The following is a 114,872-nucleotide window of genomic DNA, read 5'->3' as shown; positions in this document are numbered from 1 at the left end:
TTACGCCGACTCCTGTGGCTCCGGTTATACCTGTCGCTCCTGTTTCCCCAGTCGCACCAGTAACTCCGGTACTTCCTGTTACGCCGACTCCTGTGGCTCCGGTTATACCTGTCGCTCCTGTTTCCCCAGTCGCACCAGTAACTCCGGTACTTCCTGTTACGCCGACTCCTGTGGCTCCAGTTATACCTGTCGCTCCTGTTTCCCCAGTCGCACCAGTAAATCCGGTACTTCCTGTTACGCCGACTCCCGTGGCTCCGGTTATACCTGTCGCTCCCGTTTCACCAGTCACACCAGTAACTCCGGTACTTCCTGTTACGCCGACTCCTGTGGCTCCAGTTATGCCTGTCGCTCCCGTTTCACCAGTGACACCAGTAAATCCGGTACTTCCTGTTACTCCGACTCCCGTTGCTCCAGTTATGCCTGTCGCTCCCGTTTCACCAGTGACACCAGTAAATCCGGTACTTCCTGTTACTCCGACTCCCGTTGCTCCAGTTATGCCTGTCGCTCCCGTTCCACCAGTGACACCAGTAAATCCGGTACTTCCTGTTACGCCGACTCCCGTGGCTCCGGTTATACCTGTTGCTCCTGTTTCACCAGTGGCACCCGTTGACCCGGTACTTCCCGTTATGCCGACTCCTGTGACCCCAGTTATACCTGTTACTCCTGTTTCACCAGTGACACCAGTAACTCCGGTACTTCCCGTTACGCCGACTCCCGTTGCTCCGGTTATACCTGTCGCTCCCGTTTCACCAGTCACACCCGTTACCCCGGTACTTCCTGTTACTCCGACTCCCGTTGCCCCCGTTATACCTGTTGCTCCTGTTTCACCAGTGGCTCCGGTTAACCCTGCAAGACCCGTCGCTCCCGTTTCACCCGTTGCACCTGTTAATCCGGTACTGCCGGTTACGCCAACTCCCGTTGCTCCGGTTATCCCTGTCGCTCCTGTTTCGCCAGTGACACCAGTTACTCCTGTTACACTTACTCCTGTGGCTCCTGTAATTCCCGTCGCCCCAGTCACCCCCGCAACACCAGTCGCTCCTGTTACGCCGGATACTCCTGTTTCACCAGTACTTCCTGTCACTCCAACGCCAGTTGCCCCCGTCACACCCGTTGCTCCCGCTCCAGCGATCAACGTGTAATCCGGCGATGTGCCCGGCGTTCCGGTTGGTGATGCTACATTAGCAATATACGTACTGCCGTTGAACGTTACAACCTGACCCGCTGGATACGTTGGGGCTACGACTGGATCGAATGGTACAATGCCACTTAAACCTACACCTGTTGCTCCTGTTACGCCGGATGCTCCGGTACTTCCTGTCACTCCAACGCCAGTTGCACCCGTCACACCTGTCGCTCCTGCGCCCGCAAGCAACGTGTACTCCGGCGATGTGCCCGGCGTTCCGGTTGGCGATGCCACATTCGCAATATACGTACTGCCGTTGAACGTTACAACCTGGCCCGCTGGATACGTTGGGGCTACGGCTGGATCGAATGGTACAATGCCATTTAAACCTACGCCTGTCGCTCCTGTTACGCCCGATGCTCCCGTGACTCCGGTACTTCCCGTTACTCCAAAGCCGGTTGCTCCTGTAACACCTGTTGCTCCCACGCCCGCAAGCAATGTGTAATCCGGTGAAGTCCCCGGTGTTCCGGTTGGCGATGCTACATTCGCAATATAGGTACTGCCGTTGAACGTTACAACCTGACCCGCTGGATACGTCGGGGCTACGGCTGAATTGAATGGCAAGATACCACTTAAACCTATACCTGTCGCTCCTGTTACGCCGGATGCTCCGGTACTTCCTGTTACTCCAACACCAGTTGCACCCGTCACACCTGTTGCTCCAGCGCCAGCAAGCAACGTGTAATCTGGTGAGGTACCCGGTGTTCCCGTTGGTGATGCCACATTCGCAATATACGTACTGTCGTTAAACGTTACAACCTGACCCGCTGGATACGTTGGGGCTACGGCTGGATCGAATGGTACAATGCCACTCAAACCTACACCTGTCGCTCCTGTTACGCCGGATGCTCCGGTACTTCCTGTCACTCCAACGCCAGTTGCACCCGTCACACCTGTTGCTCCAGCGCCAGCAAGCAACGTGTAATCTGGCGATGTGCCCGGCGTTCCGGTTGGTGCTGCTACATTCGCAATATACGTACTGTCGTTAAACGTTACAACCTGACCCGCTGGATACGTTGGGGCTGCGGCTGGATCGAATGGCAAGATACCACTTAAACCTACGCCTGTCGCTCCCGTCACTCCTGATGCTCCTGCGACTCCGGTACTTCCTGTTACTCCAACTCCAGTTGCACCTGTTACACCCGTTGCTCCAGCGCCAGCAAGCAATGTGTAATCTGGCGATGTATCCGGCGTTCCGGTTGGCGATGCTATATTCGCAATATACGTACTGCCGTTAAACGTTACAACCTGACCCGCTGGATACGTTGGGGCTACGGCTGGATCAAATGGCACAAGGCCTGTCAATCCCGCCCCGGTTGCTCCCGTTACACCTGTGGCTCCTGTAGGCCCTGCACCTGCAAGCAATGTATAGTCTGGAGAACTTCCTGGCGTACCCGTTGGCGAAGCGACATTTGTAATATAAGTACTGCCACCAAACGTGACGATTTGTCCAGCTGCATATGTTGGTGCTAATGCGGGATCGAATGGCACGATGCCGCTTAATCCTGCACCTGTGGCTCCAGTTGCACCAGTCGCCCCCGCAGCAGCGATTAATGTGTAATCCGATGAAGATCCTGGTGTTCCTAGAGGACCATCTACACTCGTAATGTAAGTACTACCGTTATACGTAATGACTTGACCTGCTGGATAACCCGGGGCGAGCGCTGGATTAAATGCCACGGCTCCTGTCAAACCAGCTCCGGTTGCTCCCGTTGCTCCATTCGTTCCACCCGACAGCAAAAGAGTGTAGTCTGGAGAACTTCCGGGTGTACCCAAGGGACCGTTCACATTGGCAACATAAAGACTACCCTCGTAGCTTACTACTTGACCTTGAGCATAAGTTGGTCCCAGTGCAGGATCATATGCAGTAATATTGTTCAAACCCACACCAGGTGCTCCTGCCGGACCCTGTGCTCCCTGTGGACCAACTGGGCCGACCGGTCCTACTGGTCCAATTCCTCCCGGTGTGCCAGTAGCCCCTTTCACCCCAGGGACTCCCGGGACACCTGGTACCCCCGGGACTCCTGGCACTCCCTGGGGGCCGGCTGGTCCGGTAATCCCTCCAGTTCCAAGAGTTGTCGTCGCACGGCTTAGCGATATGGAGATCGATCGAATTAATCCTACAAGTTTATCTTTTTCTGCAGGTGGTGCTTCCAGAAGCAGCGTCACACTTAACAAGTCATCCAGTAAGTTTTGAAAGTTACCTGCGAGATTAATAAGAGGAACAGGGACAACCTCTGAACCTGCAATCGTTAATTCCAATACGGCTTGTAATTCTGCCTTTACTCCGGCACGAAATCCGGATTGATTTACAAAAGTAAGTAACTGGCGTAATCCATTCTGTAATGACAGTATATTGGCTGAAATCGGCTGACTAATTGCAGCAGGAATAGCCACAGCCAAAGAACGCAGTATGGATTCAAACTGCTCCAGTTCGCTTGTGGTTATTGGAATAAACGGAGAGCCTGCTCTAAAAGATCTGCCTTCCAGGAAAGCTTTAATATTGACCCTTTTTCGATCATCGGACATGCTTAGCTCAATCCTCCTCTATCTTGCTTGCTTTTCAAGCTTATGTAACATAGGAAGGAAAATTATCTTGGACACTCTTTTTAGTCAAAAAAAGACTAATCTTGTTCCACGTTGAACAAGATTAAACGGTAGTCTTCAACAAAAAAACACCCTCCATAAGAGGGTGTTTCCGCACTTTTTGTATGAAATTCAGGCTATTTCGATGAATCCAAGGGAAATTGCAAAATAAACTCTGTTCCTTCGCCAAGCACACTATTGACGGTAATCATACCTTGATGCGCATCAACAATATTTTTCACAATCGCTAAACCAAGCCCTGTACCCACACTTTCTCCCCGAACACGAGCCTTGTCTGCTTTGTAGAATCGTTCGAAAATAAATGGCAAGTCAGATGAAGGGATACCTACACCCTGATCCTTCACAGAAACTCTGACAAATGGAGCACGAAGATAAGTGACCCGCTCTGCTGAGATCATTACATTTTTGCCAGTAGGTGTATGTCTGAACGCATTATCCAGCAAATTCGTAAATACTTGCTCAAGTCGATCCTCATCTGCTTGTTGAAGTTCAATGGTTGGCTGTTCGAACTCAAAGTGCAGTTGAATTCCCTGTTCTTTTGAACGCACCGAGAACTTCCGATATACACGTTCAAGTAATTCTCCAAGGTCAACTTCCTTCATCACCATGTCCGTGTGTCCAGCTTCCATCCGGGCAAGATCAAGCAAGTCTTTAACCAATCTGCCCATCCGGAGGGACTCATCATGAATGACCTGGATCAGTTCTTCGCTCTCTTCCGGTGAGGTTGCCATGCCGTCCAAAAGGGCTTCACTGTAGCCTTGCATCATGGATAGCGGTGTTCGTATCTCATGAGATACGTTAGCCACGAAATCACGCCGCATTTTCTCCAGACGCACTTCTTCGGTTACATCTCTCAAGACAGCCACAGCCCCTCTGATAACACTGTCAGCATACAACGGTGCCATCTGAACAGACCAGACACCTTGCTGTACGTGAACATTGGAGTTCTGGTCTCCACCTTGCTCCATCACCATTCTGAACAAAGGGAGAAGGGGCTCAGGTACATCACGCAAAGTCTTGTCAGACTGCTCGGATTCTTGTCCTTCGTCCATTCTCTCCCAATCGAGATCATACCATGCCTGCATGATCTTCTCTCCAGGCGGATTCGTCAGAATAACTTTGCCTTCACCATCAAATGTAACTACCGCATCGGTCATGCTGCGAAGCACACTTGCCAAATGTTCCTTCTCATGGTTAAGGTTTCGAATATTATCTTCCAGTTGGGCAGCCATATGATTAAATGTGTTGGCAAGTTCACCAATCTCATCACTCGTTACCAGGGAGAGACGTGTTCCGTAATTCCCTTTGCGAATCGCATTGGCTGCCTGAATCAATTGCTGCATGGGCTGCGTTATTTTGGTGAATAGAAACAATGCAAAAAACGTGGTTAAACTGAATCCGATTATACAGATATAGGTGAACAACCGCTTAATATCTCTGGATTCGGATTCTGCAAAGTTCGTATCAATGTAGGGCAGCAAAAAAAGACCCAGCGCAATAAGTACACAACCCACAAGGCAGATAATAGTGATCCATAACTTCCCGACCAGTGATCTCCAGAAACTAAAACTACTTCGGTACTTCCAGTTTATAACCCACACCCCACACCGTCGTAATCATGGCCGCCGATTCAGGCGATACCTTGTTAAGTTTCTCGCGAAGACGCTTCACATGCGTATCCACGGTACGAAGATCGCCAAAGAATTCGTAATTCCATACATCCTTGAGCAATTCTTCTCTGGAGAAAACTTTGTCGGGAGATGTTGCCAGGTAGTGCAGTAATTCATATTCTTTTGGTGTAAGACTAATCTCTTCGCCACCAGCGGTTACCCGGTGGGCATCATGCTCAATAACCAGATGCGGGAACACGATGTTGTTACTCGAATTGCTCTCCTTGGAGAGATAAGCTGTCGCGGAAGATCGACGCAAAATCGCTTTGACACGATAAATCACTTCACGCGGGCTGAATGGTTTTACAACATAGTCATCAGCGCCAACTTCGAAGCCTTGAACCCGGTTAATCTCTTCACCTTTTGCAGTGAGCATCAAAACCGGCGTTGATTTCACCTGACGAAGACGGGTACACACTTCAACTCCATCCATACCTGGTAACATCACATCAAGCAAAATCAGCCCGTAGTCCCCTGCTGTTGCTTTACGCAGCGCAGTTTCCCCATCCTCGGCTTCATCGATTTCATAACCTTCTTTTTCAAGATACATTTTTAAAAGCCTGCGGATTCTCTCTTCGTCATCCACGACCAGTATTCGATTCTCATGTTCAGCCATGCCTCTCCAGCCCCTTTGCAATAACTCCTCATCACTTCTATTATGTTCGATCTGGCGAACAATATTTGAATACCCTTCAATAAAAAGGTACATTTGTGTTTCCCGCTTCTAAACTCAACCTTTGCAATACGAGTCTGTCCTAGTCCGCACCAGCGTAAGAATGTAATCCAGCAATGATCAGATTCACCCCAACTAGCGTAAACATGACGACTAGGAAGCCAAGAACTGCAAGCCATGCAGACTTCTGACCTTGCCAACCTCTGGATAAACGCAAATGCAGATACACACTATAATATAGCCATGTGATCAATGCCCACACCTCTTTGGGGTCCCAGCCCCAAAAACGACTCCAGGCAATCTGAGCCCAGATCATGGCAAAGATTAATGCTCCCAGCGTAAATATCGGAAAACCGATGGCAATCGCACGATAACTTATCTCATCCAGATCATCGGCATCAATTCCATCCATCATTGGCTGTAACGCTTGTCCAAGTGGTCTGCGTACAAGAAGTCGTACAATTCCATATAGGATCAAACCTACAATAAGTGACCAAACCACCGTATTCAGCTTGCGCCCGGCATTTACGCCGTTCATCCAGGAAGGCGTCTCAAGTAAAGGTTTTTTCATGCCAAGAAACGGTGTCATGCTCTCCACTTCGCTATTATATGGTGCAAAAATCGGAGGCATGCGATAATTCACTTTCTCTATTGTACTATTTTCCTGTACCTCTGTGTCAATGCTGACCGTTTTCTGTACAAAAACTGCCTCGTAACCAGCTGCACGAAAGGCAAATACCGTCCCGATAAATCCGATAACGACGACGATCGTAACCAGGGTGAATTCAACCCATCCTCTTTGCCGTCTTGAAGACTTGTCTTTACCACTGAAATCAACCGTACGGAGCAAATACATGAACCCTGCGGCAAAACCCACGGCGAAGAATGCTTCACCAAGTGCAGCCAACGTCACGTGAATTTTCAGCCAGATGGACTGAAGTGCCGGGATTAACGGCTGTACCTCCTGAGGAAATACAGCAGCGTAAGCCATTATAATGATGGTAAGTGGTAAGGCAAACAAACCCAGTAGTGACTTCCGATATATGGCGTATACAACGATAAATGCAACCATGATCATCATGGACAGAAAAGACATAAACTCGTACATGTTACTAACCGGGATATGCCCTGCCCCAGCCCATCGTGTTGCAAAAAATACAAGATGTGCTGCCAAAGCGACAGTCGAGGCAATGAAAGCTCGTTTACCCCAGCGATTCATATGGTCCAGAGGATCACGATTGCTCCATTTTTTGCCCATTACCGCAACACCATATAAAAAGAATGCGGCACAATAGAGAAAGAAAGCTACGATAAATGCGTCGCTGCTGAAATCCAATAAATTCATGCTTGGTTCCCCCCGTTATCCAACGACTTCTCTTCCACTTCCAAATTCATTTGTTTCAAAACAGCCGCGACTTCACGCCTGAAGCCAAACCAGTTTTTGTTGGTATGTCCACCCAAGGTAAGCTGTTGATCATCAAAACGAATCCAGATGCGGCGATGATGCCAATAAAAACCCATGACCAGACCCAACATGACAATGCCGGCTCCTACCCACACAAAAGGCATTGCTTTATCCACGCGTATATTGAGATAACTTACGGATTGAATAATATCAACCTTGTCCATGCTGTCTACTTCCAACTGTAAAGGAATCTCTGCTCCGATCAGCTGTTGGTTAATTGCATCCTGCTGAAACCGTTGCTTATCAATCTGCTTCGCAAAATAAAGATATTGTATCCCCTCTTCCGGCAGATTCGGTCCCTTAATGAGAAAGAGAAAAGCAGGTGCATTAGGTGAAGGCGATTTTGATTTGGGCTGACCATTCTCATCCAATCCAAAGTCCATGAACTTTTCCTTTACGGTCAGTTCATAAGGACCCGCTTCAAATGTTTTTTGGGTATCGACCATATCAATCTTAATCGCCCCATATACTTCACCAGTCTTTGTATTGACCAGATCCGGCGTTACGGACCGAATGGTAGGTGTGAGATCATAATCAAACTGATATGCTTTCAGACCGTTATAATTTAATGGATGATTCACACGAACATCATGTCTGGCCACCTCAGCCAATTGAGGTTTTTTCGAAAGATCCGAACAATCTGCTGTACATTCATATAAAACAACTTTTGTTTCGAACAGTTTTGGAACGGTCTTATTCAGGTTACGGAATTGCTCAGGTACTTCTTCCTCACTGTAAAATTCAACATTAAACTGTTCATTTTTCAGATACATCGACGTATTCGGGATCTTTTTGATCTCACCTTCTGGAAAAGCAACATGCTCATCCAGATTCAGGCCAGGTAGCCCTCGTGCGAGCACCGCCAGCAGAAATATAATGAGTCCAATATGGATGACATATGGGCCCCATCGACTGAATCGCTGTTTCTCGGCGAGCAAAGCATCACCTTGGGTGTGCACTCGGTAGCCTTTCTTTTTAAGCGGCGTAACCGCTTTCTTAATCCAGTCTTCTGGTGCCTCTTCGATATATCCTTGGTACACCAGACGCTGTCTCGTCAAAAATTGCGTATGTTTACGTATTTTCTGTTTATTCAGTGCTTTGTAGAGCGGTAGGACGCGATCCAGACTGCATATCACCAATGATGCACCAATCAGCACCAACAGCAAGATAAACCACCAGGATTCGTATGTATGGGATAAACCCAACAGATAATAGATATGACCCAACTGACCGTATGTTTCTTTGTAATAAACGGAAGGATCAATATTTAAAAATGTACTTTCTTGCGGATAGATCGTACCAAGCATAGAACCTACAAGCGTGAAAACAATCATATAGACGGCAATTTTGACGGATGAAAAAAAGTTCCATATGCGGTCAATGATGTTGGGATTACTGCGCTGTGAACGGCGCGCCATGCCATCATAACGCATTTCCAGCACTTCATTCGATTTAGCTTCAGACTCCAGTATCGGTTTCCCACATGCTTCACATAGTACAGTGCCAACCGGATTCTGGTGTCCGCACTCACATTTGGTATTTTGGAACACGAATAGACCTCCTATCAGGGCTGCTTCGCCAGTTGCGAAATTTGAGCGTCAAGTGTGTCCAAATCAAGTTGCCCGATATGAATGGTAGAGATTTTGCCCGTGTCGGACACAAAGAATGTCGTTGGCATCGGAGAGATCCCAAAATCACGAACCGAGTTTTTCTCACGGTCTAACATGATTGAAAACGTAACCCCAACCTGCCGTACAAAATTATCCACGGTCATCTGGTCTTCTCCAACATTAATTCCGACAAATTGTACTCCCTGGTCCTTCCATTTGTCAGCTTGCGCCTGAAGTGCAGGCATTTCTTTAACACAAGGTTCACACCAAGTGCCCCAGAAATTGATCACCATTGCTTTTCCTTTGTACTCATCAGACGTATGAACTTGACCATCCAGGCCCAGCAGTTCAAAAGAAGGAGACTTATCCCCTTCCTTTGGCTTGCCATTCGAGCCGGATACCGATGTGGTAATCGCATATCCGCCCAACACCAGGATCAATAACAAAATGACGATTTGCACCGTTCTTCTTGATTTGCCCATGTGCTGCTCCCCTTTTAAGTGACTGTAGCATTCGCATCTTATTGGTCTAAGACAACTGTGAACATCCTATGAACAATTATAGCGAATTTCGTCACAAAACTGCGGCGGTTTTATGAAAATTATGTGTCCTCACATTACCTTTTTTTCATTTTTTTGGCTGGTTCTGATTGTGCGAGGGTAATCAGGTTGTTGACTTCCTCTTTGGTCAGATGACGTGTCAGACCACGTTTCAGGTTTTGTAGCAAAATACCACCAAACGAAATCCGTTTCAGACGGGTTACCGGATGGTTGATTGCCTCGAACATACGTCTAACCTGACGGTTACGTCCTTCATAGATCGTAATGGAAATGACCGACTCATTAGCCGCTGTATCCACATCTTTGTACTCTACCTCTGCAGGAGCCGTCATGCCGTCATCCAGCATAATGCCTGTCTTTAATTTCTCCAGAGCTGTACCATGTGGCACACCTTTGACCGTTGCGTGATACGTTTTGGGTACGTGATGCTTCGGATGCGTCAGCAAATGTGCAAACTCACCATCATTGGTAAGGATCAATAAGCCCTCTGTGTCATAATCCAGACGACCTACAGGATATACGCGTTCCTTGACACCTTTCAGGTAGTCGGATACAATTTTCCGACCTTCCGGGTCAGATGCACTTGTGATTACGCCTTTTGGCTTGTTCAACATCAAATACACTTTTTTCTCACTGCGGATCGGTTTTCCATTAACCGTAATCATATCCTCTTCGGGGTTCGCTTTTGTACCCAGTTCGGTTACGACCTCCCCGTTAACTTCTACTTTGCCGGACAGGATTAGTTCCTCGCTTTTGCGGCGGGATGCAATGCCTGCCTGTGCGATAATTTTTTGTAATCTTTCCATGTTTGTCATGTCACCTCACACTAATGATACCCATCAAACAGGGAAATCACAAGGATAATCCAAGGATTTTGTTAACTGGCGACACGAATATGTATTTTAGGCTACCTCCCCCTTTGAGATTGACGCAAAAAAAGCCTGCCTTTACACGACCTGTTGAACACAGATGGCGTAAAGATAAGCCTTTTCCTCAAATCATTTAATTGGAAACTTTTCCGGCAACTGCAACTTGTTTTTTGGGAGGTTTAGTACTCTCTTTAATGAAAGTCTCCAATGTCTTGGAAGTAATATAATAGGTACGTCCACCGTACACAAATGTCATCATCCCAATGACCCGGTTGTTCTGATCCAGAACAGGGCCACCTGAATTACCTTGGGCCATGGATTTCACAATACTGCCGATTCCCTTTTTACCTGGAACATCCGAAGCTTGAGAACTAAACACTCTGCTTTTGGCTATCGTATTGAAGGTTGAAGGAAAATCTTCATCCAGGATGACCAGATCACCAGCAGGATTTTTGGGGAATCCAATCGTATAGACAACCTGGTTATCCCTCGCGTTTGCAAATGTGACCGGTTGGGCGTCTATTTCCTTGTCCAGCTTCAGCAGCGCCATGTCTGTCACCGGATCTGTCTTCATAATCTTTGCCTTTACAGGCTTTCCTAAAGAACCTGGGCTCGCAACAGTCAGTGTGCCTTCATCACCATCAGACAGTTCAGCAAAACTCTGAACGACATGGTAATTCGTGAGCACTTCATCCTTCGAGATCAGTATCGAGGTACCAACATCATAATATACCATATCGGGTTCATCCTGCTTGACCAAACGTACATTCACGACTGGAAAAGAATCTGCCGTAACTGCCATTTGTGCACGCAGCTGTTTATCGAAGTAACCTGTAAAATGTATCGTCTGAACGGCTTGAGCTGCCGCCAGCCCCGTTGACCCTGCGAGCATTGCAATAGCAAGCACGCCTGTCATTCCGACACGGAGCATTCGTTTCCAACTCTTCTGCATGTCTCACTCTCCTCCGCTATTATTCTAGCATATCTAATATATCGGAAGGAAAGGAGATATCTTTTAACCAAAAACGAGCAAACAAATGGCGAGGGCAGCAATAAAACCAACGACATCGGAAAACAACCCTACTTTGAGTGCATATCGACCGTTCCGTATCCCTACAGCCCCAAAATAGACAGTCAGCACATATAACGTGGTGTCTGTACTCCCCTGAATCGTAGACGCCATACGTCCGATCATAGAGTCGGGACCATGGGTTTTGATCAGATCGGTTGTAAACGCCAGAGAGCCTGTCCCCGTTAAAGGACGCAATATTCCGAGTGGCAACACTTCGCCTGGAACACCCATCCAGGACACCAGCGGAGCGAACAGACTAATCACAAAATCCAGTGCACCCGAGGCACGAAATACACTGATTGCGACCATCATGCCCACGAGATGCGGAATAATACTGATTGCAGTGGAGAAACCATCCTTGGCCCCATCAACAAAGGATTCGTAAACCGGGACCTTTTTGGTAAACGCATATAATGGAACAAACGCGATAATAACCGGGATGGCCCAGACGGAGATCCAGTTGATGAAGGTTAACAAAGGTGCTCATCCTTTCATGCCGGGATTGCCACTTTTCTGTATGCGCGGCGGTTTGTGTAAAGCCCTGTTCCGATACCAGCGATCGGCGATTATAGCAGCAAGTGTAGCGATAATGGTAGCCATCAATGTTGTTCCCACAATCTCTGTAGCATTGGCAGAATGATAGTTTAAGCGGATGGCGATCAGCGTTGTCGGAATAATGGTAATACTAGCCGTATTCAGAGCCAGTAAGGTGCACATGGCAGGAGAAGCGGTTTGTTTGTCCGGATTAAGCTCCTGCAGCTGTTGCATGGCTTTGATTCCCATCGGAGTAGCCGCATTTCCTAGCCCCAGCAGATTCGCACTCATATTGGAGAGAATATAACCCATCGCCGGATGATTTTTGGGCACATCGGGGAACAGGAAACCCACAACCGGACCGAGCAGCTTGGCAATCCGGGCCAAGAGGCCAGCATCCTCAGCCATTTTCATCATACCCATCCAGAACACAAGAACACTAATCAGTCCAAAACAGACCGTGACTCCCGTTGCCGCCCCATCAAAAGCAGCTTGCGTGACTACTTCGATATTGCCGTTGACGGCTGCAAAAGCAAATCCGATTAAAATCATGAGCAGCCATATTAGATTAATCATGGATGATATCCTCCCTTACAATGGCGATTTAGCTACGGAGACAACAGGTGGCTTAACACGGCACGCCATGCAGCTGCCCAAGAAGAAGCGTCTCCGATTCCACCCAGCGTTGCATCTTCTGTCTTCGGTTCAGGAGGAATATAACTGCCTTTGCGATACACCGGAATTGAGCCAACAAGTTTGCCGTCAAGTTGCATATCAATGCGACCTGCCAATCCGAACGAAGGATCTGTCGATTGTTCCTTGCCATCCGTTTCCGACTGTCCTCGATTTTCGTGTAGTATCAATTTCTTGGTCAATGAGCCTTCTTCACTTTTAGCCAGTGGGTACCAGAATCCCCGGCCCGTAACAACATCTGTATTCTGCACAGGCTGCTCTTGCTTTGCGACCTCTACCAACGGGAAGTACTCAAACCCGAAATCTAGCATCCGTGCATGATCGTTCCAATCGTTTCCGTCGTTCAGCGTTACTGCGGCGAGCTGCTGTCCATTACGTGTAGCGGAGCTGACCAAACATCTGAAAGCTTTCTTTGTGTAGCCGGTTTTAACGCCATCTGCACCTTCATACATTCGCAGCATTTTATTTTTGTTGTGCCAGGAGTATTCCCAGCTTTCATTGGGGTTCGGTGCGGATTTGTCCTCCGTGGCTACGATGCGTTTGAACACCGGATTGTGCAACGCATATGCCGTTAATCGGGCCAAGTCATTAGCTGTAGAATAGTGACCTTCTGCATCCAGTCCATGAGGGTTCATAAAATGGGAATGGGTCAGGCCGATTTGCTCCGCTTTTTTGTTCATTAACAGGACAAAGCCTTCTTCCGATCCACCGACATGTTCTGCGATCGCAGAGGCAGCGTCATTGCCTGAACGGAGCATTAGCCCGTACAACATGTTTTCAAGCGTCATCTCTTCACCTAACTTCAGATAGAGAGACGATCCTTCTTTGGCAAAAGCCGTGGGAGTCACTTTCACTTTCTCATCCAGCTTGCTGTGTTCGATCGCTACAATCGCCGTCATGATTTTGGTCAAGCTGGCAATCCGCAGTTCCTTATCCCCATCCTTGCTGTATAAGATCCGGCCTGATGTGACATCAATGAGAGCAGCGCTTTGCGCATGTGTAGACGGACCTTGAATTGTTGCCTGGGCTTGAGTAACCCCTAATGAAGACAGCAAGAAGACAGGGATAAGCATGCATGCAAGAACTTTCGTTATTTTTCGCATCAATTCATTCCTCCGGGTCACTTGGAATCTTGTACTATCTTATGTCCGGACAACTTGGAGTATGTCCCATCGGGCAAAAACAGCAAAAAATCCCTCACGCTGGGATGCGGGAGGGACGTTATCTATGAGACGTTATATAAGATATGAAGGGCTGAGGCAAAAATCATGCCTGATCCTTTTTATCCAGCATTTTAGCTACTTTTCGCATAATTCTAGAGACCCTCATCTGGCTAATGTCTTCCATATCTGCTGTCTGAGTTTGATTAAATCCTTCTACACGATGCTTGAGTACAGTCACTTCTTTCTCACTAAGCTTGCGCTTGACTGAATCAATAACCGCATCAACGTATAACTTGTCCAGAATACCTTCTTCAATGTTCTCCCCACTATAGATAGTATCCATCAAAGTCACGGATTGAGTTTGTTGATCATCAGCACCTACAGGCTCATCCAGGTACTTCACACCTTTACCCACCTGAAGTGCTTTGTTGACCTTATCTTCCTCCTCATCCAGCAGCAACGCGATTTCATGTGCTGGTGGCAGGTAGCCCATATCGTGCTCAAGTCGATTGATTCGGTTGATTAATTCCGTAGCTGTGCGAGTTGGACGAATAATGCTTGCGCTATCTCTTAGAAAACATCGGATCTCTCTGACAATCGCAGTGACAGCAAACGAACTAAATTTCACGCCACGCCCCGTATCAAATGCCCTAATCGCTTTGATGAATCCCAGACGGCCCAGTTGAAGAATATCATCCTTCTCTACACAATGATTCTTAATAATCATTTCGGGCTTTCCAATATACTTATGAACAGAATGCCAAATCAAGTTCTCATTGACCAAAATACAATCCCCGAGGAAATGCTCATCGAGCTTACAACGTTCAATATTTTCTACTTCATCCATTGTGTAGTGCTTCTTATCTACCTGCAAATTCGTACTAATATGTTCTGGAAATTTTCCCATTTGGATCTCCCTATGTAAAATTGATAAACTATACTATAGTATTCAAATTCTATTGTTAACTGATGTTTATTGTCCTTTTTTGATTATTTCAAGCAATTTTTTATGGTGCTCCTTCACTTGATTGTAGTACCAGGAGCGAGCCTTTCCCTTAGCTACGTTTCCTTCTCCCTGATTGTACGCAATGGTTGCCGTACGAAGATTTCCGTCGTACTTATCCATAAGATATTCCAAGTATATAATGCTTGTCCTAATATTCGTTTCAGGCTGATGTAGCTCCTGTTTACTCACTCCAAACGATTCCGCTGTGCTTGGAAGAATCTGAAGTAAACCAATCGCTCCATGAGATGATACACTTTCCTCTAACATCCGGCTCTCTTGCCACATCATAGCCAGAATCCAGACGGAATCGATATCCGTATCCTTCGAATATTGAACTACCCACCTCACATACTTCAGCAGCTTTGCCCGGCTCACTGTTTTCTCATGATGGAGTTCTATATACTGCTCAAGCATATCAGTCATTTGTATTTGCGCAGGAGCAACCGATGCATCTTTAACTTGTTTTCCCTGCTTTTCTTGCTTCTCTTGTTTTTCTTGCTTCATTGGTTTTACTGGCTTTATCTGCTCTTCTTGTGTTACTTCCTTTAATCTCTTGGAGTCAAGCGCTTCTTCGCCGATCGGTTTGTAATTTCCTAATGCTGATAGACTCCCGTATTGCGAAGCCAATACCACAACAGCAATAACAATACCTATTACTCTTTCTAAAGTGAGCAACAGATTCGCCCACCTCCTTACTGAAAGCCTCTATATTATAGAAGGAATAATCTCATACAACGTTAGGATTGGTCTTGTTCACTTGGTTGATATACGATGATTGCCGCAAATTCCAACGTGCTGCTGGATGGTTCAACGGTGGAGGTAAACTCCAGTCCGGTAACGAACGTGTGTGGCTTGGATAACATCCATGCGTTGATTAATTCTTCCACACCTGCAGCGCTAGCGGACACAAACGTTTTTACAGCTAAATCCGAGGCGTAGTTTAACACCTTCATTGCTCTTCACCAGATGAGTCTTGTTCCTCTTCCTTTTTCTCTTCAATGAGTTGATTAAACTCCTCTTCGGTCAGTTCATGAATCTCCAATTCATAAGCACTTGTCAGAATGTACCCCATACCATCCGTTAAATGAACGTTATAAAATGTTTGTGGTTCTTCATGGAAGGTACCCTCTTCGTAGTTGAATCCAATAACGGCTTTTTCGTAACCCGCTACACTGCCAGCAAACCATACGTTGGCCTGGGTTGTTGCGCCGGTTGGCGTCTGGATTTCATGCATATTGGTCGGCGCGTGGATATACTTTCCAATCATACTGGCTACGATTTCTTCCGTTAATTTATCTTCTTTTGCTTTGATCACATGTGTCATTGAATTATTCCTCCATTAGTTAAAGTCTCGCGAATATTCTTGCCCTTACATTCTCTATACGTGTTATAGGAGCAGCAGTTAAATTGGAGCCGCAGATGAAGTATTGGTTCCGCTGCTTAGGACCATATAGTTCGTCCGCATATGGTGTACAGCCACGTCCAGATCAGCCACTCGTTTGGAGACAAAGTCTTCAATGACAGGCTCCAATGGCCTGAAACCCACAACCAAGATCGGCTTTTTATGTATATAAGCATGATGCATGATCACAATATCAGTAGAGGTCAAATGATCCATATCCAAATTAACCAAGACGGCATCAGCCTGTACCACTACTTTCTCAATGATCAAGGCATACTCCCTGTTGCTTAAATCAGAAGCTGTCGAAGAATCATGACTTGCCCAAGCGATATCCGAATACCCCTCTAGACGTTCCACAGAAAATCCTAAAACCACCACACTAAGCATCTTGTTCCGCCTTCCTTTCTGTACTAATCACTCTATACGACATAAAAAAGCACCCAGTTAAGGGTGCTCTCTCTGTTCTATGTAGGTTACTGATCTATCTTCATCAAACTTAGGCTATTAATTGCCACTTATGACTACAATGCTTCGTATTTCTCACGAATCGCTTTCCATAACTGGGATATACGTGCCTTGGATACACCTAGCATTCCTGCAATCTCTACAAATTCATACCCCGAAGTCCGAAGCTTAAAGATTTGTTTCTCACGTTCGTTCAGTCTCATATTTTCCATAATATCTGTTACAAACTCAAAATTCTCATAAGCAAACCCAGCATGACCAAGCGCTAATGCGATATCTGAGCCTTCCGATTCATCGCCACCACCCTGATCCGTACACATGATCTGTACAGCGTTAACCACACTGAGATTTTTCTCAGACATGCACTTGCGGTACATGTCCTTGATTTTATTTTCGATAAGATGATCAACAAACGTCGACATTTTGGCTTTTTCTGCATCATACTTGTCCAGGGATTTAACTAATTTGATCATAATCTCCTGGGTCACATCTTCTTTCTCCATCCCGGCAAACGTTTTACCTCTAAGCTTGTGACGACACTTCTCCTGAGCTTTATTCAGGAACATGTCTATATCCCCAATCTCAAATAAATCATCAAAACCCATAGCAGTTGTAGCAGGCATTATACATTTCCCCCATTAACTATTTAATTATTAGTAGTTCGTATTCTTTCTTCACAATCTAGTCGCTATCCAGCATGATCTTACTCTATATTCCCGCTATTGCTCCCGAAATCTCATATACCTTATGTAGTCTTATTTACACAGAATTGAAGCTAATAAGCCTAATTACATACAAACGATCAAGAAATCTCCCTTTGATCCGCCTCCCTATTCCCATCCTATTACATTCAGAATAACAAATACGAACTAATGTTCGCAACATTTATTTATTTCGTTCGCTTATATGTCTTTTACTGACTATATACGAAGTATACGGTGAAAGGTAAAGCAGCATTTTTTACAAACAAAAAGACCAACACAGAGCGCACCACTGGAAAATACCAAAATGGTGGAATGTGTCGGTCTTGGTCTGACATCTATTTCGTCCCAATTACCGAAGATATGGCCTTCAAGTTCTTTAACAAGGTTATAGGCTTCGTCAAGATTATTAATCTATTCGATCGCCATAAGGGTAGTATAAGGAAATATGTAGGATATTGTCAACAACAAAAATTAGTTCCTAAGAACCTGTCCAGTATTCAAACGTTAGTTCATAGGTCTTAAGGCATCTTAATCTCATCATTTTTCAGCAGTACTTCAACATCCTTGTTCATCTTGAAGACTGTAATCTGCTCTGCAAAATCATGGCCAAAAAATGTTGTTTCGATGTCTTCGATCTTCAGACCCATGTTGATATAGGAGAAAACGGGGTTGAAATCTTCTCTCATCATATGTGCTAGCTTCATCTTGTATTCGGCGAAAATTTGACTTGAGTGTGATTGCATATGTTCCAGCATAAACGCTTCAGGCTTGGTGAATTTTGCTGTAAACTTTAAGATGATAAAATGATTCATGATAGAGACTCTGGTATCTACCGGCCCGCGTTCAGTAAAATCTTTTCTTATTCTGGATGCCAACTTTGCGAGCTCTCTTTCCAAGTCTTTTATCTCAATGTCCCATCCCTCCTTGCCAATCATCCTGACCCCTTCTACTGCCCCTGAACATATGAATTCAACCTAGTTTAATCAAAACTGCTTGTACAAGACAAGTTTCAATGGATGCATTAAATCAATTCACTATCAACTTTTCATGAAAAAGGAATAGACCCCAGAACTAGGCTTGGGGTATATCACTTTATTAACTATATTTTATAATTATTCAAATAAAATAGCAGTTAGTGCTGAAAAGCTAACATTAGTTAGCTTATACGCTTAATTTATCATTTCATTGGTGAGCTCTATTTTGAGCAGGCTAAACGCAACCAGGTTCAAAATGACATTGGCACCATAGTCTCTTTCGATCAAATCGAACGCTTTTTCCGTTGCTCCAACCAGATCCTCCTTATCGGAGGTCATCTCGGTAGTGACAATTTCCTCATCATTCAGTGCAAAGGTCAGCCTGTAAAGCATCTGTATTCCCCTCCTTAGAGGTCAATTCAATATTTCGCACATCGGTAAGATCAATGATATGAACCACATCGTCTGTATCTTCCAACGTGATCGATTTTCCCTCGTTCTTGTGTTTGGTGAATAGTCGGCGATATTCTTGCTTAACCTCATCCGCAGTTAACGGGATTTCGCGTACGATCTTATCCGAATCTTTCTCTTTCTGTTGTAATCTAGGATTATCTTCTATCCAGTTCACCGTCTTTTTCTTCCCACTTCCCTTGAAATAGAAATGAGCAGTAAGTTCAATATTCATCGTATACTACCTCCCGGAATAATTACGTTTTCATACTACTTTCTCTATACGTCTTATCCAAATAAGTGTTAATGCTAATCTTCATATGTAGATGTGGGATACACAAACTATTTCGTTGTTAAAAGAAAAAAGGACAGCACATGCTATCCTTCCGTATTAGTATTTCTTAACCGCTATACGATTGCCGTATGAATCATATATATATTGGAAGTTGGTTTGAACAGGTGTTGTTCCCATCCTGGTGATGGACTTTGCCACCATTCTTCCCTCATCATCATACTGATAGATGACATCAACCAAAGTAGGAAGCTGCACGAAGTCCACACCGTCATATCGGTAAATTTCACCAATGGAAGTGACCATGAAAGATTCATCTTGTGCATAACCTTCTGGAGAAGCTGGCATGATCAGTACAGGTTCTCTGACCAGCTGCTCGGTGTAGTTGTCTGTAACGACTTGTCGAATAACTCTTCCCTGCATGTCAAAAGCAAAATATGTAACTACATCCGTATAATCTACCAAATCGCTGATCGATTCCCACGGATCAATGACATTGAGGCGTTTTCGTTCAGCCCAGGTCATACTCACATGCGTTTCTCCATCGCTGATCATATCGGCACTGTGTGTGTCAGGATGTTTGTAATGATTGGCCTCAAGCTCGATGCTGGACAACTTTTCACGTTCGTTCAGAGTCATGATAACGTTATAACTTCCATCTGTTAACATGTCTGCACTGTGTGTATCCGGATGAGTATAGATCACCGTTTTGGAACCATTAAGATTAATGATTCCATTCTCGGGATGGTTTGAAACTCGATCACCACCCACCTTTACATATTTCCCACCGCTGTATGTATAGGTCGTTGATTCATTTTGATTGCTTGAGTCTTGGCGTACCAGATACAATCTTCCTGCTTCACCTAAGGTTGGCAGTTCAGTTTTGAGTCTGACCGAGACCACGTTTCCTACTGACACTGCGTCCAGTCTGCCATCAAGTGAGGCATAAGAATCCCTGGCTTGTTTAACTTCACGTTCTACTTTGGCAGCTTTGCTGAATGAAACAATATCCATGTGGTGGTCCTCCTCCTCCTACCTCGTAGTCAATCCAACGACCTCGATATCGAAGTGGGCTACATCTGTACCCAGATTTTTTAACGACAAGTGAAGTGTTGAAGTCCCATCTACGTCCTCATATGGCAAATCGATCATATCGTAAATCCCTTCCATAAAATTCCCCGTCGAGTATTGGGCATTGTTGAAGTAGAGAACCTCTGGATGTGGACCCGCACTGTTCAATATATGAACTTCCACATTCGTTTCTCTGGACGGAATGACCCTAATCGTTTTGATCATGAATCGAGGATGTTCCATGGGAATATCAATCATTGCCTTCGCCCCACCGGCAACATACTCTACTCTTTGGGCAAACGATACCGGCAATAGCACTTTTCTCATCTCCTCCATCAGTTTCCATGTCCTGTTCAAGAGTCTTCCCTCCTTCTAGGAATATGCGTATCCGGATACCGTCGTGGACGAAGATGATTGCCAGATGTGTTACCACTTCCGCTGTAAGACCAATCCCCCCACGTTTTCCCCACTAACCCCGCTTGCTGGACAGGAATTTTGACCTTAATGCACCAATCAAGCCCCGCAAAATTTTGTTTTGTTTTTAGGCCTCTTATGGTGTCTCGAATTAAACCTGCTCCACTGGATTGGGTCAAAAATTGATGCTTCAGTATCATATTTTTTTCATTAGGAATTCCCACTCTGGTTCGTGGCCCATAAATATACTTATCCGTAACGTATCCAATCAATTGATCATTATGGTTGTCCAGCATCCTCCATGTACCCCAACGGTAGATGTCAATTAATTCAGCCGTAGTGGATAACGTTCCTAATGAATAGACTATTTCCTTACCTTCAATGGTAACCGGAACAGCATCAAGATCGTATCCAATGCCATGGAGAACTGCCGCCTTACTCTGGGTATAGAGAGAACCGCTCTCGGCGGTCCCTACAACTTTCCCTTGATGTATAGCCATGTCCATCACCACCTTAATTCATCAGGACAGCAACCGTAGCGCCTGATAAGAAGCTCTGTCCACCAATCGACAGTGAGTATACCTTATATGTTTTAGTGCCCACTTTGATCTCATCTCCATGGGAAACTCCGGCAGAAGGTACCGCATAGATATCAATAAGCTCGCCTCTAGGGCCTTCCACACCATTACACATAATAACCGGAGCAAGATGATAAAGGGACCCCCACCCTGGATTAACAGGAAGCATGGCAGAGTAAGCATCATAAATGTTATTCACCATCTGTTTATCTTTATCACGCAACGTCCGGATACCATTATCCCCGTTGTAGCTGAGGCCAACACTCAAACTCGAGGAATCTGTCTCTGTGGCATATCTGTTCAGAATTCCGAAGTAACCCAGATTGGATATACCGGTGACCGAATTCACATCCCCCTGCAAGTAAATAATAATACGGTTTGGTTGAACTGAAACTTGGTAATCGATTAATAGATTCGTATCAACCGCACTCGTATGACATAGAAAGTCCTTTTTCACTTCGGCTCTGCCCAAAGGAATACTACCATCTGTTGCCATCACATCTTCAGCCACACTCACGGTCAATTTGTTTCCCGTAGTTTCCTTCGTGTTTCCAACCTCAAGTCTGAAGAACAGTTTATCAGAACCCGTTGTGCCCACCGATTTCAGCACGATCACACTCGCTGTCTCGTAAAAAATGGACCAGGGAGATCCCGCAATCGTTTTAAAACCTTGAACAATATTCGCGAATAATTCATTCATCTTAACTTTGCCTGTGAAAGTAGCCATTCCTCTTAAACACCTCCTATATTTGGAAAAGTAACGCTCTTTGCCCGCCACCAAGCAGTCTGGCACCATGGAAAAACTTCGGCCTTGAATACACAGGAGCTAGGTTCGAATTGTAGTAATAACGTCCATAATCTGTATTCGGATAATCCTGGTCTACCACATGAAACACGTAGTACTTGCCATCATTGCCAAGATCCAGAATTGATCCATCGGGGTGCTGGGCACTGTTTTTAAAAACAATGGAACGCATACCCTTGAATTCACCCCTAGCTCCTTCAGATGGATGATAGACCATGAAAGGCGTAACATAGTATCTGGAACCCACACCTGGAGAAGGAATCGACTCAGTTCCAAAATTGTACAGTGCATACTCCGTTCCATTCCGGGAAGTCATAACGACACCTCTGGGCGTATCATATTGGTCTGATGTGTTGTTATCCGAAGCGAATAAAGGCATATGTGGGAAAACGCCATAAAATTTATTGGCAATCGCCGGGTCTTCTTGCTCTAGTGGCTGGCATTTACCTAGGAATATTCGTACGGGATAAGCTCGTTCCGGGTAGTTCAGACTCTCTCCGTGAATAAAAAGGATATCCTCATTCGAAATTACTGACCACTTATAGTTCACATTGTACTGCACGTTATGACACAAAAATGGCGTTTCCGTCATGAATTTATCTGTGTCCACTGGTGGATTGACGAATAGATCTGGTGATGCCACATTGCTTCCCAGGTTCTTCAGTCCCCAGCGAATATTGACGCCCCTGGCGTGTGCAATCACACACATGGTAAATCGCATGGATGTATTTTTTTTATTGGTAAGCAGCGCATTTCCCCAGTTGGCATAGGTTGTTTCGGCAGTATGTACCGTATCCCAGTAAGGATCGAGCGCATCTTTCAATGTGTTAACAAGTGTTGAAGTAAATAAGCTTAGCGTACTGGTAAACTCGTGTCTGCGAATCATGGTCATGCGCTACACCTCCTTCTCAATTTCGAAAAGCAGCACCCGCTGCCCGCCACCGAGGAGTAACGCTGAATCGAAGAAGTAGGGTTGACCTGCATACGCGGTACCGTTTGTTGCATAAAACTGCTGATTCGTAGCAGGATGAGCTTGGTCGAATGCATGGAAGACATAATATCTTTCATCGCCCAAATCCAAGATTGATCCATCGGGATACTTACTGGCATCCTTGAGTACCGCAGTTCTTATACCTTGAAATTCACCTCTGGCACCTTCTGTTTCATGCCAGACGTAAAATGGTGAGATGAAAAATCTCCCTCCTAAACCGGGTGAAGGTACTTGTGAACTCGTTGCAAAGTGATATAATGCATTTGGCGTTCCATTACGTGAAGAACGCATGTAACCGCGCCCTGTTCGATATTTAAGTTCATCATCGTTATCGATTAAACCGTGCGGAAAATGAGAGAAAATACCGACGTTATCGTTAGCAATCAAAGGATCTTCTTCTTCGAATGGTTTTACTCTTCCAAGATACATACGGAATGGATATGCTAGATTTAAGTTTGTCTGAGGTTCACCAAAGAGAAATATATAGTTCTCTGTGATAAATAGACTCCACTTCCAGTAGACATTAACTGCGGTGTTTACACGTTGGTATTCATTAGCATAAACAGAGTTGTAGTCCATTGTATGAAAAGGGATTTCGGTGACTGCTCCAAGATTAGTATATAAATCGGGTAATATTGTAGATCCATTATTTCTTAAACCAGTTCTTAGAACATAATTCTTAGAGTACGCTCCACGACTATTATCACTAGCATATGTATAACTGGAAGAATTCATTGAAATTGTAAAAAAAATATTAGGATCATTATTATTTTTTGCCGTTATTGTTCCTTGATTGGCGATACTATTTAGACTTGTATTCCAGGATTTGGGCTGTGCGTAGTTATTATTGTTACTATAAGACCACTCCCAGTGGACATCGCCATACAAATCCTGTGTTACTGTGTCGTACAGGGTCTTAATAAACGTTGAACAGTACGAGTAAAACTCATACCGACGCAGGGCACCTAATAAAATATTTTCAGCCAACTACCTCACCTCCTTAGGCACCAAATCGGATTTTCATTTCGTGAAAGATGTTCTCTTTAAGTACGGTTAACAGAATTGATTTCACCATGTCGCTTCTCTCTGTTATGAGATTCTCTTGATAAGACTGCTCTTTATCCTCAGCTCCATCCTCTGATTCCACACCACTACTAGCAGCCTCATAAATTTCAGGTAACCCTTTTAGTGAAGGCAGAAACTTATGAGCCACATTATCAAACAGGATATTGCTTTCAAAAGCAAAGATCAGGATTTCAATTTCCTCTGTACTGAATGGCTCTAAGTGATTGCCCACTAATTTATCCATAATCGTATGTAGTGCAAACTTCACATCCTGCACGGTCCTCGTCACGTCAAATCACAACCTTTCTGATTTTTACTTGTTTGATGTTACCACTAGCATCGTATTCAAATGCCTTCTGCACTCCCTGGCCGTCATAGATCATGGTCTCAGTCTTAACGGAACCATCGGCATTGTAGGTAAACGATGTTTTCTTTAATAGCTGCGGAGTCAAGTCCACAGAGAACACTTCTTCTGACTCGATGTCACCATTGGAGAAGTAGTTATACACGACATCGAGCTCAAGTGTACTTCCTTCAAGAAAGACAAGCCTCCTCCGGATGTCCGTGTCATCGAAGGTAGCACCACCTTGAAGCACATAATACTCTGCACCGTTGTTGATTTCGCGCAGTACTTTACCCGTAATGTCACGCTGATACTCAATAGACTTGATCTGCCCGTTACTCTCGGTAACTTCCTGTCGTTCTAGATTTCCATCCGGGCTATAGAAGTGCTCAATGATACGGTTAATTCCTCCATCAATCTTCTCGGTATGTACTTTCCCATCTGGATAGTAGGTATATTCGGTTACCGAAGTGGTGTTAATAATAGACCCTCGACCAATGACTGTTACTCTGGCTTCCTTAGGCACATCAAAAGTAAACCGTATAAGCGTATCGTTATATTCAATGTAATCGTCTCCTGCATCCATGCGTATTCCATCCAGAAATACCTCTGCGGAATTCGAACCAATCACATATCTGGGCACTTGAAAATCCCTAGTCGTCGACAACCTGCTGTTAGGAGCAGAAGTGAAATGAAATACGGATTGATGCTCCATGGTGCCTCGACTCTCAGCGAGTTCAAGACGACTCTGCATGTTGTCGAGTCTGTCCTTGAGAGCATCATAGACGACTCCGTTTTTATCTTCTCTTGAAACCACAACTTCTTCAGCAGTTGCTTCTAATTGGGCTTCCATCGCTTCGATCGCCGTATGATGTGAAGCAATTGTTGCGGTCTGCTCACCAACGGTTTTTTCCAGATCATCTACACGAACTCCCAATACAGACATGTCATTTTCAATAGAACCCTTTGTTAAGAAATACCTGAAATCCAAAGCCGTAAGTGAAGTTGTTGGAGAAACTCCGACATCGAGTCCACCAATGATCATGGCATCCTTGGGCTCTTTTTGATCTGAACTATAAGAGTACTCCCCATTTTCATGAAGGAAAATATAATATGTTGTGTTTGCCACAATGTCCGGGATGCTGAATGTCTGAGTAAACTGATCTACAATAATCTTGTTGATACTGGCTCGTCCTGCATTAATCGTAACTTGAACACTGTTATTTGTATCTAGATACGTGGGGTTAATAACACTGAGATCCTGAATGGGTTGCTTCGCTACAACTTCAATCGCTTTCTCCAACGTGTCAAATCGATGATCTATGGATGCCTCTGCTCCACGTGCTTCTTTTATTTCCGTCTCAGCGAGGCTCAACCTCTTCTCATGGTCATCCTGGCCCTTGGAAAGGGTATTGACATCTGCTCTTGCCGTCAGAATATCCTGCTGAACATCATCCAGTCGTGAGCTGTTTGAGATAACCTTAGTCTCAACATCGCCTAGTCTCTGATCATGATCTTTAACAGCATCTCGGCTATCGCTTGCAGACTCTTCTACGCGCGTGATTCGGTCACCTAGACTGAGTGCAGACCCTCTAGCTTCATCCAACTCTGCAAGATAGGCATCAATCTCATCATGCGTATGCGCCCCAATATCCCTCAATTCCTTATGGCTCTTGGCGGATGATCGATGAGACTGGTTAATTCTTACTGACATTTGACCACCTCCATTCATGCCTTACATGATCTATACGTAATTACTCCAATTCGATTAAGTCATATGTATGTCGAATACATCTGTAGCGAAAATTTGACCTGGGAAGCATACCTGTCTTGAGATTCTTCTCTTTCCATTCGGAGCCAGAACGGATAGGACGCTCCTGGCAAAATAGTAAACGCGGTGATCGAGTAACTGAAGGACCCAGGAATGCCTTCAACATCAGGCGCAATCTGCACTTTATCCGTCCCGCTTGTGAGCGCAAAGGTTACATTTTTAAAGTCTCCTGATATCATGGGGTTCTTGGCAAACATTCGAACTTCTTGTGTAGCAGAACCACCTGCGGTTAAATAGCCTAGAAACCGATCCGTGTTAGGATAAAGAAGCACATCGAAATCTTCTCCTGTTTCAGGATTCGACTCTTTGTAATATAAATCTGGGGTAACCTCAAAATACATTAGGTCTCCCCTGTATAACTTTATAGAGTCCATGGCCTGAAACCGATTTCCATCCGGAAGCCTAATCCCGAAATTGCCCTCAAACGGATATGGATATGGATCCATGTTAAAATGTACAACCGTTTCTTCAGATCGGCATACCCTGGACTCAAGCACAACACCCTTCTGATCGATTAGATCAACCACAGTTCCTTTGGTTAGATTGTCTACGGCAATAGATGTTCCTTTGTTAATTCGAATATACTGAACATGCATGGGGTGATCTCCTTCACCCTTCAGATAGAGACCAATCTTAGGAGCTCCCACCAGTTCTACAGAACCAATGATGTTCCAAATCAAGCCATCATCTGACCAATACGCCGTATAATAGTTATAATCTCGAATCAATCGTATCCACGGATAAGTCTTCAGCAAAGGCTTTGGCAAGGACATATCCAAAAACTCTTCAATCTCCATGTAATTATGTTCGTCTACAAACACGATAACTCCACCGTAGCATCCCTCTGTATCGGGATTGTAACTATTCTTCACATCCATGACGAATTGCTTCATATCCGTCAGAGGTTTATAGAACATATACAGTGGATCTTGACCATGTTTGAGCACCAGGCTGCCACTACCCGCTTCATAGCGAGTAGCATCGTTAGGGAGTACTTCCCATTTGGAATCCAGGTTGGAGCTTAGGAACGCATCCTCATAAATCCTGCCTGACTCTTTCAGTCTCGCAACACCCATACAGATCCTCCTTTCTTTACGTAAATAACCAGATGCGTTTACCGATTACACACATCTTAGGCCTTGCTTTCCAAACTTCCAGCAAACATTTAATCAGTGCTTCAACACACTTGTCTCCCCCACCACCTTCGCAGTAAGGAATGACATAGACGTCATCACAGATCCAGTTGGTCAGTTCCATCCAATCTAGATTAGCGTATTCGTAACTACGCGTACCCACTTCCTGAAGCGAGGTGAACACCCATTTGAATTCATGTTTGCCCTTGGGCACTGGATGTGAAAATGTATAGTATCCACCCTCATGGGTGAATGTTTTGATCAGCTCATTGTCAATGAAGAAATCCAGCTGACAATCAAACGGTTCAGGTACCCACACCCATCTTTCGTAGGTTTTGAAGTCATGCACCCGGAAGGTGGTCAGATATCGTTTTCCTGTCCAATCGCTAATTTGCCCCTTCTGATCTGTTGTAATCTCCACCTTATACTTGCTATATGGCTTGGGAGCCAGATCATTCAGTTCGAAGCCACGATACCCATCCCCGTAATACTTTTCATCCCATAACACTTTTCCGTCCTCACGTGTAATTTTTACGCGCATATTACTGATATCGCAGCCGCCCATCCAGATCGGTTTGTTATTCCAAACTTCAAAGTGAGTCACCTCAGCCCAGGATGGTTCAACTTTGATAATATCATCAATATTCAGTTTCCCTCCCCAGATCATGGCGCCATCTCCCGGGCATCCTCGCTCGAATCGAACACGAACCTCGTAATTTTTTTTCTGATTTGAGGTATTTTCCACTTCAATAGAGATGATCTGGTCCTCTTCAGTTGTTACTTCTCGTGGTGGAATTAATAGTTGACCGTCCTCATAAGTTTCAATGACAATTTTGGTTCCTCGACAAGCCCTATCTCTATTCTCGTACAATCGAATAACGTCGAGCCAGACATGACTGCCACCATCTGGCGCAGCCGTATCTGGGCCAGGTGGATTCCATGAATCTTCTCCTGGATGGGGAGATTTATCCTTTAGATATATCCCCCCCTTCGCATCAGTGCAATAAGCGCCCCAGGTCTCTGTAAAGCTCCCATTACTAAGGGTGAAACCACCAGCATCAAGACCCGTGGCGTTAGATGAGTCCTTATTTTTATGGAGTGTGTATGTAATGGTATATTTAGTTCCTGGTTCTAGGTTAGTTGGAATTTGGATGCTTTCACCTGTTTGGTTACCTGCTTCTACTTTCAATTTTCTAAGAAGGCTTTTTGCCCCAGTCTTAGTATTTGTCAACTCAACATCCACATAGGTTTTATTATCATAAATAGAGTAATTAACTAGTTTATCTCCGTTTTTACCGTTAGGATCTTCAGTTCGAATTTGAAGGTTCTTAATGGATGCATGATAAGGAATCCCTTTTGAATCTTCATCTTCGTCTTTCAAGGTATCCGTAAGTCCAATACACAAGGTATAAGTACCCGGCTCCTTAACAGTCACTTTTTTGTTAAAAGGTATTGCATCCTTCCACTGCTTATCAGTAATAGATTTGTAGTTAATTATTCCTTGGTTGTACCCTAAATTTTTCTTCTTATCTAAGATGACTACACCTTGTTTCGCCTCTACTTGTGTACCTTTGTAATACTGGACACGAAATCTGGCTTTCTCATCTCCATCAAATAGATAACACATATAATCGAAACTGATTTCAAAGCTTCCATTACAATAAAATTCAACGTAAACTTTTCTGGTGTGTTCACTTCCAAAATCTGAATCTTTATTACCTGGTCTGGTATTACGGACATCTATTGAGTAATAATTTAAATTTTTACCCGGCTCTTTTATTCCTGCTTCTGCTTTGAAAGTAGAATCTTTAAGCGTTCTTAATCCATATACCTTTAACTTTTGAACCGGGTATACAGTGAGATATTCCGAGAATTGAATCGTCCCAACGTCAGAAACAACAAAATCTCGTTTAATGGCTTTATTGTTCGTAACACCTATCGCATATGCTCCACCAGATCCTGAGAAGACCTGTCCCTGATTATAAGCCTTCCACAAAGCATTACGATCAGACTTACCTGAATAAAGCTTTTGCCCGTATTGAATGTCATGATTCTTGAACGAAGCTGGATAACACTCTTCTCCAAAAGGACTTTTAACTGCTATACCTGATTGATCATTACTGGTACCATTCCCTCCGGAATTTGCTGATCCATTTTCTGCTCCGCCCGTACTACCATTACCTGGTGCATACGCCTTACCATCCCGGTAAATCCAGCGGAAACTGTGACTCCCCGATGGTAATGGATACATACAATTTGTTCCATAGTCTCCATTGGATTGACTCCCGGTCCAGACTGAAACACCATCAATTTGAAGTTCCAGTTTCTCGCCGGTGTCAAATTCCCCTCCATACTGCCAGCAGATATATCCTGAGTTGTCTAACTGTGCTTCAAACTCGCATATGAAATCCTGATCATGACCTTGGGCCCACATCACGCCATCTCCGACTACAACTTCTTTCCAATCCCAACTCCCTATGAACCTCAATGCCTCATCATAGTTGCCTTCGTCATTAAATATCTCTTTAAACACGTTCTCATCTCTTGAAGCTCCTGTGACAGGATTATATCCGGCGTCCATTGCCGGATATATACGCATATGCTCTTTTACACTAAACTTGGCACCAGGGTTCAACTCCGCCTTATACGTAATCGTATCTCCATGTTGTTCTGTCCTTGCACCAGCATCCGTAACATCCCAGTTCCTTGTCACATCAACATATGAGCCTAGCGGAGATAAGGTACGATATGTATTGCCGGTGTTGTTTCCATAGGTGAACGGTTTATCTATCTCATGTATGAGTGGTTCTTCGGTCAAGCGATCTCGAATATAAAACTGTATTAGATTAATACCAGCCTCCAAAGGGATTCGTATCTGATCTCCGTGACTTTGCATGGTTGTATAATGTTCTAACATGCCGTTGACTGTTACCTCGAACGCTTCAGTAGTCCTCAATTGATGAGAGTAACTGAATAAAAACCAACCATCATCATCTAGAGTCACCTCTGTTTGGGCAATCATATCACCTTGCTTTGGTTCATCCAGACGCAATGTATCATTGTGACGAATCCAACTGGGAATTCCCGACATTGTCCATTGATAATTCCCAATCCCTTGTCCATAAAGACTGGGCTCCCAGTGATCAATTTCTTGAGGGGGACAAATGACCTCAACTACCCCTTTCAGGTCAATGGTCGTATCATGCCCTGCAACAATTTCATACTCAATCTTGGCTAGGTCGGTTTCCGTTTCTGAATATTCTCCATTCAGTATCCACTCCACACCATGCAAGGATCGAGCATAACTACCATGATCTCCATCTCCGCGTTGACTCCGCTGAACGAATTCATCATCAAAAAACAACTGATAATCATGATCGGGATACGGCTCTTCATCCACACCCATTTTGTAGGCAAATGAGATACTTCCGTTACATTCGTTGTCCAAATCCATTATCATAGTTTTCTTTCGTAAATCATCTGCAATAAATTGACCTTGAAAATGCGCTTGTGCCACACTTTGTGGGGATCTTACTACCCAATTACCGTACTCATGTACATGCTCACCATCCAGATCGTAATCTTTTGGTGCAGGCGGCTTACGTGTATCCACAATCTCAACGACTTCAATATCCTTGATATAAATGCCATTGTTCTGCCATACTTCAGGTCTCATTTTGCGAATTAACCAGTCGAACTTATACATCTGTCCTGGCTGCAACGTAAATGCAGCTTCTTGCCATCCGCTATTCTCGCTCCATTCGCCCCCAACTTGCTGCCCATTAATATAGAACAGCATGCCATTACCGCGCTTGGCACTAGCCAGGTACTTGAACCTGATCTGTCCATAACGCTTCACACGCCAGTTAAATGTGATTTTGGATGAGTTGCCAATCTCCAGAAGCCCTAAGTCCAGTTTTAAGATCATCTCTGAACCAGATTGTTCATTTCGGCCTACGGAGTGGACAGCTACCCATTCCTGATCCTCCGTCGATGATACATATCTGAAGAAATCAGGGAATTTATTCGAGAACGGGACGTCCTTTTTCATTGAAAAGAGCGGAATCTCATATACGGTTGCATCAAAATGATTAAAGTAATTCCCACTAAAATGATGGTAGTAGGGTGCCGGACAAACGGGCAACGATACACCATGATGACTACCGCCAGGCTTCTGAGCATTTTCAAGAATCTTGTGAATACAATCTTTAATCATCTGCAGTACTCGCTGATATTGTGTTTTATCTGGAGGCTGCTGTTGTTCTACCCACCATTCAATCCTGCGATACATATTCCACAGTGCTTCACGGCATCGTACACTCGCATACCACGACTTATCTTTCAGATATTGCTCAATGATTTGATCAATACTGTTTTCCAGTGCATCCAATTGAACCGTCTGCCATCGTCCTATCTGACCGTAACCTGGATCACCCAGAATAGGATTATTTTCTTCGCCATGCCGGTCCGTTTCACTCCTCGGTGCATTGGGACTCTGCGGTAGATACGCAGGGTTATTGGGGTTGCCGTAACTTTCGTCCGCAATCTTCGCTCTCATATTCGCGAACAATACACCTTTCTGTGACTTGGAGAACAAACCAAATGTATGACCCATACCAATCACCTCCCAATCTCTCTATACGACAAAAAGAGCACCGAGTTAATCGGTGCCCGTCAGATCATATTGCAATTTCGAATCTGTGTAGATCTGGAGTTTATTTTTCATGACCGACACGGACAATGTATACCATTTTTCCTTCTCCCACTTAAAGGGTTGCATCGGAGAACCCACTGCAGTTGGATTGCCAGCAACGATTTTATATAGCTGCATCGGCGTTCTCATATCCAGACTGTTATCGCTATCTCCTCCGTGAACCATAAACATCCAATAATTATTTTCATCGAAGTATTTGAAAATAATTCCTGCGCCATTCCCATCCGTACTTGTATCCACCTTGAAATCAATGGAGAACTTATACGTCTCAGCCAGGAAATTATTGCGGTACCATCCACTGATGTCCTTCGTATCTGCCTTGGAATAAAACTTTCCAAGCAATTGATCCCAATCCCAATCGCCTTGACCGAATTTAGTCCAATCGTCTGACTGGGATAATTCCAGCGCATCCATATCCTTGGAATACGGATAGTACACATTAAACGGATCATTCGGATCATAGTCCTCTGGAACACCCAATCCCCCTTCCCAATCTTCAGGATCCATCCCTCGATCGAGCAGATCTTCCGAGTAATCGAATATGAGACCCTGTGCCATGGTGTCCATCATCGGAATGTAAGCATCAGCGGATTCACGTTCAGCCACCGGATGATCATTCAGTGTGAAACTCTCACGCGGTTCCATCTTAGCTTCGTGATACATTTCCATAAGATGAGCTGTTCTCTCGGGAAGGAACGCATGCAACTGTTCCAGATACTCTGCTCTTTTCTCAGGTCTTTCAGCGAAAATAAAACCTGTGATGACTTGAGAACAGCGTTCTTCAAATGAAGCCATGAGAGAATCAGGATCCTCAATTTCAGACAATCTGGCGTTCGCTATACCTGTCGGCAACTCTCTTTCTATACTGGATTCACGTTCCTCAATTATCCCTTTAAAATCATCTTCAATAAGATAACCCGGGTCTATCAACTTACTGCCAAAGCTCTCGCCGTCATTAACAATGTAACTTGTGTATGGAAGACTATTTCCGTAACTTAACTCCTCACTGGAGAAAGCAAACCTCTGGAGTGTGGTACCATATATCCCATCAAAATGCTCACCGGCTCGCTCACCCCCAACGCCACTTTCCATTTCATGTGAATGACCATATCGATCCATTTTCCCCGCTGCGAATTGCTCCCAATCCAGAGTCGTGCTTCTTAACAAGTTCATTCCAGAATCCAATTGGTGGTTATACGCGTCATAAGAACTTCTGGAGCTCATGAACGAGTTATCTTCAATATGAACGTCTCTCGTTTTAAGGTAAGCATATTCGCTTTGGATCAGGTCTATCTGTTTATATTGGAAGCCAACAAGTTCCATGTCCAAAATGGATTCATTAAATTCCTTGTTTCCGTAGAACATGTCCTGATCCAAAGATCCATTTCGCAGCTTCACTACATCATTGATCGTCTCATGGGTATGAGCCCATCTTTCAGCTTTTACCCCAAATAGATTGTCATGCAAGAATGCTGATCTATCCTCTTTATTTAACTCAAGCGTTTGGGTCACATCAGTTTCTTTACCGTTTTTAAACGCATGAATTTGCACATCAATAGTGGAATCTTTGGCATTTTTCAGACCATACATGTTCTCTTCCAAATATCCATATTGCGGTTTGTCAGCGAGCAGATTCTCCTCCAAATTGCCGTACTGAGGTTTATCCGCTGAGAGCACGATTTCTATTGTTCCATACTTCAAGTTTGTTCCACCAACAATCTCAACCGGAACATCACTGTATTTCAGATTCGTTCCGCCAACAATCTCTACAGGTATATCTCCATAACTGAGCCCCGTCCCACCCACGGATTCCACTGGAACATCTGCATATTTCAGATTTGTACCGCCTAGTGGTAGCGTGAGGTCCATGTAACCATATTGCGGTTTATCCGCTATAAGTTGTTCTTCATGATTAGCAATCTTTTCAATAATGCTATCAGTTGTCTCATGAAGGTAAACATCATGAGTATGCTTATAGGCAAGAATCACATCATAATCCAGTGCCGAATCCTTTGTACTCTTTATCGAATCATAGATCAGTTCAACCAAGTTGGTATCTCTGAACCCTTTACCACCGTACCAACCCTCACCATGCAATTCACTCAAGCGTAACTTGACAACTTCACTCTCAATCTCGTGGACTGATGCCTCTTTCACGATTCTTGTAAAATGGTTATCTTCAAGCATGAGGGATAATCTGTTCATGTTATCCGAAATGATTTCAACGTTCAATTGTCCTTTGCGCATGATGGAATGAGCCGTCAGCATATCGTCAAGATTCACAGATTTCATTACAGTAGTGGCTAGAGATATCTCATCTTGCACCGATCCATATCGTTCTACCCTAATCGCTTCAGGAGTAATATTTACCAACGTGGATTCCCATGCTTGACGCATACCTGCATTAAACTCAATATCCATCGCACTTTCTCTTGCCCACGATGAACCAAGCGTATATCCAATCCCAGCTACTCCATCTCGATATTTCGCGCTGCTTATGGAATAATCGTCGCTGAGCAATGCTGATCTCCATTCCATAGTCGCCAGTGAGTAATCGATATCAATAGCTGCCTGACGTGGTTCAATCATGCCAATTGAATAGCTCTCATTCAAATACAACTGTCTAATCTTGGCTGTGCCTATAGAGTACTCACCACTGATTAAACCTTCTCTTGTTGGATTAGTAGCCATAGGTTGTTGATCATACGAGTATCCCTCACGAGTCTTTGACGTTCCAATAGCATATTCGCTGTTCAGAAGCATCTGGCGCAAGTTTGTACCACCCATGGTGTATTCATCATCAATCATTCCATAACGTTCGCGGGAAACCCCGCCCATATTTAATTCGGTATGAATTATGCTTTCACGGTTCATGTTGGAACTCACGACATCATGGTCAAGAACCATTCCGTCCCGTTTGTATTTTGCGCCTATCCCGTACTCATCAAAGGTTTGTCCTCTGCGTTCAACCTGACTTCCTTCATACGCTGGGTCATCAGGGAATAATCCCCCTCCAGGATTCAGATAACCTAATGAATCTTCAAACTCAATAATAGCCGGTCTTGCATTAAAATCGGCGCCGTAAATGACTTCCGTAATTTCGCCATGCTGATCTTCCTTTACTTTCACTCCCTCGAAAACGTCTGTCTCTAGTGTGGAGTTACGTCTGTCGAGTTCGGCCAATCGAGATTCATCTTCAAGTACTGTTATGCTCAAATCTTTGGATGCTTCTGAGAGTCCCGTCCCTATATCACCAAGCTGAGATTCCTTCGCACCTTCGAAATTAAAGGAAATGATGCCTGATCTGCTTCCTTCTTTATCAGCTGTTAAGATCCCACAATCGATTAACGCATCTACCCGCTCTCTAACCCCTGCCAAAAACGGTTCATCAAAATAAACCGAAGCGTCTGCATTATTCACAGCTTCCATCATCATTTCCAAGATGACTGCCGGGCTGTTCTCCAAGATCTCCCCAACGATAAATTCCTCGTCCAAATATCCAGGGTATGCTTTATTCCCCAACCATCCTCCACCAACCAATTTGTCCAAAAGCTCATCCCGAATCATGGTTGGTCGACTACTTTCTCGGATAGATTGCAGGATCGTTTCCAGATGTAACTTTTTACGATCTCTATGTGATACAAGTGGTTTCTCTGTCAGATGTACATGCTTCTGTTCGTCATTCTTTCCATACGAATTTAGCTTTTCGAGCATGGTAGAACGTAATAATTCTTTGTCAGCCAAATGGTCCTCAGACTCAGGTAACCACAAATCATGAGCCAACGCTCTTTCTGCCGTTGTTGAACCAGCCGTATAACTTTCAAAGAATGCTTTTCTTTCTGCACCTTCTTCGCTGTTCGGGATGTACAAATTCTTTTTCTCTGTTTTTGCAGTAAGGAAGTTATCCTCAATATAGCTGTCTAATTTGTTTTCCCTTTCACCAAGTGATTGCTTGTTAAGTACTTCAAGAGCCTCTACAGTCACTCGTTTGCCCAGCCTACTTTCTCTCTCCACATACCCAGGGACCTTACTGATCCTTCTGCTCTCCTGCAAATCTCTGAAAACAAAACCGTGCTCCATACTTTCACGATAAGCCTGTTCTGCATGACGGTCTACCTCACTATGAACCACATAAATCCGTTGTGCCTTAGGACGCTCGTGCTCAATATACATTTTCTCCAAATAAACTCTTTGCCCCGTAGTCAGATTACCCATGACGTTCATATCTTCCGCTTGATCCCGAACAGCCCAAGGAAATTGCCTTTCCACATCCGTAATAGTCCCTATATCTCTGGATGCCAAAATGATACCGGATGCTGTAGTTGCTGGATGTTTGTCTATAATTCTGTGAGCTTGGAGCGGATGCCAAAGGGTATCACTCGGACGAAAGACTAACGCATTTCGATGTTGGTCACGGCTGCTTTGACTGAGATCATCATGAAAGTAAAGTTGCTTGTTGACTTCTCGCGTACTTCTCATTTCGGTATGCAGAACAGTGGGGTACTGACGTTCCTTCAGTTTGGCAAGTACATTCTCATGAGTTGTCATTTCATTCTCGATTACCCGCGTAGCCTGATTCAGTTGTGAAAGAAACATGTTCTCTTCGATGTCTCTGATTGCTTGAACAATTTTGCCTGTAGTCGTTCCAGCAAACGTTGTTTCTCGCATAGCTGTCCCTAGTGTTTGCATGAGTGTCAATTGGGATGTGTTAGAGATTCTTTGAGCTAAAGGCAATGTCCGATCAAAATGCATATACTTTATTTCCTGAAAGCGACGAATATAAGCAGTCGACATATCCGATAGAATGGATAACTGCTGATGATCATCTACCCTTTTCCCCATCATGGCAGCTTGTTCGGCAAATGTTTCTTTATGACCATCACGTAAACCTAGCAGATCCCGATATAGAAATTCCACATCTAGTTTGCTTACCTTCCTGGACTGAAGACTCCTCTCCAGTTCTGTACTTCTGAAGTGGTCTTGAATGGCTTCTAGCAAAAAGTCATTTTGTGCCCGGCGTCCAATGATTTTCTCCACTTTCTCGAAAACCTCTGCCACATCCATATCCGGTTTGTCGTTTCGAACAGCGTGTATCCATTGCTTAATTTCCAGTTCAGAGCTGCTATCTTGCTCCGCACTATCTGCATAATCCGCAATCATCCCAAATTCACTAACCCTGAAACTGATTTTTCCTGGCTCCAACTTATCCAGATTCTTCACAAAGTTACGAGTTAGACCCAAATTACGGACAATCTTTAACTCTTTATCGTTATCTACGCGCCAGCCCTCTGACATATTTTCATGAATGAATGAATCCTTTAATCCTCCGGGCCTGTGGCCTTCGTCTTGATGATCCATTTCCAAAGCTTCAATTAACGCAGATCGCTCCATTTCGAACGAAAATTCCATGACATCGCCTTGCTTGGTAGCTGAGCTCGATCCTTCCATCGAACTTTGCAAAAGTCCTTCTTTATCCTGTTTAGCATCACTTAGGACAATAAATCGTTCTTCTCCTTCCAGATCCTTGCGAATCGCTTCCACAAGTTGATGATTAAACCCATGTGAGATCGATCTTGCCAAGTAGAAATCAAGCATCAGGACACTTGGATACCGGCTGTAAGGCATATATATAAATCGATAATCCTCAGGCCTGCTTCCTGTAGTTCCGACTGTAAACAGGTAACCGTACTGAGTTGTCGTGTAATCTATAACGGTGAAATCAAACTTGTTGACTACTTGACTCACATCACTGCCCCCTTCCAACTAAAAAAAGGGAACCCCTGAGTGGAGTCTCAGAAAGTTCCCTCTCACTGAATCTATACGACTCAGCTTTGATTCAGTTTAACTTACGCCGTATAACGGACTTCCTTCAGAATAGCCACACCCATGCGTTGGTTAGCAGACAGATTCATAAAATTCTGTGCCGTATCGGTATCAAAGTAACGATACACCTCTTGGTCCCAAGACTTGCCTTCCACATCAATAATTAACTCATCCAGGTGAAGGATATTATGCTTCGTCACCGCGATGCAGTTATCGAATTGACCGCGGTAGCCCTCGTAAGGGTGAACCACGTAGATCGGAGACAAGTGATATTTGGATGTCCATTTGGACGCTTGGAAGCCTTGAGGCTCCAGTTCCAACCCCGTATCCCCCAATTCCGGATCTTGATAAGCTTTCCCCTTCGGTGGAGCTTGAGTAATAAAGGAAGGATAGTGCTGCTGGAATTCAATACCTGATTTGGTTTTCAACATCTGAAGTGTGTTGTTACCTGCAGAAGTATATTGACCGTAGTAATACGTTCCTGTTGTTGCAATCTGAGAGATATCTGGTTCTTCGATTACTGCTCCAGCTGTCAGCATTACGTTTCCGTCTACGTCATTCAGGTTGTATTTGAACGGTTTCAATGCACCTGCATACAGGAAGGATTTTTTGTAATCAAGGAAGTTTACTGCTGGGTCCGCAACGAGAACCATCGCCAAACGATTGTTCATGACATTTACATACATGTATACAGGTTTTTCTTTATTCCGATCCGTTGGTGTATAGTTTTCCAGTGCCCATTGGTAGAGTACCGGATGTCCTGTTAGCTTGAATGTAGGGCGAGTGGTAACTGGTAGTGTAGTTGGTTCGCTGCCTTCCAATCCTTCAAGCAGCTGAACAGTCAACGTACTATGCTCCTCATAGGCTGGAACTGGTGCAACGACGCGTGGTACCAGAGCATGATTAATGAAACTTACATAGAAATGTTTAGTAATTGGTGTTGCTTGTGTTCCAATGGTCATGATCCCGCGAAGAATAAGTTCCTGAATACGGTCACTACTGTCCTTTTCTTCGTAAAATACTTCCCACAGATTTTGTTCCTGAGACTCGCCTGCAGTGGATTCAAATGGGAAACTCTTAAACCCTGTAACTTCCTCTTTCAGTTTTGTCAACACGTCCTGTGAAGTGGTGATTGTTTCTACATATTTAAAATTTGCCATTATGTAATCCTCCTTATTTTATCTCTTTCAAAAATGCAATCGTAATTACATCTGGTGATGGGGAATGCTTGAATAGATTCAACGGACTCTTGATACTGAAAAACTTGTAAACCTCTGTCCATGTACCCAACGCAGGTTTGGAAGGATCTTTCAGAATTTCTGTGTCTACGATTAATTCATCGCGATTGACCAGGTTATGGTCGTATATCGCAACTACACCGTCCATATAACCCCGATATCCTTCTGCCTGATGAACAAGGTAGATTGGACTTGCATGATACTTCCCTGTCCAGAGGGATTTCTGGAACCCATCTGTATCTACAATCAATTTCGAAAGACCTGGGGGAAGTTTACCCACAGAAGGATAGTTCGGAAGATGCGAAATAAATGCCGGGTAATAGCGCTGGAACAAGACATTACTGCGTGTCTTCAACATGGACATGGAGTCCATGCCATTTGAAGTGTACTCACCATATTTGGCATAGTTATCCGGATTAAGATCCGTGAGAATATCATTTTTCGTATAACCTGTCATATCTGTTCGCAGATCACCCATACCTACAGTGACACCGAAGTTTCCTCCATGATCGTAATCATTGAACGGAACGATCTTGCCTATGTATCCAAAACTGCGGTAATAGCTATGAATGTTCGGTGAAGGATCACCTTCTAGAACAAGTACTACTCGATCATTATTTACTGATAAAGTGTAAGCTACCAGGTAATCCGGTCTGCGTTTTTTGTTAGGCAACCATGATGTTGTAGAATGTCTGCCGTGGAAAAAGCGAGCTGCCGGGCTTACGATCTCGGTCTTGCCATCATAGTCCAACTTCCACTTCGTGGACGGTGGGATGAATGTTTTGACAATCGTATCTGTGTTCCACATCTCGTAAATGGCTTGTGCCTTGGCTTGATCTATAACTGTAGGTGTTAACCCCGGTTTAACCGTAGCTGGATCACAAGCTCCTCTGTATGTGGTTGTTGAATCTCCACTTGTATTTGTGCCTTCAAACTCTTCGCCATAATAAATGTTAATATAATTCCAATCATTAGTTGGTTGCTCCAACATTACAGAGTACTCCCGCACAGGAATTCCTGTTGGTACAGTTGGCGTACCTTTAACCACTACTCTAGAAGGCACATCATGAACGGGATCAGCTGTATAATAACGCTCAGTAAACGTGTATTTTGATTTACCAGGTTCCACAATACTAGATTTCAAAGAAGTCCAGTCTCCGTAATAGTCAAAATATCTTACGTATTCCCACTGATAGGCCGTTTTAAGACTATAGTTCCAGTCACCAGGAAGCTCCGTAACTAACTCAAATTCATTCCAGTCATTCACGTAAACCTCTTCACCCGTGCTCAGTGTTTGCTTCTGTTTTACGATATAGGCAGTAACCCCGTCAGGTTTCGTCAAGTCTGTTACCAATGTAGCCAGCTGATTAGGAACGTCTACAAAAATATTAGCTCCAGTCTTATCTGTATAAGAAAACTGAACAACTTGAATCTTTCTACCGGTTCTGTAATTACCGTAATCCTTTTCTCTGACTGCGGGACGACTACTACCCTCAACAATTTGATCCCAATATACGGAACTTACTTCATGAAGAAAACCATCATCTTCAACAGCTGGTGTTCCATCTTTAAACTTAAGTTTACTGTAGTCAGGAATTTTAATCACATCATACAAGTTACCATCCGTATGAAGGTACTTCCCTTGGATATTAGGCCGAGTTTTAGGGGTATAAGTTACCCAATAATCTTGCTCTGCCTCGTATACCTTCTCCCAGCGATTGGCGTCAATTCCGCCCTCTACTCTGGGAATATCAGCACCTACGATTTCATCGGCCAGCGTGTTGATCAATTTTTGTGCTTCCGACTCTCCGTCAATATAAGCGGCAAAGTTCGTCTGCGGTTTTTGCAGTGCCATCGTCACCCTCCTTATCTCAAAAATTTGATGTTGTACCAGACCGACTTGGCTTCAGCCACCGCGTTAAAAAAGTCAAACGTGATGGTCGTTCCCGCCGGAATCGGGTAGACAATTCCGAAACTGTTCCCCATGGAAACCGACTCGGGAAGTTCCTTCGCATAAATGGTGTGGCACACCTTTTCAGTCCCGATCGTCAGCTCCCAGTAATCGCCGACACAGTAGTGGCTCGCAGCAAATGCAATGCTCAGAAACTCCGTGTCATACGCCAAGGTGAACGTATCAGACTTGGTGGTCTTCGCCGCCGGAATGTCCAACATCTGTCCCCGAATGAACGGGATCGTTTTTTTACTGAAGTGTGGGTACGGCAGCTCGCGCACTTTGTCGATGACGCCACCCGCGATGTAAGATACATTAAATGCCATGGAACCACCTCCTACATGTTATATACGACTTACGCTCGTTCCAGTTAAGCGTCCCTCGTCATCATAATTTAGACCAATATTGTAAGTGAACATGGACTCTCCAGCTGGATCATATGTACGGGCCGTCACCTGCGTTAACCTGAAATACTTGTAATAATCATAATCCGGATGGGAATAGCCCACTCCGAAAGGAAAGTCTTCCTCATCCTCTGAGCCAAACTTCATCCAGATCGAAACCTTCCATGCCGATTCATAGACGAGGTCTGCTCCAGTCACCCTGTCGGGGTCCTGCATATGCTCCCGATACAATGTAACGGAAGGCTCACCTTCAAGAGGAGAAACATTCGAATTGGAGATACTGCTATATTTGCGAAGCTCCCGGTGGATGAGATCCAGTACGGGAAATACAATATTTTCATTCACAATGCCGGCCATTACACCATCACTCCCTTTCTTGCCCACATCATATCAATGACCTGTAACATGCCACGGTCGACCGAATAACTGGTTTTAATACTTTTAATCGTATAAACAGCTCGTGTGGTGGTCGTTTTATCCGTCACAATAACGTTGTCGAGCAGATCAAGCGCAGGATTCGCAGGAATGGATACCTGAAGCGTACGGCACATCCGTTTCATATCAAAAAAAGCTCGCTCTGCCACCTGTCTTTTGGCTTCAACCGTCTTCGCCCAAGGAACGGCCAGCACCATGGTTCGGATTTCTCCTTTGAGTTCGAGCAAAATCTCCTTGTCCACGAAACTGCTCTGACTAGCATTCGAGTCGATAACAACGATGTGACTTCTTCCTCTGGACCAATCCGTGGATTTCGTAATGGAGATCAAATTGTCATTCTCGGAAAACTCTGCCACGACAGGTTTGTCATAATTCAAGCGTTCCAGTCGGTATGTACCATAACGGTCACAGTAGCTTCGATACGGTATCTCCGAGATTACCTCCTGAACGGCTTCCGTAACTTTGCCTGACCATTGCTCAAACGTCCTGCCATACTCCTCAATAAATGGATTAAGCCATCCGTTCGGTGTCAGCACTGTACTTGCGTCCTTAACTTCAAACTCACCTTCCTGACCCGGTACGGGGACAATGACCCTACCCGTCTTCTGATTCACCTCAATCAGATAGGTCTCGTCAATCACGTAATCAGGATAAGAGCGATCCTCACTGGTTGCCCTCCAACCCACCATACCTGCATGTTTAACCAGATCTAGTACAACGGTTGATTTGACCCAAGCCGGCTTTTCAAATTCTACAGGCTGAGCGGGTGTTGGATTAACTGCCGGAGTGGAGGTTGCTGTAATGGTCCAGCTTGCCGGGTCTGCGAGCATCTCCTGATAATAGGTCCATACCTTGTCCACCCAATTCTCCCGATCTTGACTCCAGGTCATGGGAGCAATGTCTCCACCATTATGGAAATAAAGTACATCCGCCTTGGAACTCACTTTTTTCCCTCTGGACGCCAGCGCCTTGGACATCCGTTCTGCTCCGCGCTTCATTTGCTCCTGAATACCTGCGTATTTCTCAGTACACGGCCCCTCACTAGGACAGCCATATCCAAGAATAAAGCTGCCGTTCTCATCTTTACCCTTACCTTGTGTTCCGAGAACGGTCTCGTGCCTGCATATCGCAAGCAAAAACTTATGATCAGGTACACCATACGCTGCAGCTTGGGCCTGTGCGGCCTGAATTATGGATGATGTCCGGTCCGTGCCAACTGCTGCAGGCGGCACCGGATCTGGCACATTATCAATCTCATCTACTTCTGGATAAGCTTTTTTCTCGGAAATGACTTTCTCGATAATGCGCTTGTACATATCTCGGGCCGTAATCTCCAGCGTGGAGCCTTCGCCATTGATGTCCACCTTGTCAATCAGTCCAGTAAATACCCGCATCATGTGCTGACCATATCCCATATATATGCGTATCGGTGTATTTTCACTCAGCACCCCGATATGGAATCCGTTTGCGAAATAAGACCATGGAGACGGCACACCCCCAAGCTCAGGAAAATGAGCAGGATTATAATCCGGGGAGAAGAATCCTCTCGGATTGGAGATGGTCAGCCGTGCTTCCCTGGCTTCAGAATCAAACTGGTCATCGATTTCGGCACTAATAATATTGGGAAGAACCTGTGTGTCCATATAGACAAAAGATCCGACCTGAATAACATCCGTCTCGATCCTTCTATTATTGATAAAATCTGTGTAGCTGTTCGTTTGATAATATCCTTTAGACGGATCGAGCCCTTCTTCACTCTTTTGATTCTTCAACGGAGCAGGCAACAACTCTTGTATGCGAATATAATCAATGGCAAATTTTTTATACTTCTTACTTGAAGCAGGAACAGACCCGGTTGGGACAGTGGAGTTTTGTTTGCCCCCATACGTCACCTTAATCTTGATACTCTTGGCTTTTGCAGGGATCACAATATTATTCAATTCCGTGAGTTTGGTCAGATCATATGCCCCGTTAAACTTATTCACATAGGCATACGTTTTACCATCAATCACCACAGCAAAAGAATCCCCTTCTGCTTCACTAAAATTAGTCCCCATTCCAATACTAAGCAGCCCTTGCGTAGGCATACTCAGTTTCGTAACGTTAATCTCAAATTCAGCTACGGCAGCTTTGCCTTCAAAGGTGTATAGCAACTTGCCTCCTGAATCAAACATAGTCCAGCCCGATTCAATCTTGGCATAATCCGAAAATTTCAATCCGATTGTATAAACGTTTTTCTCATGCCAGTTTCGCTTGTCGAACTTCTCATTCAGTTTGATCTCTCCAGGATATCCTTCGACCTGAACCGGCTTTATATCAGTAAATGTTGTTTTCGCATTTCCGTGCAACTTGCGCTGTCCCTTGAAATACAATTGAGGATTAACTGCCTTACCACCTTCTCCAGTTCTCGTTGTTGGATTGACTCCTTCCCAAATTTCAAAATGTAGATGTCGTCCCTTGCCCACCGCACGTTCAGCCGCAGACACCTTATGACCACCGGTATATACGCCACCCGTATTGCCTAGTGTTCCAATGACAGCCCCTTGAGCTACTTCATCATCCACCGAACAGAGTATCTCTTTTAAATGGAAATACTTAGTGATTACACCGTTTGCATGTCTTATATTTACGGCATTACCAGCACCCTTTGTTTTACTATAGGATATTCGAACAACCTTTCCAGCCCATGCAGCCAAAATCGGCGTTCCAATCTCATCAAACAAATCAATACCTTTATGAATTCTTGTACCTTTATCACGAGGAGAGCCAAAATTATCTGTAACTGTAATACTATCAATCGTTTTACCCTTAACCGGAAAAAAAATCTCCTGAGCATTCGCTTGAGTCGAACCGTTATATATACCATTACTCGACTCATCCACCCAAACGGATTCTGTACTGATGATGGGTACCTGCTCGGTTACGATATGCCTGAACTCTTCTGTCCGTCCCGGGATAAATGCCAGCCGATCTACTTCGACCCGGATATTGGGAAGCGCTCCTTCCCCCAGCTTCAGACGCTGGGATAGCACATTCATAACCTCATCCGAAATTGGAATCATATTGTAATCTCCCCCTTACTTGAATCGCTCGATGGTCCACTTCATGAATCGGTCCAGGAAAGCTACGGCTTCAGCCCGGGTCATAGCGGAATTCCCAAGGAACCATACCTCTGCCTGTTCTGTGCCATTTGTAGGTCTCCCCATATCTGTTACTATCGCTGCACCATCCAGCTTGTTATTGATCGGAATGCCAGCAATTAGTGGATCATTGTTCGCAAATGTTTCGTCTTCCATTTCCGAGACAGCTATTTTCCAGAAGGCATCCTTGTTCTGTACAACTCGCTCCTTTTTGTCCCGATAATAAATGGCCGAATCTTTGCCGACGTCTGCGAACCTCTCGCTCACATCTTTGAGATAATAGAACGTCACTTCGTCGCCTTCTGAAAAAGGTTGGTTAAAAACAACCGTGTGGTTGTCAATTTCCGAATAAGCCGGTGTTTCTTGGTCTTTATCTTTTTTTTCGTCTTTAAATTTCACTGTAACTTTAAGTTTCTTTTTACCTGCCGGATAATTGCCGTTAAGCCTAAACACCCGTTGACCTTGAAATGCCGTAATAGGCTGATTAATCTCCGTCGTTGGTGCTTCCATGTCCGTAAATCTGGCATAGAACACCTTGCGTAACTTATTAATCAGATGAAAGGCTTCTCCCCGCTGTATAATGGCATTAGGAAAGAAACAATTGTTGTATGCTGGTTTGAGGGTTGTCGCTTTGATATTTTCACTCATGAACTTGTTATTCTTCGTCCAATAATTGAACTTGCAGGTGACACCGTTTAGATTAAAAGGAAGAAACACCGAGCCCCCAGGGCTGACACAATACACATCCGTTCGGTAACCAATCGCCTTTGTTGCAATTTTGGTTACTGCCTCTGCGTCTCCCATGGTGTCTGCCCATACCTCGGAAGGAATACTGAGCCTGCGAAGCGGTTGGCCTGCTGCATACAAATATTCCTGATGATTACGACTGAATGGATCGTAGAAATAGGTCGTCGCTGCACTAAGTACAGCTCTGGGCAGATCTCCAGTCCAGGACACGGGTGGCCTTTTCCAAGCACTGTCCAGCAACGGTTCACCATAACTACAGAAGGACACCACCTGTCCTGCTTTTACACCGGTATACAACTCCACATCGGTTAATCCCTTACTATTGGTTTCAGCCGTTTGGTAGATCGTTTGAACACCGTCAATAAACACATAAAGTGGGTTGTCATCTGTTGGTTTAATCAGCACAGGCAGACTGAATGAGGTTTGCCCCGCTTGCCCCTTGATTTCTTCATATACAAAAGGTTTGCCTTCCTCAAACTTGTTATAGTTGATCCCGGCAACAAAGACTTCACCATCTTCCAAAACCATATTCGTGGCTTCCATAACATCGTTATAGAACCAGTCCCCTTCGTTTACATCAACCCATTTTCGTATGATAAACACCTCCTATCTTTAGAATAGACAGAAAAGAGAGTAGGTCACCCTACTCTCGAATTGTTCGTTCCAGCAGACGCTTGGTTCGCATCAGGAAAGTAACAAACTCTGCTCTGGTTATGAAGTTTTCCGGTCTGAAATATAAAATGGGTGTGCCATCCAATTGTGTTACAACCGTCAGTCCCAAATCAGCCAAGCGTTCAATGGAATCTCTTGCCCAGTGGTCCTTGCCTTCTGTCGTCTGTAAATCCTGAAACTGTATTGCACTCTTACGGTCATAACCATCTTTTTTGATCAGGGTCATGGTCAATTCGACCTTGTACCCCTTCTGATCCTTATCCATCGTATCCTGATGGTAGAAAATAGGGTCGACTTTGATGGACTCTACAACACCAACATAGATATTACCCTTCTCATCATAAAATTTGTGTGTCCATCCTACGTACATCGCGTAGTCGTGATAGGATTGCTTATCTTTAAACAGGATGTTAATGATCGCCTTGTAAGAAGACACGCCCATCTGATGAAAATGCGAGGGAGCATTAATCATTTTAATTTCCCTCACTTGCGGATTGGGCGAAAGTGAAGAGTACGGATCAATTATTCTTCCGTTTACTAGCTCGAACTTCATGCCCGTATCTACATACAGCTTTCTTTTATACCGGTCATTAACTAAGCCAAACGGATTTTGCTGAGTCATATCAGACGCCCTCCTTACCTATTTTATCTGGGGATATGATTACTTCCCATTCTCGCACCAACATTGCTGGCCATTCGGTTTGCAATACCAGGACTGTTCTGCCGCAGTGTTTTATCCAACGTAGATGTCAGCCTCTCCACATCTTTTGTGCTGCCTGTCATATTATCAATGTTCACATGAACCGTAACATCACCCGAACCAACCATCACACTTTTATGTGTATTGTTCGTGGTCATGTAATCAAAGTAATCCATGACCTTAAGACCTGCTGGAATGTTGAATGAAGATATCGGTTTATCCATTTTTTTGCTAATTTCATACAAATTTTTGGACTGTTCTACACCCAATGATTGGATTTGTTTAAAAATCTGCATATATTCATCCGAGCCCGGTTTAAACACACCACTATTCAGCAGATTTTTCCAATCTTGCTTGATCGAACTTATTTGTGAGTTCATTTCTGATGCACGGGATTTGTTCAATGCAATTAATTCTGGTGCATCTTCCTTACCCCCATTAGCCGCCAGGAGATCATACATTCGTTTATCATAGTCCAACTGCGTCAACTCAAACTGATCATTCATCTTGCGTCTAAGCTCATCAATTTGGCTGTTTTTGACACCATTCAGTTCAAGCTCTGATTGTGCCTTCTGCTGTTTCTTCTCATTGATCTCCAGGCCCAGTTCATCTTTCTCCTTACCTTCAGCCATCTTGTCGTACGTCTTCTGTAAACTTGCAATGGCCTTATCGAAGAACTTGATATTTTCTTGCAAATATTTCTCCATTAGCGCGCGCATCTGACCAGAATCTTCGCGAACACCACTAATCAACAGACGGGATCGAGTGACTTGGTAATTGGTTTCGTTATCACTTGTCGATTTGTTAAGCTGCCGATTAATCTTGGCAATCATTTCATCAATGCCATTGCTCTGTGGCTGAGGCGTATAGCCGTTAGCAATGGTACCTATTCCGCCCGCAGCAGGAATATACTGCATTTGAGGTTGAATATATTGTATCTGCGGTTGTTGTTGTTTGCTGTCCCCAGGCGGCTTTCCAGACTCTTTATCCATTTGAATCTGGGCTTCTTTTTTCTCCTGCTTGTAGTTGTATTCCTTGCCCAGTTTCTTCTCAACTGCATCTCCGCCGTCTTCGCTCCATACCGCCTTAAATCCCTTCCAGTAATCCCCGAACTTATTATTGGTAGCATTGTTACCAAATAGGCTGCTGATTCCTCCCTTAACAACTGCATCCATTCCAAGGTTAAGGCCTTTCCACACTTTACCTACAACTGAAGACTGCTCCATATCTTTAAAATCCTTGGCCAGTTCCTCTTTATTTGTTGCACGAATACTTTGCTTCTCAGCTTCTGACTTACCCATATTACTCAGCGGATCAACAAGACCGGACACTACATCCACAGCAGTCATGGCAGCACCAAGATAAGGAACAGCTTTTAGGGGTTTCAGTATAGACTTACCGAACTTGCCGAGCTTTGCTAATTTCCCTGGAATGTCTCCTTTTTTCTTACGCTCGCTTGTAATATCACGTTGGGTAAGGATATCTCCAGGGGTTCCATCAGGTTTATCCGGACCTCTTAGTACATTCCCGTCCTTGTCACGAATAGGTGCATGACCGTTAAAAAATGCTTTTTTACTGCCGACTTCTTTCATATCTTCGAATCTCTGTTTTATCCCTCGTCGCTTGGGCTTGTCCTTCTTCTTCTTTTCTGAACCAAAATCCATAACTTCCTCAATCTTTGATTTAGCCATATCCTTAATTACGTCATTGATAAAATCTTGATGTCTCTCTAAAAAAGGTTTATTTGCTGAATCTTCCTTGTCATCCTTAACAGGGGATCCACCACTTCCTGCACCTGGAACAACTAACAATCCTCCTGGACCACTCATCATACTCGCTAGCTGAACCTGTTCGAGTTCCTTCAGTTTGGATATGTATGCTGTAGCATCGATCATGCCTTGTCTAAAGGAAGCATTTAACTCATTGACTTCGGTTCTCAATGTGGAGAGAACATCGTTTAATAGAGTTGACTGTTTACGCAGCTTCTGGATCTCGGATTCGTAGCGCTGAACATCGGTTGAACCGTATGTAAACTCAGCATTAAGGAAATACAACTTGTTTCGTAGTTCAACTGCATCCAGGTCCATGTCATCCATCGCCATCATCAAAACTCTAGCTTGGTGTTCAAGTTGCATCATTGCTCTACTCGTGTCATCCAGTTCTCGGCCTAGAAACTCAAGACTTCGCTTCGTCTTTGCAATCTGAATATCGAGTGAATGCATTTCTTCTCGCAACAGAAGAAGTTCTCGACTATACGTTTTGACTCGCTTCTCAGCTTCGTCACGTTCTTCTGCATGAATGGAAGAAGCCGCTGTATCCCCATCTTGTACAGCCTGATTGTACATATTATGTTTATGATCTCGGTTAGTCCGTGCCTGAAGTACATCATCTTTCTTGGCGGCAGCCCTACTTTGAATTTCTGTTCTGCGATGTTCCAGAGTCTGCAGACGACTCTGCTGTCTGCCCATTTCCTGCGCTACACCAGCACGTTGCACATCCACGACTCGAAGTGGCTCGGGAACATCGCTCCCCGTATTTTCGACTTTCCCTGGATCCGCATTCGTAGCATTGTATCGCTTCTGATCGCCTTCATTCATCACTTCACCGAACTTATCCCACGCAACCTGAACTCCGACTTCATCCATAATTCGGTTAAGCAATTCCATATGATCAACAATGCCACCCGTACGATCTCCAATTAACCGCATGACTGCGATAAGATAATCGCCCATCTCGGCAAATTCCTCTTTCAACCCTTGCATCGCCTCATGTGTTGCAATCTGAAAAGTGATTTCGATCTCTCGTTGTCGGAATTGAAGGTTGTCTCTACTGCCAGTGCGCTGATGGATCGACGCGTCTGCATCCGTAGCCTTCAATTGTTCAGCAAGAAGATCGAATCTAACTCGATTCGATGCAAAGCCCTGCTGAGGATGATCTCCTTTTGACTGAACCAACAATCCAGCCTTACTAATCCAGTTGGCTAATGCATCCTCTTGTGCAAACGTTTCATCAGGGTTCCCAACCTTTGGAAGGGTCTGACGCATCATATCCATCAAGTCCTGAATGCCAACATCCAACATCGTTGAAGCTCTGATCATCATGTCTGTGACTCGGGACAGATCAAAGCTACTGCTTCCCCATGCCGGAGTAACAGCTTCCAGACCTATTGCCGTCTGTTCTACATCCATATTGCCCGCTGAATGCAGCTTGGCTACTTCTTCAGCAAACGCGACAGCTTCAGATGAATGATCATAATTACGAGAACCAATACGATAGGCAAGACCCACATCTTCCTGATCCATACCATGTTGCAGTGCAATTCGTTGCAGATTTTTGACCGTTCCGGTTTGTGTGAATTGCCCTCTGTCATGCGTTGTCCCAGACGATCTAAGCTCCAAATTTTGGTCGGCTCGGCTTATCTGTTGATCCATCTGCTGCGACGAGTCAAGGGATTTCTTAAGTAATGTTGATGAGTACCCCTTGGTTTCACCTGCTGAAATATATTTCATCGTATTCATCACGGAGTCTATCAACCCCTGTGAGCCAGCTGCAGACACATCCTTCATTTCACTGAACGCTCCACGATAAAAGTGCTCCAAATCGGTCGTCAGCGTTTCAATCATTTGCGACTGCATATCACTTCTGATTGTCTCCACTCGTCTAATCAGTGTGCTAACCCCTGAAGGGGAACTCTCTTTCAGTACTGCGTTTTGTCCAGTTAATTGATCCTTATCCGTTAATATTTCTTGTGTTAATGAATGTTTATCTCCTTGTCCTTCTGTTTCAGTCAAAAGAATCACCGCCTTTATGCATAAATCCCGTTCTACCTTCATTTAGGCAAAACGGGATGTCTCTCTCTTATCCTCCGAGCGCTTGTGCAAGCATACCGATATCATCTTCAGATATCTCCGTGTAATCCTCGTCATTGAAGGTTCTTTTACGTCTGACGGTCCCATCTTCTTCAACTTCCTCGCCCTCACCGCCACCGAACATGCGAAGAGGTGCTGTCATAAGTTCAACCTCAAATTGAATATATTTCTCGGCTGACTTGCACAGCTCCGCAACCTGAGGGAGTGTGTACTCCCAAATCTCCCACTTGTTCAGCCCACAGTGTTTATGGAGGGTGAAGAAGATTTCTCCCCAGTGAACGGGTTCCTGTGTTTCCGTATCACGGATTTCGGTTCCCTCCAAAGACTCCCCCTCGGTGCGTTCTACTTTTTTAAACCATTGAGTCCAATGAGCATATCAATGACTTTACGAGCTGTGTTCAGATCAAGGTACTCATCCAGATACTCTCGATTAATGATATACTCACCATGCTCATCTTTGGTCACGATATGTGGATAGTTTTTGAATGCCATTGCCAATACATCAAATAGATCCTGCTGCCGCTTTTCGTCCAGTTCGTCATTCTCAGTCGGAATGAAATTAAGAATAATGGCATCAATATTCACCGTTTTCAGCAACTTCATCAGACGGCGTGCATCCTTCAGGTTACATGGCGGAATACGATATTTCCGTCGATCCCGCAGCGTAATAATCTCATCATCTTCAAAGAATGCACGCTCAGCAGCCTCCACTTCCTCCGGAGTCACCCGTTTGTTTTCCGGATCATCTTTGATTCGTTTCGCCGCTTCCTCATTTAGCTTTTCCGCAAGCTCACGCTCGGCTTTTTCTTGTTCGGTTTCCATAAATTTAAAGACCTCCCCAGGACATTCTCCCCCATATAATAAAAAACCTGGCAAGGCAAGGCTCTGTGAAGGGGAGGACACAGATGCCGTTTGATACCTTGCCAGGAGCAATCAACCTTATTTAGATATTAGATCTTGCTTGGTGCGCTGAAGCGTTTGATACTGCCGATTTTTCCGTCAGCACGTTCAGGATCAAGAATCTGCAAGGAGATGGCAGATGTAGAAGCGGCAGCGCGCTGGGCATTGATGCTGAATGTACCTTTTGCACGGCACATGTACAGCTCGGTTTCAACCCCTGCATACGAACCATCTTTTTGCTGGAACGTACCGTGATGAACGACAGAGATTGGGAATGGTACTTCGTCAACCAACAGGTCAACCATGTCTACAGTTTCTTCACGTTTGTAGTTCAGCACAATCTCCTTTTCGATATGAGCAGCATTCAAGATGACTACACCATTCGCTTCGTCGTAGAAGAACGCATTTGGTTCCACGGCCGTTCCTTTGGATGTGAGTTGTTTCAGCAATGTGTTAGAATCTTTGAGACGAACTGTGATGCCACCGTTACTTCCATAGATTTTACTTGCATATTTTGGCTTGGCTTCAGCAAAGCCAGAATTGGATACGCCTGCAGCCACTGTAGACTGCTCATTCAGCACCCATACATAAGACTTCACTTGCTCTTGTACCGTTGAACCCATCATCAACTGGATCGCATCCAGATCGAATTTGGCATCTGTTGCCGACACTTCAATCGATTTGGACTTCACCAGTACATCAATGGCGAACAGACCGTCACCACCAAAGATGTCCTCAAGCTCCACGTTAAGGTCAATTTTCAGATCTTGCAGGGTACCCAGGGTAACTACCTCAATTTCGCCCATCGGATCTTTTGGAAGGCGTTTAGCCATGAACGTACCTACACCTTTGATAATCATTTTTTTAGCCATTGAACAGTCCACTCCTTAGGATAGTATGTAATTTTAGCTACGGAGACTTGCTTAAGCCAGGATCAGGTAAATGACTTGATGATCGGGAGATCCATTTTGTTTAACCCGTCTGGCTGTTCACCGTCTCTGCTTTTTATAGTGTAGAACGCTATCTTTAATCCCTAACGATAATGTAAACGAAATATATTGAAGCACGATTAGCCCTGTCATCTTTGCAAAAGGAATAGTCCAATAAAGGTCAAAGAAAAGACCCCTACATTAGAGGGGCCATTCTGTTTGGCAAAGCATCTATAATTTGCGCTACCTGTTCTGCACGTTCTTTGATCTCAAATTCATCGGCAGTAACCAGATGAACATGTGAGCAGTATTTGCCATGCTCATAGATTCTCTCAGGTGTAATGAAGACAACGTCAGCAACAGCTTCCATCTTGTGTTTGTGCTTCTCGTACTGATCCCGATCGGTCAGCGAATCAAATACGACCAGATCAGGATAGGCTGTCTCGACAGAACTTGCCAGCCGGCTATCGTTCACCCAATAGATTACACGATCACCTTGAAACAACGTACGGACATTATGGCCCACACGGGCTACGACAAAGTTTTGAAGCTCCGGATGGGGATACTCCAAGGCATCTACCTGATAGAACTCATCACTGGAGTTGATATATATTACATTGTAGCCTACTTCCGCGAGTGCTTTTAACAGCCGTTGTGGTCGACGCCCGAATCGTTCACTATGAAAATCGATCGCAGGCAGATATACAATCGTTGTATCCGTGTTTGGGGTGTATGTCGTAACATTGAACTCCGTCGCGTCAATCTCTATTTCTTCAAGCTCAATTGTCGATGTAGTCGATTGGCTACCAAACATTCGTTTAAATATCTTTTTCATTTCTCATACCTCCTATGACCTGATTAATCATCTTCACAGCATCCATTGCCCTGCCATCCCAGCTATTAGACTTAGCCACCCTTACTCGTGCTGCAATTTTGGAAGCACTATTTTCACGAATCGCTTTCTCCAACATCACCCCGCAATTATGCTGATCCATAAAGTAAGTTACATCGCTGTACTTATGAACAATCTCCTCCATACGCGTTGTCAACACAGGTTTGCCCGCAGACAAATATTCATAATATTTGATCGGATCGCAGCCCCGGATCATCTCTGTCAACTTGAATGGCACGATACAGACATCGAATTGAGCAATGTAGGCGGGAAGCACTTTATAATCTTTGTGCGGAAGACAAGTCACATTGGGATGCACAATATTTTTTTGATAGAGGGCATTGTTTCCAATCAAAACAACACGATATCCCTTATCTGCAATAGCGGTAATCAGCGAATAATCCACCCACGATGCCATTGCACCGTGGAAACCCACAATCTTTTGCCCATCATGAACATCGGGGAAGTCGGCCGGTTTGGGCAGAATGACTCGCGCTTTCTCAAAATGTTGGTAATCTGCCCCGTTAGGGCACATAAAGATTGGTTTGCCGTCATGTTTATGTGCCTCGTACATCACCTTGGCAGTCGTGGCAATAAGATCTGCACGGTCAAAACATTTCGGGATGTAGGATTTCCATACAGCAAACTCATCAGCGGAATTATCAAGGTAATCAAATACGGTAAAGTCAAACTTTCGTCCATCCGAATAATTGTACTGACCTGGATTCGAGAACCAGAGTACCTTCTTTCCTTTGACCAGGTGATCGTAGTTCACACCTTTCTGCACAAGGAATAGATCCTCATTTAACTTTTCAATCGGACGGCTCTGCTTTCTGTACGTTTCTTCATTGATAAAGATAGCCCGTATACCTGGAATATTGGAGAAGGCAGTCATCAATTGCTGAGGACGTTGAAACAAGAGGTTCCAGTCAAGTGCGGGCGGGTAGACAATGGTCATTTCTATACTTTCAAAAACCGGATTTTCTCGTTGTTTTCTACGAAGCAACCAATTGAGCAATCAACTCCACCCCTTCCGCATAGGCATGAACGGGACGCAAACGAGTATCTACAAACAGTTCAAATCCCACTCTTCTAGCTTGCTCACAGAATGGTGCATCTTCACCTGTTGGATGAGAACCATATCGAACCCCTGCTTCGATCACTTCACGCTTAATCAAATATACGGCACCTGTCAGTTCTACCGGGAACAAACCCGCTTTGAATTCAGGTATATGTTTTCCGCCGATCATGGCATTATGAGCCTTTAACTTTGGGTGATTCCGTATAAGCATGGAGCATATATCTTTGTCATTATCCATTAACTGCCCTAGGCTACCCTCGGGAATAATGATATCCGTATCAATTGAGAACAGATACTCACAGTCCGATTTCAGAAACTCATCCAGAAGCATATTTCTCAACAACGCCAGATTGTGATAGGAATATTGTCCACGTATATGACCATATGTTCTCCCCAGATGATGAGTTAGATAAGGAATCTGATGACAATCAAGGATATGCTCCGTCTGATCTTCACTATCATTCAGGATATACATATAATGCTTCTGCACTGCTTGTTGCTCAAGCGATTGCAAGTGTCGTTCCATAATCCAAGCCCGGTTTCGTACAGGACTACCTATAAATACGTTTTTCACAGTCCATCCCCTCTCCCTTTTTACATAGTCTAGACTGTTGCTCTATAACCTTCGCACATTAAACAAAAAAGGAGTGATTCCTCAAAAGAAGAGAGAGAACGAAGCATTTTTCCTATTCTAGTACAGAAGGAGTTGATGAATATGTATACCAAACAAACCATTATTCACACATGGAAAGAAGGTGACAGGCATGCTGGGGAGTGTAGAATTAATCCACAACTGGTTCCAAATGGCCTCTGATGGAGAAGCCCATGCTTCTGTTCGATTTGGGGATGCTTCCAACACCATTCTGGCCCACGATGCCGTTCTAACTATGGATTTCATTAAGTCTCATTACGGCTGGTTGAATGATCCTACCTATTGCGGGATAACCTTGCCCAACGCGAGTGCGAGAGAAATTATTGTACACTGCCTGCGAAAAGCGGATTACGTTGGACACCTGATCCAAACAGATCACTGGTATTTCAAGCCATTATTTGATATGTGCCTTGCATATTACAAAGTTGAACCCAGAGAGACCTTCTATGCTTTTGAGAATAATTACATCGCCCGATTTAAGTTATTCTATGAAACTTTCAAGACCATGCCTATTCTGATCTGCGGAGCCAAGGCCGAGCAATATCGAGAAATTCTGGAGCGGAGATACGGGTGGACAAGCATCGTGGGAACGGTGGACTGCCCCTCGTGGTCTCATGTGAGCACAGCATCCAAACAAATGGAACATATCTACCAACAGACACCGTGGAAGCTTGCTCTGGTGTGTGCAGGTGCACCCGGTAAGGTACTGGTTATTAAGGCCAAAGAACTGCAAACCGTAGGTGTTGACTTTGGTTCCGGAGCAGATGTTGCCATTCAAGCCGACAGCGAAAATCTGAACGCATGGGATTACAACGGATTTCCTGATTATTGGGAAGGCAGACCCAAAAAATGACCCTCTCCGGGTCTTTTTTATTGGATAAAACGGTGATTCCAATCCGATTTTATTGATTTAGTGGCTGTTGATAAATTAAACTATCTGCCTTATTATTGTTAAGATAACTCCTAATCTAACCTGGTTTAAACTTGCATGAAGAGGAGCTCTGCTAAGATATTCAAACCGTTGGAGGGAAATGTAATGGCGTACTCGCAGTCAAAGACCGAAATAGTAGCAACACATTTACGAACAAGATTTATGGAAGGTAACGTGGAGGGACATGAGATCGTTGTTGCCTTGATCAGTATGGTCAAAGCTGAGAAGATTAATTTAGATGAGGTTGCCCCTATTCTCTCTACAGTCTTTTTTGAACAACCGCAAGGTATTCTGTTGGCACTCGAAAAAGCTAGCACTCTGATTGATGATGAATTAATTGATTCCATTCTCCACGAAGTAAACGAAAAAGCTTAATCTTACATACAAAGGGAGAGCTTATCATCAGATATTAATTTACAACAACCAGTTATTCTCTCCACACTTTTAGATTAAATAGATTCATCACTGAGAAATTGGACCTTCTCGTTATTTTCTGTCCTCCTCCGCTTATTCTAGTAGTATTACGAAGGAGGGGACACCCATCGAGACAGTCAATAAAGCCATTTTATTTTTAACTGTTATTGAAACCATGCTTGAAGCGCTCCACCATACAGAAGTAGATCAGACAGAACTTGTGGATTCGCTTGTCATGTTAGGTTTTGATCCCATTGAGATGTTGTACGAGACAAATACCATTAGATCTTTCCAAAAGATATGCAGGGCTTTCGCAGAACTCCATCTTACAGATGAGGCCCTGGACACGTTCTCAAAAGAGTAGTTACATAAGCAGAACCCCACATCACATTCGACGTGGGGTTCTGCTTTTTTTGAATTTCGAACCCTTTTTGAACCGGATCAGCTTAACCTTCCCCATCCTGCCTCGTATAGGTCATCTAGGGACCATGGACATCTCCATCGCCCCTGTTGACTCTGACTTAATAAACGAAAGGATGGTTGTATGAGCTCACCCACACCAACACATGTGATGGAGACCAATCAACTCGCTGTTATTGGAGTCGTCGATGAATCCTCGATTCAGACCCAATATGAACTTGAGTATCCTGACCATATCGTGATTATACAACATTTTTATTTTTTGAAAAATCCGGCACACTTTAACTCCTGGTTAACCAGGAGGCATCCTTAGCTCCTAATCAATATGTACTGCTCTCGCGGTTAGGACTTTTTACGTCTGCGCTCATCAATTAAAACTTTCAGTAACAACAATTCTCCATAGGTTAACTTCTTCTTGCGTACCTTCTCTACCCATGCCCAATCTTCAATCACCTTGTCGTTGTAGGCATCTTCAATGAACTGATCAAGTTCATTCCAGGCCCATTGTGCATAATCCAGAACCGTATTCATATCATCATCCTCCGTTACTGATATTTCTTGTAGTGGGTTTAGTTTTATATGTACTGCTTGCTTAAATCTTTCATATTCACCTGGTTGCTTAATCCATGGCAATGGGCATTCCTTCCATCCAACCACTTCTTTATGTGTGAAGAAGACGGGTGGAAAGCCTCGTTGCCTGATTAGGTATACCGCGAGGTCTACAACGTTATTGAATGTATCTTCATGGATACTGCCATCCTTTTCAATGCACATCTCAATGCCCACTGTACTATTGTTCGGATATGTCCCAAGTTTGGCCAGAGCTTCCTTCGTGTATGTTGCACTCCCGCAGTGATAGGCCAGTTCATCATCCGGGAGACTGTTATATATCGAAGTTCGATCTACCGAGAAATGTGCACTTGCATAACGACCTTTCACTGCTTTATTGGAATCTTGCTGTGCCAGACTTGCAAAGTATTTGCTAATGTTCTTCGCGGGCGCCCCGGGAGAAGCCGTATAATGCATCACAATCCCACGTTTTGCTTTTAATTTCAGTCCGGCTCGGCTGTATTTATTCACAGGTATGTAATCCTTAGTGATCTGTATCATGACATCTTCTCCTTATCTTCAACTTGATCTTCATTCCCTCGAAGCTTAAAGAGTGCTGAAGTGATAAACTTCGGTACAGGCAGGCCCAGTTTTCCCATGTTCTCCAAAATACTGATTCCTTCGGTACCAATGATGAACATTAACATTGCATCTCGCATAAAATCATTTGAATTGCCTGCAACCATATCCAGTTGATGTGCAATAATGACAAAAACAAATGTCAATGACTTACGAGCAAGCCCCCACCATCCAACCCTGCTGGATAACTCCTTCCTATACCATGCAGACAGCACCCCTGTGATGTAATCCAGCCCTACAAAGATGGTCACTGCAATAAACAGGTGATCAATTCCTCCTACCAAATACACGACTGCCGATAGCAGCCAGCCAAACAAAACCATGAACACGGTATCTCTGTGCATTAACGTTCCCCCTTCAATAACCTATTTCATGTCTAGGTTAGGCGGATCATAGACATAAGTCTCATGTAATACGGAAACCACCGAAAAAACACCTCACCATTCGCTGAACAAACAGCAAAAATCCCTCACGCTTGGATGCGGGAGGGATCATGACCAACTGATTCAGCTATAGGTTGATGGATCTGGTGTTACTGGTACATCTGTTGTATTCGTTGGTGTTGTATTACGTTGGAACATGCCTTGAATTCGATCAAGAACATAAGGCGTAGAGTCAATGAGTTTCTCAAACAGATGTGTGGAGTTATCGAGTGGCACAATGTGTACCCCCTGTTTACCTACCACCAGGAACGCAATAGGACGTATGGATACACCGCCGCCACTACCTCCACCAAATGGAGAAGCCACTTTTGCTGAACTGGCATGTTCAGCAGAGGTACCCGTAGCACCACTTTTGCCATTACTTTCTCCATTGACGTGAAAATCACTACCACCGGCAGCAAATCCGAATCCCACCTTACTGATTGGCAGTATCACGGTACCATCTGGTGTTGATGAAAGAACCAGTTAGCAGGGCCTATTTAAAAGCCTTTATACACATTAAACCCCTAAAGAAAATTTACGGTTACCGTTGGCTTTTCATCGAAATCATTCTTGACCCATATTACATTGTGAATGATACTTTTGTAAGCCCGATTAAGCTCTTTAGGGTCTTTCGTTTCTGAAATCTGATTTAGTACATCATTAACGCTGATGAGCATATCTTCATTTTTAGCATTCAAGGTATTATCAAGTTGTGTCTTTATTACTCTATATTCTTCTTCGAGTTTATTGAGAATTTCATTTGCACGATTTAGCCTCTCCAAATACTTCTCTTTTGTGTATGTTCCATCTTCTAAAAAATCGTGTATCCGTTCAATTGCGTTTTCTTGCTTTTTAATTTCTTGAACTTTTGTTTGCGCAATGTCGGCTAGGTTACTCATATCAGATGAACTCAAACCTTCAGCAATTGCGTCCTCAATTTGTTTCTTTTTAATGATCAAAGCATTTAAAATGAAGTTTGTTACCACATCTGATTTGTCACCTAAGTTGCTACATCTCTCACCAAATGGATTCCGATGAGTACAAGATTTTAATGTGTCATAACTTCTTCCTGTTCTTTTTTGTATAGACATGGTGTGTTTGCATTTACCACAAATAACTAATCCAGATAGTGCATTTTTCCCAGATCGGCTTGCTTTGGGCGTTTTAATCTGAGAACTGATGATGAACATAATCTTGTCATGTTCGAGTTGAGTCTTAACTGCTGTATGACAATTATTATAAATGATCCATTCATCTTTGGGCTTGTATACCAAGTCGCCTGTGTTGGACATTTTTCGCTTCTTCCCCACGACCACCTTACCTAGATGAACTTCATCGCACAGTATCCTTCTAACGACTGCTGGATTCCACATTCCATCTCTAGGAGATCTGATTCCCATTTTATTAAGTTCCCAAGCAATGTCTGTACTCGACCATCCACTCATACATTTTTCCACCATAAATCTGTATGTAGGGAGGTTTTCCTCGACAGGTTCAGCCCTTCCTGTTTGTGGATTTCTAATATACGGAAATGGTGGGACTCCGTTACTCCATAGCCCTTGCTTGGCATTTCTCGCTTTACCTTGTCTGAAACGTCTTGCTATTTGCTTATACTCCATCCGAGCCATCATACCCTCAAATTCAGCCATGAGCATATCGGTATCATTGTTGTAGTCATATACCCTTTGAGGAGTAACCAAAAGAGTTTCAGATCTGGCAAATAATTTGCTCAGTGTTGCCCTATCAACTTCATCACCACGACTCAGACGGTCAATGTGGATTACAAGTACAGCATCAAACATACCCTGCTCAATATCGCTCATCAGTTCAGTCATCTTGGGTCTCATCGAGATAGAGTCTGCCGTTCCAACTTCAGCGTATTCTACAAACGCCCAATTGTTTTGTCCACACATTGCCAACAGCTCTGCTCTGTGCTTTTCTAAATCTTTCTCCTCATCACCACGTGATTTACGCAGATAAACCGCCACGTGTTTTATTACATATTGATTCAATGTACGACCTCCCAACTGGGTTATTTACGAACATCACACGTTTGGTTGCATAATCAATTATAGTACAAAAAAAGCCAAGCTGCCAAGTAGCAACATGACTTTTCTATGTATTATTTTCTTCTTTTATTGTCCATTAAAATCTTAATAAATGTTTTACAGTTTTCCACAGATGGTTCCCCATTGATAATCAAAGTGCCAAGGTTCGGGATATCATATGTTTCCGAGTTATTTTGTTTTTTCAGATCAATCACCTCTAATTATATCTATTTCCAAGTAAAATTTAAATATTCAATCTCTATGTATTATTTAATTGTCTATACTGAACCAATATCTAATTTTTGATCTTCTTCTTAGTAGTATCACACTTCTTTTTACTTAATGGCTTAATCCATTCAATCTTCTCAGTTTTAATTAAATATGTTAGAGCTACGGCAAAAGAATCTGATTCGTCTTCATTCTTAAATTCTATATTCGAGTATTGCTTATGTATGGTGTCTTGAACATATTTCTTTGTTGCATCTCCTCTGCATATGGCTTCTTTTACGGTCTTAGGGGGATAGTAAATCTGATCAACCTGATGGAATAGTTTATTGACTACCCCATGCACCCTATATATGACTTGTGTACTCAAATTAAATTTACTGAAACCTCGCTCAATTGTTATGATATACGGAGGGTACTCCTCTAGGATATTGATTATTTCATCTTCTATGTATTTAAGTTTTTGTCCATGAGTTGCAGACTTTTTAAAATGTGATGTTGAAATACTTGTAACCAGTACTGGGTTTAAACTATCCAAATCAAAGATAGTTACTCCTGTACACTCCATACTTAAATCAAAACCGTAAAGATATATTTTACTCATATCCACTGTCTCATTTCTTCTAATTTTATCTTAGTCAATTCTTGTTCTCTAGCTGTTGCTTTCTCGTAATTCTCAATGTTCATATAGTCCAAATCTAAATATTCCTTCAGCTTGTCCAACGTGTACTTCTCAATTTGCTTATGTAAGTTCATATCGTGCTCAATAAGATTCAATCAATCATTCCTCTCCTGCAATTAATCGTTTAGCTTCTACTGCTTTAAATAAACAATCATATGTATCATGCACACATACTCCATACACATCTAATATCTCTTCACCTACATTTATTACTTCTTTGCATCCATAGCAATTTGAGTATTGAATGATGCTCTCTTGTGGGTCTGGAAAGTGGATATAGTAATACTCGCTTTCGAATCTATCCATTTGATTTTCCATTCTGCTCATGCAAAAGTTGAATAAGAACAGTTCCAACTACTTCCTCATATTCAGTCTTAGTGAGCTCCCTACCGATAATCTGTTCCATCTTTTCCTTGCTGAGTTTGTGCTCCATATATAATCCTCCTATACTTTTACTCTCTCTTGGGATACTTTAATGTTTCCTTTGCTATCAATCTTATCGATAAGCATTGTAGTATGCCTCACATTTGAGTCCTTATATCTATACGGTCTAAACTGTGATCCTCTTCGATATCCATGTAAAACAAGTTTATTTCCACGAGTAAACCAACTTTTCTCAAGAATCTCTTTCGAGCCGTCAGACTTGGGTCTTGATACTTGCTTATTGTAGTTCGCAAATGCCCCATCATAATACTTAACTGTGACTACTCCATCTACTGTTAATAATGTAACTGTATTTTTATTCTTGTCCTTATCTAATACGGTTCCTGCTATTGTACTAAGCTTAAACTTTGGTCTGCTTCCGTAGCGTGATTCTATTGTTCCAATTACAACTGGGTCTTCAGATAATTCTCCGTAATTAGTGATGCCATATCTCTCGTTATCAATATCTTTAAGTTCATGCTCTGTGTAGTAAAATGATAGTGAATCCATTTCCCACTTACTAATTGGCCCATCTGCATATGTATTCCATTCATTTTGGTACATTTTTTTATTGAACATTTCTAAGACTTCTACAGTTGACAGCCACTCTTTTATTCCTTCCATTTTCTTGTCATATTCCTTTTTGAAGGTTGACTCTTTGATCACTGGGAAGTTGCCACTGTAATCAACAATCCCTTCACCTGAAAAGTGTTCATAGTAGTATGGAGTAGAGACTTTATCAAGAACATAGAATTTTTCTTTGTCTTCCTTTTTAAATACCCTTTTCATTACATATTTTCTAAAGTTGAAAGTCTTACTGTAAGTTTCCATACCATCGGGGATCAATTTATTTTCAATAACAGCATTAAGATTTTGAAGATTAAGTTTGGTTTTTGGTGTATATAGTAGCCCAACAAATGCTTTCATAATTTCCAATCTAGTGCCATATTCCTCAAAGCAACCTGCCTTAATAAGTTGAATAACCTGTGATTTCTTTATTTCAGAAGTTTTGTACATTCGATCAATGAAATCGTTAAAGTTTGAATATGGTCTATTCCTAATAATATTCTGAACGACTTCATCACCAATTCCATTAATACCTTTGAGACCAAAGATGATTTGATTATTCTCTATATCAGGCTCAAAACCAAATCCTGCTTTGTTGATACTAGGCAAACCAATATTCACACCTCTTGCTTGCATGTTACCGATGGCTGCTGCAATTTTACCGTAATTCGTTGATTGTGACTTGTGGTCTTCTTCATCTTCATCATTGCTACTGTCATCCACTGATGCTGAGTTAACAGTTAAACAGGCCGTTCTCCAATAGATTGGATCGTAGTTTATATTCAAGTTAGCTTCTTGAAGGGCTATAATAGAGTATGCAAGTGTGTGAAGAATTGAGAAGGAATATCCAAGCTGTCGAACAATCTGAACGTTCCATACATAGTCTATAATTTCTCTTCGATTTCCAAGTTCCAATCCCTTACCATAGAAAGTGTTCTTGATGTCTTCAATTTCTTCCGCTTTTTTCTTTGCAATTACTTTACGTAGTTTATTTGCATCCTTGATACCAAAACCAGCAATCTTCTCATCCATTGACAGCAGCATAATTGATTCCTGCGTGTCTGCTACACCATTAAGTTTAAGCAGATGCTTCTCCATAGTTGCAATTTCATCACTATTCAATTGATGCTTATGTAGTTCTGAGTACCACTCCGAAATATCATTTTTAAATCGGATAAAACTATCAATCGGTGATTCTTTCCCATGACCAGTACCCATCAGACGCATTAATGAGTTTGCTGAAGCCAATTCAATCAGGTTTGTGGGTTTAGTTCTTTTTACAGTTTGTACACCAATTTCGGTTGAAAACTGAAAAAGGTCTGTAATACTATCTTCACCAATAAGCTCATAGACCTTTGGACTTGCAATATCAATCTGTGTTGGATGTAGATATTTATTGTATGTAGCTCTTAAACTTCCTTGCCATTCCATTAAGTTTCTTTCGATCAGCTTGTCTAATGAAACCCTGATTTTATCTAAACCTTCTATTGTAAGTAGATCAAATTTCATATTAGAAACTGCTTCACAATCTTCAAGCGATAACTGAGTAACATGCGTACCGTTTGGGGCAGTCATCATTGCATTAGTTTTATAATACTCTTCATTAAATACAATAACTCCACTAGCATGAATACTACGTTTATTGATCAATCCCTCAATCTTCATTGCAACCTGTAACCAGTTCTCATGTTTACTAATTTCGTTAATAAATTCTGTTACTGGTTTTCTTTCCTTTTCCTCATCTCCATTGACACACTCGTTTAATGTCCAACTACTTCCACGTTCAAATGGAACTAATCCCGAAACATACATTGCCGTGTCACTGTCAATTCCCAAACCTCTAGCTGCTGTTTGAATTGCTGATTTGGAGGCTTCAGTACCAAAAGTACAAACTTGTAATACTCGATCCTCTCCAAAGTATTTCTTTAGTTGTCTGAAGATTTGATTCCGTTTAGCCGCTTCTGTATCTATATCCACATCGGGAAATTCGGGACGCTCTGACGTTAAATGTCTCCAATGGGGCATTTCAATACCATATTCGAGAGGATTTATTTGTGTAATACCTAACAAAAAACAAATCAGATAGCCAGCAGCAGAGCCACGAGAAGGACCAACTAAACTGTTTCCACAATCATCATCCCAAATTACATTAACAATCTCTCGTGTTGTGATGTAATAACTCGCAATAGATTGATTTAGATTCTCTGAGATTTTCCACAGTTCACCTAATTCTGTATCAATTCGACCTGCTACTTCATGTAATTTCTCTTTACTATATGTATTGTAGGGCATTAGTTCATAAAATCCATCTTCAATCAACTTAACAATATATCTATCCTGATCATTGGGTGCATGAGCCATCTTGTTTATGTATTCGTATTTGCTGTAAATTGATCTGAATAATCCTCTAAGTTGAAAATCAGGGAGTTCAATTTTTGGGATAACAGTTGGTTTAAGAATCGTATAGTCTTTAATTTTTTGTCCAATTGCCATAGTGTTATCAAGTGCTCTTTTAATTACATCATGACTCAGGTAATTTAATCGTTCATTTATTTCCTCGTGATTCTGCACAAATGTGGCTTCATAAAAGGCATCAACTTCACGTTCACCTTCTTTAGCATTCAGGAACGCTTTATGAACAATTCGGTCTTCTGGTCTTAGATAGTGACTGTCTGTTGTAACTATGTATTCAAGTCCAAAATTATCAGCCAACTTGAGTAATTCCTTATTACAATAAATTTGCTCTTCACTGTATGCAGGTTGCAACTCAAGATAAAAATCCTCTTTACCGAATACTTCTATACACCAATCTGTGAAATCACATACTTTTTGATATGCTATTTTTGCCTTTTCTGAATCACCCACCTCTAAATAGCGTTTCATTTCTAAGAGTCCTATACAGTGAGGAGATCCAAGACATGCACTTGAAGCAATTAAATGACCGGGATCTTTAGCAATTACAGATTTAAGAAAATCTTTAACTGTTGGAGTTCTTAGCATTGGCCCTGTAAAATAAGATTGACCCCAAGCTACTGAGCTCATGTGTCTAATCTGCTCGTGTCCAATTTCATCCTTAGCCAATAAAATAAAATGCGGAAACTTGGTGACTCCACCTGATTTATAGTTGTCTCTTACTTCTTCAAGACTATCCACTAGGTAAATTTCATTGCCTAGAATTAGTTTGAAGTCCTTATCGATCTTACCCTCTTTTTTTAATTTTTCTGTTGCTTGTATTGCTTTCACATGCGAAGAGATTGATTCATGTTCTGTGAATGCTACACCCTTATGTCCCATATCATTGGCGGTTTGTATCAGATCATCTATTCTGTTTGTCGTATCACGTAGTTTGAGGTTTGATCCTCTATCTGAGTGATTGTGGAGTAGAATAGACTCGCATTGATTACACAATTGGTTAAGTCACCCTCCTCATTCTTAATCAAATATTTATTTTACATTATTATTTTATTATTAAAGGATATATTCTTATCACCTTCTTAAAGTAGTATACTGGTGATTCAACAGCAAAATACTTATTCGACACTCCTCACAATCTATGTATAAGTAGGCCGAAGCCTACATTAAAATGAATCGAACAGTTCTTCCAACTTTTCCTCATATAATTCTGTATCCTCTGATTGTTCCTGTTCACTCTGAATAATGAATTCAACAGTTTCTTTAATAGTTGGATGGTTCGAATGAGAGTTGTGTAAGTAAGGTGTACTACCAAAGAATAGCAACCTAAGTGCTTTCCTTACAACATCACTCTTATCTTCGTGCGGAGGCAGGTTTTTCCATACTTCGCGTAGATCCTCGTCTTTAATCGGTCTTAATCTTGCTCTTGCCGCTATTTCCATGATTTTTTACCTATCTTCCCGTATCCTCTCACTTGAGCTAACTGATCCATCAAGACTTTATTAGGTAGATCTAAGTAATCAAAGATATATCGAGCAGCTCCACCAGCAATTAAATATATGTCGAATTCCGTATTCAGACTTTCAATTTCATTCTTAATCTGTAAAGCTAATGATTTAAATGCTCTTCTAATCAAAGGGACGATGTTGTGTCCTTGGTATCTGCCTGAAATCACGAATGGGTCTAATTCGTAAATTGCAGGAGTATGCCCAGTTAATTTTTGTATGTAAGTTTGCAGCAATGTGTAAGCTTTCTCGACGCCAACCAATACACTTTTTGACTCTTTCATTATTGTTGACTTATCAAATCCCAATAAGTTTAGAGTGTAAAACCCTAAGTCTGCCGTAAGTATTTTTTTCTTTGCTTCTTTTAATCTGACGATCTTTCCATCGTCGTCTAGTAAATAATCCATTGTAATGCCCAAACCCTGTGGAACCGTCTTGCACCTTTCGACGATGGGTTGCACTGGGTAACTCTTCCCTTTACCCTTGCGAATTTTATATTCTCCTTGATCGGCTAAGCCAAGTAGTTTTTCTTCGAATGGAGCTTTTTGTGTGAAGTAAAAGTTAATGGGAAGTCCACTGACCAAACTCACCTTATCTTTTTTTGCTAAGTATCCCAAAGTGGTCTTCATAACAACATCGCTAGTTTCAGCTTCAGCCTTTTTGTTGTTTAGTGAGAAGTACTTTATGTCACTGAATTCTAGTGCAACATTCCCCACAAATAGTTCATCATTATAGACGAAATGATCTGATTTAATATTTTGATCAAACATGTCTTTTGCTTCTCCTACTATTGTAGGCTGACGATAAAATTTTCCGTCTCTTTCTGCTTTGGTCCATTTAAAACCCAGATCTAAGTTCAGTATATTGCTCAAAGTGATACAACCTCCTCTAAAGTCATGTACACATTGGTTCCCATCTTAGATAGTTTGGTATATTTGTGTACATTTGTAGCCTCTATAAGAATGATTGTATCATTTAATATTTATTTTGTATAGTGTTATTTTATTATTATATAAATGAGCAATACCATATTTAACACTGATAATAGCAGTGCCAAATACATAACGAAATACATCTCTATGACACTTTTCAGATACTCCTTCTTGTGAATCTTACTTACAATACGCTTAAGCATGTCTCACTGGCCCCTTCCTGTAAAATTGATGTTTCATCGGGAACTGTGCTTCAAAAAACGTTGATAGCTCAAGGATAATTCCCTCAACCATTCGTGATTATTACACTTTTCGCTGCGAGTATCCAAAGCAAGGTCAATCATCGAACTAATTTGGTCTCCAGACAGTTCAACATCATCGATTTCTACGTCACAATAAAATTGAACAACCTCATGATATTTACTTGGGTTAGCTATGCCATTTAACTTGTTTTCTATGTATAATTCTAAATTCACTTTAGCTTCAGGATACTCTTTCTTGATCATGCTGACTGCCTCATGGTATGTGAACTTTCTTAGATCGTCTCCGTCAAACTGAAAACGGATAATGAAACTATTGAAGTGAAGTCTTCTTAGTATATAATCATATGTTACTGTTTTTTGGTCGAAGATGTACTCCATGTTCAATTTCTTATCCTTAAAAGCCGGATAGAATACTCTCAAATGTTTATCGAACAGCTCGAACAATTCTTTGTCATTTAGTTTTATCATATGTATTTACCTTCCTAATTAAAATGGATCATCCTCAGACTGGTAGTATTCTAAGTCATAATTCAATTGCCATTCAATTAACTTTGCTATGTATTTATCATAATCTTCTTTCTCAATCAATCCATTTTTAAATCTCATATTTATTATTTTATTATAATTGTATACTAGGATAGCTTAGCACCTCTACTCTGTATTTGAACGTAGTTCTAACAATTGTTCTTTTCTAACCTTCAGGTCTTCTAAAATTAACTCTTCGGGAATCAAGTTACCAAACCCAACAGTATCTCTTGTAAATGAACTGTCAATTCCTACATTGATCTGATTCACATAATTCGATGATCTACTATGAATATGTCCATGAATCGAATAAGCATTTGGTGTTAATCCAATCTCAATTGGATAGTGGAATAGGAATAGATGCTGCTTATCAATTTTTTTAACAATCATATTTTCAACCTCTTCGAAGTGATGAGCCATTTTCTTTACTGCGTTGGCATTGTCGTGGTTACCAATTGTAAGATGAATCTTTCCCTTTAGTCTTGGCACGATACTTTCCCATTTAGTGATTCCACCAAATACAAAGTCACCAAGATGATATACTGTATCGTTATTATTCACTGTCTGATTCCATTGCTCAATTAGGTATTCGTCCATCTCTTCAATTGTATTAAATGGTCTGTTCTCATGCTGAACAATGTTCTTGTGTGAGAAGTGGCTGTCCGATGTGTACCAAACTGACAATTTACTTATCCTCCTTTACCTCTAAAGGTGTGTAGCAATCTGAACAAATAATCCATGTACATGTATCTAAGCAATTTGAAAACTGATACCACTTAGATGGCACAAAATACTCTTTAGTTGATGTGAATTTTGGTGTATATTCACAGTTCCGACAGTATAAAAAGTCGGTGTTACTGTTTAGTCTTGCTGACGGTTTATAGCCGTATATGCTTAAGTGCTTATTTACTTTTTTCATCTTTTCTCCGTTAGTACATATATAAATGTTTGATAAGGAATAATCACTATGATTGCCCCAATCATGAGCCACAACAAGTGACCCCAAGTAAATACCAGCTTGCCTTTTACCACACGTATAAATACAACCAGACTGAAGATTAAACATAGAGCCAACCAAGCATTGAAAATTATATTTACTATATGAACCTCTCCTTTTCAATTCAAATGCATCTTTTACTGACTTACGATTTTTGCTACACAATATAAATCTTCTTCATCTATAGATTTTGAATAGTCTAAAGCTTTTTCTTCTGAATAGAATTCTTCTATTGAGTAACCCGACTCAGTTCTATGATCCCAAAATGATATTACTATCCACTTTTCATTCATACATTGATACCTTTTAATTGCTCAATAACATCGCACATATACCAATAAAGATCGCTTAATTCTTCTGATTTATGTCCACCAAGAAAGATCCAATAAGATTCACCTTCAAAAGATATATCAATTTCATTTGTCCTATATACTTGTTTCCATCCACCAGTATGTCTTTCTTTTAATCCTCCATGCTGCTCTATGTATTTTTTAAACTCTACATTAAACTTTTCGTAGCTGTTAATTGCATGACTTAATTTTGCAAATCCCATGTATCCTTCTACTGCAATATGGAACTGATCTTTATCTGAATACCAAACTCTGTCCTTCCAAACACTGTAATCATCGCCATCCCAACTGAATACTTCTTTAGTGTGGCCTTTGCTTGCTGCTTCATCAAACTTGCCTTGTTTATAAGCTTCATTGTAGTAGGCTTGCCTGATTGACTCCATCTCTTCTGAATAGAAAAGATATTTAAGTTGTCGATTATCCATTCCCATTTTCCTCCCCAAAGTAATCATTAATCGCTTCTTCGATATAACTTTTTCCAATATTCAATGAGTAATTAACGTTGAATACAGTCTGATACACCAAAGGGCATAGCTTCTTCTTGATTTTCACATTGTGACTATGAATTACTCCTACTCTCTCAACCCACTCAGAATTATTTTTATATGTGATTTTATATGTAATATTGTCATAAACATAATACTTAATAATTTTATTTCTGCTCAAGATTCTCCTCTTTTCTATGTGAAATATAAGTTTCATTTAAACTATGTATTCTATGTATTATGCAAACGCTGGAGCTAATTTCTTTAAGACGTTTTTGTATTGAAAATGAGTTGTTTGTCTCGTTTGATTGATCTCTTTTCCAATATCTGATATACCCATACCATCAAAAAAGTATTTTTGAGCAACTACACGTTCTTTTTCGTTAAGTTTTGTTTCTATAAGTCCAACAAGTTGGTTATTGAATTCATCCTCTTCGATCTGACTGAACTTTGAAAACTCTTCGTTTGATAAAATATCAGCAATTGTTTTATCGCTTCCATCACCTGATTTTCCTATTGGTGTTTCAATACTTACCGTTTGAAATGATCCACGACACTTCATGTGTTTATAGCGTTCTGCTTTCACAAACTCCATCCATACAATTCGACTAGCATAAGTAACAAACTTGATGTCCTTTGAAGTATCATAGGTATCAAATGCAACAATCAAACCATAGAGACCTAAACTGACCAAATCATCTAAATCATCTCTATAGCCAGATTTCTTCCACTGGTTCGCCAGCTTTACAACGACACGAATATTGTTGTTGATTACTCTGTCTTTCAACTCTTTGTTATCTGTTTCTTTTGCTACCTTAATCATTGCTTCATTGTCAAAATTCGGATCATATTGTTGTAGCATCATGTTAAAATTCATTTTCTCTACCTATTACACATGCAACTCTGGCGCATGCCCTTATTTATGTATTTGTGTTGACGATATTTTATGTAAAACGTATAATATACCTACAATAGACGAAGGTTTAAACGAGAGCAGTCATTACCTTAATTGGTGTGGTTGCTCTTTTTTTTGTTTTAAAACAAGTGTTTCATTAAGACTATGTATTAACTAAATGTCGGCTCTGGTTTTGCTTCAACCTCAACACAATCTGAATCTGACTCGACATCGATATTTAAGGTTGTGTAGTTCTGATTCAACTTCATCAACAAGAGTTCAAAATCATTTAAGTGTCTAAGAGATTTTATATCTTTTACTTCATGACGCTCAATGTTCCACCCTTTGTCTTTACTTTCCTTCCAGCGATGCAATCTAATTGACTGATTCATCTCTTCATCTTTCTCACATTCAAAAATCAAGTTAGCGTACTCATACGAACCCCAAAGTCTTTCTTCGCTATAATCTACCTCTAATGTAACTTCGGCATATTCATAACTAACGCCATCATCGTAATCAACCTCTAATTTGTTCGTATCAATGTTCTTAGATACATAGCTCATCCATTGCTTATAGAGATCCGATACATTCAATTGCTTTACTTTGTCATCTGAAATCATAAGATTTTTGAAATTACTAAGAAGTTGCTTATTCTCAAGTGCTGAGTTTTGAAGTACATCTACCAGCACCGTATCCAGTTTAGTTATGTATTGTGAATAGTCATAAGACTCAAGATAGGGAACCATTACCGATTTAACTTTATCCTCAATAATCTTTGTGACATCGCCATATGAGCGGAATAGATTTTCAAGTGCATTTACTACACCTTTCTCAAGTTGTTGCTCAATCAACTTCTCTACAGTTCCATCCTCAAGCTTTTTAGTGATTGTATCTTTAATGCTGTTTTCAAGTGTCATAATCATTTCTCCCTTTTCTATTTTTTAATTTCAGAGTGACTATTGGTTTTTAAATACCATTTTTATCTATTTACTTTCCAGAACAAATTTACACAGTGTTGTATTGTTCAACTATTGTACAAAATTACGATCAAATCTGCCTCGGTATTCCATTTCATTTCGTTAATCCGAGCGATTTCTAAAAAAACTTTGAATGCAGTTCTACTACTAATCATCTTACTAAAAGGTGGTTAGTTCTATGAAAAAAGTATTCAATTGTTTTAATTATGTATGTACACGGGTGTATATTACTATTCAAAGCAATAAAGTTTCTAAGTTTGTATTTAATAACTTTGAGGACATTTACAACTTGTTCGACTGCATTTCTACTAATTTCTTTTAAATACTATCTAGCCTAAACCATCCTAACTGGGTGGTTTTTCTCTTTAAAACAGGTATTTTACAAACATCATTGTTATCCATGTTTCTCAATGAATTTTCTGGCTTCTTTTAATTTCTTCTCTAATTCAATTTGTTTTTCTTTGGATTTTAGTTCTATCCTTTTCTGTTCTGCTTCTTCTGCAAGTTCTTGTAATTTCTTGTATTCATCATTATTTGTAAATAGTGATAAAGGTATATAAATATCTTTATATATATCTCCCCATCCATATGTAAATACACTTGTTTCGATTTTGAAGCCTACATCCACAGAACAAATATTCTCAATTTCTTAGTGCTCATTATTGATTCGACCATGAAAAGAAATGATTTGATCAATAAAATTCTCAATTTCACTATAGTGTTGATGGTATATTTGAATTACATCTGCATTGAACAATTAATAACCCCCTGTTTGCTATGTAGCTATTCGCTAATATCCTCTTTCATCGCTTCCCATAAGGCATCGACTAATTCTTTTCCTTCATAGTGTCTATCAGTAAGAAAAGTACACACATTCCATTTCCTATCTACAATACTTCTACCAACTGTTACTTCGTCCAAGTAGTCAATCATCTTACCAATATCCATCTTTCTACAATGATAGCTAGCCCAATTACTACGAGGTACGATTTCATTAAAGAAAGAGTAAAATTGTTCTTCTGTTACTTCTCTAGCTTGCTTTGGAGTGATATGATATTTCATCGCCGTCTCCATTTAGTTATCCCAAGGAATCTTAATTGCATATTTGTTCTCACCGTAATAAGTAGTTGTCCATTTTTGTTTTGAGCACCACTCATCCAGAAACTTTTGTAGCTCATCTTTTCCTTCAATGTTATCTAATGCGTCCTCATGTAAATCTTCAGACTCTCGATCTAAGATATCAGCAGCATCAAGCGACAAACTGATTGAGCGAGTACCCCATACATAAATAGGTTTCAGATCTTCTGGTTCATGATTATCTTCCCATGACTCAATAAATTCATCAAAACTTGCGAAATATCCATCGCTATATGGATAGTCATCTGATTGATACATCCCCATTTTTTTGGCAATATCATCGGACGGATCTAGTTTAATTGCTTTATCCCACATTTCTTGTTCTCTTGTTGCTCTTTCAATACCTTTTTCATTCAGTGCTTCAGGACAATCGCAATCATTAAATCGTGATAATTTCTCATTACAAAATTTACACAGATTGACTACTCCTGAGTAGCAGTGTCTGCAACTGATTATGTATTGATTATCGTACGGAAAGAGTTTTCTTTTATCTGGATCATTGGATAGTCCATATATTTGATTTGTAATTTCTAGTCCAGTTCCTGAACAGTCGTCACATAATTTCTGATTTTTTTGCAAATCCTTTTTCAGTCCATTTTTCAATACTTTCGATAAATAAGATAATGCATCAACAGTTACTGTGATTGGCTTCTCAAATGTTGATTCTGTCAAATTGAACCCTCCTTCATTTTCCCCCATGGATTTTTATCTCTGTAATCTTGAATAGTTACTTCTCCACCCGCATAATTGTAATCTTTAAGGATCTGCTTAATACTGTTTAGAGCGTCATTGCACCCTTTCTCACTCGGATGCTGTGAAACATTATGCAAAATATTCGAAAGTTGATTCATTGTCATCTGTAAGTAGCTCATCTATTTTCTTCTCCCCAATCCTCTTCAGTTACTGCTCTTAAAGCATCGATCAATATGTATTCTTGTTCTTTGCAAAGCTTCATTTTAACTGAAGTGGGATAATCTTCTTCAAATTCATCAAATGGCTTCTTATAAAACTCAACACTCTCAATATTCCATAATTTATCATCTGGAGTTGAATTCGATTTACGACAACTTCGATACACACTTAAATACAAATGATCGCTTAATTTAATCTCTAACCGTCCACAGGCACATCCACCTTCAGCATCAAAATTCAATGTTCTATCTTTAATGCTTTTTATAATATTTCTGAAGTAATCTTCTTTAATTCTTAGCATTGGCCTTCCCCCAATTTATATCTATTTAAAACTAGACTTTCACAGACAAATTATCGACTTGTTCTTTGAACTCTTGGAGCTCTTTAAGACTCATTAGTTTTAATCTTGAGCTTAAACTTTTTAACAATTCTTCTTTTTGCTTTGCTCTTTCTACTGTTAACCAGTATTGACTCCCACTAAGATATGCTTTATAAAAGAATGGCATTTCTGAAGCAGTCAATGTTTTCCTATCGAGACGTAATAAGTAACTACCGCCCTTCCTCATCACATAGACACTCGTCTTGTTGATTTTCTCAATAATGTATTCATCTACTCCGGGCTCTGTTTTATAGAAACTTGAACTGTTAATCCATAGAGATTGTCCAATTTCCAATTCTGTTCTTGTTTGATTCATTGTTTAACCTCCAATAGTTCAGGATTATCTTTGATATTTCCAATCACTTCATACTTTATTACAGATGGATCACTCTCACTTTTAAGCCAGCTAATTGCATTCATTTCGCAATCTATCCAAGGTTCCAAATCAAAAGCTGGATATCCTCGATCTGCTCCATATTCAATTACTCCAATGTAATATTCTTTTTCTGAATAGTTAGTATCAAAAGTGATTTTTATAATGCTGCCCTCACACATCTTCTTGCCATTACTGTCATCGACTCCAATATAACGATCAGATAAATCAAAAGTTCTGCTTTCAATTTCCTTCAAAATCATACTATATGCTGATTGACCTCCTGAATCCAATTCCATCCTCTCAGTATTGATCCATTGAGTCAGCTTATCCACATCTATAATCTTCATATTTATATCTCCAACCCCTTTTTGAATTTTAATTCGATTAAGTCTCCACACAATAGTCTTGATCAATATGTATAACATCGCTTAATACATGACATTGAAGAGTTTCATAATCAATAGATTCGCCATAATTCAATTTCAGATAGTCGTTGATGACCTCATCATCGGATGGGTTATTAGGTCTATTGATTGAAACATCTATTTTAAACATGAGACCAACTTCCCATTCAGACTTTGTCTTAAAGCATATAAGATATTGATTCATTTATATCCCCCTATATGTCCAATACAGCCAATAACGCAGCTTTGCAACGTTGTTCAGGTGTTGCGTGGATATAATCAAACATTCCAACGTACTCACCTGTGCCAATCACGACCTGCTTTAATGCTATGCAATATTTAGCCTGTAACCTCAGTTCCTTGATCTTCTCTTCAACTTCCCACGCAGATGAAATCTCTAAAGAGTAGGCTAGACATTCTCTCCATGTCACACCTGTATCAGTCTCTTTAACAAAAACACGTCTGTCGGGTATTGTATAAGTTACATGTTTATACTTAAATTCTGTTAAATCTTCACCATCAAACAAATTCGTATGAATATAGCGGTCAATTTCCACTGGTTCCATCACCAGTACCTGCTCTCGGCTCAATGTTTGTGTCATTTATGTATCCTCTCCTATTCGTATTCTCCGTGAGTGTCATAGCTACAACGTGTGCAATATCCTGCTTGTTCAATGTCGTAGCTGTAGTAACCCGTGCTAACGGTATACGTTTCCCACTTGTGTCCTCTGTAATTGCATATCAATCTCTTAAACCATCTGATCATCTGTATATCCCTCCTTGGTATGATCTATTATTAATTCACAGTTTTACTCGTTCATAACCCTCAATTCCACCTTCAATATCATATTTCAATTTGATAGGATACTCATCATCAATCAGTTCTCGAATTGCGCTATGTTCGTCATACATAATTGCACACCCGATATCGTCTGTGTAACAATCTGATCCTGATTCCTCTCGTAGAAATTCTGTTTTACCCTCTTCAAAATCCCTAGCAATTGCAAAATTATTCATATGTATTATCTCCTTTTTGAATGACCGGATTAAAATCATCTCGTCCCACAGCCTCACGCAGTACGTTGTAAATCTGTGAAGCGACAACCATATTTGATGTGTTATGCATCAATTCGTTGAGGTAGTTTGACATTACATCTTTGCTCCGTTGTGCCTCTTCAAGCTCCTTGAGTAGATAAGCGATATATTCAGGAGCCTTGGCGATCAGTTCAGCATCTTCCTCGCGGATGTATGTGTACTCAATTCCGACTGAAAATGCATGACCAACGATGCTGATTGGTGACTTTAGTTGAGGATGATCATACTCAGTGCCAATCAAAGTTTCTGTTTGATTCGCTCCCACTCTTGACTGATATACGGACCAAGGCCCCGGTGTAGCTGCCGCCAACGCTTGTTTGATTTCTTCCTGCTTACTCATGGCATTTTTCCTCCTTTAATTTCCGATAAAATTAGATTTTCTTTTAGTTTTCTTATGTATTAAAAGTTGTTTGTTGCAATAGCAATGGCTATATGGCGCTTTTCTGACTGAGTATCTTTGATATCCCTGTTGATGGCTGCCAATTCGTTCTCCAAACTTGCAATTAGATTGTCACATTCAATGCGGACATTTTCGGAACGAGTCATATACTTTTTATATTTCAGTACCGCAATTTCTGCCTCATATTTAATCGTCAGTTCTTCCGCTTTCTTCCGTTTAGCCATTTCTGATCTATGTATTTTGCGTAATTCCTTCTTATAGAAATCCACCACTTTATCTCTAAATGAAATATGATTTCGATTGTCTCTGTCGATATCATATAAAGTTGTGACTAAGTTACCTTCCATGTTTAGGTAGATGGCAATCTTCTTAGCATAGGAGAACATGTGACCGTCAATACCTTCGTTATCTGGTACGATTCCAATGTATTCAGCAGTCTTAAGTAGTGATCTAATATACTCTGTTGCAGATCTCTTATTCTTACCAAAGTTCGGATATCTTTCTTGTACACGTATGAAAGCATGTTGGGAGATTTCCATGTTAGTGACTTTAAAATTCATGTTAACAACTCCTTGTTATATGTATTTTATATTTTGATAAAAGACGGCTTTTACTTAAACAATGACTTTTCCTTCTAGCCGATCATATGCAGCCTTAACTCTTTCTGAAACTTCTATGTATGAATTCTTATTTTGATATAGATCAATAACCTCACCATTTTCAACGATAAAACGATTATAGTAGTATTGAATATGTTTCTTATTGTCTTCAATCTTTACTACTTGTCCAAGTGTTACACACTTCTTAATCTTATATCGTACTTCTTCAAACGAATCACAACTCAGATAACTCTTCATACACAGTTGACTGTACTTATCAATCACACTTGGCTTAATTTTCATTTGTTTTATGTTCCTCCTACTGTTCATAACGTTCATCAATATATGTATAGCAGAGCTCTCGTTCTTTGGCATCCTTACCTGCTTCGTAACACATCTTTCTGTGTGCCTCACGAACACCTTCAAAGGATTTACACCAGAATAGATATTGGATTAGTTTGTTGAGCATATGTATTATCACCCTTTCAGCGACATGATTAGTATTGATATAAAATTGAATGCTGCATGACTTATTATTGGAACTAAGAGACTGTTGCTTTTCTTGCAATACCAACACCACACGAATCCAATAAATACATAGCCTAAGAATGCGGTTGGATTGAAATGTGGAATTGCGAATACTATGGAACTGATTAGTGCAGATAATGTAAATCCTAATTTGTGATTGAGCCGTTTAAATATAAATCCTCTGCATATGTACTCCTCTATGATAGGGCTGAATGTGACACTATAGATGTAAACCACTGGGACAGAAATTGGTGCATCTAGTATTGTAGCCGTTTCAAAGTATTTACTTGTCAAAGAATTGACAATGTTAAATCCAATAAAAGCAAACATTGTTGAGTAAAATAAATTTTCAAGGTTATTTCTTAAATTAAATCTGTTTAATTCTTCAATTATCTTGTTCCGTTGCTTGACCATAAGCCACCCCAACATTATCGGTGGTAATATTACCAATGCCAATTTAAAGATTATCAATCACCTTCTCTAACATATAATCCCTCCTAAAAGAAAAAGTACAGGTTCTCTTTGACCTGTACTTAGTTTAACATCTATTTTATTTATAATCAAGTGTTATTTTATCATTTATAATTTTTTCATTATTCTGCTTTTTATAGTGTACGTAACGCCGTTTTTTCCGATTGCTTCAATTATCTCTTCTTTATCCACACTCCATGATTCCCGATCAAGTTGAGGAAAGTAACTATCACCATCGAACTTTGCCTGAATCTCATTTAGATACAGTAGATCAACAAGATGAAGAGACTGCTCATATATAGAGCTACCACCGATTACAAATGTCTCTATACCAGTATCTGTTGCATATCGCAATGCCTCTTCAATATGGTTAACAACTATCCCATTGCTGACAACGTAATTCTGGTCTGAAGTGATAATGATATTAGTTCGATTTGGCAAAACTTTACCGATAGACTCATAAGTACGCCTTCCCATGATAACATTTGCATTCATTGTAATCCTCTTAAAGTATTGAAGATCCCAAGGAATATACCAAGGCAGCTTTCCACTATTACCGATTAAACGATTCTGATCCATAGCAACTATTAATGAAAGTTTACTCATACTGCAATTGGAGCTTTAATGCCCGGATGATGCTGATAGTTCTCAAATTCGAAATCTTCAAATTTATAATCAAAAATAGAATCCGGCTTACGCTTGATTACCAGCTTAGGTAACGCATAAGGTTCGCGCTCCATCTGAGTTTTAACCTGATCAACATGATTGGAATAGATGTGAACATCCCCGCCAGACCAGATGAAATCGCCCACCTCTAGATCACATTGCTGCGCGATCATATGAGTCAAGAGTGCATAGCTCGCGATGTTAAACGGTAACCCGAGGAACGTATCCACGGAACGCATTGTAAGCATACATGATAATTTACCCTCTGCAACGTAAAACTGAAACGCGAAATGACAAGGTGGAAGCTTCATATTGTTGATCTCAGCCACATTCCATGCGCTGACAAGGTGTCTTCGAGAATCGGGATTGTTTTTAATTGAATCAATTACTGCTGCTATCTGATCAATTTTTTCTCCGTTTGGTGCTTCCCATGTGCGCCACTGAGAACCATACACTGGGCCCAAGTCACCGTCTTCATTTGCCCAATCATCCCAAATTTTCACACCATTTTCTTTCAAGTAGGTAATATTGGTTTCACCACTCAAAAACCATAACAGTTCATGAATTACGGATTTAAGATGAATTCGTTTTGTTGTTGCCAGTGGAAACCCTTCAGATAGGTCGTATCTAAGCTGTCTACTAAATACCGACTGTGTTCCAGTTCCAGTGCGATCTCCTTTATGCACACCGTTGTTCAAAATATCCTGTAATAAATCGAGATAGTTTTTCATTTAAGATGCACACCCTTCACAGGCAATGTAATTGTCTCCTACCTTTTTACTGATATTGATTACTTTGCCCAACCTGATATCTGACTCGTCCGTAAATTCCAGATCTGCAATACGTGCAACAATAAGTTCAGCAGCTTCTTCTTGACTTTCGGCCTCTTGACTAAACTCTGAACTTGAATTGTCTGACAAAACCTCATATATAAAAGTGTATCTCATCATTGTACATTCTCCTTAAATTTTCTTATGTTATTTTTTGTTTTTCTCTTAATGTTCAAATTAAAAGGCAGTGGATTAACCACCGCCCATATGTATTAATTAAATCTTGATGCACCCAGTTTCGTCTGTCGTTCAATCTGACTTTTAATTTTAGGCTCTGGAGCGAATTCACTTTCCCACCAAGGTGGTTTAATCCATTTTCCTGTGTCATCAAATCTTGGTTTTCCATCTTCCCACAGTTTGCCTAGATTAGCATCATTGATATCGACCATGATTGGATCAAGGTCTACACCATTCATAACGGATGTCCCTCCAATAAAGTACCTAGCATCACCCAAAGCATCAACTTGATCTTCGATTGTTTCAGCTCCTAAGAATTCTGCGATTTCTTCGATGACATATGCTGATCGAGCGAGAACTTCACCGCCAAGACCTTGTGCTGAAAGGTTTTTCATCTTAGTAGACAATTTAGACAAAATGACTGAGTACTCGGTTGAAACTTCATCTCCAGTCAGTAATACAGGTATATCTGATACTTTACTGCCAAACTTCTCATGTACTTCTCTGATCATATAGAAATCATTCTTTTTATTTGTCATCATAAGCTCCCCATTAAGATATTTCAATTATAGATCATCAAATCCGTTATCATCGCCAACTTTACCATAGTTACGAGATTTTGCTTCAAAGAAATCAGTTTTTGTTGAGTTTAAAGCTTCATCTGAAAATGGCTTAATCCATGGCATACAATTCACATCTACACCTTCATATAGTTTGTCCATACCCATCAACTTTAGGCGTTTATTTGCTGTGTATTTGATATAATCGCTTAACTCATCTAAATCAATACTCTGAATTTCTTTGAGGGTATAATGTCCCCAATTTGTTTCAAGTTTAACGGCTTGATCAATTGTGTCGTATACATATTGCATGTTCTCAGGTGTGTTCAGTTCAGGGAAGTCCACCAGCAACTGTTTATACACTTCAGCAAAAAAGTAACAGTGTTGGTTTTCATCTCTTTGAATATAGCTAACCATTTGACTAGTCGCCATCATTTTCTGATCACGAGCCAGATTATAGAAAAAAGCAAACGTACTATAAAAGAAAATACCTTCTAGAATCAAATCGGCAACCATTGACTTAAAGAACGTTTGTGGATTAGGGTTGTCACGGAACTCTTGATAAATATTTGAAATGAATTGATTCCGCTCAAGTAATACAGGATCATGCTTCCAATACTCAAAAATTTCTTTCTGTTCTTGATCAGATACAATTGAGGAAAGCACATAGGAATAAGACTGATTATGTACAACTTCCTGCTGCCCAATGATTGCAGAGATTGCTTCCAACGATGAGTCTGTAAAATACCTTTTAACATCGCCAACAAACATTGTTTGCATTGAGTCCAATACTGCAAGCAGCGAAATGTTAATTTTAAATGTATCCTGTTCCACTTTATTAAGTTGAGTGAACTGTGAAGCGTCTTTAGACATGGGAATTTCATCTGCAATCCAATGATTAAGCAGCAAAACTTTGTAAAGTTTATACATGTGGGGCATTCGGATATCATTCCAGTTAAGGATACCCGAATTTTCTCCCTCAATAATGCGCGTAGATTTGTTAGGTGCATCTGTGTTGAAGATTTTCTGAATTTTCAATTACGTATTCTCCTTATATTTAACTAGCACATGACTCGTGACCTTAAACTGTTAAAGCTCTACTTCTAACATAATAGGTAGTTTTCATACCAGCTCTCCATGCATGAAGATGAAGCGCTAAAAAGTCAGTAGCTTTGATTTCTGGTCGAACGTAGAAGTTGAAGCTTTGTCCCTGATCGACGTGGCGCTGACGGGCAGCCGCCATATTAATGGAAGCATGTTGATCCACCATGAACGCCGTTTGGTAATAAGGGCTTGTTTTTTCGGACAGATCCGGAGCCGGATTGGCAATTTTGTACGTTGTTTTCTCTTCATATGAAATTAATTCATATAGTGGATCAATCGATGCAGTTGAACCAGCAATAATTGATGTAGATCCATTTGGGGCGATGGCGAACAACCAAGCATTTCGGATGCCGTTTTGCTGCACTTCAGCTTGAAGCTCTTTCCACTGTTCGGTGGTTATGTATTTTCCTTCTCGTTCACCTGATACATAATCTCTCTTAACAAAATACTCCCCTGTGTCCCAGTCAGAACCCTTAAATTTAGGATAGTGTCCTTTTTCTTTGGACAGCTCCATACTGGCTTTTACAAGTAGATAATTAATCTTTTCATACAGATTATCATTATATGTTACTGCTTCGTCAGACTCCCAATGAATGCCTTCGAGAGCAATCAGGTGGTGCAGTCCGAACGTTCCTAATCCAACAGCTCTATACTGTTCATTGGTGTATTGAGCTTGTAGTACATCAATATTGTTAATGTCGATTACATTGTCTAACATACGAGTTTGAATTGGAACAAGTCGCTCAAGAGCATTATTTGGCACTGCTCTAGACAAATTTATGGAGTTCAGATTACATACAACAAAATCACCGGGAATTTTAGAAATGATAATTCGTGTTTGTCCATCTTTGGTGACTAGTTCTTCTTTTTCAACAACAGTTGGAGACTGATTATTGAGTATTTCGGTACATAAATTGGAAGAATATACCATTCCGTGAACACTGTTAGTATTTGCGCGATTCACTGTATCACGATAGAACATATATGGTGTCCCAGTCTCTAATTGAGACTTCATCACACGCTTCATAATGTCAATTGCCTGAACAGTGATTCTTTGTAGCAAGGGATGACTTACTGCTTCTTCATATTTTTCTCTGAAGGTTCCTTTGCCCGATTCCTCGTCATAGAAGTCTTCCAATCCGAGTGATCTTCCATTGCTACCTTGCCATCCCATAATAGATTTTACTTCATGAGGACAGAATAGACTCCATTCTCCACGACTTTCCACTCTCTCCATAAACAAGTCAGGCAAGCAGACACCGTGAAAGATATCGTGCGCTCTCATTCGTTCATCGCCGTTGTTAAGTTTCAGGTCAAGAAACGCTAAAATATCTCGATGGAATACATCTAAATATACCGCAATGGCACCTTTACGTGTACCGAGTTGGTCTACACTGACGGCTGTATTGTTGAGTTGACGAATCCAAGGGATTACACCAGAACTAGTGTTTTTGTGTCCACGGATATCCGATCCACGAGCTCTGACTTTGCCAAGGTAGACTCCAATTCCTCCACCTGTCTTACTAAGTCGAGCTACATCAGAATTGGAATCAAAAATACCCTCAAGTGAATCATCTACTGTATCAATAAAACAACTGGATAATTGACCAGCAACCCTTTTACCAGCATTAGACATTGTAGGTGTAGCGGCTGTCATATACATGTTGCTCATTGCCCAATAAGATTCTTTGACTAGATCCATACGTTTGTCTTCAGGTTCTTTATGCATCAAGTACATCGCGATAACCATATATCTCTGCTGTGGGAGCTCCATTAGTTTCCCATCAAAGTCATGAGTCAAATATCTCTCAGTGAGAGTCAGCAACCCAATATAGTCGAATAGTAAATCATGTTCAGGATTTATGTATTCACCTAACTCTTCAATTTGCTCCTTTGAGTAGCATGAGAGTAGCTCTTCCCTAAAGATCCCCTTCTCAACTAAAGTTTGAATCATAGGATAAAACGAACCGTATGGTTCATCAACATAGGATTTATATTTCCGATTGTTTGCGGCCTTTTTGTATAGCTTTGTCAGTAGTCCTCTTGCAGCAACAAATTTCCAGTCTGGTTCTTCTTTTGTAATCAAGTCTAGCGCTGTCATTGAGAATGCTTCACTGATTTCCTCTGCTGTTACCTCGTCACGTCTTAGTTTACTATTTACACCTTTGATCAACTTGGACTTGTCTAATTCAAATCCACTCATTACTCTATCTGTATATGTATTAATTCTGTTTTCATCAAAAGCCAGTTGTCTGTTATTCGGTTTGTTTACTAATCGGGGCATTAAAATCCTCACTTTCAAATATCTCTGTCTTTGTAAAAGAATTATTTTTAACTTAATTAAATTGATCTAATATTTCTCAATTTTGCATTTAGAGCTTTTTCAAATTTTTCTATAAACTCTTTTCCATTTGCTTGGATATCTTTACATGTTACCTCAACTTTGTGAACTGTAATTGGCATCGAAGCACTGTTGTCTTTTTCTTCAATATGAATTTTAAACAGATCATTCTCTTCATTAAAAGGCTCAATAATAAACATAATGTCTGTATCATTCGGATTACCTGTTGAACTGGTATAGAAATCAATTGAATTTGAAATCCGAGCGTTTGGTATTTCAAAATATGTATAATGATCTTCTCCATAGGTACTTCTATAGTATGTTTCAGCGATCAGTTTACATTTCTTTGACATCTTTTTGAACGAAAATGTTCGGTGTGTCTTCTTGTTAAAGAAAGACTCATAGTCATTTAAATACTGATCTTCCTCGTTAGTGATAAACTTCAGTAATTCGATGTCTAAAAGAGCATCTTTTACAAATAGTATTGTTTGTTCTTCATCAGAAGTTACAAGTTTACTTTCTTTAAGTGAATCTAAGTATGCAACTTTACTTCCCCACTCATCGAACACATGCAGACCAACAACATCTCTATTACCTAATTTCAAATTCTTCTCTCCCTTGATTTTTTTTCATTTAACTGAGTTCTCTGGTATGGAAAACTACTCGATCAAACTCTCCCCAAGCATTCCTCCACACCTCTAGTCCATACTTATCAAACTCATCGAATTGCTTTTTACCTAATCTTTTCTTCAACGTCTTACTAATGTAGCCATCTTCATGCAATAAACTCTCATGCTCTGTGCCAATGTCATCTTTAAAACAATCAATAAGCACTCTAGATAAACTAAGTGTTGCTTCGTTTAGTTGAATTGCTTTTCCACTCCCTTCCCTTCAAACCCTTCATTTCCAAGTGATTTTTTACTTGAAAATACTCTTTGGTTGATTGTTCCATATTATTGGTTGCGAGATGTTGTCGATCAATAGCCATATTCAATGCTTCCAAACTTTTTTTTAAAGTATCCAGTGATTTTTGAAGCCGATTATTTCTATCCATTTTCAACACCTCTTCTTAGTTGTTGTTTACTTTCCAAGCATACTTCATAATTATTATATTGTCAATGTTATTTTATCATTTATAAACTTTAATTTCTTGGTGTTAGGTTGAATTTAATAGTACCAAACAATGTATCGTTTGCGCTCCCGGTAAAGTTATCCAATACGTGCTCATTCTCTTTATCAGTGTGTTCCACGATGAGCACATTATATTTCTGGTCGTAATGCATACCTCCCAGTTTAAATACAACAGGCATAGCCAACGAAGACGCTGCTGTTGTAATAGCTTGAACTAACTCTGATTCATGTTTTTCTCTAATAGTGGTGTATATCCCATCTGGAAGAGTTAGTGTATAAGGGGTACTATCAACATTAAAAGTGAATGTGTTGTTGCTTGAAGTGATGGTAACCTGTTTGTTTATCTCTACTGATCCCCACACTTGTTGTCCGTATGTAGCTATAATGCTCATCTCCTCTTATTTATATATTTTTCAATTCTTTATGAAAGGTACAATTTACTTACTTATTGGTGTCTACTTCAATTTTCCATCCACACTTACATGAACGAAAGAATATATTGTCATCAATATTTAATACGCCTTCTCCGTTCCCAACTTTATCGTTTCCACATTCTTTACAGTCTGAATACTTATCCATTAGTTCCGCTGCTTTTAATAGGTTCATATTTTCTCCTATACTTGATATCGTTTAACTGTTTCTTTAACATGAGTAACTTCAAAAGTATCAAATCCTGAACGTTTCACTTCTTTGGCAATGATATCTGGAGAAGGTAAGCTCTCATGATGTGTCTTGACAATCTTTGCCCGATCACCATTTAGAGCAGCATCGTCAGCATTCATCATTTCAAGGACATAGTATTCTTCTGTTTCGCCATCGTATTGTTTCATGCAGTCCCTCCTATTCATTACGAGCGATTCCAGCATTCGCCCAAAATACAGCCTGTTCAAGATTTGTCATTGCCAATGATTTCTCCCGACTATTTGGAACTGTATCTTCTAGTAGATATGCTAACTCCTTTGCTGCATTGCGAATCTGCTCATACTTCCGAGGTTGTCCTTCTTTTGGGGAATGGTAAGAAAAGTTGTTTTCAATAGTAATGTTGTATCTATTTTTTGTAAAGAACGCCACTTCACCCACAATCATGTGTCTAAACTTATAGGTATAGTCGTTATGAATGTGTTCAAAGTTCCCATTTGGAATACTCTCAACTTCACCAATTAAGTTTCCTGTACCTAGTTCAACGCATTTAATCATTTATATTTCTCCTTTAATTGTTTTGATAAAATTTGACTTTCATCAACATTCCAACTTCTAAAAACCCTTATGTATCAACGTTTTTCTGACTCAAGCAATTCTAAAATTTCTTTATATGCGAACAACCGTCCAAACTTCCTTCCATGGCTACGTCCCATCTCATAGCAATCATCAAAATTACCTCCTGACCAGTCTTTAGGATTATAGTCCTCTTCATCCTCTTGATTGATCTGATCTACATGTTCTTGTAATGCATCAATCTTATCTCTCAGTGATTTAGCAATGTCCAAGCTAATGCCTCCTTAGTTATTCAACATGTTCGCAATCTCATCAAGTTCAAGCTCAACCTTCTTATCATCAGACAGTAATTTATCAAGCTTTGCTTCCATGATTTTAAGTTTCTGTTCTTCGTCTTTGCTACTAATGAATTCAAGTTTAGACTTCAAATCTCCAATCCAATCTGCAATGTTATATCCACTAATGGAGTACTGTTCTAGAAGTCCCAAATCAATTGCAGATGCAGCATAAGAATTAAGTTTTACTAGTAACGAGATGAGTTGTTCTTTTGTTAATGTTTGAATGTTAATTCTCACTCCATCTAACTCAATAGAACAATTAGTCACAGGAGTAAACTTTTTAGATTTACTTACTGATTTCTTCTTTTCTTCAATCTGCTTTTTCAATTCAAGAATCTTGGAATCATTTAAATTTGCCATTAATGTTCATCTCCGATTTCGTGTAGTTTCCCATTTGTGAGATATTTGTTCCTGTATCTTGGTTGAAACTTATTCCAAATCTCTTCTAATGTTCCTCTGTAAAGTATATTTTCTTTTGTTTCATATCCGCTTCCCCATCTGGATGGTACTCTTGTCTTAGTTGCAATAACATAGTTCTCGCTTTCGCGATTCTCTCTTTTCACCTCTGCCATACCGTCTTTATGGTTCTCGATGTAAACAGATGTGCCGTAAAACCAAGCACCTTCTTTCTCTTTTACCTTATCGATGAATCTGTTTTTATCATAAATAATATATTCATCTTTACTTTCATCGTAAGGAGAGTAATGACTACTTTTTTCTAACAAATCGAACATTTCTGCGTAGTCATCAGTGCACTCTTCTGTGATAATTTCAATGATTCGATCTCCTAGAGATTTTATATTCAATAGATATAAATCTTCTTTTTTGCGATAGTTGATTGTCTTTTTCGCAAAGATGTATTGTTTACCCTTGTTGACGTTCACGGTATAGCTACTCTGGCGAACATCTTCGGGGCTGACCCATTTTGTGTCCCAATATTCAAACCTACCCATATATATAAACTCTCGATTATCCTTGGTTCGATAAGTTGCTCCAATAATTAATTCTTTAGATTTTATATAACTTTTCTCATGTAGGATATTATTAAACTTAGATATTTCTTTATAGTCTGGAGATTCTACGGGTAAAAGTACAAGGTCTTTACCATCCCATCCGTAAATGAATTCACCCTCAAGTCCCTTACCTTTAATTGAGTTTGCATTTTCTAGTATGTATAATAGGTTCTCAATTGTAATCTCAAATTCAAATCCTCTTGGGTCATACACCCTTACATATGCCTGACGATGATTCCAGTCAGATACATAGTCTCCGACTTTTTTATTCAATACAAAACCTGATGTTGGAATATTCTCGTGGTCAATAGGGTCAATTTTCTTATCACGCCAATTCTCCCATGAAGTCTCTTTGCGAACCTTTCCTTTTACATCATAGTAAGTAACATAAGCTAATGTTTTCGTATATGTATTATCTCTATTTTGAAACCCTACTTTAATCTTCTGTGGTACGAATATGTTCGTTTTTATTTCTCATCATTCCTTTCTAATAGATGTAAGTTTCATCTTTGTCTTTTAATCCATTCTCCATGTATCTCACTCCAGCATTGATCATGACCTTTGATAGATATATAGTCAGGGATCAGATAAGTATCTTGCACACCATACTGTCCTAATTCAATAACATATTTTCCATTTGTAATTAGATCTTCAACCCACACTGCATATTCATTGTTTTTCTCTTTATCTGATAACTTATTCCACTCATCTGTTAACAACTGAGCAGTCTCGATTCTATTAAGGCTTAACTTCGAATCCATTTTTTAACCTCCAATTTCCTTTGAAATACGCCTTTCATTTAAATCTGCTCATCAACTAAGATTTTACAAACCTTGTTGTGGTATTGGTTGTTGTAATCCTCTTCAGTTGTGAATTTATAACTTTTAACTACAAATATCTTCAACTCGCCTAGTCCCTCTTTGTAGTTTTTACCTTGATTAAAGGTCATGTATTCAATAGTTGATCCAATAGGAGGCAAGAAGTCCAATGGATTAACCCAACCATAATACTGACCACCATCACTGTGTTTATTAACAATCTCGCCTTCGCAAATCAATTCAAATTTAGTATTGTTACTCATCGAATACCCCCTGTTCCAATAAAATCTCACTTTTACTTCAATGTTAATCCCTTTACTCTGTAATAGTCGTCATTTTCGTAAGTATACCCCTCCACTTTTTTGGTGCTATTCAATATAATTTGCAAATCATTTGTCTCTGGATCTACCAAAATCGTTTTAATTAGTACATCATCAGGCAATTGATATAGAGTCCTAATGTTTTCTTCAGTCATAAATACTTTTCCGATGAATCTTTCCACTAACTATCCCCTCCTAAAATCTGTAATCGTTCAACATCCGATAAGAAGTCACCAAAACGATTAGTCCGTTCAAAATCCATATAAATATCCATGCGCCATTGCTTGTGTCTATTTGAAGATAATTGAAGTCAGCAAATTGTTTGCGTACAAACTTATCTTCAACAAGTTTCCCTACATCCTTTATGACTGAAGGAAAGTCATTTAGATTGTCCAAATTCATTATGTAATCTCTTGCTTCTAGCTTTAAAACCTCTACTTCACTCCACGAAAATGAATATACCCAAACTGCTTTATTATCTTCGTCTACAGAGAAAGCAACTACGAAATCATTCTTATTGCCGCCTTCCCATTTGTCCTGCAATGCAAAACCATAGCTTGGATCTTTATTGACTCCAACATTAACAAAAATAATGTTTACCTGTTTCCACGACATTGATTTGCCGGGTTTCTCAGGATTAGGCACTGGTTTGTTGAGCTGTGAATTTACTTCTGAAAGAACGGTTAGCGATTTATCTTTATTTATCACGTCACCAACAATTCTATCCACGTATATGTAATCACGCATTGCTTCAGGATAATCAGGTAGATTGGGAAACTTATCTAAATCTATATCGTCATGCTTGAAAATCGAATAAGATGCTTGAACTTTATTCTCATATGTATGTGTTGAAGCTGTTGGAGTATTATAAGGCCACAACACTTTTAGTTCTTCGGTTGTATTAGGCCATTTGTCGTTTAATTTTCTACCATCGGGAGAGACATGTACCTGAACTCTCCCGTTATCAGTAGTTTTAATATAATTTGTAGCATCGTGATGTTCCCAATAGCCGGGAGTTGTAGAGCACACATTGTCATTTGAGCAGCTAGTTACGGGTTGATGCCATTCATCCCACTCTTCATTGTGTTCCCATCCGATTACACGACCAGACCAAACTTCAGTTGCTGTAGTCTGACTTGAGCAATCAATAAATACAATTAGTGGAGTGAAAATAAATGATACTAAGACAGCTCCTAAAGCCAGTCCCCATCTCGCTTTTGTTGCAAATCTAACTAGAAGAACTAGTGCTAACACTCCTACACATATAAACATTGCCATTTAGATGCTCCTATTTCAGATCAATTACATCTGCTTTTTTAGTCTTAAAGGCATCCTGTGTTTGCTCCGATGTAATAACATATTTGTTCATGTCATAAGTCGTTCTTTGTGTGATTGAAGCCATAATAAAGTGAACTTTGATATATGTATTATATTCTCTGATAATGTCTGTAATTTGCTTCTGGTTATTATCGAATTGCTGTCTTCCTGCTGAGATTTCCCTTTGAAGTTGACTGTAAACTGATGTATCTAATTGAGGGTTTTGTTCTTGTACCATCTTAAAGAGGAGCCCTTGATCATCATATCTTCCAGCAATAAGTCCAGTGTATACATCCTTAATTTGTTCTGCTTGTAGATCTGTTACCTGAGTCATCTCTTTAAATTTCTTCCACATGTTATCGTAATTAGATTGATTGCTAACATACTGTGCTTCAATTCTTTCTTCAAGTTTTACTGCTGTATTACGATGACTCCAAATTGTTCCTACACTAATTGCTATGACTAGAATTAAGACCCCAATAATGATTCCAATGCTGATAAGTGCTTTTTTCATATATTCACTCCGTTTTCTTTATCAAATATATCTTTCACTTAAAATACTAAAATGTAAGTCATGTATCCAAAATATGTAGTCCACATAATGGCCTTCAACACGCTGCTATATGTCACACTTTTACGGCTTTGAAGTTTCGCTTTCTCAATAACAATTTCTGAATCGGTCATGTCTTTAACTTTTTTCTTAAGTGATGCTTGAATCCATGTAAAGATGAAGAACAGAATCGCAAGCAGTGTTGGAATCTTAATTGGATCAAATCCAATAGCAACAACCAAATAAATCACTTCAACTATAGTCAACAATAAAGCCATAATCAGCGGCAAGCAGCCATCCTTCATAAAACCATCAACCACTTTACTCTTATATTCACTGTCTGCTCTTTTCCCTTCTACCTCTGAAATTTCAAGTAGTTTTAGCTTCTTGCCCGTCTCTGAGAACAGTGGCCCTTTAAAGATCATATACAAATTCAAAGCAAAGAATAAAATGGACAGAAAAATCATCATATTATTAAATCACTCCTAATATTTTTATGGATGAATCCAAGCACAAATTTCATCTGCACGAAGCAGTTCACAAAGCTGATTTAGATTGCACTTTCGTTTAACCGCATCCCACAAAGAACCCTTATAACCAAACTCTTTCTCGCAAAATTCTACAGCCTCATCTACTTCTGTAAAAGTCTTCTCTTCATTCTCTAGATCGATAATCAACATTTTTTCAATTCTCCTCTATGTATATTTTCCAATTTCCTGTTGATCGTGAATAATATCTAATGCTTCTTGTAGGCCAAGACTTTCACCTTCGTAAGCCAGAGCATCAGTCTCTTCGTAGTATGTAATTGTATCTCCGATTTCTTCTTTAATTTTCTCAATCAATTCGTCCATATCTATGTCTCCTTTCCGATTGAAAACTTATGTTGACTATACTGGCTGTACCTCAATAATGTCCCTAGCCTTCAGTTGGTCATAATCACACAAGCTATCTTTAATCCAATCTACAAATGTATTGTCTACTTGCTTAAACTCTACAATCCTCAATTCAATATAATCATCTTCGTCAATAAATCTATGAGTTTCTCCGTTACTACACATTTCCTCATATACTTCTTGAGGATTATAGTTTCTTGAAAATTCGATTGCAGCGTAATCACTACCGCAAACATACAAGTAAATACTCTTCTCATTCTTGCTATTCAAATAGTTTGGCATCAATATTTTCCTCCCTCAAACGCACTTCCTTATGTATTTCAAGACTTGAATAAGCAACAGGTTGAATTCCGAAACCATATTTTTTCTTTCTGACCATTTCCTTCTCTGCGCGTTCTACGTTTACACGAAGCGCCTTGTCAAAAGATTTCTTAGATGTCACAGTTTTCTCATCATATAGAATTCCTTCAGGATCGCTCCGATAGTCCCACACACCACCTAACACTTCATTACCTTCATCATCAATTCGAATTTCCAATGCTAATCCCAAAGGATGAAAAAACTGACGATTTGCTTCAAACAGATATCCCTTTTCTCTGAATTCTTTAATGTCTATGTATTGGGTATCGCTCATTTATTGCCGCCCCTTTCTCTGTGAAACCACTATTTTATAGACTTGCTATCTTTTTAGCTGCCTTGAAAAGCGATACCATTTCGGGATCATCTGTGATAAGTAGTGCTAATGAGTTAGAGCTCTTCTTCCAGACCGATTCTTCGTAGATATCGATATGACTAAGAGCAAGTTGGCTGTGCTCGAATCCTAATTTACTTGTTATAAATTTGACCATCTCATCCGCAAGTTCATGACCACTTAACTTGATATTTAATTTAGAAAAATCTATCGATGCCATTTCATAGCTCCTTCTCATTTAACATTTTTTACAAACTTAGAATGCAACCTTGCCATTTTCATCGTAAATATCAAAATATTCGCCACAGTATTGATACATACTTTCTCTTAGTTCAATGATTCTTTTAAGTGTCTTATACTGATACACCTTCATGCCTTGATGTTTTTCGGTTAACCCTTTGAATGAACCACGATAAAAACGTGAAAAATCATGGTGTTTGTAGATGGCTCTATCATCGCTCATAAACTTTCTTTCGGGGATCGATGTATCGTCAGTTTTGACAATCTCAGGAATAGCCCTTTCTTCTGGCTCTTTGCGCAAATAATACATTTACATTCTCCTTTCATTTTTAATAAATCTTGTATTTCAACAAGATAATTTGTTAAATTTCTTCTCGGTACAATTTTCTAATTAATCTTTGAGACTTTAATAGACCCACTTCGACACCAACCAAAAATGACTCTCTATCCTTTAGGGCAAGGTTGTTGGGATCTCTATCTAATTCACTTAAGACAAAGTCCTTTTCTTGTGAAATTTCTAGTTTTTCTCGCTTAAGTTCGTTTCTAAGTTTGTGAATCTTTTTTTCTTTGAAAAACATATGTACCTCCCACTATGTATCAAGGATTTTTAATTGTTCTGATCCGTCTTTTCATTAATCTATCCCTCAAATCATAAAACTTGTTCATCCTGTCATACTCTTTATGTCTCTCAATAAATCTGACTATGTATTCTGGTCTCTCATTTACTGCTGGCCTACTAAATACAACTTTACCAAAAATAAATTCTTGTGCTTCATTGTCCAATTGATCACCTATCTATGTATTAAAATGTCATACACCCTTTACGGTATCTCTTACCCTTATACTTGAATCGAGCAATAAATGTACGAATTAGAATCAACCCTTCGTTTACTCGTTCGATCACGATAACGCCTTTTTCTGTCATCCATCTCAACTTACCTTGAACATTTGGAATGGAGGATATCATCTTAATAAGATATCCCACTCCAACATTACTTTGCTCACAGCGTAGCTTTGCATGTTCCGAGACCTTAATTCTTACTTTTTGATTGCTCATATGTATTACCGTTTATTAGATTTGCGTTGAGCACGTTGCTTCTTAAACTTCGTCAACACAGATCCTTCCTTCCGACCATTTTCTGCTGGCTTAACACATTGGAACGTGAAGCCTTTTTTAGCTGCTAGTTGTTTTGCTGCATTAACTGCTCCCAGATAATCTGTTGGCAAGTTATCGATTACCACGTTTTGATTATTGTTAGTAGTAGCGATTCCGTAAAATTTCATATGTATATTTCTCCATTCGTATATGTATTATTTTATTATTTAATTAATTCTCTATAATCTTCAATCAACAATTGACATGTCTTAGTAACTTTAAATTTAGGCTTATATTCAGTCCAAATGTTCATATTGAGTGAACCTATTGCCTCTATATCTGTGAATACCGGAACCTTGTTGTAATACTCAATATCGACTTTGAACTTCATTAGCTGTATCTTTCCGCAATCTATCTTTACGGTGTTATTTGATTTACCTAAAGGTTTTCTATCTGAGATGAATAGATCTTTGATTAAAAATGTTCCCGGCTTAAAACCATTACCTGAATACCGATAAAACTCTGTAATATGATTGATGAATCTCTCATCGATTTCATCGACACTAAATTCTAAGTCATAGTACAGTGTGTCATCTGGAGCGAAACTACTTAACCGATTATTGAGCTCATCCTTCAGTTCTTGTAAATTCTCTTTTTTTACACTCAGTCCTCCAGCACCGGGATGTCCACCTGTATGTTCAATAGTTTTACAGTTTTCTAGTAGATCAAGCATAGAGAAATCTTCTAATCCGCGAAAGCTTCCTGCATATGTATCTTCATCGTCTCCATTGCCTAATACGATTGCTGGTCTATTAAAATTCTTAGACAATTCTTGTCCTACAAGGCCATTCATTCCTTTCCCTATAGACGGGTCACAAATGATCACCACCTTATCATCATCTCTAATACTTCCCTTATGTCGCTCAAGGGCATCAGCTTGTACGGTTTTTCTATATTCATTTAACTTAATTAACTCTTTAACATACTTCTTCAAACTGGTTGTTTCTTTGTCGCACATTAAAAAATCAATTGCTAATTTAATGTTGTCAACCCTTGTTGCCGCAGTAATAGCAGGACTCGCCCCGTACAAAAAGTCAGTTGCTGTTAGATTTTTTATGTCTTTGTTCATGCCTTTGAAGAGTTGCTTTAATCCTTCATGTTTCAATCCTTTTAGTGACAACTTGGCATAATATCTATTTTCCATTTCCATCATTGACATCATATCTGCCATCAATGAGAATCCCGGCAAATCACTTAATTCATAAGAATATGATGTTTTCATGAGATCATCTAGTACCTGACACAACTTAAAGGTTAAAAGCCCTCCACATGCGTTTTTGTTTGGATATTCACAATCAAACTGTTGCGGATTGACGATGACAGCATAAGGATTTTCGTTGGTAATTGTATGATGGTCAACAACTAGACAGTCGATTCCTTTTAAATTCAAATGTCTCATTGACTCCACATCATTGGATGAACTATCCAATGCAATGAACAGTTTTGTTTCTTCTGGGATACTTTGTATCAACTTACCGATCATGTGACCTTCTGATCTTTCGTTACACACATAGCACAACTTGTCTGTAAATTTGCTTAAAAATTTGTAGAGAATAACAAGAGAAGATACTCCATCCATGTCTGGATCACCTGAAATTGTGATTGGTTCATTCATATCCAATGCTTTTTTGATTCTCTGTCCAACCAATTCAATGTTTTTTAGTAGATATGGACTGTGTACCACATTTGATAGTGGATTAAGAAACTCATCGATATTCTCAATCCCGTTAATCTTAGCTAATTTTGAATATGTATTGTCATATGACTCAAATGGAATCTTTGGTTGCTTTTGTTTCCATGCTATGGCAAAATCACTCCTTTATCAGAATTATTGAATAACTATTTTGAATTTTTCAGGCAATGCAATATTCTCACTATTATTAATCCAATTCTTTGTTAACCACTTGTCTACCAATCCTGTCTGTTTGTTGATGATTTTGATATTTACTCTTTTCAAATCAATCCACTCCTCAGAAATTAGTTAGGTAGTATTTCAAAACCCTTGTGTTTACTGGCTTTTCCAAGTCACAATTCTAGGTAAAAGAGCAGTTTCATTTAAACTTTTTATTGATGTATTTGAAAGCAATCATCCACAATAGGAATGTGGTTGCGCCATACATTGCCGTCAATTCAAAAGCGTGTGAGGGATATGATTCAAGCACGGGTTTAGCAAGGCGATTCATTGCAATCAATCCAGCAAAAAGAGCATAACTAGCGATAATATTTTTCATATGTATGTTCTCCTTTAATAAAGTTTATAGTTTTCTGTTTCATGTCTGTATCCATATTTCTTAAATACATCCGATATAACATCTGCCGCTTGTAACCTTAACTCCAACAATTCGATTCCTGTCCCACACTCTATGTGATTATCTTTTCTTTTCTTGAGCTCTTCTATTTGTCGTTCGTATTTCTTAATTTTCTTATCCATTCCTTCATTAACCTGTTTCATTCTGAAGGTGTAGATGAGTGTATCTTTCGCACATAGATACAACTTTCTTGAAATACCTTTATCCTTCTGCATGTAATACTGAACAATCCATTTGTATGTAGCCTCTTTTGCTTTTTTCATATCTGTAAGTTTAGTGTTTACTTCGCTTGTTTCATTATTAAGTCGAGTTAACGTGTTGTCGAAGTCATCTTGTAGTTGCTTGGTTGTACGATAATTTCGTTGACCATAAAACTTTTCATACGGATCAAAATGTGCAAGTTGGACATCGTCCATCATTACGCAATACAGTGAGGATGATGAGGTAGTTTTGACACTTACATTCTGATCATCCATCTCTTCTTTGAAAAACTTATCTAACAGTGTTCCTATGTATTCCGTAAGCTCTTGTGAGTCCATCTTCCTTTGTCCTTCTTCGTAAACACTCATGATTTTGAATAGTGGATCTTTTCTGCTGATAGCTTCAGAAGCTTTATCAAAAAACAATTGCGGGTAATCGGCAGCCTGTTCAAGCAATACTCTTTGTTTACGAAGCTTGTCTTGTTCAACGTCTATTCGTACTAGAAAGTCTTTAAGGATCTTAGCCATACATCACCAACTTCCTCTGAAAGTATATTTTCTTTTAGATTTCAATTACACCAGCATTTGAAATGTGAAGTACTCTGATATATGTACCCTCACTATTTTGGCGGGTATTCCTATAGAGCTATTTTAGTTAAAAAACTCTTTCAATTCTCTGATGCCATCTTGAAGGTTGCGTAGATTGTCATAAACGTCATCTTCAATTAGTTCCTTGTCGGGAAGATTTTCAAACACTTCATTCCAACTGATAATTTGCAACTCATGCAATGCCTTACCCATCTCTGTAATAGTTTCTTTTGCTTCTCGAATGTTCATATGTATTTCTCCTTTTAATTTGTTATAGTACTTCAGGAACCAAAGTGTAAAATGTATCGAAATTATCTATCTTGGCATAGTCAACAAATCCATCTGGGAAAAGAAGTTTATATCTTGGAACAGTGTGAGATCTGGTTGACACATCAATATTAACTACACCTGAAATTGTTGGACTTCCTCCATGTGTACGATGCAACTCCTTCAATGACCAAAGCGCATTGTTAACCTCGTAACCATATTTCTCAGCAATATCTGACCCCATTAATGGCTCTCTGGGAACTGCTCTAACAATACCTTCATTCATCCTTGTTACTCCCCTTTTTAAGTTGTCTTATTTCTACTTTCTCAATATAAAATTCTTCCCTGCAACTATCATTCTGAATTTCTTCAATTTTAACCACGTTCTCTTTAAGTGCTTGTGCATATGATAACGCTTTGTTGATGTTGTCTGTACCCAGCATAATACTTTGTGTTGATCCCTTATGAAGGTAACTAGCTTTAAACTGTTTCACTTGCACTCTTCTTTCTCTAAGAAACTCTTCTTTTACAGGAACGGGGTAACAAGCAAAGTCACTTTATTCACTTGTCACTCCCATCTCCCCGAATGATTATTTATCTAATTGACCAAGCATTGCTTGTAGCTCTTCAACGGACTTGTTCTCCAATTCTTGATTTTGTTTGGTGAACAAGATTTCTTGGATCTTCTGTTTTTGTTCTTTTTGAGCTTTTGCCTTAAATTGCGCTTCTTTCTCTGCAAGTTTAGTTGAAACAATATGCTTTACTAGTTCAATTTTTACATCAAGCTCTTTATCCTCTTTTGTTTTAGAATTCAATAGGCTTTCTTCTTTTACTTGTTTCAGTTGAGAATTAAGTGTTTTGAAAATTGAATCTAAGTTTTCAACACTCAAATCCCACAGATCCTCTGTGCTCATCAAGCCTTTAAACTGGAATCGAATCTTAGTTTTTGTTGCAATTTCAAAAATGTTTTCTGTTGTCATAGTTAATCTCTCCTTAATATTGGTTATTAAAATTTCACTTTAAGAATTCTCTCAGTTTGTCCCTTTACTTTAACCAGTAGATCATTTCGTCTAGTCGAACTGAATCCAATCCCCGACAACTGATCATCCACAGATTTAATAGATAGTTTACTTCCTAGTGCCTCAAGAACTCTTCTGTGCTGCATCAATTCCTCTACCAAGAATTCATTATAAAATCCAGATGGTGATTCTGTATTGGTACAGTCCTTTAGGAAAAACATATAATGCTTATGCCCAATTCCTTGTTGTTGATTCCAGTAGTTAGGCGAATATGAGACAACACTTACTGGAACAAATTGATTAGTCTTTACTCCCCATACATCCTTAGATGATGCACTTGAAGGCAATTTTTCCTTAAGAGTAAACCCTTTGTCTCGACTAAAATTCACTTCTGCTACTTCAACTTTCTCACCATTTCTCAATTCTTGGCTGTAGTCGAAGGAATAAATTTGTCCATCAAATTCAATCTCTGCTTTGAAACCTGTCTTCCCTCCGCGATGTGAAAAGTTATGAACTAAGAATTTATATGTTCCTTCTTGCATTCTGTCTTTGTTTGTCCAAGTAATATTCTCAACTGCTGGAATTCCCCTATGCGGATTAATAATATCCACATCTAGTTGGCCCGTAGTGTATCTGTTAGTCTTTGAGCCGTAGTAAAGTAGATTCCCATCAGGCTCATAACAGTGAGCGTCTAGATCGTTTTCATCATAGTGTCCATCATTCCATTGAATAGAAAATCTGAGTACGCCTTCTACATTGCCACCTGCTGATTTTACTCGTTCCTTCATTGCGCTATCAGCAATATTGCCAGAATAGGCCCAACTAAAAGCATTGTCCCATTTAAACATTGACTCTGCGCTGCTGTCTTCGGGAGCAATAAGTGACACCATATTTCCAGAATGCTTATTTTCCAGAAACACTTCCATCTCCCTAGCTGTGGGAAGGATATGCTCGATAAAACTATCAATGGAAATTTCCTCGACTCGTGAAAAGCTCTTGGGATTAGTACCAATATCTTTTGACATCTTATCGAAAACATTGGCAGCACCCTGAATGCGATTCGCTGAGTCTTTGTTAGAGAAAAGGATGTTGTTCACTGTAATATCATCTAAAGTTGCGTGTCTGCGACCCAATGAATTTAAGTACCCAAGCTGTTCAATGGTTTTGCGAGCATCATCAAGCATTCTTTGAGTGAAAATTGGCTTGCTCCGCTTGTAGTTTTGAGGTGCTACAATCACTTCATATTTCTTTACAGCCGTGTCCAAATCCAAGCCTTCACTAACATTGATAAGTAGAGTGCCAATACTGTGGTTCCTGATGCGCCCGATTGCACCACCAACTTTAACGGATTGTTCCCATACATAGTTATTTTTTTCCTGAATGGAGCTTAGTAAGTCATATGCATTTTTGTGCTTTAGGAATTCAGTTAGTACTCCTTTCCACTCTTCGCCCTTATACAAGGAATTCTGAGAAATGAGGTCTAAAACTGTAAGTAAACTGTCTGCACTGATTTCTTCAAGTGATCGTTTAAATACATTGCGTGTATCTCTGTATACTCCTTTTGTTTCTGCTTCTGATTTACTGCTTTGGTCAAAGAATCCTTCTGGCAACTCCATGTATAGGTGATCCCATTCAATGATCTTTGTATTTGTTTTTTCAAAATTCTTATCTGTGCCGATTTTCTTAAACTTGGTTACATATACATCAGAAACATCATGAGACCTAATGAAGGTTGAAAGTGCGTTAAGTACTGGTTGGAACTTTGTTTCGTTGGTCTCAAAATCCCAAATAGTAGTGACCTGATTGTCTTTAATAAACACTGCGTTTCCAATATTTTTGATAAACTGTCTACAGCAACTACAATCGTATTCTCTTCGTTCACGGAAAATCTCATTTGTTCCTTTTGGGAAACTGTCAAGATATAGATTCCAGAGTTCGTCTTTGTCCACATCCACCTCAAACAATTTGGTGGCATCTTGAGACAGTTTGTTGAAATTTTGCTGAAGCAGCACCTTTAGCTCTTTGGTTTGCATATATGTAAAACTCCTTTTGTAAGTTTTTAATTTCTATGTAACTATTTGTTTTGTTTATGAAATTCAAATTTCAAATAGAATCTATGTAAGTTAGATCACTGTAATTTCTACGATGTTTGCAATGTCTAAATAGTGAGGTAAGTCTCTCAATTCCAACGTCCATCTAATAGCATCCCTTTTATCATCTGTATTCTTCCAATCCCTACTGAAAGTTCTATCCTTAGAGTCTTTGATTGTTACAGTGATTTCGTCCTTCATATTTTCCCCCTCCTTACTGCTCCTCTTTAAGCTTTATTCTTCTACCTCGTATCCATTGACTAGAATCTTCGCAAATTCCAAAGGTGGGATATGATTAAGTGTTGAAAACTCATCATTAAAGGTATTTCGGATTTTCTTGCCATTGCCAGAGAAACTTTGGCAGTGACCGATAAGATTGAATTGTTTAGACCATTCATCCCATTGTAGTTTATTGAGTGCAACAGCTACCTCAGAACTAACTTTTACCTTCATATACTCGCTCCTTGTATCAATCATATAAGACAAATGCTTCGGAAAGGTCGTGGTTTAACTCACGCCAGTCTGTGTATGTTTTATGATTTCCATCTTCAAATGTAATCTTAATTCTCTTGTCTGGAACATATTCTAAAGTAAGTCCGTACTCCTCAATAATCTCTCTACACTCTTTTTCATCCTTGGTAGTTTCATTCTGATCAATGATCTCATACTTCTTTCTTTTTCTTTTTTCGAGTGTCCCCAAAATAGCCATTGCCATGGACAGTCCATCTTCATACCCCTTGGCCCCATAGAACCTTGGTGTTCCAAAGGGTTCATTCTTGAGAATTGCCTTTGCTTCATCCATCTCTTTAAAAACTAAGTCTGCCCAGTCATCCAATAATCTATCGTAATCTAGGTTTTTCACATACTCACCTCTTAGGGCCATATTCCACAATGTTAAACTCTCTCTTCACTTTCTCTGTCATGGACTCTCGCTTACTATTACTCAGTTCAAACCAATCACGGTTATATGACAACTTTGCCTCATCGTGTGCTTCCTTGGTGACTACTCCATTAGCAGCTCCTTTGGATGTGTAAACGAGTTTCCTGCCTTGTGTTTCATATGGCTGACCATTTCGATAAATCACATATACCGTTTCATCCTTAATTTGTAACGACATCTTTTGGTCTCCATTCTGGGTGAGTTTGATAAAATCGCTCAACGATGTCCACTAAAGCCTCTTTCAGTCCTAAACGTCTCATACTCTCAATCTTTTGAACATCGTCATATGCACTACAGAAGTACTCCCAGTTGTAATACAAATCAATTTCAAAATATGTTCCTCTATCTGGTTTTTCTGTTTGTTTACAATCATAAAACTGCTCAAGAATTTTAATCACATCTTCTTGATCCATTCCGTATGATTGTTCAATATCAGACACTTCAAATTGTATGTATGCTACTAGTGTATTGAATACATTTACTGAATATGGAGCTTCTACCCAGTATTCTCTGGGTTCATTATTGTGAGTGTGAGTGTGAGTCAGGCAATAAATATTAATCTTCTTCTGCGTCAGATTCTTTTTCTTAGTGACCAGTTGCACAATTTCTTCTCTCGTCTTGCTCATGCAATCATCATCTCCCATTGTTTATGAAATCCAACTTTCATATATGGTTATTTTATTATTTAACGATTTTGAAAAATTCCTTTTTGCAGCAAATCCAGAATGAAAAGTTTTCCCTTCCGTTGTCATCTACTATGTATGTTTCACTATCGACGCTTGCGTTATTTGCATATTTCTTAACTTTCATCTCGTAAAGCTTTTCAATGGTTACAGGCATTTCCCTAAGCTTGGCTAAAATTTTGACATGTGTTGCCTCCTCGCTGGAGTCTAGTTTCATAAAATCAGATTCGCTTATCTCAACATACATTTAACCATCCCTTTCGATCTGATAATTTCATTATAATCTTTTGTGTAATTATGTCAAGTGTTATTTTATTATTTAATGTTTAATGAAAACTATATTTTATCTGATTATTGCTCCATAAGAATGTCCATCATCTTATCAATAACATCATCACTTAAGCCATTTACATCTTTCCAATCATCAAAAAGCACTTTTAAAGGTGGACACTCCAGATCCCACCAAGATAGAAAACTCAATTCTTCAAGCTGCTTTACGGTAAACATTGAACACCCCTTATAATTAATTTCATTTGGAATATGTGCAAATACAATCATTTAAGAACGTATTGAATTGTTCTTTACCCTCATCAACAGGTGACATCTTGTCTGCAAATATATCTTTATTGTCATACACATAGTAGACTCGTCTACCCTTAATCTGCCTCAATTGATTTAAAACAAACTCTTCATCCTTACCTTTATCCCACATAAACACTAAATCAATATCAATTCCTAAATCTTTGAGAAGTTTAACCTGAACAGGAGACAGTCTATCTCCCTCAATGGATACAGAGTTTTTAATTCCCCATCCCCATAAGGTCATTGCTGTTTTCGCACCCTCAACAATGTACACTTTCTTCTTATCTTGAATATGAGCTCTAGATCTGTGTAAATTAAATAGTTCAATAGCTTTACTACAAGGGTAAATATACGAATATTTTTTATGGGCAAGTAATTCTTTATCTAGACCGACATATCTACCTTTAACGCCTATTAATTTCCCCATTGAGTTATGAATAGGTATACTCACTCTGTTCGTGGGTAAATGGTATCCAATACCAAACTCTCTTTGGGTATGAACATCTATTCCTTCACCAATCCAATCGTACCATCCATCTAAAATGAATTCATTTAAAACTCTGTCGTCTAGAACTGGATTGCTTGTCACTTCATAGATTTTAGGACGTTGCTTTTGTATATCCCTAAGCCACCAATTCCAATCGGTCTTCGGTTTTTCGTTAGGAAAGTTTGTTTCAGTGTGTTCATAACCTAGAGCGTTACATATGTAAGTTTTAATTTGATACAGTTTAGACCTGACTTCATCAAAGTTTTTACATTCATATAAGACAAATCCAACTAGAGCGTATATGTCTCCACTTATACCTTCTCCGACCAGTTCTGTATGAAGTGTCTCATTCAGGTAGATCTGTGCTCCCCGTGGATTTTTCGAACCCGGCAGTCTAGCTGTGACTAGATCGTCTCCGCTGCGCCCTGATTTAATCTTTATATCTAAACAGCCCAACTCGTCTAATAGCTGCCCAATTGTGCCTTCATCATATATTCGTTCTTTTAATAGTTTGAGTGAGTCAGACACACAACCTCCCCCTGTTAGTAGTTATGATCATCGTAAACCGTTGTGAATCCAACTTCATACCATGTATTGATTCCAAAGTAAGGTTTTAACACCAATACCTTTTGCCCAGTTTTGTTATCTGCTCCACGTCTATTCTTTCCATAGAATAGCAAGTAATATTGATGTCCCTTATCTCGTTTAAGAGGTTTATCTATGTAAGTTTGAGTAAAATCATCCCACTGATCTACTAATAACTCATGTTTACCACCTTCGTATTCATCATCCCACATAAACCTGCCCAAAATTAACACAGATGCTTCGTTCTTAATCTTCTTGGCATCTCCAAGTGCATATTCGTTCAGAAATCTCATTTTTAGTGCTGTATCTGCAAGTTGGACGTTGATCCACACGGCTAGGTTCAAACCGCCACCATTAGGACGTGCAAGTTTATATATCTCCTTCATGTCTTCCACAAAGCGTTCCCACCGAGCCATGCTTGCATCGCCTTCAGATGGCTTACCTGTATCTATGATGATCCGCTTAAGTCCTCTAGCTGCATAGTGTTTAACAAGTTTTTTCACATCGTCCATGATGTAATTTTCCATGAAGACAAAAGTAATTAACTTTTCATCCCCATCACACAGATCTTTTACCCATTTTACGGCCTTACGAAGTCTTTCTTTTTCATCATCACTAAATCCACCTTCATTTAGTTTTTGCCTATCCACATACTCCTTTGTTCCAACACCCATTGCTGTAACAATTAACGCCTTTTTAAACTCAGAGATCGACTGCTCATTTGCTATAACTAAAAGTTTTTCTTTGTGCTGAATACATGACATGATAACTTTGTTTACAGTAAGACTCGTCTTACCGCTACCACCGAAACCGCCGTACATGTAAACGTGACCATAATCCCATCCAGTAGTAATTTTAGTCATTCTCTTGCTCTCATAGAATGGCAATCCAACTGTAGGATTCTCATCCCAGTCTGCAATTTCTTCGTCTAAACCTTCTAGTAAGAAATGCTCATCATATTTGTTGTCACCGTCAATCCCTAGTTGAAGTATCTTGTCGTTCCAATATGTATGCAATTGCTCTTTAGTCATCTTTTTGTAGTTGTACTTACCTTCATCAGTAATGACTCTTTCTCCAAAGTATTCAATCAGTTTATTGATAAGATTGTACTTTTTCACTTCACCATAGTAAGCATCTAAATTATCTTCTTTGTCTCTTACCTCCGAAGATAGTTCATTTATGGTTTCAAATCCACCATATTTTTCATATGTCGTAGAAGTGTTTGTTTCAGCAACTACTTGTGAGACCGATATGTCGTCAAAGACCTTGATTCCTTTTTCAGAAAGCTTTCTTCCCAATGTGAAAAAGAATCCGTAGGCTGTGTTCATAAATGATTTATAGTTCAACTTTTCTTCTGAATAAAAATTATAATTATCAGGATTTCTCCAGAACAACCCAGTTAAGTACCCTTCGGCTGCAACGATTTCTCTACTTAATTTTTCTTTGATGCTTGACACTTAATCCCCCCTATAAGAAATCTGAAATATCATTACTGTTTGTCTTTTTAGGAGTGTAAGATATCTCTTCAATAATCGTAACTTCTTTGTTTAGCTTTTGCTCTTGAACTTGTCTTTCTCTATTTCTACGTCTAACAAATGCTTCGTTTAATTTACCAATCATTATGCTTATACAGTAATTTATTGATTTAACATCATTTGAACCGTCTAGTTTGTTCTTTAAGCTATTTTTAATCGTAAGTTCTGATAGGGCATAGGCATCTAACATAAGTGAGAAATCTGGGCCAGTTCTCCACTTTCTAATTCTTTCTCCATTTTTAGTTTCGAATCCAGCCCTCAAATCTTTAAGCCTAGTAATATTTGATTTCGGGATTACAGTTAAATCATGAAGTTTTTCTATGTATTTGCATAATACATCCCAATTTTCATTTTCAATTTTGGTTTCTTCTACTTTCTTTTGAAACAAAGTAGCACATTTCTTATGAACTTTATTTTTCTTACTGTATGTTTCACCCTTCTTGCGTATTTTTTTACCATCAGAATCAAATTTATCTTTTGCATATTTATGTTGTGTTTCCACTATAGTCATACTATCATCTAACATTGAGAATTCATTGCAATATCTGCACTTAACTGGTCTAGCCAGTTTAATCACCTCCTTAGAATACAAAACTTTCGAACTCAGGTAATCTTAGTAAGTTGTTTTTGGTGTGTCCTCTATGCTTGACTACACACTTAATGACAGGATCGATATAGACAGTATCCTCGGTTTCTCTTTTCTTGAGTTGCTGAAACACTCTATATCCCGCTTTTCTCTCGTTTGTACCGACAGCTAAACTCATTATTCCTACTATTCGCTTACCATCAGACAAAAGCCACCCGAATTCATTTTTCTTGTATCCAGCAATGTAGTATTCGCCTATCTCATACGCAATCACCTTCAACCATGTATTTGATCGCTTATCGATCTCATATTTAGAAGTAGCTTCCTTCAGAACAACACCTTCAAGTTTTTGCTGCTTGGCGAGATTGAAGTACTCAATTCCGTTTCCTCTTATATATATCGATTTAGCATAGTAATCATTGTCTACGAATGCATTGGACAGTATTTCTTTACGTTCTATAAGAGGTTTTGAAATCACACTTTTACCTTCAAAGTTGATTATATCGAAAGCACAGAATGTAACCCTATGCTTACTCTTCTTTGACATGAACCGTTCCATGACAAATTCAAAGTTCGGCTTACCATCTGAATCAGTAACGATCAGTTCTCCATCAAGCGTTGTTCCTTTTTGAATTGGTATGTTTTCAACCAAATCAGGAAACTTGGCAGTAACATCATTGTTATGTCTTGTGTAGACTTTTACCTTATCCCTGTAATCGATGATAAGGCGTATGCCATCGAGCTTAAGCTCTGTTAAGTGCAAATCACTATCGAATGGCAAGTTATTTGGTGCTTTGTATAGTAACATTGGAGAAGTAAACATATTAATCACCCATTTAAGTATATCAAACGGGATTATGCAGTTTCATCGGTAATATATGTATTGTTTTATATACTACACTTACTCAATTTTCTCCATAACTTCTGAATCCTTATTTTCTTTATCTTTATTATTATAGTGTTTTAATATATCGTCTACTGTTTTAAACTCTACTTCCACTTACAATCAATCCTATCCGCATTTATTCATTTTCTTCCCATTCATTTATTTCTACAAATCGCTTTGTTCCTTCATCAGTGTGTCCAAAGAACATATCTACGGGTCTTGCCCATACTTGATTGCTCTCATCTTTGTAAACAACTAGGCCCTCTAGCTTCTCAGTGTGGGTTGCAAAACACACAAACTGATAAGTTCCACCTTTATAATGCTTAAATCTTTGACCTTTAGCTACATCATAAATCACTTACTCCTCACCTCCCTTATACTCATTCATTCTCCGTATATCTCTCATTTCCTAATCCAATATTCTGATGAAACTGTACTTTTACCTAGATTTTCTTTTAGATCTCTTACCAAATACTTTCTCAGCACACTTCATGCTGCACAGTGGTGGTTCAAGTGGTAGCCCCATACATCCACAAGGGTATTCAATTCCATAATAGTTCCCCATGCAGCAGTATTCAGGCTTGAACCCGTATACGTTCTTTTTCTGACATACATAGCACCGTTCAACTTGCTTATTCCTTAGTAAACCTTTACGTTTCAATCTAATTGCATTATTGCTTGGTTTGATGAACTCTTTCATCATGACCATCTTACGATTTTTATCATGTTGCCAACCATATTTTCCAGTGCCACTACAGTCTGGACAGTCATATCCTGTATCCCAAGTGCTTGCTCGTTCAATCCCACCACCGTTACACCATTTGCAGTCTGGAAGGATTGAGAGGAGATAATCTTCTGACTCCTTGAAAAGTTCCCACTGTGTATGCCAGTACTTCTTTAATTCTTTTTTTGTTTTGCGCGATATCAATTGGATATCCGCATTATTACGTTCATAGTAGTTCTGGTGTCTATCTATGTATAAGGTATTGTTGATAAATATCCCTCCTTTAAATTTATAATATCATATGTATATTTATTGTTCAAGTATTATTTTATTATTATTAAATGATCTCTAATTCCATATCCATTGCCAACGCTAACTTAATCAAAACTTCGATGCTAGGAACACTATCGTCCTCAGTTAAATCAACAATACTTCTCTCACTAACTTGAGCTTTCAGAGCAAGATCTGCATTACTGATTCCCGCCTCTTCCTGCTTTCCTAGTATAGCTACGGTTAGTTTGGCAGACAGTGAGATCATCTTTTTTCTAACTTCCGAAGTATAGTTTAGCGATTTTTTAATCTCGGCCCATCCTTTGTGATTGTTAATTTTCATTCTTCATCCTCATTTCTATATGATATCAACCTTTTATGTACTTCTCTCTGCTTAAGTTGACTCTCGTCTAGCTTTATTAAATTTTTCTCTAAATCGATCTAATACCCAGTCTTTTTCGTAATGGTTTGTATCTGCCACATCATCACAAATTTGAAAAACCTCTTCAATCAGTTCATCAATTCGTCTCATCGCTTGTTTGTACAATTCTCTTTCATCTGACAAAAACTTTCCCTCCTTTCTACTGGTCTACCACCTATAAGCCACCGTCATTTCATGACCTAAGCTCATCAGTTCATTACTTATGTGTAATGCAAATTCTTCTGCTATTTTACCAGACATACCATAAGATCCACTTAACCATAGGACATTATCATCTTTAAGTGTTATATCGACCATTGTTGCCCATCCCCATGGTTGCTTAGTGTTACCTAATGGAAACGAAAGATTTGCAGGTAAATTGCTAACCAAAGTATCAACCTGCTCTTCCGATATCTTTTTATTTGATATTAAATCGATGCTCCAACCCATCTAAAATTCCTCCTTCTCTGTGAAAGTAAACTTTCATTCAGAATTTCTTAACTTTACAAATAGTGATTCAATTTTGTCAACAAGTGAATAGTGACCCTCAATATCCTCTTCGCCACTCTCATTGAAAGTTAACACTCCACCAGATTCCATTTTATCTTTATAAATAAAATACACTATTTCTGCCGCCTCTTTATCTTGTTTACTTAAATAAATTTGTGGCATTATACTTCGCCTCATTTCCTAATTGCAATTTTTAAAATCTTCTAGAATCCCTCTCATCAACAATCAACTCTGAAACACTAATCAAATCAATACTTTTACACATTTGTTCCCTTGTTAAAGGCTTAACCTGATTATCTTTCTCGCTGTTTTCCTTGAACCTATCTCGTACTTTATTTTTATAGACTTTGAAGTGATCCAAGTTGCCCATCTATGCTCCCCCCTTCTAAATTGTTTTCAGATGATTTTTAACCAACGTACGCAATAACTCTTTTAACTGATGATCTGTTTCTTTATCAAAAGGAACATCATAGTACTTCTGTTCTAAATCAAGAGCAACTTCTTCATTAAACTTAGCCATCTCTCTGAATTCGTCAAGAGAATACTTACCATGTTTAATATCCATCATGCTTTCTCTACCTATGCCACAGTATGTAATCGCACTCTTGAAATCTTTAAAGTCAGAAACATAAAATTTGGCTAGGAATGACAGAAAGTGTAGCGACATCATGGCTTTCTTCGTATTATATCCGTACCTATCAATCAAAACTTTCTGTGACTCAGAATTAGGAGTAGTAAGGTCTTTCATTTGCCCTCTATACATACCGAAGCTACTATTGAAAAGGCTTCTTAAATTGATCGTACTTATTTTATCCCTCATTGCAAGAAGTTGCTCAATTTCAGGATATCTATATGTATCAACCTCAACTGAATAAAGCAATTCTAGAAAAGTTAAATTCGAATTGGTTAGCAGCTTTTCTAATTTTCTCACATCATGAATTTCAATATCCTCTACTTCTGAAGTCTGAAAATTCTTATATAGCGATCCTGTGTACAGATCATTGAAATTCGGTAACACAAAGAATTTAACATCTCTATCAGAAGTGTCATCATTCAAGTTTCTATTGATACTTCCCGATACGGCTTTAAATACGGCCTCACGATTGTGTATTTTCATCTATTTGCTCACCCCTTTCTACTAAGAAAGAATTTATTTGAATATTCGCTTCTGCCCTTTTCCACTTTACCCTCATAGTTGGCCGATATATTAAATTGCTTATTAAACGCTTTACGCCTCTTTTAGCTCCATCTAGTGATCTGTACCAAAGATGTAAATGTCCATATTTACTACTATAGTGCGGATCGATCTGAGACAGTGTTATTGCTCTGTATTTTAAAGTCTTCTTTGGATTATTGAAATAGTCACCTATATATTCTCCCGGAATAAGATCAACGTTGATTACGTACTCAGTTGATTGTTTTTCAATCCCATCTTCTAGCCATGAATACAAATTCTTTGTTATCGCACACACAAAAATACACTCAACCCAAGTCGGTTCTTTATTGATCCATTGTAATCTCTCACCCATTATATCTGCTTTCCATTTACTGTAGCTATGATCAGCGTCAAGTACAGGCTTGGATTGCTCTTCATCTCTCAGGTATATTGCTGCTTGTTCATTAATATATTGGATTTCTTCGTCGGTAAGTATGATATCTATATCTATATGTTTGTTCATACTTCACCTCCAGATTCATGTAAAAGAAAGATTTTATTTCGATTCATCATAAATTAAAATACCTTCTGTGAGTTGCTCTACACTTGTTCCTAGGACATGAGCGATTTGTATTAATCGATCAATACTGGCTTTTATCTCTGCTTTCTCGTACCTGTGGACTGTTTTCTTCGTAACTCCCAGTTCTTCGGCTAAAGACTGTAAAGTGTGATTCTTTGCCTTTCGAGCCTCTTCAATGTTCCTACCAACCAGCATATAGAATCGCTGCGAATCAAAGCTGTTTGCCATACATGACCCACCCTCTGTATCTCAATGAAAGGAAAATTTGATTAAGAATTCATTAACCACTCGAATTGTGGCCTTAAATATTCTCTATAATTAAACCTATCGAAAAACATCAATTGCTCATGAGGAAGAAGTTCATTGCTAACCATATGCTTTATAAGATATGTCTTGTATCGCGCTTTGAAATCATCAAATTCTAATCCTGACCAAATCGCGGCAATTCTTAAGAACCTGCTAATACTCTTTTTATCATCGAATGGCAAGCCAATATACACCACGCGAGTTCTGTCTCTACGAATATAATAACAATTAAGATATGGATCAAACTGCTTAAACAGTTTACTGCTTTGAGTCTGTTTTCTCATAAAATTATATGTACCTAGGTTGTACAGGTTGGGCAATTCGAAATCGAATACCTCTGATCCGATTCTCTGTATTGCCCTTGAGATTGGTGTTAGATTTGTTCCATAGTCATTCGCTTTAAGCGCCAATTCTTCTCCAAATGCACAGTTAGATAATAAAAACAGTGCATAGGAACATTCTTGTATATTTTTCATTGGTTGTCCTCTTTATAATTCTTGGGTTTAACATTCGCAAAATATATTATCAGGATCAAATAAAATCCTGAGTATGAGTATGCAAGTCCAGCCCCTTCTTTCCATGGGCTCATTTCATAAATAACAAACAGTGGACACAAAAATAGTGGAAACATCAGCCCAACTACAATAGCTCTAATGATATTACTGTCCCTGTCTAAACGCAGTAGTCTATCTAATGTTACTACTGATACTATAAATAGCAATATTAGGAACCATGTCATACTTATTCACCCCACTTTCCGTAAAATGTACGTTTCATGAGCCTTGTTCAATCCTTTTCTTTGGGCGGTGTAGAGTTGGGAAGGTATCCTAAAAATGAACTGCTTATATCTAAATCAATTTCATCCTCTCCAAATCCAAGTTCAAGTCTTACCATGTTTCTTAGTTCCCTAATAATGTCAAAGGTGGCATCCCCTTTAAAACCCCATGCTAGTTTGAACTTATCTAGAACCTCTTTATTTTCCACCACCACAGCCAAGTTGTTATAACACTCTCTTACCTCTTTCATTGAAAACGGGGTCTTTTCTGTTTGATTATTTTCAGATTTGTGTGATAGTATTGCATCCGTAAGATTCAATGCATCGAGTAAAGCCTTGCGCTTCATCTCTAATCTCATCTTATTTCCTTCCAATTTCTTATTCCATATGAAGGTTAGTATCCCACCAACAACTAGAGCTAGCGCTGCTATGAAGGCTGCTATAACTCGTTTATCTAAAAGTTTTGTTACTAAAGTATCCATATTCTAAACTCCTCATAAAATATTTGTTTGATTAAAACATTTACTTATCATCCCATTGAATTAAATCTTTTGGAATCAAATAAATATCTCCATTTGTTGTTTCACATAATGAATATCCATTTTCATAATCATAGATAACTGTTAGCTTAATGTAACTTGGAAGGGTTTCATATTTACTTTTTAAAAATCCGTGCCTGTTTACGCATTTATCTAGTTCAAGATATTTTCCAGTCTTCAAAAGGCTATCACGATAATCCATGAAAGGATCAAACAATTCAGTTGCCTCTTCCAATCCTAGTTTCGGCTCCAACTTAAAATAAAGTGTGTTTTCAAGTTCATAAAACTTCATGATCATATCGAATGTTTCTTTGTTCAATCCCATCATTCCCCTTCTCTAAGAAAGTCATATTTTATTTAGACCCTGCTTTAATATAGATTGTTCCCATGTAATCAGAATATCTGCTATCCATGCAGTTTAAATCACAGAAGTATTCTGTTAAGTAATGACTATAAGGAACCTCTTTATTTGCATTGATTTTCTGTTCACAAAACCCACATTTCATTAAGATTTAAATCTTAATTCTTTCAATCGCTTCCAAACTAGCCTTCAATTCCTTTAGCCACTCTTCTTTTATTCCTCTTCCCATCTCCACTAACGCTTTTCTATTTTTACAAAAATAATAGTACTGATTGTAACGATAAGGCTCGTCTGTGATATTGAGATTTGCATTCTGAAAAACCTTCTTCAAACCTTTAACTTCAATAATTGATTTTTCTTTGTCATGATAGAGTTGGTACAAATTTATTTCTCCTTTCTAAGTAAAAGATTCGTTTTACTGTCTCATTTCATATACATAGACCCAGATTGGATAGTCGCGTCCAAGTCCATGAATACTAATTCTACTTCTATTTAAGATATTGTCATTGTAAAGCGTTGACAACATCTTACCAAGTTCCTTACATCCATTTGCTCCGAATGGTTGAATTACATGATTAGGATTAAATTCATTTATGTATGCATCTACAAATTCAACATCCAAGATGTTAACTGGGCCATTTTTATTAATGTAATCCTTAATCCATTCTTCTTTAACAATCGTTTCTTTCTTTTTCAAATTATCACCTCTTTATGAAACTACTCTTTTACTTAAACTTATCTGTACCTTGAATCACAGAAGGCTTGGTGGATAGCAATTGGTTCCTCTTTGTTGTAGTCCTTGATTTCTTCAGATTCTTTACCTAGGATTATGGGTCTTGTAATAACAGCGTCTCCCACTACTTTTTTTAATACTTTGATGTCATTCATTTTTAATTTTCCCCTTTCTCCGTGAAAGACTAATTTTACAATCTCTTACCATTATAATCCTTTGACTATCCTGTTGAAAACCATATCCTATGTACAAAAGAATGAATCTATATTTTATTTATAATGTTATTTTATTATTTTTACTCTTAAAAGTCAAGGAACAATTCACTTCACATTTCAGTTAAATCTATCCTCATGTAGTCGGCTAACATCACCAATACATCTGTTCTAACCCTACTCATTAGTGGGCTCATCTTATGTTGATAGCCCCGAATTGAATAGGAGATAGTCAAATTTTCTTTGGTTCTTTTCTGTTCGATTATTTTAATGTCTCTATTTCTCAATTGTTTCTTCAATTCATATATGTCAGCGGTTACCCTGTCTTGAAGGGCACTTAAATAGAACTTCAGCTCTTTTTTTAATATAACGCTGCTCTCATCGATTCTCTTCTTGTCCTCCTCTATTACATCTAACAATAGAGGCATCTCAGCATATTTTTTCACTAGTTCCAACTCTTCAGCACTTTGCTTCATTATTCTAACCCTCCTCCTGATAATCGCACCGCAACTAAACTTTTTATGTCAATCCATTCGTGTCCATCTTCCCATTCTACTCTAATCTTCTTTCCTAACTCATTAACCTTCGAGACAATCCCACTCACAACCCGTTTGGAATTTAGCTCAAACACCTCAAAATTCGCTTCTTCAGTATATCTGTATGATATGCCTATGTTCTGGTATATTGCTTCCCATTCGTCCTCGTGTAGCAAAGGTTTAATCTCATCATTATCTCTGGAACGATGTTCAATGATTCTTTCTTTATGTTGTGGCAGCATCATACGACTTGATTCCCAAAGCCCATTTGCCTCAAGTTTTTTACTCATTTATAATGCCCTCCAATTTTATTTGATCTGTCTATGGCCTGACCAGCAGATGTAATTGAACTTGCCCGTAATATTGCAATATCACCAAAGCGATCCTTGATGTCATCCATTACTTTGTCCACTGCTCTCTTCTGTTCCTGATCTTCGAACAATGACAGTTGATAAGTCTCAGCATTAGAAAGATTGGATAATGATATCCCAACTCGTCTCACGGGTTGACCGTCCCAATGTTGTCGAAATATCTGTTTAGCTGTTTTACACACATCTACAGTAATATTAGTGGGATCTTGCAATTTAACCTGTCTACTGAATCCAGTTGGACGATCAAAGTCAGCACCGGATAGGCTCATAGTGACTACACTACCCATCAATCCCTTTTTCCGAGCACGTCTGCAAACTTCAGTACAAATATCTTGGATGACTACGTCAATTTCCCACTGTTCTGTATAGTCTCTAGGTAGCGTCATCCCGTTTCCAATATCCTTTTGCACACTATGGGTATTAATTGTTACTGGAGAGTCATCCAGTCCATTTGCTACCCTCCAAATAACCTCTCCGTTTACGCCCCATTTGCTTCTTAGTTTTGATAGGGGTGTATTTGCAAGCT

145 protein-coding genes and 1 pseudogene (1 of these 146 running past the window's edge) are annotated in these 114,872 nt (G+C 40.1%); 3 read left to right on the top strand and 143 right to left on the bottom strand.

Annotation, left to right across the window (positions count from 1 at the left end; translation table 11 throughout):
* The 45 genes from IFU39_RS00720 to IFU39_RS00500 form a co-directional block, all read right to left on the bottom strand.
* Positions 1-3,712 carry the 5' portion of a BclA C-terminal domain-containing protein gene (locus tag IFU39_RS00720; protein WP_149846721.1) on the bottom strand. 1,001 nt of this gene lie to the left of the window's left edge, so the window shows 3,712 of its 4,713 coding nt (coding positions 1-3,712); it begins with the start codon at positions 3,710-3,712; its stop codon lies beyond the left edge, outside the window.
* Between the two features lie 194 nt (positions 3,713-3,906).
* Entirely contained in the window at positions 3,907-5,304 is a 1,398-nt protein-coding gene (locus IFU39_RS00715) for an ATP-binding protein (RefSeq protein ID WP_223199729.1), read from the bottom strand.
* Between the two features lie 55 nt (positions 5,305-5,359).
* Complete coding sequence (locus IFU39_RS00710; protein WP_017687664.1) at positions 5,360-6,076, bottom strand: response regulator transcription factor; 717 nt, start codon at positions 6,074-6,076, stop codon at positions 5,360-5,362.
* Between the two features lie 139 nt (positions 6,077-6,215).
* Positions 6,216-7,478, bottom strand: a complete 1,263-nt coding sequence (gene ccsA / locus IFU39_RS00705) for a cytochrome c biogenesis protein CcsA (protein WP_091018068.1) — start codon at positions 7,476-7,478, stop codon at positions 6,216-6,218.
* Positions 7,475-9,148, bottom strand: a complete 1,674-nt coding sequence (gene resB / locus IFU39_RS00700; protein ID WP_105599432.1) for a cytochrome c biogenesis protein ResB — start codon at positions 9,146-9,148, stop codon at positions 7,475-7,477. The genes ccsA and resB overlap by 4 nt, the downstream gene beginning before the upstream one ends.
* 14 nt (positions 9,149-9,162) lie before the next feature.
* On the bottom strand, positions 9,163-9,690 hold the full coding sequence (locus IFU39_RS00695; protein ID WP_192131007.1) for a redoxin family protein: 528 nt from the start codon (positions 9,688-9,690) through the stop codon (positions 9,163-9,165).
* Positions 9,691-9,824: 134 nt separating this feature from the next.
* Positions 9,825-10,574 (bottom strand): pseudouridine synthase, encoded by a 750-nt coding sequence (locus tag IFU39_RS00690; RefSeq protein WP_036607741.1) that lies wholly within the window; start codon positions 10,572-10,574, stop codon positions 9,825-9,827.
* 196 nt (positions 10,575-10,770) lie between these two features.
* Positions 10,771-11,589: a S1 family peptidase gene (locus IFU39_RS00685; protein ID WP_105599434.1), complete on the bottom strand. Its 819-nt coding sequence runs from the start codon at positions 11,587-11,589 to the stop codon at positions 10,771-10,773.
* Positions 11,590-11,652: 63 nt separating this feature from the next.
* On the bottom strand, positions 11,653-12,186 hold the full coding sequence (locus IFU39_RS00680) for a spore maturation protein (protein ID WP_017687658.1): 534 nt from the start codon (positions 12,184-12,186) through the stop codon (positions 11,653-11,655).
* Between the two features lie 6 nt (positions 12,187-12,192).
* Positions 12,193-12,819 carry a nucleoside recognition domain-containing protein gene (locus IFU39_RS00675; RefSeq protein WP_036672256.1) on the bottom strand — a complete coding sequence of 209 codons (627 nt, stop codon included), beginning with the start codon at positions 12,817-12,819 and terminating at the stop codon, positions 12,193-12,195.
* A 32-nt stretch (positions 12,820-12,851) separates the two neighbouring features.
* The gene (locus IFU39_RS00670; RefSeq protein WP_192131005.1) at positions 12,852-14,039 is read right to left on the bottom strand and encodes a D-alanyl-D-alanine carboxypeptidase family protein; all 1,188 of its coding nucleotides are present in this window, start codon (positions 14,037-14,039) and stop codon (positions 12,852-12,854) included.
* Positions 14,040-14,202: 163 nt separating this feature from the next.
* Positions 14,203-15,006 (bottom strand): sigma-70 family RNA polymerase sigma factor, encoded by an 804-nt coding sequence (locus tag IFU39_RS00665; protein ID WP_105599437.1) that lies wholly within the window; start codon positions 15,004-15,006, stop codon positions 14,203-14,205.
* Positions 15,007-15,072: 66 nt separating this feature from the next.
* On the bottom strand, positions 15,073-15,780 hold the full coding sequence (locus IFU39_RS00660) for a lytic transglycosylase domain-containing protein (protein ID WP_192131003.1): 708 nt from the start codon (positions 15,778-15,780) through the stop codon (positions 15,073-15,075).
* A gap of 62 nt (positions 15,781-15,842) precedes the next feature.
* The gene (locus IFU39_RS00655) at positions 15,843-16,058 is read right to left on the bottom strand and encodes a hypothetical protein (RefSeq protein ID WP_105599440.1); all 216 of its coding nucleotides are present in this window, start codon (positions 16,056-16,058) and stop codon (positions 15,843-15,845) included.
* The gene (locus tag IFU39_RS00650; RefSeq protein ID WP_105599442.1) at positions 16,055-16,429 is read right to left on the bottom strand and encodes a hypothetical protein; all 375 of its coding nucleotides are present in this window, start codon (positions 16,427-16,429) and stop codon (positions 16,055-16,057) included. Before IFU39_RS00650 ends, IFU39_RS00655 begins: the two co-directional genes overlap by 4 nt.
* Before the next feature lie 78 nt (positions 16,430-16,507).
* Positions 16,508-16,882 (bottom strand): hypothetical protein, encoded by a 375-nt coding sequence (locus IFU39_RS00645; RefSeq protein ID WP_192131001.1) that lies wholly within the window; start codon positions 16,880-16,882, stop codon positions 16,508-16,510.
* Positions 16,883-17,028: 146 nt separating this feature from the next.
* The gene (locus IFU39_RS00640; protein WP_105599445.1) at positions 17,029-17,595 is read right to left on the bottom strand and encodes a sigma-70 family RNA polymerase sigma factor; all 567 of its coding nucleotides are present in this window, start codon (positions 17,593-17,595) and stop codon (positions 17,029-17,031) included.
* A gap of 599 nt (positions 17,596-18,194) precedes the next feature.
* The gene (locus tag IFU39_RS00635; RefSeq protein ID WP_105599449.1) at positions 18,195-18,611 is read right to left on the bottom strand and encodes a Na-translocating system protein MpsC family protein; all 417 of its coding nucleotides are present in this window, start codon (positions 18,609-18,611) and stop codon (positions 18,195-18,197) included.
* Positions 18,612-18,845: 234 nt separating this feature from the next.
* The gene (locus IFU39_RS00630) at positions 18,846-19,043 is read right to left on the bottom strand and encodes a hypothetical protein (protein WP_192130999.1); all 198 of its coding nucleotides are present in this window, start codon (positions 19,041-19,043) and stop codon (positions 18,846-18,848) included.
* The gene (locus tag IFU39_RS00625; RefSeq protein WP_105599452.1) at positions 19,012-19,335 is read right to left on the bottom strand and encodes a hypothetical protein; all 324 of its coding nucleotides are present in this window, start codon (positions 19,333-19,335) and stop codon (positions 19,012-19,014) included. The genes IFU39_RS00630 and IFU39_RS00625 overlap by 32 nt, the downstream gene beginning before the upstream one ends.
* Positions 19,336-19,491: 156 nt before the next feature.
* A complete protein-coding gene (locus IFU39_RS00620) occupies positions 19,492-20,406 on the bottom strand; it encodes a hypothetical protein (RefSeq protein WP_192130997.1) in 915 nt (304 codons plus the stop codon).
* A gap of 18 nt (positions 20,407-20,424) precedes the next feature.
* On the bottom strand, positions 20,425-20,820 hold the full coding sequence (locus tag IFU39_RS00615) for a hypothetical protein (protein ID WP_192130995.1): 396 nt from the start codon (positions 20,818-20,820) through the stop codon (positions 20,425-20,427).
* Positions 20,817-21,377 (bottom strand): hypothetical protein, encoded by a 561-nt coding sequence (locus IFU39_RS00610; RefSeq protein WP_105599458.1) that lies wholly within the window; start codon positions 21,375-21,377, stop codon positions 20,817-20,819. The genes IFU39_RS00615 and IFU39_RS00610 overlap by 4 nt, the downstream gene beginning before the upstream one ends.
* A gap of 13 nt (positions 21,378-21,390) precedes the next feature.
* Positions 21,391-22,182, bottom strand: a complete 792-nt coding sequence (locus tag IFU39_RS00605) for a hypothetical protein (protein WP_192130992.1) — start codon at positions 22,180-22,182, stop codon at positions 21,391-21,393.
* Positions 22,183-22,198: 16 nt separating this feature from the next.
* A complete protein-coding gene (locus IFU39_RS00600; protein WP_192130991.1) occupies positions 22,199-23,152 on the bottom strand; it encodes a hypothetical protein in 954 nt (317 codons plus the stop codon).
* Positions 23,153-23,155: 3 nt separating this feature from the next.
* Positions 23,156-24,238 (bottom strand): hypothetical protein, encoded by a 1,083-nt coding sequence (locus tag IFU39_RS00595; RefSeq protein ID WP_192130989.1) that lies wholly within the window; start codon positions 24,236-24,238, stop codon positions 23,156-23,158.
* A 13-nt stretch (positions 24,239-24,251) separates the two neighbouring features.
* Positions 24,252-24,560 (bottom strand): hypothetical protein, encoded by a 309-nt coding sequence (locus IFU39_RS00590; RefSeq protein WP_146117054.1) that lies wholly within the window; start codon positions 24,558-24,560, stop codon positions 24,252-24,254.
* Positions 24,561-24,606: 46 nt separating this feature from the next.
* Positions 24,607-26,373: a hypothetical protein gene (locus IFU39_RS00585; protein WP_192130986.1), complete on the bottom strand. Its 1,767-nt coding sequence runs from the start codon at positions 26,371-26,373 to the stop codon at positions 24,607-24,609.
* Between the two features lie 59 nt (positions 26,374-26,432).
* On the bottom strand, positions 26,433-27,566 hold the full coding sequence (locus IFU39_RS00580; RefSeq protein WP_192130985.1) for a hypothetical protein: 1,134 nt from the start codon (positions 27,564-27,566) through the stop codon (positions 26,433-26,435).
* A gap of 16 nt (positions 27,567-27,582) precedes the next feature.
* A complete protein-coding gene (locus IFU39_RS00575) occupies positions 27,583-32,238 on the bottom strand; it encodes a hypothetical protein (RefSeq protein WP_192130983.1) in 4,656 nt (1,551 codons plus the stop codon).
* A 45-nt stretch (positions 32,239-32,283) separates the two neighbouring features.
* Entirely contained in the window at positions 32,284-38,082 is a 5,799-nt protein-coding gene (locus IFU39_RS00570) for a hypothetical protein (protein ID WP_192130981.1), read from the bottom strand.
* Between the two features lie 101 nt (positions 38,083-38,183).
* Complete coding sequence (locus IFU39_RS00565) at positions 38,184-39,320, bottom strand: hypothetical protein (RefSeq protein ID WP_036607790.1); 1,137 nt, start codon at positions 39,318-39,320, stop codon at positions 38,184-38,186.
* Positions 39,321-39,333: 13 nt separating this feature from the next.
* Positions 39,334-41,253, bottom strand: coding sequence for a hypothetical protein (locus IFU39_RS00560; RefSeq protein ID WP_192130979.1), 1,920 nt, complete (start codon positions 41,251-41,253; stop codon positions 39,334-39,336).
* A gap of 11 nt (positions 41,254-41,264) precedes the next feature.
* Positions 41,265-41,675 carry a hypothetical protein gene (locus tag IFU39_RS00555; RefSeq protein WP_192130977.1) on the bottom strand — a complete coding sequence of 137 codons (411 nt, stop codon included), beginning with the start codon at positions 41,673-41,675 and terminating at the stop codon, positions 41,265-41,267.
* Between the two features lie 18 nt (positions 41,676-41,693).
* Positions 41,694-42,110: a hypothetical protein gene (locus IFU39_RS00550; RefSeq protein WP_192130975.1), complete on the bottom strand. Its 417-nt coding sequence runs from the start codon at positions 42,108-42,110 to the stop codon at positions 41,694-41,696.
* Positions 42,110-45,250: a M23 family metallopeptidase gene (locus tag IFU39_RS00545; protein WP_192130973.1), complete on the bottom strand. Its 3,141-nt coding sequence runs from the start codon at positions 45,248-45,250 to the stop codon at positions 42,110-42,112. Before IFU39_RS00545 ends, IFU39_RS00550 begins: the two co-directional genes overlap by 1 nt.
* Before the next feature lie 15 nt (positions 45,251-45,265).
* Positions 45,266-46,618, bottom strand: a complete 1,353-nt coding sequence (locus IFU39_RS00540; RefSeq protein WP_192130971.1) for a hypothetical protein — start codon at positions 46,616-46,618, stop codon at positions 45,266-45,268.
* Positions 46,619-46,718: 100 nt separating this feature from the next.
* Positions 46,719-47,369, bottom strand: a complete 651-nt coding sequence (locus IFU39_RS00535) for an S-layer homology domain-containing protein (protein WP_192130969.1) — start codon at positions 47,367-47,369, stop codon at positions 46,719-46,721.
* Between the two features lie 23 nt (positions 47,370-47,392).
* Positions 47,393-51,238, bottom strand: a complete 3,846-nt coding sequence (locus IFU39_RS00530) for a hypothetical protein (protein ID WP_192130966.1) — start codon at positions 51,236-51,238, stop codon at positions 47,393-47,395.
* 67 nt (positions 51,239-51,305) lie between these two features.
* Positions 51,306-51,638: a hypothetical protein gene (locus IFU39_RS00525; RefSeq protein WP_197997652.1), complete on the bottom strand. Its 333-nt coding sequence runs from the start codon at positions 51,636-51,638 to the stop codon at positions 51,306-51,308.
* Positions 51,639-51,658: 20 nt separating this feature from the next.
* Positions 51,659-52,138, bottom strand: a complete 480-nt coding sequence (locus tag IFU39_RS00520; RefSeq protein WP_076331342.1) for a hypothetical protein — start codon at positions 52,136-52,138, stop codon at positions 51,659-51,661.
* Positions 52,139-52,266: 128 nt separating this feature from the next.
* On the bottom strand, positions 52,267-53,088 hold the full coding sequence (locus IFU39_RS00515) for a hypothetical protein (protein ID WP_192130964.1): 822 nt from the start codon (positions 53,086-53,088) through the stop codon (positions 52,267-52,269).
* Positions 53,089-53,341: 253 nt separating this feature from the next.
* Positions 53,342-53,980, bottom strand: a complete 639-nt coding sequence (locus IFU39_RS00510) for a hypothetical protein (RefSeq protein ID WP_192130962.1) — start codon at positions 53,978-53,980, stop codon at positions 53,342-53,344.
* Positions 53,964-55,043, bottom strand: coding sequence for a glycosyltransferase (locus IFU39_RS00505; protein ID WP_192130960.1), 1,080 nt, complete (start codon positions 55,041-55,043; stop codon positions 53,964-53,966). The genes IFU39_RS00510 and IFU39_RS00505 overlap by 17 nt, the downstream gene beginning before the upstream one ends.
* Positions 55,033-55,692 (bottom strand): glycosyltransferase family 2 protein, encoded by a 660-nt coding sequence (locus IFU39_RS00500; protein ID WP_192130958.1) that lies wholly within the window; start codon positions 55,690-55,692, stop codon positions 55,033-55,035. Before IFU39_RS00500 ends, IFU39_RS00505 begins: the two co-directional genes overlap by 11 nt.
* A gap of 190 nt (positions 55,693-55,882) precedes the next feature.
* On the opposite strand from IFU39_RS00500, the gene IFU39_RS00495 reads away from it, so the two are divergent.
* From IFU39_RS00495 to IFU39_RS00485, 3 genes are all read left to right on the top strand, one after another.
* Positions 55,883-56,623 carry a GT-D fold domain-containing protein gene (locus tag IFU39_RS00495; RefSeq protein ID WP_192130956.1) on the top strand — a complete coding sequence of 247 codons (741 nt, stop codon included), beginning with the start codon at positions 55,883-55,885 and terminating at the stop codon, positions 56,621-56,623.
* Positions 56,624-56,806: 183 nt separating this feature from the next.
* The gene (locus tag IFU39_RS00490; RefSeq protein ID WP_036607821.1) at positions 56,807-57,076 is read left to right on the top strand and encodes a hypothetical protein; all 270 of its coding nucleotides are present in this window, start codon (positions 56,807-56,809) and stop codon (positions 57,074-57,076) included.
* A 583-nt stretch (positions 57,077-57,659) separates the two neighbouring features.
* Positions 57,660-57,848 (top strand): hypothetical protein, encoded by a 189-nt coding sequence (locus IFU39_RS00485; protein WP_146117051.1) that lies wholly within the window; start codon positions 57,660-57,662, stop codon positions 57,846-57,848.
* A gap of 29 nt (positions 57,849-57,877) precedes the next feature.
* Here IFU39_RS00485 and IFU39_RS00480 read toward each other — a convergent pair whose 3' ends face one another.
* The 98 genes and pseudogenes from IFU39_RS00480 to IFU39_RS00005 form a co-directional block, all read right to left on the bottom strand.
* Positions 57,878-58,645 (bottom strand): peptidoglycan recognition protein family protein, encoded by a 768-nt coding sequence (locus tag IFU39_RS00480; protein ID WP_105599495.1) that lies wholly within the window; start codon positions 58,643-58,645, stop codon positions 57,878-57,880.
* On the bottom strand, positions 58,642-59,067 hold the full coding sequence (locus tag IFU39_RS00475; protein ID WP_036607828.1) for a phage holin family protein: 426 nt from the start codon (positions 59,065-59,067) through the stop codon (positions 58,642-58,644). The genes IFU39_RS00480 and IFU39_RS00475 overlap by 4 nt, the downstream gene beginning before the upstream one ends.
* Before the next feature lie 162 nt (positions 59,068-59,229).
* Positions 59,230-59,616 (bottom strand): annotated as a pseudogene (locus IFU39_RS00470) (spore germination protein GerW family protein); the annotation flags it as partial.
* Positions 59,617-59,672: 56 nt separating this feature from the next.
* Positions 59,673-61,160 (bottom strand): recombinase family protein, encoded by a 1,488-nt coding sequence (locus IFU39_RS00465; RefSeq protein WP_192130955.1) that lies wholly within the window; start codon positions 61,158-61,160, stop codon positions 59,673-59,675.
* 331 nt (positions 61,161-61,491) lie between these two features.
* Positions 61,492-62,025: a crossover junction endodeoxyribonuclease RuvC gene (locus tag IFU39_RS00460; RefSeq protein WP_192130953.1), complete on the bottom strand. Its 534-nt coding sequence runs from the start codon at positions 62,023-62,025 to the stop codon at positions 61,492-61,494.
* 177 nt (positions 62,026-62,202) lie between these two features.
* Entirely contained in the window at positions 62,203-62,421 is a 219-nt protein-coding gene (locus IFU39_RS00450; protein WP_206759540.1) for a hypothetical protein, read from the bottom strand.
* Entirely contained in the window at positions 62,402-62,536 is a 135-nt protein-coding gene (locus tag IFU39_RS33160; protein WP_274599245.1) for a hypothetical protein, read from the bottom strand. The genes IFU39_RS00450 and IFU39_RS33160 overlap by 20 nt, the downstream gene beginning before the upstream one ends.
* 11 nt (positions 62,537-62,547) lie before the next feature.
* Entirely contained in the window at positions 62,548-66,501 is a 3,954-nt protein-coding gene (locus IFU39_RS00445) for a PHP domain-containing protein (protein ID WP_192130948.1), read from the bottom strand.
* A gap of 170 nt (positions 66,502-66,671) precedes the next feature.
* The gene (locus tag IFU39_RS00440) at positions 66,672-66,947 is read right to left on the bottom strand and encodes a hypothetical protein (RefSeq protein ID WP_192130946.1); all 276 of its coding nucleotides are present in this window, start codon (positions 66,945-66,947) and stop codon (positions 66,672-66,674) included.
* Positions 66,938-67,882 (bottom strand): ParM/StbA family protein, encoded by a 945-nt coding sequence (locus IFU39_RS00435; RefSeq protein WP_192130944.1) that lies wholly within the window; start codon positions 67,880-67,882, stop codon positions 66,938-66,940. Before IFU39_RS00435 ends, IFU39_RS00440 begins: the two co-directional genes overlap by 10 nt.
* A gap of 296 nt (positions 67,883-68,178) precedes the next feature.
* On the bottom strand, positions 68,179-68,448 hold the full coding sequence (locus IFU39_RS00430; protein ID WP_192130942.1) for a hypothetical protein: 270 nt from the start codon (positions 68,446-68,448) through the stop codon (positions 68,179-68,181).
* Positions 68,449-68,856: 408 nt separating this feature from the next.
* Positions 68,857-69,414 (bottom strand): metallophosphoesterase, encoded by a 558-nt coding sequence (locus tag IFU39_RS00425; protein ID WP_192130940.1) that lies wholly within the window; start codon positions 69,412-69,414, stop codon positions 68,857-68,859.
* Positions 69,415-69,864: 450 nt separating this feature from the next.
* Positions 69,865-70,020: a hypothetical protein gene (locus IFU39_RS00420; RefSeq protein WP_192130938.1), complete on the bottom strand. Its 156-nt coding sequence runs from the start codon at positions 70,018-70,020 to the stop codon at positions 69,865-69,867.
* Positions 70,017-70,502 carry a hypothetical protein gene (locus tag IFU39_RS00415; RefSeq protein ID WP_192130935.1) on the bottom strand — a complete coding sequence of 162 codons (486 nt, stop codon included), beginning with the start codon at positions 70,500-70,502 and terminating at the stop codon, positions 70,017-70,019. The genes IFU39_RS00420 and IFU39_RS00415 overlap by 4 nt, the downstream gene beginning before the upstream one ends.
* Positions 70,495-70,743 carry a hypothetical protein gene (locus IFU39_RS32630; protein WP_206759539.1) on the bottom strand — a complete coding sequence of 83 codons (249 nt, stop codon included), beginning with the start codon at positions 70,741-70,743 and terminating at the stop codon, positions 70,495-70,497. Before IFU39_RS32630 ends, IFU39_RS00415 begins: the two co-directional genes overlap by 8 nt.
* Positions 70,744-70,800: 57 nt before the next feature.
* The gene (locus IFU39_RS00410; RefSeq protein WP_206759538.1) at positions 70,801-71,427 is read right to left on the bottom strand and encodes a sigma-70 family RNA polymerase sigma factor; all 627 of its coding nucleotides are present in this window, start codon (positions 71,425-71,427) and stop codon (positions 70,801-70,803) included.
* A 200-nt stretch (positions 71,428-71,627) separates the two neighbouring features.
* A complete protein-coding gene (locus IFU39_RS00405; protein WP_192130932.1) occupies positions 71,628-72,374 on the bottom strand; it encodes a hypothetical protein in 747 nt (248 codons plus the stop codon).
* Positions 72,375-72,828: 454 nt separating this feature from the next.
* On the bottom strand, positions 72,829-73,062 hold the full coding sequence (locus tag IFU39_RS00400; protein ID WP_192130930.1) for a hypothetical protein: 234 nt from the start codon (positions 73,060-73,062) through the stop codon (positions 72,829-72,831).
* Positions 73,063-73,217: 155 nt separating this feature from the next.
* Positions 73,218-73,496, bottom strand: a complete 279-nt coding sequence (locus tag IFU39_RS00395; protein WP_192130927.1) for a hypothetical protein — start codon at positions 73,494-73,496, stop codon at positions 73,218-73,220.
* A gap of 12 nt (positions 73,497-73,508) precedes the next feature.
* Positions 73,509-74,243 (bottom strand): hypothetical protein, encoded by a 735-nt coding sequence (locus tag IFU39_RS00390; protein ID WP_192130925.1) that lies wholly within the window; start codon positions 74,241-74,243, stop codon positions 73,509-73,511.
* On the bottom strand, positions 74,240-74,443 hold the full coding sequence (locus tag IFU39_RS00385; protein WP_192130923.1) for a hypothetical protein: 204 nt from the start codon (positions 74,441-74,443) through the stop codon (positions 74,240-74,242). The genes IFU39_RS00390 and IFU39_RS00385 overlap by 4 nt, the downstream gene beginning before the upstream one ends.
* Complete coding sequence (locus tag IFU39_RS00380; RefSeq protein ID WP_192130921.1) at positions 74,440-74,784, bottom strand: hypothetical protein; 345 nt, start codon at positions 74,782-74,784, stop codon at positions 74,440-74,442. The genes IFU39_RS00385 and IFU39_RS00380 overlap by 4 nt, the downstream gene beginning before the upstream one ends.
* 31 nt (positions 74,785-74,815) lie before the next feature.
* A complete protein-coding gene (locus IFU39_RS00375; RefSeq protein WP_192130919.1) occupies positions 74,816-75,178 on the bottom strand; it encodes a beta barrel domain-containing protein in 363 nt (120 codons plus the stop codon).
* A complete protein-coding gene (locus IFU39_RS00370; protein ID WP_192130916.1) occupies positions 75,175-75,585 on the bottom strand; it encodes a YopX family protein in 411 nt (136 codons plus the stop codon). Before IFU39_RS00370 ends, IFU39_RS00375 begins: the two co-directional genes overlap by 4 nt.
* A 272-nt stretch (positions 75,586-75,857) precedes the next feature.
* Positions 75,858-76,244: a BC1872 family protein gene (locus tag IFU39_RS00365; RefSeq protein ID WP_192130914.1), complete on the bottom strand. Its 387-nt coding sequence runs from the start codon at positions 76,242-76,244 to the stop codon at positions 75,858-75,860.
* A gap of 14 nt (positions 76,245-76,258) precedes the next feature.
* A complete protein-coding gene (locus IFU39_RS00360) occupies positions 76,259-76,408 on the bottom strand; it encodes a hypothetical protein (protein WP_192130913.1) in 150 nt (49 codons plus the stop codon).
* A 35-nt stretch (positions 76,409-76,443) separates the two neighbouring features.
* Positions 76,444-76,659: a hypothetical protein gene (locus IFU39_RS00355; RefSeq protein ID WP_192130911.1), complete on the bottom strand. Its 216-nt coding sequence runs from the start codon at positions 76,657-76,659 to the stop codon at positions 76,444-76,446.
* Complete coding sequence (locus IFU39_RS00350) at positions 76,652-77,077, bottom strand: hypothetical protein (protein WP_192130908.1); 426 nt, start codon at positions 77,075-77,077, stop codon at positions 76,652-76,654. The genes IFU39_RS00355 and IFU39_RS00350 overlap by 8 nt, the downstream gene beginning before the upstream one ends.
* Before the next feature lie 59 nt (positions 77,078-77,136).
* On the bottom strand, positions 77,137-77,697 hold the full coding sequence (locus IFU39_RS00345) for a hypothetical protein (protein WP_192130906.1): 561 nt from the start codon (positions 77,695-77,697) through the stop codon (positions 77,137-77,139).
* Positions 77,698-77,751: 54 nt separating this feature from the next.
* Entirely contained in the window at positions 77,752-78,039 is a 288-nt protein-coding gene (locus IFU39_RS00340; protein WP_192130904.1) for a hypothetical protein, read from the bottom strand.
* 174 nt (positions 78,040-78,213) lie between these two features.
* Positions 78,214-78,594: a CPBP family intramembrane glutamic endopeptidase gene (locus tag IFU39_RS33500; protein WP_446740333.1), complete on the bottom strand. Its 381-nt coding sequence runs from the start codon at positions 78,592-78,594 to the stop codon at positions 78,214-78,216.
* A gap of 249 nt (positions 78,595-78,843) precedes the next feature.
* Positions 78,844-79,341, bottom strand: coding sequence for a dihydrofolate reductase (locus IFU39_RS00330; protein WP_192130900.1), 498 nt, complete (start codon positions 79,339-79,341; stop codon positions 78,844-78,846).
* On the bottom strand, positions 79,338-80,132 hold the full coding sequence (thyA, locus tag IFU39_RS00325; RefSeq protein ID WP_192130898.1) for a thymidylate synthase: 795 nt from the start codon (positions 80,130-80,132) through the stop codon (positions 79,338-79,340). Before thyA ends, IFU39_RS00330 begins: the two co-directional genes overlap by 4 nt.
* A complete protein-coding gene (locus IFU39_RS00320) occupies positions 80,133-80,351 on the bottom strand; it encodes a hypothetical protein (RefSeq protein ID WP_192130896.1) in 219 nt (72 codons plus the stop codon).
* A 92-nt stretch (positions 80,352-80,443) separates the two neighbouring features.
* On the bottom strand, positions 80,444-80,947 hold the full coding sequence (locus tag IFU39_RS00315; protein ID WP_192130894.1) for a hypothetical protein: 504 nt from the start codon (positions 80,945-80,947) through the stop codon (positions 80,444-80,446).
* A gap of 27 nt (positions 80,948-80,974) precedes the next feature.
* Positions 80,975-82,006 carry a ribonucleotide-diphosphate reductase subunit beta gene (locus IFU39_RS00310; RefSeq protein WP_192130893.1) on the bottom strand — a complete coding sequence of 344 codons (1,032 nt, stop codon included), beginning with the start codon at positions 82,004-82,006 and terminating at the stop codon, positions 80,975-80,977.
* Positions 82,007-82,049: 43 nt separating this feature from the next.
* Entirely contained in the window at positions 82,050-84,356 is a 2,307-nt protein-coding gene (locus tag IFU39_RS00305) for a ribonucleoside-diphosphate reductase subunit alpha (RefSeq protein WP_192130891.1), read from the bottom strand.
* A 56-nt stretch (positions 84,357-84,412) separates the two neighbouring features.
* Complete coding sequence (locus tag IFU39_RS00300; protein WP_192130889.1) at positions 84,413-85,018, bottom strand: hypothetical protein; 606 nt, start codon at positions 85,016-85,018, stop codon at positions 84,413-84,415.
* A 239-nt stretch (positions 85,019-85,257) separates the two neighbouring features.
* Complete coding sequence (locus IFU39_RS00295) at positions 85,258-85,467, bottom strand: hypothetical protein (RefSeq protein WP_192130887.1); 210 nt, start codon at positions 85,465-85,467, stop codon at positions 85,258-85,260.
* An 88-nt stretch (positions 85,468-85,555) separates the two neighbouring features.
* On the bottom strand, positions 85,556-85,936 hold the full coding sequence (locus IFU39_RS00290) for a hypothetical protein (protein WP_192130885.1): 381 nt from the start codon (positions 85,934-85,936) through the stop codon (positions 85,556-85,558).
* 49 nt (positions 85,937-85,985) lie between these two features.
* Positions 85,986-86,150 carry a DUF3797 domain-containing protein gene (locus tag IFU39_RS00285; RefSeq protein ID WP_192130883.1) on the bottom strand — a complete coding sequence of 55 codons (165 nt, stop codon included), beginning with the start codon at positions 86,148-86,150 and terminating at the stop codon, positions 85,986-85,988.
* A gap of 8 nt (positions 86,151-86,158) precedes the next feature.
* Positions 86,159-86,374, bottom strand: a complete 216-nt coding sequence (locus IFU39_RS00280; RefSeq protein WP_192130881.1) for a hypothetical protein — start codon at positions 86,372-86,374, stop codon at positions 86,159-86,161.
* A gap of 10 nt (positions 86,375-86,384) precedes the next feature.
* The gene (locus tag IFU39_RS00275; RefSeq protein ID WP_244660841.1) at positions 86,385-86,741 is read right to left on the bottom strand and encodes an Acb2/Tad1 domain-containing protein; all 357 of its coding nucleotides are present in this window, start codon (positions 86,739-86,741) and stop codon (positions 86,385-86,387) included.
* A 74-nt stretch (positions 86,742-86,815) separates the two neighbouring features.
* Positions 86,816-87,031, bottom strand: a complete 216-nt coding sequence (locus tag IFU39_RS00270; RefSeq protein WP_192130879.1) for a hypothetical protein — start codon at positions 87,029-87,031, stop codon at positions 86,816-86,818.
* A 12-nt stretch (positions 87,032-87,043) separates the two neighbouring features.
* Positions 87,044-87,457, bottom strand: coding sequence for a hypothetical protein (locus IFU39_RS00265; protein WP_192130877.1), 414 nt, complete (start codon positions 87,455-87,457; stop codon positions 87,044-87,046).
* Positions 87,457-88,383, bottom strand: coding sequence for a hypothetical protein (locus IFU39_RS00260; protein WP_197997651.1), 927 nt, complete (start codon positions 88,381-88,383; stop codon positions 87,457-87,459). The genes IFU39_RS00265 and IFU39_RS00260 overlap by 1 nt, the downstream gene beginning before the upstream one ends.
* A gap of 230 nt (positions 88,384-88,613) precedes the next feature.
* The gene (locus IFU39_RS00255) at positions 88,614-88,871 is read right to left on the bottom strand and encodes a hypothetical protein (RefSeq protein ID WP_192130875.1); all 258 of its coding nucleotides are present in this window, start codon (positions 88,869-88,871) and stop codon (positions 88,614-88,616) included.
* 38 nt (positions 88,872-88,909) lie between these two features.
* Complete coding sequence (locus IFU39_RS00250; protein WP_192130873.1) at positions 88,910-89,191, bottom strand: hypothetical protein; 282 nt, start codon at positions 89,189-89,191, stop codon at positions 88,910-88,912.
* Positions 89,192-89,223: 32 nt separating this feature from the next.
* Positions 89,224-89,430 carry a hypothetical protein gene (locus IFU39_RS00245; protein WP_192130871.1) on the bottom strand — a complete coding sequence of 69 codons (207 nt, stop codon included), beginning with the start codon at positions 89,428-89,430 and terminating at the stop codon, positions 89,224-89,226.
* A gap of 13 nt (positions 89,431-89,443) precedes the next feature.
* Positions 89,444-90,526: a hypothetical protein gene (locus IFU39_RS00240; protein WP_192130869.1), complete on the bottom strand. Its 1,083-nt coding sequence runs from the start codon at positions 90,524-90,526 to the stop codon at positions 89,444-89,446.
* Between the two features lie 10 nt (positions 90,527-90,536).
* Entirely contained in the window at positions 90,537-91,079 is a 543-nt protein-coding gene (locus tag IFU39_RS00235) for a hypothetical protein (RefSeq protein ID WP_192130868.1), read from the bottom strand.
* A 38-nt stretch (positions 91,080-91,117) separates the two neighbouring features.
* On the bottom strand, positions 91,118-91,585 hold the full coding sequence (locus IFU39_RS00230; RefSeq protein WP_192130866.1) for a hypothetical protein: 468 nt from the start codon (positions 91,583-91,585) through the stop codon (positions 91,118-91,120).
* A gap of 24 nt (positions 91,586-91,609) precedes the next feature.
* Positions 91,610-91,795: a hypothetical protein gene (locus IFU39_RS00225; protein ID WP_192130863.1), complete on the bottom strand. Its 186-nt coding sequence runs from the start codon at positions 91,793-91,795 to the stop codon at positions 91,610-91,612.
* A gap of 15 nt (positions 91,796-91,810) precedes the next feature.
* Positions 91,811-91,966, bottom strand: a complete 156-nt coding sequence (locus IFU39_RS00220; protein WP_192130862.1) for a hypothetical protein — start codon at positions 91,964-91,966, stop codon at positions 91,811-91,813.
* Between the two features lie 36 nt (positions 91,967-92,002).
* On the bottom strand, positions 92,003-92,290 hold the full coding sequence (locus IFU39_RS00215) for a hypothetical protein (protein WP_192130860.1): 288 nt from the start codon (positions 92,288-92,290) through the stop codon (positions 92,003-92,005).
* Positions 92,271-92,642, bottom strand: coding sequence for a hypothetical protein (locus tag IFU39_RS00210; RefSeq protein ID WP_192130858.1), 372 nt, complete (start codon positions 92,640-92,642; stop codon positions 92,271-92,273). The genes IFU39_RS00215 and IFU39_RS00210 overlap by 20 nt, the downstream gene beginning before the upstream one ends.
* A gap of 34 nt (positions 92,643-92,676) precedes the next feature.
* Entirely contained in the window at positions 92,677-92,919 is a 243-nt protein-coding gene (locus IFU39_RS00205; protein ID WP_192130856.1) for a hypothetical protein, read from the bottom strand.
* A 36-nt stretch (positions 92,920-92,955) separates the two neighbouring features.
* Entirely contained in the window at positions 92,956-93,249 is a 294-nt protein-coding gene (locus IFU39_RS00200; RefSeq protein ID WP_192130854.1) for a hypothetical protein, read from the bottom strand.
* 52 nt (positions 93,250-93,301) lie between these two features.
* The gene (locus IFU39_RS00195) at positions 93,302-93,517 is read right to left on the bottom strand and encodes a hypothetical protein (protein WP_192130853.1); all 216 of its coding nucleotides are present in this window, start codon (positions 93,515-93,517) and stop codon (positions 93,302-93,304) included.
* Between the two features lie 484 nt (positions 93,518-94,001).
* Positions 94,002-94,223 (bottom strand): hypothetical protein, encoded by a 222-nt coding sequence (locus IFU39_RS00190; protein ID WP_192130851.1) that lies wholly within the window; start codon positions 94,221-94,223, stop codon positions 94,002-94,004.
* A 35-nt stretch (positions 94,224-94,258) separates the two neighbouring features.
* Positions 94,259-95,710, bottom strand: coding sequence for a DHH family phosphoesterase (locus IFU39_RS00185; RefSeq protein WP_192130849.1), 1,452 nt, complete (start codon positions 95,708-95,710; stop codon positions 94,259-94,261).
* A gap of 213 nt (positions 95,711-95,923) precedes the next feature.
* Positions 95,924-96,052, bottom strand: coding sequence for a hypothetical protein (locus IFU39_RS33155; protein WP_274599244.1), 129 nt, complete (start codon positions 96,050-96,052; stop codon positions 95,924-95,926).
* A gap of 94 nt (positions 96,053-96,146) precedes the next feature.
* On the bottom strand, positions 96,147-96,326 hold the full coding sequence (locus IFU39_RS00180; protein ID WP_192130847.1) for a hypothetical protein: 180 nt from the start codon (positions 96,324-96,326) through the stop codon (positions 96,147-96,149).
* A 14-nt stretch (positions 96,327-96,340) separates the two neighbouring features.
* Entirely contained in the window at positions 96,341-97,132 is a 792-nt protein-coding gene (locus tag IFU39_RS00175) for a hypothetical protein (RefSeq protein WP_192130845.1), read from the bottom strand.
* Positions 97,133-97,255: 123 nt separating this feature from the next.
* On the bottom strand, positions 97,256-97,441 hold the full coding sequence (locus tag IFU39_RS00170; RefSeq protein ID WP_192130843.1) for a hypothetical protein: 186 nt from the start codon (positions 97,439-97,441) through the stop codon (positions 97,256-97,258).
* A gap of 22 nt (positions 97,442-97,463) precedes the next feature.
* Positions 97,464-97,745 (bottom strand): hypothetical protein, encoded by a 282-nt coding sequence (locus IFU39_RS00165; protein WP_192130841.1) that lies wholly within the window; start codon positions 97,743-97,745, stop codon positions 97,464-97,466.
* Positions 97,738-97,953: a hypothetical protein gene (locus IFU39_RS00160; protein WP_206759536.1), complete on the bottom strand. Its 216-nt coding sequence runs from the start codon at positions 97,951-97,953 to the stop codon at positions 97,738-97,740. The genes IFU39_RS00165 and IFU39_RS00160 overlap by 8 nt, the downstream gene beginning before the upstream one ends.
* 96 nt (positions 97,954-98,049) lie before the next feature.
* Positions 98,050-98,439 (bottom strand): hypothetical protein, encoded by a 390-nt coding sequence (locus IFU39_RS00155; RefSeq protein WP_192130837.1) that lies wholly within the window; start codon positions 98,437-98,439, stop codon positions 98,050-98,052.
* Positions 98,440-98,465: 26 nt separating this feature from the next.
* A complete protein-coding gene (locus tag IFU39_RS00150; protein ID WP_192130835.1) occupies positions 98,466-100,511 on the bottom strand; it encodes a hypothetical protein in 2,046 nt (681 codons plus the stop codon).
* 90 nt (positions 100,512-100,601) lie between these two features.
* Positions 100,602-100,769 (bottom strand): hypothetical protein, encoded by a 168-nt coding sequence (locus IFU39_RS00145; RefSeq protein ID WP_192130833.1) that lies wholly within the window; start codon positions 100,767-100,769, stop codon positions 100,602-100,604.
* A 33-nt stretch (positions 100,770-100,802) separates the two neighbouring features.
* Entirely contained in the window at positions 100,803-101,021 is a 219-nt protein-coding gene (locus IFU39_RS00140; protein ID WP_192130831.1) for a hypothetical protein, read from the bottom strand.
* Between the two features lie 16 nt (positions 101,022-101,037).
* On the bottom strand, positions 101,038-101,430 hold the full coding sequence (locus tag IFU39_RS00135) for a hypothetical protein (protein WP_192130829.1): 393 nt from the start codon (positions 101,428-101,430) through the stop codon (positions 101,038-101,040).
* 4 nt (positions 101,431-101,434) lie between these two features.
* Entirely contained in the window at positions 101,435-101,686 is a 252-nt protein-coding gene (locus IFU39_RS00130; RefSeq protein ID WP_192130827.1) for a hypothetical protein, read from the bottom strand.
* Positions 101,670-102,134, bottom strand: a complete 465-nt coding sequence (locus tag IFU39_RS00125; protein WP_192130825.1) for a hypothetical protein — start codon at positions 102,132-102,134, stop codon at positions 101,670-101,672. The genes IFU39_RS00130 and IFU39_RS00125 overlap by 17 nt, the downstream gene beginning before the upstream one ends.
* A 55-nt stretch (positions 102,135-102,189) precedes the next feature.
* Positions 102,190-102,438 (bottom strand): hypothetical protein, encoded by a 249-nt coding sequence (locus IFU39_RS00120; RefSeq protein WP_192130823.1) that lies wholly within the window; start codon positions 102,436-102,438, stop codon positions 102,190-102,192.
* Between the two features lie 104 nt (positions 102,439-102,542).
* Positions 102,543-102,698: a hypothetical protein gene (locus IFU39_RS00115; protein ID WP_192130821.1), complete on the bottom strand. Its 156-nt coding sequence runs from the start codon at positions 102,696-102,698 to the stop codon at positions 102,543-102,545.
* A 22-nt stretch (positions 102,699-102,720) separates the two neighbouring features.
* A complete protein-coding gene (locus tag IFU39_RS00110; RefSeq protein ID WP_192130819.1) occupies positions 102,721-103,788 on the bottom strand; it encodes a DNA primase in 1,068 nt (355 codons plus the stop codon).
* A 14-nt stretch (positions 103,789-103,802) separates the two neighbouring features.
* The gene (locus tag IFU39_RS33360; protein ID WP_192130817.1) at positions 103,803-105,302 is read right to left on the bottom strand and encodes a DnaB-like helicase C-terminal domain-containing protein; all 1,500 of its coding nucleotides are present in this window, start codon (positions 105,300-105,302) and stop codon (positions 103,803-103,805) included.
* A 10-nt stretch (positions 105,303-105,312) separates the two neighbouring features.
* Positions 105,313-105,957, bottom strand: coding sequence for a hypothetical protein (locus IFU39_RS00100; RefSeq protein ID WP_192130815.1), 645 nt, complete (start codon positions 105,955-105,957; stop codon positions 105,313-105,315).
* 4 nt (positions 105,958-105,961) lie between these two features.
* A complete protein-coding gene (locus IFU39_RS00095) occupies positions 105,962-106,774 on the bottom strand; it encodes an ATP-dependent DNA ligase (RefSeq protein WP_192130813.1) in 813 nt (270 codons plus the stop codon).
* 214 nt (positions 106,775-106,988) lie between these two features.
* Positions 106,989-107,210 carry a DUF1653 domain-containing protein gene (locus tag IFU39_RS00090; protein ID WP_192130811.1) on the bottom strand — a complete coding sequence of 74 codons (222 nt, stop codon included), beginning with the start codon at positions 107,208-107,210 and terminating at the stop codon, positions 106,989-106,991.
* Between the two features lie 703 nt (positions 107,211-107,913).
* Entirely contained in the window at positions 107,914-108,189 is a 276-nt protein-coding gene (locus IFU39_RS00085) for a helix-turn-helix domain-containing protein (protein WP_192130809.1), read from the bottom strand.
* A gap of 51 nt (positions 108,190-108,240) precedes the next feature.
* Complete coding sequence (locus IFU39_RS00080; protein ID WP_192130807.1) at positions 108,241-108,411, bottom strand: hypothetical protein; 171 nt, start codon at positions 108,409-108,411, stop codon at positions 108,241-108,243.
* Between the two features lie 24 nt (positions 108,412-108,435).
* Positions 108,436-108,717, bottom strand: coding sequence for a hypothetical protein (locus IFU39_RS00075; RefSeq protein WP_192130805.1), 282 nt, complete (start codon positions 108,715-108,717; stop codon positions 108,436-108,438).
* Positions 108,718-108,750: 33 nt separating this feature from the next.
* A complete protein-coding gene (locus tag IFU39_RS00070) occupies positions 108,751-108,939 on the bottom strand; it encodes a hypothetical protein (RefSeq protein WP_192130804.1) in 189 nt (62 codons plus the stop codon).
* A gap of 31 nt (positions 108,940-108,970) precedes the next feature.
* Positions 108,971-109,147 carry a hypothetical protein gene (locus IFU39_RS00065; RefSeq protein WP_192130802.1) on the bottom strand — a complete coding sequence of 59 codons (177 nt, stop codon included), beginning with the start codon at positions 109,145-109,147 and terminating at the stop codon, positions 108,971-108,973.
* Positions 109,148-109,162: 15 nt separating this feature from the next.
* Positions 109,163-109,894, bottom strand: coding sequence for a DNA polymerase beta superfamily protein (locus IFU39_RS00060; protein WP_192130800.1), 732 nt, complete (start codon positions 109,892-109,894; stop codon positions 109,163-109,165).
* Complete coding sequence (locus IFU39_RS00055) at positions 109,875-110,456, bottom strand: hypothetical protein (RefSeq protein WP_192130798.1); 582 nt, start codon at positions 110,454-110,456, stop codon at positions 109,875-109,877. The genes IFU39_RS00060 and IFU39_RS00055 overlap by 20 nt, the downstream gene beginning before the upstream one ends.
* A gap of 33 nt (positions 110,457-110,489) precedes the next feature.
* A complete protein-coding gene (locus IFU39_RS00050; protein ID WP_192130796.1) occupies positions 110,490-110,741 on the bottom strand; it encodes a helix-turn-helix domain-containing protein in 252 nt (83 codons plus the stop codon).
* A 41-nt stretch (positions 110,742-110,782) separates the two neighbouring features.
* Positions 110,783-111,295 (bottom strand): hypothetical protein, encoded by a 513-nt coding sequence (locus IFU39_RS00045; protein WP_192130794.1) that lies wholly within the window; start codon positions 111,293-111,295, stop codon positions 110,783-110,785.
* A gap of 310 nt (positions 111,296-111,605) precedes the next feature.
* Positions 111,606-112,076 carry a hypothetical protein gene (locus IFU39_RS00040; RefSeq protein ID WP_192130792.1) on the bottom strand — a complete coding sequence of 157 codons (471 nt, stop codon included), beginning with the start codon at positions 112,074-112,076 and terminating at the stop codon, positions 111,606-111,608.
* Positions 112,077-112,116: 40 nt separating this feature from the next.
* Positions 112,117-112,452: a hypothetical protein gene (locus IFU39_RS00035; RefSeq protein WP_206759535.1), complete on the bottom strand. Its 336-nt coding sequence runs from the start codon at positions 112,450-112,452 to the stop codon at positions 112,117-112,119.
* Positions 112,453-112,645: 193 nt separating this feature from the next.
* Positions 112,646-112,876, bottom strand: coding sequence for a hypothetical protein (locus tag IFU39_RS00030; protein WP_192130788.1), 231 nt, complete (start codon positions 112,874-112,876; stop codon positions 112,646-112,648).
* A gap of 33 nt (positions 112,877-112,909) precedes the next feature.
* Entirely contained in the window at positions 112,910-113,191 is a 282-nt protein-coding gene (locus IFU39_RS00025; protein WP_192130786.1) for a hypothetical protein, read from the bottom strand.
* Between the two features lie 38 nt (positions 113,192-113,229).
* Positions 113,230-113,382 carry a hypothetical protein gene (locus IFU39_RS00020; protein WP_192130784.1) on the bottom strand — a complete coding sequence of 51 codons (153 nt, stop codon included), beginning with the start codon at positions 113,380-113,382 and terminating at the stop codon, positions 113,230-113,232.
* A gap of 170 nt (positions 113,383-113,552) precedes the next feature.
* Positions 113,553-113,915, bottom strand: a complete 363-nt coding sequence (locus IFU39_RS00015; protein ID WP_192130782.1) for a hypothetical protein — start codon at positions 113,913-113,915, stop codon at positions 113,553-113,555.
* Positions 113,915-114,265, bottom strand: coding sequence for a YolD-like family protein (locus IFU39_RS00010; RefSeq protein WP_192130780.1), 351 nt, complete (start codon positions 114,263-114,265; stop codon positions 113,915-113,917). Before IFU39_RS00010 ends, IFU39_RS00015 begins: the two co-directional genes overlap by 1 nt.
* A partial coding sequence (locus IFU39_RS00005) for a DinB/UmuC family translesion DNA polymerase (RefSeq protein WP_446740330.1) occupies positions 114,262-114,872 on the bottom strand: 611 nt, incomplete at its 5' end. The genes IFU39_RS00005 and IFU39_RS00010, both read right to left, overlap by 4 nt.

This window comes from Paenibacillus sp. CFBP 13594 (assembly GCF_014842675.1).
GTDB classification, from domain to species: domain Bacteria; phylum Bacillota; class Bacilli; order Paenibacillales; family Paenibacillaceae; genus Paenibacillus; species Paenibacillus amylolyticus_B.
This window is presented reverse-complemented; position numbering and strand designations above follow the sequence as displayed.

Bases quoted from the DNA above. Each gene is read 5' to 3' on its own strand.
- IFU39_RS00295 (WP_192130887.1), bottom strand. From the start codon at position 85,467: ATGGATAGAAATAATCGGCTTCAAAAATCACTGGATACTTTAAAAAAA.
- IFU39_RS00280 (WP_192130881.1), bottom strand. From the start codon at position 86,374: ATGAAACAATACGATGGCGAAACAGAAGAATACTATGTCCTTGAAATG.
- IFU39_RS00200 (WP_192130854.1), bottom strand. From the start codon at position 93,249: ATGTATTATTTGCGCAAAGAGCCAGAAGAAAGGGCTATTCCTGAGATT.
- IFU39_RS00320 (WP_192130896.1), bottom strand. From the start codon at position 80,351: ATGATGAGATACACTTTTATATATGAGGTTTTGTCAGACAATTCAAGT.
- IFU39_RS00535 (WP_192130969.1), bottom strand. From the start codon at position 47,369: ATGACTCAGCAAAATCCGTTTGGCTTAGTTAATGACCGGTATAAAAGA.
- IFU39_RS00605 (WP_192130992.1), bottom strand. From the start codon at position 22,182: ATGGCTACTTTCACAGGCAAAGTTAAGATGAATGAATTATTCGCGAAT.
- IFU39_RS00210 (WP_192130858.1), bottom strand. From the start codon at position 92,642: ATGAGCGATACCCAATACATAGACATTAAAGAATTCAGAGAAAAGGGA.
- IFU39_RS00415 (WP_192130935.1), bottom strand. From the start codon at position 70,502: ATGGATAATCGACAACTTAAATATCTTTTCTATTCAGAAGAGATGGAG.
- IFU39_RS00155 (WP_192130837.1), bottom strand. From the start codon at position 98,439: ATGACAACAGAAAACATTTTTGAAATTGCAACAAAAACTAAGATTCGA.
- IFU39_RS00350 (WP_192130908.1), bottom strand. From the start codon at position 77,077: ATGAGTAAGCAGGAAGAAATCAAACAAGCGTTGGCGGCAGCTACACCG.
- IFU39_RS00590 (WP_146117054.1), bottom strand. From the start codon at position 24,560: ATGGATAAATTAGTGGGCAATCACTTAGAGCCATTCAGTACAGAGGAA.
- IFU39_RS00540 (WP_192130971.1), bottom strand. From the start codon at position 46,618: ATGGAAGCCACGAATATGGTTTTGGAAGATGGTGAAGTCTTTGTTGCC.
- IFU39_RS00565 (WP_036607790.1), bottom strand. From the start codon at position 39,320: ATGGCAAATTTTAAATATGTAGAAACAATCACCACTTCACAGGACGTG.
- IFU39_RS00235 (WP_192130868.1), bottom strand. From the start codon at position 91,079: ATGAAAAAAGCACTTATCAGCATTGGAATCATTATTGGGGTCTTAATT.
- IFU39_RS00625 (WP_105599452.1), bottom strand. From the start codon at position 19,335: ATGAATATTGAACTTACTGCTCATTTCTATTTCAAGGGAAGTGGGAAG.
- IFU39_RS00575 (WP_192130983.1), bottom strand. From the start codon at position 32,238: ATGGGTCATACATTTGGTTTGTTCTCCAAGTCACAGAAAGGTGTATTG.
- ccsA (WP_091018068.1), bottom strand. From the start codon at position 7,478: ATGAATTTATTGGATTTCAGCAGCGACGCATTTATCGTAGCTTTCTTT.
- IFU39_RS00560 (WP_192130979.1), bottom strand. From the start codon at position 41,253: ATGGCACTGCAAAAACCGCAGACGAACTTTGCCGCTTATATTGACGGA.
- IFU39_RS00075 (WP_192130805.1), bottom strand. From the start codon at position 108,717: ATGGGTTGGAGCATCGATTTAATATCAAATAAAAAGATATCGGAAGAG.
- IFU39_RS00515 (WP_192130964.1), bottom strand. From the start codon at position 53,088: ATGGCTAAAAAAATGATTATCAAAGGTGTAGGTACGTTCATGGCTAAA.
- thyA (WP_192130898.1), bottom strand. From the start codon at position 80,132: ATGAAAAACTATCTCGATTTATTACAGGATATTTTGAACAACGGTGTG.
- IFU39_RS00495 (WP_192130956.1), top strand. From the start codon at position 55,883: ATGCTGGGGAGTGTAGAATTAATCCACAACTGGTTCCAAATGGCCTCT.
- IFU39_RS00130 (WP_192130827.1), bottom strand. From the start codon at position 101,686: ATGTCGTTACAAATTAAGGATGAAACGGTATATGTGATTTATCGAAAT.
- IFU39_RS00010 (WP_192130780.1), bottom strand. From the start codon at position 114,265: ATGAGTAAAAAACTTGAGGCAAATGGGCTTTGGGAATCAAGTCGTATG.
- IFU39_RS00195 (WP_192130853.1), bottom strand. From the start codon at position 93,517: ATGTTTTTCAAAGAAAAAAAGATTCACAAACTTAGAAACGAACTTAAG.
- IFU39_RS00345 (WP_192130906.1), bottom strand. From the start codon at position 77,697: ATGAATTTTAAAGTCACTAACATGGAAATCTCCCAACATGCTTTCATA.
- IFU39_RS00230 (WP_192130866.1), bottom strand. From the start codon at position 91,585: ATGATGATTTTTCTGTCCATTTTATTCTTTGCTTTGAATTTGTATATG.
- IFU39_RS00315 (WP_192130894.1), bottom strand. From the start codon at position 80,947: ATGACAAATAAAAAGAATGATTTCTATATGATCAGAGAAGTACATGAG.
- IFU39_RS00480 (WP_105599495.1), bottom strand. From the start codon at position 58,645: ATGATACAGATCACTAAGGATTACATACCTGTGAATAAATACAGCCGA.
- IFU39_RS00395 (WP_192130927.1), bottom strand. From the start codon at position 73,496: ATGAAATATCATATCACTCCAAAGCAAGCTAGAGAAGTAACAGAAGAA.
- IFU39_RS00125 (WP_192130825.1), bottom strand. From the start codon at position 102,134: ATGAGCAAGACGAGAGAAGAAATTGTGCAACTGGTCACTAAGAAAAAG.
- IFU39_RS00460 (WP_192130953.1), bottom strand. From the start codon at position 62,025: ATGAGTAAAATATATCTTTACGGTTTTGATTTAAGTATGGAGTGTACA.
- IFU39_RS00420 (WP_192130938.1), bottom strand. From the start codon at position 70,020: ATGAATGAAAAGTGGATAGTAATATCATTTTGGGATCATAGAACTGAG.
- IFU39_RS00220 (WP_192130862.1), bottom strand. From the start codon at position 91,966: ATGGACGAATTGATTGAGAAAATTAAAGAAGAAATCGGAGATACAATT.
- IFU39_RS00475 (WP_036607828.1), bottom strand. From the start codon at position 59,067: ATGCACAGAGATACCGTGTTCATGGTTTTGTTTGGCTGGCTGCTATCG.
- IFU39_RS00380 (WP_192130921.1), bottom strand. From the start codon at position 74,784: ATGCTAAGAATTAAAGAAGATTACTTCAGAAATATTATAAAAAGCATT.
- IFU39_RS00175 (WP_192130845.1), bottom strand. From the start codon at position 97,132: ATGGCTAAGATCCTTAAAGACTTTCTAGTACGAATAGACGTTGAACAA.
- IFU39_RS33160 (WP_274599245.1), bottom strand. From the start codon at position 62,536: ATGGAGCACAAACTCAGCAAGGAAAAGATGGAACAGATTATCGGTAGG.
- IFU39_RS00710 (WP_017687664.1), bottom strand. From the start codon at position 6,076: ATGGCTGAACATGAGAATCGAATACTGGTCGTGGATGACGAAGAGAGA.
- IFU39_RS00165 (WP_192130841.1), bottom strand. From the start codon at position 97,745: ATGAATGAAGGTATTGTTAGAGCAGTTCCCAGAGAGCCATTAATGGGG.
- IFU39_RS00385 (WP_192130923.1), bottom strand. From the start codon at position 74,443: ATGAGCTACTTACAGATGACAATGAATCAACTTTCGAATATTTTGCAT.
- IFU39_RS00690 (WP_036607741.1), bottom strand. From the start codon at position 10,574: ATGGAAAGATTACAAAAAATTATCGCACAGGCAGGCATTGCATCCCGC.
- IFU39_RS33500 (WP_446740333.1), bottom strand. From the start codon at position 78,594: ATGTTTGCTTTTATTGGATTTAACATTGTCAATTCTTTGACAAGTAAA.
- IFU39_RS00340 (WP_192130904.1), bottom strand. From the start codon at position 78,039: ATGAAAATTAAGCCAAGTGTGATTGATAAGTACAGTCAACTGTGTATG.
- IFU39_RS00305 (WP_192130891.1), bottom strand. From the start codon at position 84,356: ATGCCCCGATTAGTAAACAAACCGAATAACAGACAACTGGCTTTTGAT.
- IFU39_RS00150 (WP_192130835.1), bottom strand. From the start codon at position 100,511: ATGCAAACCAAAGAGCTAAAGGTGCTGCTTCAGCAAAATTTCAACAAA.
- IFU39_RS00620 (WP_192130997.1), bottom strand. From the start codon at position 20,406: ATGGATATTGTTTCATTCAGCAAAGCTGCCAAAGTAGAACGTGAAGTT.
- IFU39_RS00015 (WP_192130782.1), bottom strand. From the start codon at position 113,915: ATGAAGCAAAGTGCTGAAGAGTTGGAACTAGTGAAAAAATATGCTGAG.
- IFU39_RS00360 (WP_192130913.1), bottom strand. From the start codon at position 76,408: ATGATCAGATGGTTTAAGAGATTGATATGCAATTACAGAGGACACAAG.
- IFU39_RS00405 (WP_192130932.1), bottom strand. From the start codon at position 72,374: ATGACACTTGAAAACAGCATTAAAGATACAATCACTAAAAAGCTTGAG.
- IFU39_RS00430 (WP_192130942.1), bottom strand. From the start codon at position 68,448: ATGATCAAGAAAGAGTATCCTGAAGCTAAAGTGAATTTAGAATTATAC.
- IFU39_RS00685 (WP_105599434.1), bottom strand. From the start codon at position 11,589: ATGCAGAAGAGTTGGAAACGAATGCTCCGTGTCGGAATGACAGGCGTG.
- IFU39_RS00045 (WP_192130794.1), bottom strand. From the start codon at position 111,295: ATGAAAAATATACAAGAATGTTCCTATGCACTGTTTTTATTATCTAAC.
- IFU39_RS00670 (WP_192131005.1), bottom strand. From the start codon at position 14,039: ATGCGAAAAATAACGAAAGTTCTTGCATGCATGCTTATCCCTGTCTTC.
- IFU39_RS00185 (WP_192130849.1), bottom strand. From the start codon at position 95,710: ATGAATGAACCAATCACAATTTCAGGTGATCCAGACATGGATGGAGTA.
- IFU39_RS00635 (WP_105599449.1), bottom strand. From the start codon at position 18,611: ATGATTGGCAAGGAGGGATGGGACATTGAGATAAAAGACTTGGAAAGA.
- IFU39_RS00120 (WP_192130823.1), bottom strand. From the start codon at position 102,438: ATGTATGTTGAGATAAGCGAATCTGATTTTATGAAACTAGACTCCAGC.
- IFU39_RS00055 (WP_192130798.1), bottom strand. From the start codon at position 110,456: ATGAACAAACATATAGATATAGATATCATACTTACCGACGAAGAAATC.
- IFU39_RS00655 (WP_105599440.1), bottom strand. From the start codon at position 16,058: ATGAAGGTGTTAAACTACGCCTCGGATTTAGCTGTAAAAACGTTTGTG.
- IFU39_RS00215 (WP_192130860.1), bottom strand. From the start codon at position 92,290: ATGCCAAACTATTTGAATAGCAAGAATGAGAAGAGTATTTACTTGTAT.
- IFU39_RS00630 (WP_192130999.1), bottom strand. From the start codon at position 19,043: ATGCTTTACAGGCTGACCTTTGCACTGAATGATGAGGAAATTGTCACT.
- IFU39_RS00640 (WP_105599445.1), bottom strand. From the start codon at position 17,595: ATGCCTGCTACAACTGCTATGGGTTTTGATGATTTATTTGAGATTGGG.
- IFU39_RS00275 (WP_244660841.1), bottom strand. From the start codon at position 86,741: ATGATTAAATGCGTTGAACTAGGTACAGGAAACTTAATTGGTGAAGTT.
- IFU39_RS00225 (WP_192130863.1), bottom strand. From the start codon at position 91,795: ATGTTGATTATCGATCTAGAGAATGAAGAGAAGACTTTTACAGAAGTA.
- IFU39_RS00375 (WP_192130919.1), bottom strand. From the start codon at position 75,178: ATGAATCAAACAAGAACAGAATTGGAAATTGGACAATCTCTATGGATT.
- IFU39_RS00365 (WP_192130914.1), bottom strand. From the start codon at position 76,244: ATGACACAAACATTGAGCCGAGAGCAGGTACTGGTGATGGAACCAGTG.
- IFU39_RS00665 (WP_105599437.1), bottom strand. From the start codon at position 15,006: ATGGGAAAATTTCCAGAACATATTAGTACGAATTTGCAGGTAGATAAG.
- IFU39_RS00060 (WP_192130800.1), bottom strand. From the start codon at position 109,894: ATGAAAATACACAATCGTGAGGCCGTATTTAAAGCCGTATCGGGAAGT.
- IFU39_RS00330 (WP_192130900.1), bottom strand. From the start codon at position 79,341: ATGAGTAAACTTTCATTAATAGTTGCTATGGATCAGAATCGTTTAATC.
- IFU39_RS00600 (WP_192130991.1), bottom strand. From the start codon at position 23,152: ATGACCATGATTCGCAGACACGAGTTTACCAGTACGCTAAGCTTATTT.
- IFU39_RS00370 (WP_192130916.1), bottom strand. From the start codon at position 75,585: ATGAAGATTATAGATGTGGATAAGCTGACTCAATGGATCAATACTGAG.
- IFU39_RS00070 (WP_192130804.1), bottom strand. From the start codon at position 108,939: ATGCCACAAATTTATTTAAGTAAACAAGATAAAGAGGCGGCAGAAATA.
- IFU39_RS00555 (WP_192130977.1), bottom strand. From the start codon at position 41,675: ATGGCATTTAATGTATCTTACATCGCGGGTGGCGTCATCGACAAAGTG.
- IFU39_RS00140 (WP_192130831.1), bottom strand. From the start codon at position 101,021: ATGAAGGTAAAAGTTAGTTCTGAGGTAGCTGTTGCACTCAATAAACTA.
- IFU39_RS00255 (WP_192130875.1), bottom strand. From the start codon at position 88,871: ATGGATTCGAAGTTAAGCCTTAATAGAATCGAGACTGCTCAGTTGTTA.
- IFU39_RS00250 (WP_192130873.1), bottom strand. From the start codon at position 89,191: ATGAGTAACAATACTAAATTTGAATTGATTTGCGAAGGCGAGATTGTT.
- IFU39_RS00265 (WP_192130877.1), bottom strand. From the start codon at position 87,457: ATGGCAAATTTAAATGATTCCAAGATTCTTGAATTGAAAAAGCAGATT.
- IFU39_RS00550 (WP_192130975.1), bottom strand. From the start codon at position 42,110: ATGGCCGGCATTGTGAATGAAAATATTGTATTTCCCGTACTGGATCTC.
- IFU39_RS00410 (WP_206759538.1), bottom strand. From the start codon at position 71,427: ATGATGCTACAACAATATGATCCGAATTTTGACAATGAAGCAATGATT.
- IFU39_RS00115 (WP_192130821.1), bottom strand. From the start codon at position 102,698: ATGTTTACCGTAAAGCAGCTTGAAGAATTGAGTTTTCTATCTTGGTGG.
- IFU39_RS00580 (WP_192130985.1), bottom strand. From the start codon at position 27,566: ATGGGTGTTGCGAGACTGAAAGAGTCAGGCAGGATTTATGAGGATGCG.
- IFU39_RS00650 (WP_105599442.1), bottom strand. From the start codon at position 16,429: ATGACACATGTGATCAAAGCAAAAGAAGATAAATTAACGGAAGAAATC.
- IFU39_RS00695 (WP_192131007.1), bottom strand. From the start codon at position 9,690: ATGGGCAAATCAAGAAGAACGGTGCAAATCGTCATTTTGTTATTGATC.
- IFU39_RS00450 (WP_206759540.1), bottom strand. From the start codon at position 62,421: ATGGAAAATCAAATGGATAGATTCGAAAGCGAGTATTACTATATCCAC.
- IFU39_RS00095 (WP_192130813.1), bottom strand. From the start codon at position 106,774: ATGTTACTATACAAAGCACCAAATAACTTGCCATTCGATAGTGATTTG.
- IFU39_RS00180 (WP_192130847.1), bottom strand. From the start codon at position 96,326: ATGAAAAATATTATCGCTAGTTATGCTCTTTTTGCTGGATTGATTGCA.
- IFU39_RS00545 (WP_192130973.1), bottom strand. From the start codon at position 45,250: ATGATTCCAATTTCGGATGAGGTTATGAATGTGCTATCCCAGCGTCTG.
- IFU39_RS00145 (WP_192130833.1), bottom strand. From the start codon at position 100,769: ATGAAGGACGAAATCACTGTAACAATCAAAGACTCTAAGGATAGAACT.
- IFU39_RS00285 (WP_192130883.1), bottom strand. From the start codon at position 86,150: ATGAACCTATTAAAAGCAGCGGAACTAATGGATAAGTATTCAGACTGT.
- IFU39_RS00610 (WP_105599458.1), bottom strand. From the start codon at position 21,377: ATGGCTATACATCAAGGGAAAGTTGTAGGGACCGCCGAGAGCGGTTCT.
- IFU39_RS00675 (WP_036672256.1), bottom strand. From the start codon at position 12,819: ATGATTAATCTAATATGGCTGCTCATGATTTTAATCGGATTTGCTTTT.
- IFU39_RS00490 (WP_036607821.1), top strand. From the start codon at position 56,807: ATGGCGTACTCGCAGTCAAAGACCGAAATAGTAGCAACACATTTACGA.
- IFU39_RS00205 (WP_192130856.1), bottom strand. From the start codon at position 92,919: ATGGCATCGATAGATTTTTCTAAATTAAATATCAAGTTAAGTGGTCAT.
- IFU39_RS00050 (WP_192130796.1), bottom strand. From the start codon at position 110,741: ATGGCAAACAGCTTTGATTCGCAGCGATTCTATATGCTGGTTGGTAGG.
- IFU39_RS00170 (WP_192130843.1), bottom strand. From the start codon at position 97,441: ATGAACATTCGAGAAGCAAAAGAAACTATTACAGAGATGGGTAAGGCA.
- IFU39_RS00020 (WP_192130784.1), bottom strand. From the start codon at position 113,382: ATGAATGACATCAAAGTATTAAAAAAAGTAGTGGGAGACGCTGTTATT.
- IFU39_RS00510 (WP_192130962.1), bottom strand. From the start codon at position 53,980: ATGAAAAAGATATTTAAACGAATGTTTGGTAGCCAATCGACTACATCG.
- IFU39_RS00065 (WP_192130802.1), bottom strand. From the start codon at position 109,147: ATGGGCAACTTGGATCACTTCAAAGTCTATAAAAATAAAGTACGAGAT.
- IFU39_RS00085 (WP_192130809.1), bottom strand. From the start codon at position 108,189: ATGAAAATTAACAATCACAAAGGATGGGCCGAGATTAAAAAATCGCTA.
- IFU39_RS00290 (WP_192130885.1), bottom strand. From the start codon at position 85,936: ATGAGCATTATAGCTACATACGGACAACAAGTGTGGGGATCAGTAGAG.
- IFU39_RS00040 (WP_192130792.1), bottom strand. From the start codon at position 112,076: ATGGATACTTTAGTAACAAAACTTTTAGATAAACGAGTTATAGCAGCC.
- IFU39_RS00520 (WP_076331342.1), bottom strand. From the start codon at position 52,138: ATGGAAACCGAACAAGAAAAAGCCGAGCGTGAGCTTGCGGAAAAGCTA.
- IFU39_RS00440 (WP_192130946.1), bottom strand. From the start codon at position 66,947: ATGGAAATAGCGGCAAGAGCAAGATTAAGACCGATTAAAGACGAGGAT.
- IFU39_RS00485 (WP_146117051.1), top strand. From the start codon at position 57,660: ATGAGCTCACCCACACCAACACATGTGATGGAGACCAATCAACTCGCT.
- IFU39_RS00190 (WP_192130851.1), bottom strand. From the start codon at position 94,223: ATGAAATTTTACGGAATCGCTACTACTAACAATAATCAAAACGTGGTA.
- IFU39_RS00240 (WP_192130869.1), bottom strand. From the start codon at position 90,526: ATGGCAATGTTTATATGTGTAGGAGTGTTAGCACTAGTTCTTCTAGTT.
- IFU39_RS00355 (WP_192130911.1), bottom strand. From the start codon at position 76,659: ATGAATAATTTTGCAATTGCTAGGGATTTTGAAGAGGGTAAAACAGAA.
- IFU39_RS00585 (WP_192130986.1), bottom strand. From the start codon at position 26,373: ATGTCAGTAAGAATTAACCAGTCTCATCGATCATCCGCCAAGAGCCAT.